The organism is Leptothoe kymatousa TAU-MAC 1615, assembly GCF_018739865.1.
Lineage (GTDB): Bacteria > Cyanobacteriota > Cyanobacteriia > Phormidesmidales > Phormidesmidaceae > Leptothoe > Leptothoe kymatousa.
Window position 1 is genome coordinate 207,332 of sequence record NZ_JADOER010000009.1, and the last position, 115,343, is coordinate 322,674.

85 protein-coding genes and 2 pseudogenes (1 of these 87 cut by a window edge) are annotated in these 115,343 nt (G+C 51.6%); 46 read left to right on the forward strand and 41 right to left on the reverse strand.

The window, feature by feature from the left end:
- On the forward strand, positions 1-557 hold a 557-nt coding region (locus IXB28_RS10745), incomplete at its 5' end, for a tetratricopeptide repeat protein (RefSeq protein ID WP_215618582.1).
- A gap of 488 nt (positions 558-1,045) precedes the next feature.
- On the opposite strand, the gene IXB28_RS10750 is transcribed toward IXB28_RS10745, so the two are convergent.
- Positions 1,046-1,852 carry a hypothetical protein gene (locus IXB28_RS10750; protein WP_215618583.1) on the reverse strand — a complete coding sequence of 269 codons (807 nt, stop codon included), beginning with the start codon at positions 1,850-1,852 and terminating at the stop codon, positions 1,046-1,048.
- A gap of 423 nt (positions 1,853-2,275) precedes the next feature.
- On the opposite strand from IXB28_RS10750, the gene IXB28_RS10755 reads away from it, so the two are divergent.
- The 9 genes from IXB28_RS10755 (at position 2,276) to IXB28_RS10795 (ending at position 23,587) form a co-directional block, all read left to right on the forward strand.
- Positions 2,276-9,238, forward strand: coding sequence for an AAA family ATPase (locus IXB28_RS10755; protein ID WP_215618584.1), 6,963 nt, complete (start codon positions 2,276-2,278; stop codon positions 9,236-9,238).
- A gap of 3 nt (positions 9,239-9,241) precedes the next feature.
- Positions 9,242-12,769 carry a PAS domain S-box protein gene (locus IXB28_RS10760; RefSeq protein WP_215618585.1) on the forward strand — a complete coding sequence of 1,176 codons (3,528 nt, stop codon included), beginning with the start codon at positions 9,242-9,244 and terminating at the stop codon, positions 12,767-12,769.
- Between the two features lie 434 nt (positions 12,770-13,203).
- Complete coding sequence (locus IXB28_RS10765; RefSeq protein WP_215618586.1) at positions 13,204-13,632, forward strand: response regulator; 429 nt, start codon at positions 13,204-13,206, stop codon at positions 13,630-13,632.
- Between the two features lie 104 nt (positions 13,633-13,736).
- Entirely contained in the window at positions 13,737-15,812 is a 2,076-nt protein-coding gene (locus tag IXB28_RS10770) for an EAL domain-containing protein (RefSeq protein WP_215618587.1), read from the forward strand.
- A 646-nt stretch (positions 15,813-16,458) separates the two neighbouring features.
- The gene (locus IXB28_RS10775) at positions 16,459-20,559 is read left to right on the forward strand and encodes a response regulator (RefSeq protein ID WP_215618588.1); all 4,101 of its coding nucleotides are present in this window, start codon (positions 16,459-16,461) and stop codon (positions 20,557-20,559) included.
- A 207-nt stretch (positions 20,560-20,766) separates the two neighbouring features.
- Positions 20,767-21,159, forward strand: coding sequence for a resolvase (locus tag IXB28_RS10780; protein WP_215618589.1), 393 nt, complete (start codon positions 20,767-20,769; stop codon positions 21,157-21,159).
- Positions 21,160-21,499: 340 nt separating this feature from the next.
- On the forward strand, positions 21,500-21,685 hold the full coding sequence (locus IXB28_RS10785) for a hypothetical protein (RefSeq protein ID WP_215618590.1): 186 nt from the start codon (positions 21,500-21,502) through the stop codon (positions 21,683-21,685).
- A gap of 106 nt (positions 21,686-21,791) precedes the next feature.
- Positions 21,792-22,301, forward strand: coding sequence for an inorganic diphosphatase (locus tag IXB28_RS10790; RefSeq protein ID WP_215618591.1), 510 nt, complete (start codon positions 21,792-21,794; stop codon positions 22,299-22,301).
- Positions 22,302-22,717: 416 nt separating this feature from the next.
- On the forward strand, positions 22,718-23,587 hold the full coding sequence (locus IXB28_RS10795; protein ID WP_326521011.1) for an MBL fold metallo-hydrolase: 870 nt from the start codon (positions 22,718-22,720) through the stop codon (positions 23,585-23,587).
- 22 nt (positions 23,588-23,609) lie between these two features.
- Here the strand turns inward: IXB28_RS10795 and IXB28_RS10800 are convergent, their stop codons facing one another.
- Positions 23,610-23,906 (reverse strand): RNA recognition motif domain-containing protein, encoded by a 297-nt coding sequence (locus tag IXB28_RS10800; RefSeq protein ID WP_215618592.1) that lies wholly within the window; start codon positions 23,904-23,906, stop codon positions 23,610-23,612.
- A gap of 320 nt (positions 23,907-24,226) precedes the next feature.
- On the opposite strand from IXB28_RS10800, the gene IXB28_RS10805 reads away from it, so the two are divergent.
- Positions 24,227-24,424, forward strand: a complete 198-nt coding sequence (locus tag IXB28_RS10805) for a hypothetical protein (RefSeq protein WP_215618593.1) — start codon at positions 24,227-24,229, stop codon at positions 24,422-24,424.
- Between the two features lie 186 nt (positions 24,425-24,610).
- Here the strand turns inward: IXB28_RS10805 and IXB28_RS10810 are convergent, their stop codons facing one another.
- The gene (locus tag IXB28_RS10810) at positions 24,611-25,294 is read right to left on the reverse strand and encodes a hypothetical protein (protein ID WP_215618594.1); all 684 of its coding nucleotides are present in this window, start codon (positions 25,292-25,294) and stop codon (positions 24,611-24,613) included.
- Positions 25,295-25,493: 199 nt separating this feature from the next.
- On the opposite strand from IXB28_RS10810, the gene IXB28_RS10815 reads away from it, so the two are divergent.
- Positions 25,494-26,792, forward strand: coding sequence for a DNA methyltransferase (locus tag IXB28_RS10815; protein ID WP_215618595.1), 1,299 nt, complete (start codon positions 25,494-25,496; stop codon positions 26,790-26,792).
- Positions 26,793-26,839: 47 nt separating this feature from the next.
- Here the strand turns inward: IXB28_RS10815 and IXB28_RS10820 are convergent, their stop codons facing one another.
- Entirely contained in the window at positions 26,840-28,438 is a 1,599-nt protein-coding gene (locus IXB28_RS10820) for a DUF6930 domain-containing protein (RefSeq protein ID WP_215618596.1), read from the reverse strand.
- A gap of 240 nt (positions 28,439-28,678) precedes the next feature.
- On the opposite strand from IXB28_RS10820, the gene IXB28_RS10825 reads away from it, so the two are divergent.
- From IXB28_RS10825 to IXB28_RS10840, 4 genes are all read left to right on the forward strand, one after another.
- The gene (locus IXB28_RS10825; protein WP_215618597.1) at positions 28,679-29,032 is read left to right on the forward strand and encodes a HesB/IscA family protein; all 354 of its coding nucleotides are present in this window, start codon (positions 28,679-28,681) and stop codon (positions 29,030-29,032) included.
- Positions 29,033-29,175: 143 nt separating this feature from the next.
- Entirely contained in the window at positions 29,176-29,598 is a 423-nt protein-coding gene (locus IXB28_RS10830; protein WP_215618598.1) for a hypothetical protein, read from the forward strand.
- Between the two features lie 315 nt (positions 29,599-29,913).
- On the forward strand, positions 29,914-30,108 hold the full coding sequence (locus IXB28_RS10835) for a hypothetical protein (protein ID WP_215618599.1): 195 nt from the start codon (positions 29,914-29,916) through the stop codon (positions 30,106-30,108).
- Between the two features lie 463 nt (positions 30,109-30,571).
- Positions 30,572-30,814, forward strand: a complete 243-nt coding sequence (locus IXB28_RS10840) for a hypothetical protein (protein ID WP_215618600.1) — start codon at positions 30,572-30,574, stop codon at positions 30,812-30,814.
- Between the two features lie 174 nt (positions 30,815-30,988).
- On the opposite strand, the gene IXB28_RS10845 is transcribed toward IXB28_RS10840, so the two are convergent.
- Positions 30,989-32,365: a gluconeogenesis factor YvcK family protein gene (locus IXB28_RS10845; RefSeq protein WP_215618601.1), complete on the reverse strand. Its 1,377-nt coding sequence runs from the start codon at positions 32,363-32,365 to the stop codon at positions 30,989-30,991.
- An 89-nt stretch (positions 32,366-32,454) separates the two neighbouring features.
- Between IXB28_RS10845 and IXB28_RS10850 the strand changes: the two genes are divergently transcribed.
- Both IXB28_RS10850 and IXB28_RS10855 read left to right on the forward strand, forming a co-directional pair.
- Entirely contained in the window at positions 32,455-33,282 is an 828-nt protein-coding gene (locus IXB28_RS10850) for an ABC transporter ATP-binding protein (protein ID WP_215618602.1), read from the forward strand.
- A gap of 99 nt (positions 33,283-33,381) precedes the next feature.
- Complete coding sequence (locus tag IXB28_RS10855) at positions 33,382-34,815, forward strand: MlaD family protein (protein ID WP_215618603.1); 1,434 nt, start codon at positions 33,382-33,384, stop codon at positions 34,813-34,815.
- 183 nt (positions 34,816-34,998) lie between these two features.
- Here IXB28_RS10855 and IXB28_RS10860 read toward each other — a convergent pair whose 3' ends face one another.
- The 6 genes from IXB28_RS10860 to IXB28_RS10885 all read right to left on the reverse strand — a co-directional run bounded on the left by IXB28_RS10860 (position 34,999) and on the right by IXB28_RS10885 (position 39,910).
- Positions 34,999-35,979, reverse strand: coding sequence for a DnaJ C-terminal domain-containing protein (locus IXB28_RS10860; RefSeq protein WP_215618604.1), 981 nt, complete (start codon positions 35,977-35,979; stop codon positions 34,999-35,001).
- A gap of 150 nt (positions 35,980-36,129) precedes the next feature.
- The gene (gene lepB, locus IXB28_RS10865) at positions 36,130-36,696 is read right to left on the reverse strand and encodes a signal peptidase I (protein ID WP_215618605.1); all 567 of its coding nucleotides are present in this window, start codon (positions 36,694-36,696) and stop codon (positions 36,130-36,132) included.
- A 179-nt stretch (positions 36,697-36,875) separates the two neighbouring features.
- Positions 36,876-38,177 carry a Glu/Leu/Phe/Val family dehydrogenase gene (locus tag IXB28_RS10870; RefSeq protein ID WP_215618606.1) on the reverse strand — a complete coding sequence of 434 codons (1,302 nt, stop codon included), beginning with the start codon at positions 38,175-38,177 and terminating at the stop codon, positions 36,876-36,878.
- Positions 38,178-38,326: 149 nt separating this feature from the next.
- Positions 38,327-38,593 carry a hypothetical protein gene (locus tag IXB28_RS10875; protein WP_215618607.1) on the reverse strand — a complete coding sequence of 89 codons (267 nt, stop codon included), beginning with the start codon at positions 38,591-38,593 and terminating at the stop codon, positions 38,327-38,329.
- Between the two features lie 329 nt (positions 38,594-38,922).
- Complete coding sequence (locus IXB28_RS16930; protein ID WP_326521014.1) at positions 38,923-39,498, reverse strand: ComEA family DNA-binding protein; 576 nt, start codon at positions 39,496-39,498, stop codon at positions 38,923-38,925.
- Between the two features lie 7 nt (positions 39,499-39,505).
- The gene (locus tag IXB28_RS10885; protein ID WP_215618608.1) at positions 39,506-39,910 is read right to left on the reverse strand and encodes a hypothetical protein; all 405 of its coding nucleotides are present in this window, start codon (positions 39,908-39,910) and stop codon (positions 39,506-39,508) included.
- A 426-nt stretch (positions 39,911-40,336) separates the two neighbouring features.
- Here IXB28_RS10885 and IXB28_RS10890 point away from each other — a divergent pair, with 426 nt between their 5' ends.
- Complete coding sequence (locus tag IXB28_RS10890; protein WP_215618609.1) at positions 40,337-41,275, forward strand: J domain-containing protein; 939 nt, start codon at positions 40,337-40,339, stop codon at positions 41,273-41,275.
- A 150-nt stretch (positions 41,276-41,425) separates the two neighbouring features.
- The gene (locus IXB28_RS10895) at positions 41,426-41,743 is read left to right on the forward strand and encodes a DUF1825 family protein (protein WP_215618610.1); all 318 of its coding nucleotides are present in this window, start codon (positions 41,426-41,428) and stop codon (positions 41,741-41,743) included.
- A 137-nt stretch (positions 41,744-41,880) separates the two neighbouring features.
- Here the strand turns inward: IXB28_RS10895 and IXB28_RS10900 are convergent, their stop codons facing one another.
- On the reverse strand, positions 41,881-43,803 hold the full coding sequence (locus IXB28_RS10900) for a transglycosylase domain-containing protein (protein WP_215618611.1): 1,923 nt from the start codon (positions 43,801-43,803) through the stop codon (positions 41,881-41,883).
- Between the two features lie 653 nt (positions 43,804-44,456).
- Here IXB28_RS10900 and tyrS point away from each other — a divergent pair.
- The 3 genes from tyrS (at position 44,457) to IXB28_RS10915 (ending at position 47,146) form a co-directional block, all read left to right on the forward strand.
- Positions 44,457-45,674, forward strand: coding sequence for a tyrosine--tRNA ligase (gene tyrS / locus IXB28_RS10905; protein WP_215618685.1), 1,218 nt, complete (start codon positions 44,457-44,459; stop codon positions 45,672-45,674).
- Positions 45,674-46,399: an orotidine-5'-phosphate decarboxylase gene (pyrF, locus tag IXB28_RS10910; protein ID WP_215618612.1), complete on the forward strand. Its 726-nt coding sequence runs from the start codon at positions 45,674-45,676 to the stop codon at positions 46,397-46,399. The genes tyrS and pyrF overlap by 1 nt, the downstream gene beginning before the upstream one ends.
- Before the next feature lie 69 nt (positions 46,400-46,468).
- The gene (locus tag IXB28_RS10915) at positions 46,469-47,146 is read left to right on the forward strand and encodes a hypothetical protein (protein WP_215618613.1); all 678 of its coding nucleotides are present in this window, start codon (positions 46,469-46,471) and stop codon (positions 47,144-47,146) included.
- Positions 47,147-47,155: 9 nt separating this feature from the next.
- Here IXB28_RS10915 and IXB28_RS10920 read toward each other — a convergent pair whose 3' ends face one another.
- From IXB28_RS10920 to IXB28_RS10935, 4 genes are all read right to left on the reverse strand, one after another.
- Complete coding sequence (locus IXB28_RS10920; RefSeq protein ID WP_215618614.1) at positions 47,156-47,674, reverse strand: glycine-rich domain-containing protein; 519 nt, start codon at positions 47,672-47,674, stop codon at positions 47,156-47,158.
- A complete protein-coding gene (locus IXB28_RS10925; RefSeq protein ID WP_215618615.1) occupies positions 47,658-48,341 on the reverse strand; it encodes a uracil-DNA glycosylase in 684 nt (227 codons plus the stop codon). The genes IXB28_RS10920 and IXB28_RS10925 overlap by 17 nt, the downstream gene beginning before the upstream one ends.
- 69 nt (positions 48,342-48,410) lie before the next feature.
- Positions 48,411-48,707, reverse strand: a complete 297-nt coding sequence (locus IXB28_RS10930; protein ID WP_215618616.1) for a hypothetical protein — start codon at positions 48,705-48,707, stop codon at positions 48,411-48,413.
- Positions 48,708-48,829: 122 nt separating this feature from the next.
- Positions 48,830-49,219 carry a hypothetical protein gene (locus IXB28_RS10935; protein WP_215618617.1) on the reverse strand — a complete coding sequence of 130 codons (390 nt, stop codon included), beginning with the start codon at positions 49,217-49,219 and terminating at the stop codon, positions 48,830-48,832.
- 262 nt (positions 49,220-49,481) lie between these two features.
- Between IXB28_RS10935 and IXB28_RS10940 the strand changes: the two genes are divergently transcribed.
- Together IXB28_RS10940 and IXB28_RS10945 are read left to right on the forward strand one after the other, a co-directional pair.
- Positions 49,482-51,338, forward strand: a complete 1,857-nt coding sequence (locus IXB28_RS10940; RefSeq protein WP_215618618.1) for an ATP-binding protein — start codon at positions 49,482-49,484, stop codon at positions 51,336-51,338.
- Positions 51,335-51,715, forward strand: a complete 381-nt coding sequence (locus IXB28_RS10945) for a response regulator (RefSeq protein ID WP_215618619.1) — start codon at positions 51,335-51,337, stop codon at positions 51,713-51,715. The genes IXB28_RS10940 and IXB28_RS10945 overlap by 4 nt, the downstream gene beginning before the upstream one ends.
- Before the next feature lie 14 nt (positions 51,716-51,729).
- On the opposite strand, the gene IXB28_RS10950 is transcribed toward IXB28_RS10945, so the two are convergent.
- Positions 51,730-52,296 (reverse strand): GNAT family N-acetyltransferase, encoded by a 567-nt coding sequence (locus IXB28_RS10950; protein WP_326521015.1) that lies wholly within the window; start codon positions 52,294-52,296, stop codon positions 51,730-51,732.
- A gap of 70 nt (positions 52,297-52,366) precedes the next feature.
- On the opposite strand from IXB28_RS10950, the gene IXB28_RS10955 reads away from it, so the two are divergent.
- The 3 genes from IXB28_RS10955 to IXB28_RS10965 all read left to right on the forward strand — a co-directional run bounded on the left by IXB28_RS10955 (position 52,367) and on the right by IXB28_RS10965 (position 60,270).
- Complete coding sequence (locus tag IXB28_RS10955; RefSeq protein ID WP_215618620.1) at positions 52,367-55,354, forward strand: nSTAND1 domain-containing NTPase; 2,988 nt, start codon at positions 52,367-52,369, stop codon at positions 55,352-55,354.
- Positions 55,355-55,472: 118 nt separating this feature from the next.
- The gene (locus IXB28_RS10960) at positions 55,473-59,201 is read left to right on the forward strand and encodes a hydantoinase B/oxoprolinase family protein (RefSeq protein ID WP_215618621.1); all 3,729 of its coding nucleotides are present in this window, start codon (positions 55,473-55,475) and stop codon (positions 59,199-59,201) included.
- A gap of 793 nt (positions 59,202-59,994) precedes the next feature.
- On the forward strand, positions 59,995-60,270 hold the full coding sequence (locus IXB28_RS10965; protein ID WP_215618622.1) for a hypothetical protein: 276 nt from the start codon (positions 59,995-59,997) through the stop codon (positions 60,268-60,270).
- Between the two features lie 19 nt (positions 60,271-60,289).
- Here IXB28_RS10965 and IXB28_RS16935 read toward each other — a convergent pair whose 3' ends face one another.
- From IXB28_RS16935 to IXB28_RS10985, 4 genes are all read right to left on the reverse strand, one after another.
- Entirely contained in the window at positions 60,290-61,150 is an 861-nt protein-coding gene (locus tag IXB28_RS16935) for a transglutaminase family protein (protein ID WP_215618623.1), read from the reverse strand.
- Positions 61,151-61,156: 6 nt separating this feature from the next.
- Positions 61,157-62,107 carry an alpha-E domain-containing protein gene (locus IXB28_RS10975; RefSeq protein WP_215618624.1) on the reverse strand — a complete coding sequence of 317 codons (951 nt, stop codon included), beginning with the start codon at positions 62,105-62,107 and terminating at the stop codon, positions 61,157-61,159.
- Between the two features lie 129 nt (positions 62,108-62,236).
- Positions 62,237-63,676, reverse strand: coding sequence for a circularly permuted type 2 ATP-grasp protein (locus IXB28_RS10980; RefSeq protein WP_326521016.1), 1,440 nt, complete (start codon positions 63,674-63,676; stop codon positions 62,237-62,239).
- A 604-nt stretch (positions 63,677-64,280) separates the two neighbouring features.
- Positions 64,281-64,850, reverse strand: a complete 570-nt coding sequence (locus IXB28_RS10985; RefSeq protein ID WP_215618625.1) for a zinc ribbon domain-containing protein — start codon at positions 64,848-64,850, stop codon at positions 64,281-64,283.
- 379 nt (positions 64,851-65,229) lie between these two features.
- Here IXB28_RS10985 and IXB28_RS10990 point away from each other — a divergent pair, with 379 nt between their 5' ends.
- Positions 65,230-65,667: a DUF2141 domain-containing protein gene (locus IXB28_RS10990; RefSeq protein WP_215618626.1), complete on the forward strand. Its 438-nt coding sequence runs from the start codon at positions 65,230-65,232 to the stop codon at positions 65,665-65,667.
- A 29-nt stretch (positions 65,668-65,696) separates the two neighbouring features.
- On the forward strand, positions 65,697-69,698 hold the full coding sequence (locus IXB28_RS10995; protein ID WP_215618627.1) for a toll/interleukin-1 receptor domain-containing protein: 4,002 nt from the start codon (positions 65,697-65,699) through the stop codon (positions 69,696-69,698).
- 19 nt (positions 69,699-69,717) lie between these two features.
- Here IXB28_RS10995 and IXB28_RS11000 read toward each other — a convergent pair whose 3' ends face one another.
- Positions 69,718-72,981, reverse strand: coding sequence for a COR domain-containing protein (locus tag IXB28_RS11000; protein WP_215618628.1), 3,264 nt, complete (start codon positions 72,979-72,981; stop codon positions 69,718-69,720).
- A gap of 493 nt (positions 72,982-73,474) precedes the next feature.
- Here IXB28_RS11000 and IXB28_RS11005 point away from each other — a divergent pair, with 493 nt between their 5' ends.
- Complete coding sequence (locus IXB28_RS11005; protein WP_215618629.1) at positions 73,475-73,846, forward strand: hypothetical protein; 372 nt, start codon at positions 73,475-73,477, stop codon at positions 73,844-73,846.
- Positions 73,847-73,867: 21 nt separating this feature from the next.
- On the opposite strand, the gene IXB28_RS11010 is transcribed toward IXB28_RS11005, so the two are convergent.
- Positions 73,868-74,863 carry a DUF3616 domain-containing protein gene (locus IXB28_RS11010; RefSeq protein ID WP_215618630.1) on the reverse strand — a complete coding sequence of 332 codons (996 nt, stop codon included), beginning with the start codon at positions 74,861-74,863 and terminating at the stop codon, positions 73,868-73,870.
- Between the two features lie 895 nt (positions 74,864-75,758).
- Here IXB28_RS11010 and metG point away from each other — a divergent pair.
- The 5 genes and pseudogenes from metG to IXB28_RS11035 all read left to right on the forward strand — a co-directional run.
- A pseudogene (gene metG / locus IXB28_RS11015) lies at positions 75,759-77,435 on the forward strand (methionine--tRNA ligase); the annotation flags it as partial.
- A gap of 109 nt (positions 77,436-77,544) precedes the next feature.
- Entirely contained in the window at positions 77,545-78,555 is a 1,011-nt protein-coding gene (locus IXB28_RS11020; protein WP_215618632.1) for an ABC transporter substrate-binding protein, read from the forward strand.
- 109 nt (positions 78,556-78,664) lie between these two features.
- The gene (locus tag IXB28_RS11025; protein ID WP_215618633.1) at positions 78,665-79,537 is read left to right on the forward strand and encodes an ABC transporter permease; all 873 of its coding nucleotides are present in this window, start codon (positions 78,665-78,667) and stop codon (positions 79,535-79,537) included.
- A gap of 92 nt (positions 79,538-79,629) precedes the next feature.
- Positions 79,630-80,415: an ABC transporter ATP-binding protein gene (locus IXB28_RS11030; protein WP_215618634.1), complete on the forward strand. Its 786-nt coding sequence runs from the start codon at positions 79,630-79,632 to the stop codon at positions 80,413-80,415.
- 766 nt (positions 80,416-81,181) lie between these two features.
- Positions 81,182-82,138 (forward strand): RNA polymerase sigma factor, RpoD/SigA family, encoded by a 957-nt coding sequence (locus IXB28_RS11035; RefSeq protein WP_215618635.1) that lies wholly within the window; start codon positions 81,182-81,184, stop codon positions 82,136-82,138.
- Between the two features lie 4 nt (positions 82,139-82,142).
- Here the strand turns inward: IXB28_RS11035 and IXB28_RS11040 are convergent, their stop codons facing one another.
- Positions 82,143-82,604, reverse strand: a complete 462-nt coding sequence (locus IXB28_RS11040; protein WP_215618636.1) for a hypothetical protein — start codon at positions 82,602-82,604, stop codon at positions 82,143-82,145.
- A gap of 9 nt (positions 82,605-82,613) precedes the next feature.
- Positions 82,614-83,084: a hypothetical protein gene (locus tag IXB28_RS11045; RefSeq protein WP_215618637.1), complete on the reverse strand. Its 471-nt coding sequence runs from the start codon at positions 83,082-83,084 to the stop codon at positions 82,614-82,616.
- A 215-nt stretch (positions 83,085-83,299) separates the two neighbouring features.
- Between IXB28_RS11045 and IXB28_RS11050 the strand changes: the two genes are divergently transcribed.
- Together IXB28_RS11050 and IXB28_RS11055 are read left to right on the forward strand one after the other, a co-directional pair.
- A complete protein-coding gene (locus IXB28_RS11050) occupies positions 83,300-84,277 on the forward strand; it encodes an aldo/keto reductase (protein ID WP_215618638.1) in 978 nt (325 codons plus the stop codon).
- On the forward strand, positions 84,268-85,053 hold the full coding sequence (locus IXB28_RS11055) for a peroxiredoxin-like family protein (protein ID WP_215618639.1): 786 nt from the start codon (positions 84,268-84,270) through the stop codon (positions 85,051-85,053). Before IXB28_RS11050 ends, IXB28_RS11055 begins: the two co-directional genes overlap by 10 nt.
- Before the next feature lie 139 nt (positions 85,054-85,192).
- Here IXB28_RS11055 and IXB28_RS11060 read toward each other — a convergent pair whose 3' ends face one another.
- Positions 85,193-85,741, reverse strand: coding sequence for a DUF4334 domain-containing protein (locus IXB28_RS11060; RefSeq protein ID WP_215618640.1), 549 nt, complete (start codon positions 85,739-85,741; stop codon positions 85,193-85,195).
- A 242-nt stretch (positions 85,742-85,983) separates the two neighbouring features.
- Here IXB28_RS11060 and IXB28_RS11065 point away from each other — a divergent pair, with 242 nt between their 5' ends.
- Entirely contained in the window at positions 85,984-87,132 is a 1,149-nt protein-coding gene (locus IXB28_RS11065) for a hypothetical protein (protein ID WP_215618641.1), read from the forward strand.
- Between the two features lie 32 nt (positions 87,133-87,164).
- Here IXB28_RS11065 and IXB28_RS11070 read toward each other — a convergent pair whose 3' ends face one another.
- From IXB28_RS11070 to IXB28_RS11085, 4 genes and pseudogenes are all read right to left on the reverse strand, one after another.
- Complete coding sequence (locus IXB28_RS11070; RefSeq protein WP_215618642.1) at positions 87,165-87,893, reverse strand: Uma2 family endonuclease; 729 nt, start codon at positions 87,891-87,893, stop codon at positions 87,165-87,167.
- Between the two features lie 492 nt (positions 87,894-88,385).
- Positions 88,386-88,613 (reverse strand): annotated as a pseudogene (locus IXB28_RS17065) (GXWXG domain-containing protein); the annotation flags it as partial.
- A 249-nt stretch (positions 88,614-88,862) separates the two neighbouring features.
- A complete protein-coding gene (locus tag IXB28_RS11080; protein WP_215618643.1) occupies positions 88,863-92,195 on the reverse strand; it encodes a toll/interleukin-1 receptor domain-containing protein in 3,333 nt (1,110 codons plus the stop codon).
- Between the two features lie 291 nt (positions 92,196-92,486).
- Complete coding sequence (locus IXB28_RS11085) at positions 92,487-92,852, reverse strand: endonuclease domain-containing protein (RefSeq protein WP_215618644.1); 366 nt, start codon at positions 92,850-92,852, stop codon at positions 92,487-92,489.
- Between the two features lie 142 nt (positions 92,853-92,994).
- On the opposite strand from IXB28_RS11085, the gene IXB28_RS11090 reads away from it, so the two are divergent.
- The gene (locus IXB28_RS11090) at positions 92,995-93,711 is read left to right on the forward strand and encodes a DUF4336 domain-containing protein (RefSeq protein WP_215618645.1); all 717 of its coding nucleotides are present in this window, start codon (positions 92,995-92,997) and stop codon (positions 93,709-93,711) included.
- On the opposite strand, the gene IXB28_RS11095 is transcribed toward IXB28_RS11090, so the two are convergent.
- Entirely contained in the window at positions 93,708-94,322 is a 615-nt protein-coding gene (locus IXB28_RS11095; RefSeq protein ID WP_215618646.1) for a hypothetical protein, read from the reverse strand. The genes IXB28_RS11090 and IXB28_RS11095 overlap by 4 nt on opposite strands.
- Positions 94,323-94,691: 369 nt before the next feature.
- Here IXB28_RS11095 and IXB28_RS11100 point away from each other — a divergent pair, with 369 nt between their 5' ends.
- The 3 genes from IXB28_RS11100 (at position 94,692) to IXB28_RS11110 (ending at position 97,217) form a co-directional block, all read left to right on the forward strand.
- Entirely contained in the window at positions 94,692-95,267 is a 576-nt protein-coding gene (locus IXB28_RS11100; RefSeq protein ID WP_215618647.1) for a TetR/AcrR family transcriptional regulator, read from the forward strand.
- 163 nt (positions 95,268-95,430) lie between these two features.
- Positions 95,431-96,213, forward strand: coding sequence for an SDR family NAD(P)-dependent oxidoreductase (locus IXB28_RS11105; RefSeq protein ID WP_215618648.1), 783 nt, complete (start codon positions 95,431-95,433; stop codon positions 96,211-96,213).
- A gap of 353 nt (positions 96,214-96,566) precedes the next feature.
- Positions 96,567-97,217 carry a cupin domain-containing protein gene (locus IXB28_RS11110; RefSeq protein ID WP_215618649.1) on the forward strand — a complete coding sequence of 217 codons (651 nt, stop codon included), beginning with the start codon at positions 96,567-96,569 and terminating at the stop codon, positions 97,215-97,217.
- Positions 97,218-97,339: 122 nt separating this feature from the next.
- On the opposite strand, the gene IXB28_RS11115 is transcribed toward IXB28_RS11110, so the two are convergent.
- The 4 genes from IXB28_RS11115 to IXB28_RS11130 form a co-directional block, all read right to left on the reverse strand.
- On the reverse strand, positions 97,340-97,573 hold the full coding sequence (locus IXB28_RS11115; protein ID WP_215618650.1) for a DUF1816 domain-containing protein: 234 nt from the start codon (positions 97,571-97,573) through the stop codon (positions 97,340-97,342).
- A gap of 273 nt (positions 97,574-97,846) precedes the next feature.
- Positions 97,847-98,272 (reverse strand): VOC family protein, encoded by a 426-nt coding sequence (locus IXB28_RS11120; protein ID WP_215618651.1) that lies wholly within the window; start codon positions 98,270-98,272, stop codon positions 97,847-97,849.
- Positions 98,273-98,515: 243 nt separating this feature from the next.
- On the reverse strand, positions 98,516-98,977 hold the full coding sequence (locus IXB28_RS11125) for a glutathione peroxidase (protein ID WP_215618652.1): 462 nt from the start codon (positions 98,975-98,977) through the stop codon (positions 98,516-98,518).
- A 194-nt stretch (positions 98,978-99,171) separates the two neighbouring features.
- Positions 99,172-100,425, reverse strand: a complete 1,254-nt coding sequence (locus IXB28_RS11130; protein ID WP_215618653.1) for a glutathione S-transferase family protein — start codon at positions 100,423-100,425, stop codon at positions 99,172-99,174.
- Positions 100,426-100,476: 51 nt separating this feature from the next.
- Here IXB28_RS11130 and IXB28_RS11135 point away from each other — a divergent pair, with 51 nt between their 5' ends.
- Together IXB28_RS11135 and IXB28_RS11140 are read left to right on the forward strand one after the other, a co-directional pair.
- Positions 100,477-101,526, forward strand: a complete 1,050-nt coding sequence (locus IXB28_RS11135; protein WP_215618654.1) for an endonuclease — start codon at positions 100,477-100,479, stop codon at positions 101,524-101,526.
- A gap of 720 nt (positions 101,527-102,246) precedes the next feature.
- Positions 102,247-106,188 (forward strand): carbamoyltransferase C-terminal domain-containing protein, encoded by a 3,942-nt coding sequence (locus IXB28_RS11140; protein ID WP_215618655.1) that lies wholly within the window; start codon positions 102,247-102,249, stop codon positions 106,186-106,188.
- Positions 106,189-106,196: 8 nt separating this feature from the next.
- Here the strand turns inward: IXB28_RS11140 and IXB28_RS11145 are convergent, their stop codons facing one another.
- Positions 106,197-106,694: a DUF302 domain-containing protein gene (locus IXB28_RS11145; protein ID WP_215618656.1), complete on the reverse strand. Its 498-nt coding sequence runs from the start codon at positions 106,692-106,694 to the stop codon at positions 106,197-106,199.
- Positions 106,695-107,321: 627 nt separating this feature from the next.
- Between IXB28_RS11145 and IXB28_RS11150 the strand changes: the two genes are divergently transcribed.
- Positions 107,322-108,128, forward strand: a complete 807-nt coding sequence (locus IXB28_RS11150; protein ID WP_215618657.1) for a response regulator transcription factor — start codon at positions 107,322-107,324, stop codon at positions 108,126-108,128.
- 19 nt (positions 108,129-108,147) lie between these two features.
- On the opposite strand, the gene IXB28_RS11155 is transcribed toward IXB28_RS11150, so the two are convergent.
- From IXB28_RS11155 to IXB28_RS11175, 5 genes are all read right to left on the reverse strand, one after another.
- On the reverse strand, positions 108,148-109,278 hold the full coding sequence (locus IXB28_RS11155; protein ID WP_215618658.1) for a glycosyltransferase family 4 protein: 1,131 nt from the start codon (positions 109,276-109,278) through the stop codon (positions 108,148-108,150).
- 241 nt (positions 109,279-109,519) lie between these two features.
- Positions 109,520-110,719 (reverse strand): NAD-dependent epimerase/dehydratase family protein, encoded by a 1,200-nt coding sequence (locus IXB28_RS11160; protein WP_215618659.1) that lies wholly within the window; start codon positions 110,717-110,719, stop codon positions 109,520-109,522.
- Positions 110,720-111,001: 282 nt separating this feature from the next.
- Positions 111,002-112,156, reverse strand: a complete 1,155-nt coding sequence (locus IXB28_RS11165) for an esterase-like activity of phytase family protein (protein WP_215618660.1) — start codon at positions 112,154-112,156, stop codon at positions 111,002-111,004.
- Positions 112,157-112,206: 50 nt separating this feature from the next.
- The gene (locus IXB28_RS11170; protein ID WP_215618661.1) at positions 112,207-113,832 is read right to left on the reverse strand and encodes a cyclic peptide export ABC transporter; all 1,626 of its coding nucleotides are present in this window, start codon (positions 113,830-113,832) and stop codon (positions 112,207-112,209) included.
- 5 nt (positions 113,833-113,837) lie between these two features.
- On the reverse strand, positions 113,838-115,343 hold the 3' portion of the coding sequence (locus tag IXB28_RS11175) for a non-ribosomal peptide synthetase (protein ID WP_215618662.1). It continues 2,850 nt past the right edge of the window; only the last 1,506 of its 4,356 coding nucleotides appear in the window; its start codon lies beyond the right edge, outside the window — the gene reads right to left on this strand; it ends in the stop codon at positions 113,838-113,840.

Genomic DNA, 115,343 nt, shown 5'->3' on the forward strand with positions numbered 1-115,343 from the left:
AGCTGAACCCAGAATATGCGACGGCTTACAACAATTTAGGCATTGCTTACAGTGACCTGAAGCGTCACGATGAGGCAATTACAGCTTTTAACGATGGGCTAAAAATCGATCCCCAATATACCTATGCTCACACCCAATTAGGCAACCTATACCGCGAGCAAAAACAATACGACAAAGCCCTCTCAGCCTACAAAAAACTAGCCGAACTCAGCCCCGAAAGCGCCTATTCCTTTACCGAAGTGGGCCTAACCCATGCCCTACAAAACCAAATCGACCAAGCCCACATCGCATGGCAAACGGCCCTGCCCTTATTTGAAGATGACGACTGGGACAATCTCCACAAGGCCCTCTACACCCTGGCATTAGGTCATACCGAAACCGCATTTCAACAACTTGACCAGATTTTGCAAACTGAGGTGCGACCAAAAGCTATCGATGCGGTCCTGATTGATGCTGATGTTCTAAGCCAATGCCCAACACCGCCCGCAAGGCTGGACGACTTTATTGCGAAACTCAAAGCCATTGAGACTCCAAACACTGAGCAAGATGCCGACTAAATCCCCTCTCGGGAGGGGTGCCTGCAAGGCGGGGTGGGTTTCGATAACTAGCGCAAAAGGTCAACCCACCCCTTCGCCCCTCCCAGGAGGGGATGAGGTATCGGATGTCTGCATAGGCTCAGAGAAAACCTTTGATTAGTTGCGTATAACGCAGTTAATCAAAACCCTGCAACTCCTACCAAAAATGCTTTGACAGACGACTAATTCAACGCTGGACTAAAAATGGACTAAAAATAAGCCCCCTACTTTCTGAGCCCACCAGCCCCATCCCAGCGCCCCTAGACTGTACCTCAACCCCCTGCCACCAGGCGATTAAACCCACAAACCACAGCCTTTCCCCAAACGATCCACAGATCCACCTCCAGATCACCGATCAACCACCACACAAAACCATGGCCTATCGACCCATACTTCCGAAAAGGGAACTCGGCGGGACCCCACGCAGCTGGTTTTACAAACGACCAATAACTTACGCCATCCATCACCCCTTACAAATATGCAGACCGCTTTAACAACATCAAACTATCCAACGTAAAAATCGACTGCCACCAAGGCAAATCCACATACAGCCGCACAATCCCCCCATCCTCACGGATCGCCATCGCCACCGACTCCGCCGCCTGGTCTAACACATCCTGCGCCACAAAGTCTTTCAAGTGATACCAATAGCGACCAAACAACGGAAAATGATCCGCATTCTCCTGCAAAATTGACGGTAGCTGTTGCACCATCCCCTGAAACGTTTTCTCATCTAGGCCACAGCGGGCCAAATACGCAAACACCGGATAGCTATAAAAACTAAACGCCTCCCCTGGCCCAGATTGCTCATAATATTGCTGCGCCTTGGCAAACAAATTGGGCCGTTCAGGCTGCCATTGGCTCAACAGACTAGCCAAAACCAAAATGCGATCGCAATCCGGCTTATTCCACCATGGCTGATGGGGATAGTCCGCCAGGGTGGCCGGTGGATAGTCAATCTCCCCCGACTCCAGCTGATGCGCCTCCAACCAACCCAACAAGGGACCGATCACCTCCGGCGCGTCATAGTCCAACATATCCAAAACAAACAAAGCCGACTCCGCACCAATGGGCGTACTCGCCGGACATAATACATCCGGCTCTAGACCATTACCAAAGCCCCCATCCGCATTTTGATAGGCCAATAGCGCCTTCAAACATAAGTTGCGATCGCCCGACTCAAACATATAGCCATACAGCGTTCGCTCCAATAGGCGACCCTTTTCAAAGATCAGCGTCTTCGCCCGCTGTAAATCCTGCGCACTAAGAATTGCCATAGCCCCATCTAAATACGGTAGACCTTACGAATCATCGACAAAATTAGCAAATGACCATGGCGATCTAACCAAATTCACAGCCTAAGCTTTATGTCTTACCATGAGATTATCTACCTCTTTTCAAGACTTATATTGGGAGTTAGAATCTTAACTTGAGACTTAAAATAATGGGGTGAGTGAAGGGTGAAGGGTAAAGAGTGAGGAGTGAAGAGTGAGGAGAAATGGCGGGAACTCGGGGGGAGCACAAAAAAAATAACCACCCAGGCAATGCGGGGTGGAAAACAGGCTACATTACGGGGTTCTAAGTCTTGGTGCGAGATTTGTATAGGACGGCTCCCGATGGTCCAAGTTTAGATACCATCATGGGCAGTCCATATACAAAACCAGCCGTTCCCTGTTACCTAAAGTTAGGCAGTCACTGCTATGTCATCGATCACGGATCAACCACTGCCATTTTTGTCCGGCTACACCCTCACCGAAACGCTATACCAAGGTAGTCGCACCCTTGTGTATCGGGCCGTAGCCGCAGATGGCCAATCCGTGGTGATCAAACTGTTGCGATCGCCCCAACCCAGTTTCAGCGAACTGCTCCATTTTCGAAACCAATTCACCATTGCCAACAACTTACCCATTGCCGGCATCGTCAAACCCCTGGCCCTAAAACCGTGGCACCGTGGCTATGCCCTGGTCATGGAAGATGTGGGGGGTGTTTCACTAAAGGAGTACGGGCAAAACTACGCGCCCCTGAGCGTTGCGCAACGGTTATCCATTGGGCTGCAGCTGGCCACCATTCTCCATGGCCTCGGCCAGCATCGGGTGGTGCATAAAGACATCAACCCCGCCAATATTCTGATTCACCCCCATACCCACCAAATCTGGCTAACCGACTTTGGCCTCGCCTCGCTGCTGCCCAAAGAAAGCCAGGATCTGCAATCCCCCCATAGCTTGGAAGGCACCCTGGCCTACATTGCCCCGGAACAAACCGGGCGCATGAATCGGGGCATTGATTACCGGGTCGATTTCTATGGCCTTGGGGTCACGCTATACGAATTGTTCTCCGGGGTGCTGCCGTTCCAGGTGGAGGATCCCATGGAGCTGATCCATAGCCACCTTGCCAAACCCCCCGCCCCCCTCCATCACCTCAACCCGCAGCTGCCCCCCCAGCTATCGGCCATTGTGTTGAAGCTAATGGCTAAGAATGCAGAAGACCGATACCAAAGTGCCCTGGGGCTGCTCCATGATTGGCAAACCTGTGGGGAGCAGTGGCAGACGACGGGGACGATTGCCGAATTTGAGGTGGGCACAAAGGATCGGTGCGATCGCTTCCTTATTCCCGAAAAACTTTACGGACGTAGCGCCGACGTTCAGGTGCTGATGGCTGCCTTTGAGCGGGTGACCCAGGGAAGTGCAGAACTGTTAACCGTGACCGGATACTCCGGTGTGGGCAAAACCGCCGTAGTCAACGAGATCCACAAACCCATTACCCAACAGCGCGGCTACTTTATCGAAGGAAAATTTGACCAATTCAATCGCAACATTCCTTTCTCTGCATTTGTGCAGGCCTTCCGTGGATTGGTGGGGCAGCTACTGGGCGAATCGGATCACACATTAGCAACCTGGAAAGACAAAATTCTACACGCCGTCGGCATCAATGGTCAGGTGCTGTTGGACGTCATCCCCGAACTGGAATGCATCATCGGCCCGCAACCTCCCGCACCGCACCTATCGGGAAGGGCCGCCCAAAACCGATTTAATCTCGTATTTGAAAGATTTGTACAGCTCTTTGCCACCGCAGAGCATCCCCTAGTTATTTTTCTCGACGATTTGCAATGGGCCGATCTCGCGTCCTTAAACCTGCTCCAATTACTGGTTGCGAAGGCGAATTTAACCACGGAATATCTTTTGGTAATTGGCGCCTATCGAGATAACGAAGTGCTGGCGGGCCATCCATTGCAGCTGGCCCTAAATGAGATGGCCCAACAGCAGGCCCCCGTACAACCGTTAACGTTGACGCCCCTATCTCCCCACCACATTAATCAACTGGTGGCCGATACGCTGTTGTGTACACCGACGATTACTGAACCCTTAACCCAGTTTGTTTACCAAAAAGCCCAAGGCAATCCCTTTTTTACCATTCAGTTTTTAACCGGCCTACATAACGATGGCTACGTCACCTTTAATGCAAACCAAGGCCATTGGCAGTGCGACCTGACCCAGGTGCAACAATTAGCCCTGACCGATGATGTCGTAGGGTACATGGTAGAACGTTTGCAAACTCTACCCACGGCCACCCAACGGGTCTTACAAATTGCAGCCTGCATTGGCAATCAGTTTGACCTGTCCACCCTAGCGGTGGTGTGTGGAAACAGTCAGGAGCAAAGTGCCCTTGAACTGTGGCAGGTGCTCCAGGCCGGACTGATCATCCCGGAAAGTAATACCTATAGATTTTTCCAGGGAAAGGCTAATGCTGATCGGCCAGCGGCAAATGGCGCTGAAAGCGGCGCTGAAAATCTTTCCCAAAACTCTGTGGTCCAACAGAGCGGCGCTGATAGTTTTTCCCAAAACTCTGTGGTCCAACAGAGCGGCGCTGATAGTTTTTCCCAAAACTCTGTGGCCCAACTGCGTGGCACTGATAGTTTTTCCAAAAACTCTTTTGCGCAACCGCAAAAAACAACGGGATTATCCGATTTTACAATTCCCTATCGCTTTTTACATGATCGGGTGCAACAAGCTGCCTACCATTTGATTTCAGACCAACAAACCCAGCAGATACATCTGGAAATTGGCAGACGTTGGCTGCACGGTACCCCCTTAGCACTAAGGGCGGAACGTCTTTTTGATATTGTTGGTCAGTTAAATTTGGGCCGCCGGCTGGTTGTGGATGCCGCTGAACGGCAAACGTTGATTCAGTTAAATTTGCAAGCGGCAAAGCAGGCCCTTTCTAATACGGCCTATGGCACGGCCAATGACTGTTTGCAGGTTTGTCGTGAGCTGTTGTCTGCCCACAGTTGGCAAACCCACTATGGGCTCACCCTGGATATCTACAATATCTCCGTTGAAACCGCCTATCTGCAAGGGAAATGGGCAGAAATAGATGCCTTTACCCAGCTAATAGAACAGCGGGCAAAAGAGACATTGGATGTGGCTAAAGCCTATGAATTTAAGGTGGAATCTAGAACCATTCAAGGCAAATTCCCGGAGGCAATGACGCTGGGATTACAAATCCTGGAATCCTTGGAGGTTACGTTTCCCCACCAGCCCACTGAAAACGACATTAAGGCCTATTTACATGAAACCCGACGATTGTTGGCAAGACGCTCCGCCCAGGATGTGTTGCGGTTGCCCCTGAGTTCCTCTGCCTATACCCAAGCCATACTGTGCTTACTGATCAAAGTGGGGGCTTCAGCCTATACGAAAACCCCCAATCTGTATGTGCTCATTGGGCTGAAAATGGTGCAACTGTCCTTGATCCATGGCAATACGCCAGAGTCTATCTTTGGTTACTCCCGCTACGGCATTTTAAACTGCAATCTCCTGGGGGATGTTGAAACTGGCTATCAGTTTGGTCAGGCCTCCTTAGAACTGCGGGAACACTTTGACACCATCGTCCACGACAGCCATATTATTTGGGTGCTGAATACCTTACTGTTTCACTGGAAGCAGCCCGTTGAAACCACCTTAGCCCCGCTTCAGCAAGCTTACGCCGTAGGGTTAGAAACAGGGGATTTAGTTTACGTCGGCTACAGCGCCTGCTCGTACTGCACCCACGCCTATCTTGCTGGCCATAGACTGGCCCCATTGGATTCCGAAATTCAGCAGTTCAACCAGGGCCTTGCCCGCATTCGGCAAGATGTTGCCCTCAGTTATAACCGAATGCTACATCAGGTGGTTTTATCCCTGATGAACCCTGCCTTTGACGTCAGTCAGGGGATGCAAGCACTGGATACAACAGTGGACATCGCTCAACTGGAAAAGAAGCAAGACCTGCTTGGGCTTTGGGGGTTTTATGTGAATAAATCAGTGGTCTGTTACCTATTCCAGGCCTATGACGAGGCCTGGCACTGTCAGCAACAAGCCTACCAATTGGCGAGAATTGGTATTGGCACCATCTACACATCCCTACTCTTTTGGACAGGGGCATTAACCTGTCTAGCGCTGTTGCTGGAGTCTCCCCGGGCGGCATCCATTGATATCGCTCAGTTAGAACATTGGGTGGCCGTGGGCAAAGAGAAATTGCAACTATGGGCCACCCACAATCCCCATTATTATCAGCATAAGTGCGACCTGCTGTGGGCAGAGAGCCATCGACTGGACGGCGATCGCCTGGCTGCTTTGGAAGCCTATGATCGCGCCATTGCTGGGGCAAAAGCCCATGGCTATCTTCAGGATGAAGCCTTGGCAAATGAGTTAGCCGGTAAATTTTATTTGGCCTGGGGCAAGGAAAAAATTGCCGCCCCATACCTCCAGGCTGCCTACACTTGCTATGGCGAGTGGGGGGCCCATGCAAAAACAAGCGATTTAGAACAGCGGTACCCCCAACTAATTCAGTCGTCGAGGGTTGTGATCAACCCACTCGAAACCTTAGCCAATCTTGTTTCTCCACAAGTTTCAAACTATTCTTCTCGGGTTGCCAGCGGCATTCCTGATGGGCTTAACCAAGCCTTTGATTTTAGCTCGGTTTTAAAGGCGGCCCAAACCCTCACAGAGACGATTCAGCTGGATGATCTGCTGGAAAAGTTGAGCCATGTCATTTTGCAAAACTCTGGCGGCGATCGCCTAATTTTGGCCTTACCCAATGGCGAAGACCATTGGGACATCAGGCTGGTTGCCACGCCTGATACGGTGGATATCTATAAAGCGCAGGAACCTTCGCAGATTAACGCCCCCTCAAAGCTTATAAACTACGTTAAAAACACACGGGAACTGATCTATTCAGACCAGCTGGACCATACTTTTCCCATGGTTGATGCCTATTTGATTAACCGTAGCCCCAAAAGTTTTCTCTGTGCTCCCCTGGTGACCCAAGATCAGCTGACTGGCGTTTTATATTTGGACTCGTCAAACAATCGGGGGTTAATCTCGTCTGCGCGGATCATTACCCTGAACTTTCTATTTTCCCAAGTTGCCATCGGCCTAAAAAATGCCCAGGTTTTGGAACAATCCTTGGCCCTAAAATCTAAAGTTATTGAATCTTCCATTGATGGCATTGCGATTCTTGAAAATGATATTTTGATTTATTTGAATCAGGCGTTTGCGGACCTTTTTGGCTATCTTCCTGAGGAGCTGCTGAACACAAACTGGGGAAATTTACACCCTTCGGAAGAAGAAACGCGGCTGATTGAAACTGCCATATCTGAGTGCATGGGAACTGGATCTTGGAGTGGAGAATTTACAGCCATACGCAAGGACGGCAGCTTGTTTTTTAAGGAGAGTCGATTGTTTCGGTTGGACGATGGCAAAGTGATTTGCATCTGTCGAGATATTAGCGATCGCAAAAAGCTTGAACAAGAACAGGAACGACTGATCCAGATACTCCAAGCAACACCGGATTTTGTGGGCATTTGTCGGCCGCCCCAAGGAGTTATTCTGTGGCAAAATCAGCCGTTTAGAAACCTGCGCCCCGATTTAAAAATCTTTGAAGAAGAGGTGCAGATTTCGCATTTATATCCCCAATGGGCCTACGACCTCGTTCGAGCAGAGGGATTGCCCGCCGCCATTCAACACGGCACCTGGCGGGGGGAAACGGCACTGCTCACCCAAACCGGTGAAGAGATTCCCACCTCCCAGGTGATTATTGCCCACAAATCAGATAACGGGGACGTAAAATACTTTTCCACAATTTTGCGAGATATTAGCGATCGCAAAGCCTCGGATCAGGCCCTCCACGATAGCCAGGCCCGCTTCCGGCGCATCACTGAAAATGTCCCGGGGATGATTTATCGCTATGTACTCCACCCCGATGGTAGCTGTGGGCTCAGCTATGTTAGTTCCCAGGTTCGAGATATCTATGAACTTGAGCCCGATGTGGTGCTCCAAGATATCTCCCATCTCCAGGAGAGAATCCACCCTGACGATCGGATGCACACCCAGGCAATATCTGCGGAATCTGCCAGAACCCTGCAACCGCTGAAGGTGGAACATCGGCTGATGCTGCCAGAAAAGGGGCTGCGGTGGATTCAAGCCATTGCTCGGCCAGAACTGCTGGATAACGGGGCTATTATCTGGGACGGCCTGACCCTGGATATCACCGATCGCAAAGCGGCCGAACAAGCCTTAGAAGAGAGCCAAGCTCAATTTAAGCGGATCACAGAAAACATCCCAGGGATGATTTATCGCTGCGTTCTACATCTAGACGGGAGCTGTCATATTCTCTATGCCAGCTCCCAGATTCAAGAGATTTTTGAACTGGAGCCCCAAGCCATTATCAACGGAAGCGATCATCCCCTGTGGGCAAGAACCCACCCCGATGATATTCCCCAGGTGCGAGCGGCCATGCAACGATCAGCGGAAAACCTTAGCCCCTTAATCAGTGAGCATCGCCTGATTTTGCCCCAAAAAGGGCTGCGGTGGATCCAGCAGATTGCTCGGCCAGGACAATTAGAAAATGGTGATGTTGTTTGGGATGGGGTGGTCATTGATATTAGCGATCGCAGACAGGCGGAAGAAAAAATTCGCCAAACCATGGCCCAGCTAGAAGCCTCAAACAATGAGTTAGAATCCTTTGCCTATTCCATCTCCCACGATTTACGGGCACCGCTGCGAGCCATCAATGGCTTTAGCCAAGCATTGCTCGAAGACTATGGCCCCCTGTTCGATGACATAGCCCAGGACTATTTCAATCGCATTCAGACCAACGCCACCCGCATGGGCACGCTAATCGATGATTTGCTACAGCTCTCGCGGTTATCTCGCTCTGAATTGAGCTACACCACCTTTGATCTGAGCGCCTTTGCCCAAGAGGCACTCCATGATTTACAGGCCTCGGATCCTGACCGCCAGGTCGATATTGTTATCACGCCCGGGTTAACGGTTTTGGCCGACGCGTCCCTGATGCAAGTGGTGTTGATGAACCTCCTCCAAAATGCTTGGAAGTTTACCAGCCACCATGCCACCGCCCGCATCGAATTTGGGGTGCTCCCCCCCCAGCTGCCAGACTGTCCCAACGCTGTTTATTTTGTCAAAGATGATGGCGCTGGGTTCGATATGACCTACAGTCACAAACTCTTTGGCGTGTTCCAACGGTTACATAGTGTTAAGGAATTTTCGGGCACTGGCATTGGTCTGGCTTCGGTCAGACGCGCTATTCATCGCCATGGAGGCCAAATTTGGGCAGAAGCCGCCGTGGAAATGGGGGCAACTTTCTTCTTTAATGTACGACAAAACTAACGTATGAAATACCATTATGCTGGCAGCCATAGGATCTTAGTCGTAGACGACACCCCCAGCAATTTAAAGCTGATCTTGGCAACGCTCTCCTCTGCGGGATATGACGTTCTCACCGCAACCAGCGGTGCACAAGCCCTAACCGTGCTGCAAATGAAGCTGCCCGATCTGGTGCTACTAGATGTGCACATGCCAGCTATGGACGGGTTTGAAACCTGTCGACGCATTAAGGCCAATGCTGATACCGCCCATATTCCAATTATTTTTCTGACGGCATTTACCGATACGGAGAAAATAACAGCCGGATTCTCCCTAGGGGCCGTCGATTTTATGACTAAACCCGTGCACTCAGTAGAACTGTTGGCCCGGGTAAAAAACCACTTAAAACTCCACGGTTTAACCCAAACATTAGAGCAACAGGTGGTCGAACGCACCACTGCACTACAAGCGTTAGAAGTTCGCCAGCGAACCCTGTTTGACCTGTCCCCCATTGGTCTTGTCCTATGTCGTATGGACGGTTCCTTGGTGGATGTGAATGCGGCCTATGCGGCAATTTTAGGGCGCACCATTGGCGAAACGTTAACGCTTACGATCGGGGATATTACGCCTCAAACCTATGCCCATGATGACCGTTTACAACTCGAAAACCTAAAAAAAATGGGACGGTATGGTCCCTATGAAAAAGACTATCTCCATCGGGATGGCCATCTAGTGCCTGTCCGGCTGTCGGGCATTCTGATTGACCAGGGTGGAGAACAATTTATTTGGTCCTGTGTCGAGGACATTAGCGATCGCAAACATATAGAAACCGAACGGGAACAGTTATTTCAAGAACTGTTTAGGGTAAATGCAAAGCTTAAACAGGCCAATCAAAAATTAGAGAATTATTCCCAAACCCTCGAACAGCGGGTCGATGAACGGACCATCGCCCTCCAAGAAAGTGAACAACGGCTGCAAACCCTAGTGGCGGGCACCGCGGCAATCACTGGCAAGGACTTTTTTCCTGCCCTGGTTCAACACATCAGTTCCGCCCTCGAAGTTTCCATCGCATTGGTGACTCAATTTGTGGATCAAGAGTTGCAAAGTTTAGCCTTTATGATGGATGGCGAACTGCAGCCCAATTTTACCTACGCCCTATCGGATACGCCTTGTGTCAAGCTGGCAACCGACTACTCGTACCAATGTCTCCAGGGTCTTTCCCAACACTTTCCCAACCATCCCCATCGCGCTAGGGGGATGGACAGCTATTTAGGGGTGGCCCTACGGGACCGCCAGGGTCAGGTGCTCGGTAGCCTGTGTATTTTTGATCGCCAACCTTTCCAAAATCCTGAACGAGCCCAGCAGATTCTTAATATTTTTGGTAGCCGAGCGGCGGCGGAATTAGAACGTCAGCGCATCGAAAAGGCACTACAAAACCTGGTGGCGGGCTCGGCTATTACGGCCAAGGCAGATTTCTTTCCCGTCCTGGTGCGCTACCTGACTGAAGCACTGGGGGTATCCCACGCATTGATGGCAGAGCGCCTCGGGGATGAGGAAATCCCCCTTGCCTACTATGCAGATGGCAAGCTGATGCCCCCTCAGTCCTTGCCGCTGCTTAATACACCCTCTGCGGAAGTGTATAAACATGAAACCTACTATTGCGAATTAACACCCTGCCAAACCTGTGCCAAACTTGCCCAAATGGGCGCGCGCAGCTATCTTGGCGTTGCGCTTAAGGATCGCCAGGGCAAGGCCATGGGGCTGCTGGCGATTTTTCACCGACAGATTTTGTCGGATCCAGTCCATGCCGAGCAAATCCTGCAGGTATTTGCAGCCCGCGCCGCCGCCGAACTGGAACGACAACGGGCGGAAAATGCCCTGCAAAATCTCATCGCAGGGACGGCGGCGTTAACCGGTCCTGACTTTTTTAATGCTCTGGTTTGCCACATCGCTGAAGCCCTCCATGCGTCCCATGCCTTTGTCACCGAACTGGTGGACGATACTAAATTAAACTTTGTGGCCGCCTGGGGAGATGGCCAACATCTCCCCACTGAGATTGTGGATATAGAGGGCACCACCTGCGCCATTGCTATTCGCCTGGGGGCCTATCACTGTGAGCGCGATGTCATCGCTTGCTTTCCCCAAAACCCAAGGCTGGCCCCCATGGGGGTGGAAAGCTACATGGGGGTGGCGCTCAAGAATCGTCAAGGTAAATCCCTGGGAACGCTTTGCATTTTTTCCCGCCAGCTCATCGCCAATGCCGAGCACTCATTGCAGATTCTCCAGGTGTTTGCGGCCCGGGCGGCGGCTGAGTTGGAACGTCAACGGGCAGAACACGCCATGGAGCAGCTCAATCGTGAATTGGAGCGGCGTGTTCGCGATCGCACCGCACAACTAACCGCGTCAGAAGATCGGCTCAAAACCCTGTTTGATCAGTCAGCCGATGCCGTCTTTTTGCTGGGAGAACAGCAGGGATTTATCGACTGCAACCAGGCCGCTGTAGAGCTGCTGCGGTACCCGAGCAAAGCGGAGCTATTAGCCCTGAACCCATTGCAAATCTCACCGGAACGACAGCCCGACGGTCAACGTTCTAGCACCAAGGTGAAATTTATGATTGAAGAAGCCATACAACGGTGTTGTTTCCGGTTTGAGTGGGTGCATCAGCGTTCCGACCAAGAAATTTTTTGGGCAGAAATCACCCTAACACCGATTAAATATCAAGACGAGATCATCTTCCACTGCATTACGAGGGATATTAGCGATCGCAAACAAGCCGAAGAAAAACTGCGCCAGTCCATGGCTCAATTAGAAACATCGAACAACGAATTAGAAGCATTTGCTTACTCCATATCCCACGACCTACGGGCACCGTTGCGCGCCATTAATGGGTTTAGCCAAGCACTGCTAGAAGACTATGGCGATTTGTTTGATGAAGAAGGCCAATACTTTTTTGAGCGCATTCGAGCCAACACCAACCGCATGGGCGATTTAATCGACGATCTATTGCGGCTCTCCCGGGTATCGCGGTCCGAGCTATCCTACAATACGGTGGATTTGAGTACCCTGGCCCAAGAGGTACTGCATGATCTACAAAAAACTGAGCCCGAACGTCAGGTAGACATTAGCGTCACCCCTGGATTGCAGGTTTTTGCAGATACCGCACTGATGCAGGTGGTATTAATGAACCTCCTACAAAATGCCTGGAAGTTTACCCACCATCATCCTACGGCCCGCATTGAATTTGGCATCCTAGCTGCGGAAGCTCAAGACTTTCCAACCCCCGTCTATTTTGTCAAAGATGACGGCGCTGGCTTTGATATGGCCTACAGTCACAAACTCTTTGGCGTGTTCCAACGGTTACACAGCGTGGAGGAATTTTCAGGCACGGGCATTGGCCTAGCAACGGTTCAGCGCGCAATCCATCGCCATGGTGGCCAGGTATGGGCAGATGCCGGCGTCGAGCAAGGGGCCACGTTTTTCTTCACCATTCCAAATCCATCAGAACAGCCTCTATGGACTAGGGGAAAAAATGAATCAGATTTAAAATTCTCTTAAGGTGCGCTCAGTTTCTAGGCAGCGTTTGTTTTTAACTGTGGTGGCGTATTAAGCCACAGTCCACTGCATAGTCACTCTTTAACATATGTCCACAAAGATAACAAAATCTTGCAAAGCATTAGGTGACAAAGCATAAAATCAGCAGATGTGCGGATAATCAAGCACAAGACTCCACTTACCTGCTATCCCCATTGTAATATTGATCAGCTAATACACGCCAACAATAGCCTCATTCACCCTTGAACTTGGTCGTGGGGCAAGCCCTGGAGCAATAGAGGAAAACCATTTTCAATTAAGGTATAGCCCGAAATGCGGATATTTTGAGCCAGTAGTATAGAACAAGAGAAAAAAGACTCTTGAAAGTCATTTTTTAGAAGAAACGGCCATCTTCCGCAAAAGACTTGCTTAGACTTCCTTATTTCACAGGTACATCAATGTCTGACAAACAGATATCCACTCGTTCTATTTTCTTGGTTGAAGATAATCCCGATGATGAACGCTTAACCCTGCGCGCCCTAAGACAAGGACACATTACGAATCCGATTCAAGTGGCACGAGATGGAGAAGAGGCATTAACCCTTTTACTAGTGGCTGATCCGCTACCTAGCGTTGTGCTGCTGGACTTGAAACTACCCAAGGTTGACGGCCTAGAAGTTTTACAACGTCTGCGGGCCCACGAACGAACTCGCCTCTTGCCCATTGTCATTTTGACATCGTCCAATGAGCAGCGCGACATTGTCGAAAGTTACAATTTGGGTGCCAATAGTTATGTAAGGAAACCTGTTGACTTTCAGCAATTTACCGATGCCGTTTACCAATTGGGTTTATATTGGGCAGTGATAAATGAGCCTTTACTAGAATAGATACCCATTACATTGAGAATTAAATTTAGAACATTTAATAATGTATTAGCTAATCATTTAGACTAGATTATCTTCTTCAAAAATGTTCTAGAGACCATACAGGCATGAGTGAGCCCCTTAATGTATTAGTGATTGAAGATTCAGAAGATGATACGTTGCTGGTCATTAGGGAACTTCGTCGCAATGGGTTTTCACCCAAGTGGAAACGGGTAGAAACGGCGCAGGAACTAGAGCCACTACTGAAAAGCCATCCCTGGGATATCATCATATCCGACTACACCCTACCTAATTTCAGTGCTCCAGTTGCCCTGGCAATAGTCAAAAACCTCTGCATTGACCTTCCTTTTATTGTGGTCGCAGGCTCCATTGGTGAGCAACTGGCGGTAGAGATGATGAAATCTGGGGCCCATGACTATGTCATGAAGGATAGCCTGGCTCGGCTGCCTGAAGCCGTACGTAGAGAATTAAGGGATGCTAAAAATCGGGCTGAACGGAAGCAGGCCGAAATAGCCGTTAGTCGCCAACTTGCCGCCATTGAAGCCGCCACCGATGGCATTGGCATCGTTCAAAATGGTGTCTTTATTTACATAAACCGCTCCCACCTGACGCTATTTGGCTATAGCGCTTCCGAAGAATTAATTGGGAAAAGTTGGAAAACGCTGTATTCTCCAGAACAAATTAAACGCTTTGAGCAAGATATTTTTCCCAAGTTAGAACAGGATCGACTTTGGCGGGGAGAAGCGGTCTCAATCCGTCAGGATGGCACCACCTTTGCCGAAGGCCTGTCTTTAAGCTTAACTAAAGACAATTTATTGATTCGTGTGTGCCGCGATATCAGTGCCCTGAAACAGGCCCAAGACTTACTCCTATACAATGCCCTCCACGATCCGCTGACCAATTTGCCCAATCGTTCCCTCCTTACCGAACGTCTAGACCTAGCGGTTAATCGTGCTAAACGACTGCAAAGTTATCGTTACGCCGTTCTTTTTCTAGACCTAGATCGCTTCAAAGTTGTTAACGATAGCCTGGGCCATGTGGTGGGCGATCAATTGTTAATCGCCGTTTCTCAACAACTACAGCGTCATCTACGCACCATTGACTTAGTGGCCAGACTCGGGGGAGATGAGTTTGTTGTTTTACTAGAAGAGATTAACAACACCGACGAAGTTGTTAAAATCACCGAGCGCATTCTTGCAGACAGCCAAACCCCTTTGCACATCGATGGCTACGAAATTTTTACTAGTTTTAGCATTGGCATTGTGTTGGGCTCCCCCAAATATGGCCGAGCGGTTGATCTAATTCGCGATGCAGACATTGCCATGTATCGTGCCAAGAAACAAAGCAATAATTCATACCAATTTTTTAACGCGGCCATGCATACCCAAGCCATGAACCGCCTCACGTTAGAGACAGATCTCCGTAAAGCCATTAAGCATCAAGAATTTGGCCTGCGATATCAACCCATTATTAACCTACAAAATCAACAAATTATTGGGTTTGAAACCCTCATCCGTTGGCATCATCCCCAACGGGGCACCATTGATCCTGATGATTTTGTCCCTATTGCCGAAGAAACGGGGTTAATCACGTCCATTGACCATTGGGTTTTTTATCAAGCCTGTCAACAGATTGCCCGTTGGAAAAGCCAGGTTAACCATAGCGACGAGCTTAGAATAAGTATTAACTTCTCTGTCCAGGACCTGCGTAAGTCCACCCTATTGCAGGACTTAGATGCCATCTTAAGTGAGGCTAATTTAGCAGGCAGTGCAATTACGATTGAAATTACTGAAAGTATCCTAATCGAAGATATTGAACAAACGACGGAACTACTTAGCCAATTGGCGGCTAAACAAATCCGCATCAGTATTGACGATTTTGGCACAGGGTATTCGTCTCTGAACTATCTCCACCGTTTACCGGTGCATTCGCTTAAAATCGATCGCTCATTTGTCAGCCAAATGCATGCCAATAACAGCAATTATGAGGTGGTCAGTACAATTTTGGCCTTGAGTAAACACCTTGGCTTGACGGCTGTGGCCGAAGGGATTGAAACCCCAGAACAATTGCAGGCATTAAAAAAGCTAGGCTGTGAGTTTGGCCAAGGTTATTTGTTTGCCCCCCCTTTAACCGTTGAAGCTGTGGAAAAACAACTATGTCAGAACAATAGTTTTGTGGTTTAACCCCATTGCAGGCAATGCCCCTCCTCGCTATGGGAGAATTTCTGGCATTTTGGGGTTCATTCCCTACATTGGCAGCGGCTTTTCATCACGGCCTGTTGGTTGGTCCATCAAAACGGGTACTAAAACATTAGTTCAAACTTTACTGGTATCTAAGGAGCTGCTAAGAAACTAATTCACGGATTAATCCGAAAAGGCTTGTTAAGCCATGCTTTTAAGGAAAAAGACCATGATTTTAATTTTTAACCAGCCCTAGTAAGTAGGTGATCCTAATTAATTTTCAGATATCGAGGCCCCCTCCCGTCCCCCTTTCTTGAATGCCCCTTGGGCTATATTCTGGGGGACGCCAGACTCAAAGCCCCCAAAATTGGGGCTTGGGGGCAAAACCCAAGCAGTTTAACAGCTTGGTTGTATCTTACAAAAGATTCAGTTCACCTACTTGCCAAATCTAAATTCAGTCAGCCCGGTTCATCAAAAGGGGCCATCCTGCAGGGGCATTCCTTGGTGGATGTGGGCTGAGCTTACTGTCGAAGCCTACCCCCTTCGATATCGATCGAACGTCTGGTTCACTTGGAATTCTGAGGTTTATGGGAATACCGATGGGTTTCAACAATCCGACCAATGTTACATGCAATATTCTGTAACCCAAATGACTTCATCCGCTACGGCACTGCCCGAAAAAGTAGATTCGCTGAACCACAATCCAAAAACTAAAGATACGAATGGGGCAGGTCTAGCATCGATACCTGAGTCGACACAACAATCCGGTATTTTTGCGCAGTTTTTGTCAGATGTGCTATCCCAGGGATGTCAAACCACTGACTGGGATTTTGGCGAGGTTTGGGTGCCCCATGCCAATGGTCAAACCTTGGTGTGTAGCTCAGTGTCCTATGGGCACGAGGCCACCCATATCCAATCCTTTCGCAAGGAAAGCCTGGGGTTTCAATTTAAGCACGGAGAAGGCTTACCCGGACGTGTATGGGTGAGTCAGAAACCTGAATGGATTGAGGATATTGCCACCCTGACGCCAGAGACCTATGCCAGGTTTAAAATTGCTAAGGACGCTAATCTGCGTACCGCTTTGGCCATTCCCATCATTATGGCCGACACGGTACAGGCGGTGCTGGTGTTTTATAGCTGTGCAGTCAGGCCCGAAAATCCACAGCTGATGGCCATGATGCCCGCCATGCTCCATTTGGGGTTAACCCTGCAGCATCAAGAATCGGCCCAATCCCTACAGAGTAGCGAGCAAAAGTACCATGATCTGATTGCTACGGTAAAAGAGGTTATCTTTCAAATCGATCGTCAGGGTGACTGGAGTATTCTTAATCCAGCTTGGCGCTCCATCACGGGGTTTACGGTGGATGAGAGTTTAGACCGGCCCCTGATTAACTACATTCACCCGGACGATCGCGCCCAAATAGACGCGATTTTAGCCTCTTTAATGCGGGGTGAAATGACCGCCAATACGGCCACGGTTAAACTGTTGACCAAGCATGGTAATTTTCGCCAGGTTGAGCTGCATACCTATCCCATCATTGAAACTGAGGTGATTGGGATTGCGGGTACCATCAATGATATTACCGATCGGTTAGAGGCAGAGGTCGCCCTTAAACAACAAATTGAGAAGGAAAAACTGATTGGCTCTATCTCTTTACAGATTCGTCAGTCCTTAGTGCTCCAAGAGAGCCTGGATATTACTGTTTTAGAAGTTCGTAAATTTCTCAAAACCGATCGGGTGCTGGTATATCGCTTCGATGATAAGGTCACCTGGGACGGTACCGTTGTGGCTGAATCGGTCGGCCCAGATTTGAACGCGCTGTTGGGGGCATCGGTAAAGGATCGATGTTTTGGGCAGGAACAGGCCCAGCGCTATTTAGCAGGGCAAACCACCGTTGTTGATAATATCTACACGGCGGATTTAGACCCTTGCTATACAAAGTTTTTGGCAGAGCTACAGGTGGTGGCTACGCTAATTGTCCCCATTGTGCGGGGGGATGATCTGTGGGGCCTGCTGGTGGCCCACCACTGCCAGTGCCCAAGGCCGTGGCAAGAGGACGAGGTGAATTTACTGCTACAGCTATCTAATCAGGTTGCGATCGCAGCTTACCAAGCCCAGCTCTACGAACAGAGCCAGCGAGAAATTGCCGAACGCCAGACCATTGAGCGCACATTGCGAGAAAGTGAAACCACCATCCGTGCCCTGTACGAAGTCACCGCCTCTCGCCACCTAAGCTTCACAGACTCCATCCAAGAACTATTAGTGATGGGGCGACAACAATTCAACCTAGAAATCGGCACCCTAGCCAAAATAGACGGCGAACAATATGAAGTGATCGCCTCCCAACTGTCCGACAGTGTGACCACCCAGGGCACCCTGTATCAACTCAAACAACAGTTTTGCGCAGAAGTTATCAGGCTGAACCGCCCCATATACATCACCAAGGTCGGTAACACTCGCTGGAACAACCATCCCTGCTACCAAGCATTTAAGTACGAAGCCTACATTGGCGTTCCAGTCGTCGTCAATGGTGACGTATACGGCACCCTCAGCTTTGCCAGTCGCCACGCCATTGACAACACCTTCAAAGCCGTGGACAAAGAGCTACTGCGCCTCATGGCCCAGTGGATTGGCGGCGCCATTGAGCGGGAACAAACCGCCATTGAACTGGCCCATGCTCGGGACGAAGCCGTCGCCGGCACCCAGGCCAAGGGGGACTTTCTCGCGACCATGAGCCACGAAATCCGCACCCCCATGAATGCCGTCATTGGCATGACCGGTATTCTCTTAGACACCACCCTCTCCGATGAGCAGCGCGACTTTGTCGAAACCATTCGCAGCAGCGGTGATGCCCTGCTCACCATCATCAACGATATTCTCGACTTCTCCAAAATTGAATCCGGCAAACTAGAATTAGAATCCATTCCATTCCGCCTCCGCAACTGTGTGGAAGAGGCCCTAGATCTGCTGGCCCCCAAGGCGGCCGAAAAGTCATTAGAGCTGGCGTATCAAATTGAGCCCACCATCCCTCGCCTCGTGGTCGGAGACATCACCCGGCTCCGACAAATTTTAGTCAACTTGCTCGGTAACGCCATTAAGTTTACCGACACCGGAGAAGTGGTGATCGAAGTCATCTCGGAAGACTCTGAGACATCCCCCTCAGACAATCAACATGAGCTTCACTTTATCGTCAGGGATACGGGTATCGGCATTCCCCCCGAAAAAATGAACCGCCTCTTTAAGGCCTTTAGCCAGGTGGACTCTTCCGTTACCCGACAATATGGAGGTACCGGGCTGGGCCTGGTGATTTGCAAACAGCTGACTGAGCAAATGGGCGGCCGCATGTGGGTAGAAAGTGAAGTGGGCGTGGGCACCACATTTCACTTCACCATCGTTGTGCCCGCTGCCGCAGAGGATGAAGAAGAACTTGACCTGGACAGCTCCCTCTTGGCTGGCAAACGGCTGCTCATAGTGGACGATAATCTGACCAACTGCAAAATCCTCAACATCCAGGCCGAAACCTGGGGGATGGTGCCCACCATCGTTAACTCTGGCCAGGCCGCATTAGATTTACTCGATCAGGGGCCCGTGTTTGACCTAGCCATTTTGGATATGCAAATGCCCAAGATGGACGGCTTCAGCTTAGCCCAAGCAATTCATCGGCTACCTGACTACGAAGCGCTCCCCCTGGTTATGCTCACATCCATTGGCCGAGGAGAGTTATCCCAAGACATGCTCGATCAAGAGTTTGAGGTGCTGCTCCACAAGCCGATCAAACACATACAGCTGTTTAATGCCCTCAACACCCTCCTAGGGGGGCAGCGGGTTACCGTCAGAAAAGTCTCCGCCCAAAGCACCGAATTAGATGCCCACCAGGGAGAAAAACATCCCCTGCGCATCTTACTAGCCGAAGATAACAGCATCAACCAAAAGCTAGCCACCCAACAGCTCAAACGCATTAGCTATAGAGCCGACATTGTTGGCAATGGCCTAGAAGCCATTGAGGCCCTAGAACGTCAGGTTTATGACGTGGTGCTCATGGATATGCAAATGCCCGAAATGGATGGCATCACCGCCACACAGAAAATTCGCCAAATATTCCCCGCCAAGGCTCAACCCCGGATCATTGCCATGACCGCCAATGCCATGCAGGGCGATCGAGAACGGTGCCTAAAGGCTGGCATGGATAGCTACATCAGCAAACCCGTAGACCTAGAAAAGTTGGCCCTTGCCCTCCAACAGTGCCCCAGCCGTCAAGGGAACACGCCGCCGGCAGAGACCGTAACACCGCCCAAACCAGAGCCCACCCGTTCGAGTGCCAAACCTCGCAAAAAAAAGACCGCCCATAAATCGAGGAAACAAAAGTCGCCCCAGCCAGCCAAGGCTTCCCCAGCAATTGACATTGACGGCCTCAAGCAAACCCTGGAGATCATCGGTGGCAATACGCCGGAAAACATTAAGGAGATCATCAGCCTCTATATGAAAGAATCTCCAAAACTAGTGGAAATCATGGTGAACGGCATAAAAAACAACTCCGCCAAGGATCTGGAATATGCCGGCCATACCCTCAAGTCCAGCAGTCAAATGATCGGGGCGCTGCAATTTTCCAAACTTTGTTCACACTTAGAAACCGTTGGCAGAAGCAATACCTTAGATACCCTCAATACCCATGAAACGTTGGCTTCGATCGATCAACAGTTTGCCGCCATTGAAAAGGAACTACAACAGTTGACCCAAACCAACATTTAGGGCCGCCGGGGCAGCGCCGCCGGGCACAGTCTTTGTCGGCAATAGTGCTATTTAGCGATCTCACCCTGCCCCAATTCCGACGTCCCAATTCCCGCCTGGTTCACCGTCAAGTTCAGCATAATGTCTTAACAATAGACAGCTAAGTATTGACTTGAGCTTCAATCTGAGTAAAGTGTGTCTAGCTATAAACAAAGATCAGTTGCCTCCATGTCCGATTTAGCTAACACCCTGGATGGAATTACTACGGCGATCAATGCCGTAGATGCAGCCACCGATGTCCAAAATCTAATGACGGTGGAAGCTGTACAAAAAGTGCTCAATCGGTCGCGGGCATCGGTTTATCGCTATGCCAATACCGATGCCCTAATTCTAAATCCCCCCTTTGAGCCCAAGCAGCTAAATCCAGAAACAAGGCAGCACAAAGAAGACCCATTAATGTTTCATCCCAATGAAGTGGCTCGTTTTGCCCAGGATGTTTTAGGCATTAAGCAAGTCACCATCGAGGTGAATCAACCCACCGAAACGGTCACCCATCAACTTTTGCGTCAAGTTTTAGCAGAGCTCAAAGTCATTCGAGAACTGATTGAACAGGACCGTTAACCGCCCAAAGCCCCAGTTAATCGCCCTATTTATCAACTGAACTTGAAACAACTTCAGCTCAAGTAACGTCAGTTAGTCCATACATGTTGCACTTGATTGGGCCAGATTCCCAAAGCAGTGTTAACCTTGAAGCATAGGAAAAGTATTGGCAAATCTTGCCTGCCGGTCCGGATTTTACTGCAGATTATTTGATGTTTACCCCCGTGGATGTTCCATACCCTTCGAAACCCACTTTTCTATGAACAGACCACCTTAGGGTTACTAAGACTTTAAATTTAGGCATGGGCGCCTCCCATATTGGCGCAATTTCTTTTTAATTGATTTTTGAACATCTTCTAGCATGGAATCCGCCAGTCAGTTAGAGTCCAATTCCGAACCTCACCATAGTCCTCTGGTGCAGTTTTTGGGTACAGTCATCGCTCTAGCAACATTGACCTTGCCACTCTTCACGGTGGCCTACTTCTCTTCACCCAATCTCGAACGCCTGGGCGGTTTGCCCTACTCTGCTATACAAACTAACGAATAAGATATTCGTTGACCATGGGTGCCGGGGCGCTTTTCTCCTAAAATGCTATCGGGTTATGCCATAAATGGGTATAACTCGACTAGTTATCAGTAGTTGGAGAAGTATTGTGGATTTATCTCGTATTCCTGCTCAACCTAAGCCAGGAGTGATCAATGTGCTGATCGAAATCCCCGGCGGCAGCAAGAATAAGTATGAGTTTGATAAGGATCTGAATGCGTTTGCTCTAGATCGCGTTCTGTTTTCATCCGTTCAGTATCCCTATGACTATGGGTTTGTGCCCAACACCTTGGCGGATGATGGCGATCCCCTTGATGGCATGGTGCTAATGGATGAGCCTACATTTCCTGGGTGCGTTATTGCCGCTCGTCCCATCGGTATGCTTGAAATGATCGATGGTGGCGATCGCGACGAAAAAATCTTATGTGTTCCTGCTGAAGATCCTCGTTATGTAAACGTAAAATCCTTAGATGATATTGCATCTCATCGTTTAGATGAAATTGCAGAATTCTTTAAGACTTACAAAAATCTAGAGAAAAAGGTAACTGAAATTCTTGGCTGGAAAGGTGTAGAAACGGTTCAGCCCCTAGTTGAACAGTGCATCGCCGCTGCCAAGTAAGCGGTTCGTCACTTTTCCGTGAATGCCAAAGATTGTTGATTTTGGTAGGTTTAGGGCACGAGCCCTTAGCTCGTGCTGCAGACATTTCCACAAATTGACCATGGCTTAAGTTATGGCCAACTGCTGGATGCATCCAGCAGTTGGCTGCGCCCATAGTTGTTAGCTAAAGCTTCCAGGGATCATCTATGCCTTGAACTATGGGCGCCAAGCTATAAGTATCCTACGGGCACATCAACGTATAAAATGTGTCCCTAGAGTCCACAGTTGAAAGACTTGCAATAAGTCGATTCAACTGTGGTTTTATTGCATCTGCTATTGCATCTACTTCAATACTTTGGGCATACAAAACGTAGTGAGTTCTAATCGGGGTGAGGGCAGCCGACTATGAAAGTGCGTGCAATTTGGACCTACACGCTGTGAATGCAACGGCCTCTATGCTGGGCAATCAAGATGTACACAAGTCCCAATTAAGCCTCGCAGTAAAGTTTTGGGGGGTGCGTGGCAGTATCCCAATACCCGGGGCGGCCACATCAGCCTACGGCGGCAATACCGTCTGCGTCGAAGTTTTAGCAGACCAGCAGCGATTTATTTTTGATGGGGGCACCGGCCTGCGGGCCCTAGGGGAAACCCTTTGCCAGATTCCTGGCCCAGTAGAAGGCCACCTATTTTTTACCCATACCCAATGGGACCGCATTCAAGGCGTACCCTTTTTCTGGCCTGCCTTCGAACCGGGTAATCAGTTTCATATCTATGGCGGCACCGCCACCAACGGAGCCTCCATTAAGCAATGTTTGTCCACCCAGATGCTGCAGCCAGGGTTTTCGGTGCCCCTGCAAACCATGCAGGCATCCCTGGCATTTCACAACATTTTGCCCGGGGATACCATCCGCCTAGGAGATGTGACAATTGAACCCATTGGCTTAAGTGGCGGCAGAAACGCCTTGGGCTATTGTTTGCGCCATGGCAATAAATCAGTGGTCTACGCCACCGATACGAACCATGAGCAGATGAACGAGAACCTGCTATTTCTCGCCCATCAGGCCGATTTATTAATATACGATGGCACCTACGTTGACATGTGCCATCAGATTACGTCCCAATCATCTACACCGCCGTGGCAAACTGCCATTGAGCTAGCCCAGGCTGCCCAGGTTAAGCAGTTGGTTTTGGTGCACTACGGCCCTCGCCAAACCGATGAAACCCTAGATGCATTGGCAGATAAGCTACAAAAAATTGCCCCCACCGTGTCCTTGGTGCGTGAAGGGATGGTAATAGAGCTGCCCTAGACACCGCTCTTCAAAATTTTAATTAGAGAGGGTTACGGGAAAAGTTGCTATTCCGACTGGGCCGACGATTGTCATCGCCTTTGGGTTTGGCTTTATTAACCCGCAGTTCGCGCCCCAACCATTCGGCGCCGTCAAGTTCGGCAATGGCCAGGTCTTCCTCTTCGTCTTTAACCATGTTGATAAAGGCAAACCCGCGCCGCTTCCCGGTTTCGCGATCAACAGGTAACGTAATGCGAGCAACTTCGCCGTATTCTACAAAGACATCCCTAATATCGTCTTCAGTGGCTTGGAATGACAAATTACCAATGTAAATAGTCACGGTTATTCTCCAATGATAGATATCCCAACTGCGCTACGCCAGTAATGCAGTTCATTCGGGTGATATCATACCGCACCGCTTTTGGCCTGATGAGATCATGCTGATGAATTCATCACTTCCTTACCAAAAATCATCTGTTTTGCTAAGGGGCCACGCCACCACCATGGCCGACTACATTGCTTTATCTTTCTCAAGAAAGTTGTATAGAACTCCCAAGATTAATCAAGTCTTTTCAGCTTGCACATCAGTGATCCCAGATCTACGCAACATACTTGGATATTCACCAATACTTGCTACCTGGTGAATAAGGAGAGCCCATCATGCACACATTTGAAGTGTTCGTTGACATAAAAGAGTGCGCTGGCAAAAATAATGCCACCAGCCGCATTATGGCCACCCGCTACGAAATTAATGCCAATGGACGTACCGACGCCCACGATTCAGCCCTGTCTAAGGCTGGCCAGGACTATCCTAGGGCCACCGAATACGATATCCGCATTACCCGTCTTCTTAAGTAACCGTTTTCTCAACGTTTTCTATCTATGGCAGTTGGCTATGGCAAACGGACTAATGCAAGAACACTTGCCCCACGTTTTCCCTTAGCAACGTCCAAAATATATAACCTGTACCTCCCCGGTGTAGCCCATGGCTAGGCCGGGGCTATAGTTTGGGACTATAGTTTGGGGCTATGGCGGCAGGTCCACTCAAGGCGACCAAATAAACGTTTCAATCGCATAGGCTAAGCGTCTCAGGTCGTGCTTATCCAAACGTTCCATCGGGTTGCGGGCGATAATTCTACGGCCAATGTCATCGGCAGCAATACCCTGGGGCACCGTAATAAATGACCAATCCACCAATGTGCGCTGCCACAGATGGTATCTCACCGTTTTAGTCAGCAGCTTAATGGGCTTAAGCCCAGTTTGAATCAGCACCTGATCAGAAAACCCATTAACATGGATCAGCGTATTTTTAGGGGACGATAGCCGAATCACCATCACATAGTTCCACCGCCACAGCCCCACCCGCTGCCGGTATACGTGCACCTGCTCAATGTGGCTCAAGCGGTATTGATTCAACCGGCGCTGCCGTTTGCGGCCCCGGGGAATCTCATGGACAACCGTAAACAGGTTGGAGGCCTTATTAAAAATGCAGGTGGCCACCTCGGGGTACAAAATAGGCACAAAGGGCTCTAGCAAAATTAACAAAATGCCAAAGGCCATAAAAATCAGCCACATGATCGGTGCCTGGCGATAGCCCAGCCAAACCATTAGCCCCAAACTCAGGGCACCCAAGCGGGCCAGATGGGTAACCCCTCCAGCAATATGGGGGCGACCCCAATTAGAAAAGCGCACAACCAGCTCTCGGTTGTTCTGTCGTAGCTGTCTCACTTGGATTGATTAACCGCACGCAGATCGCGCTTGTTAAGATAATTCATCTGTACTGAAGGGCAACATCCGTTATACTGCCTCTGATTCAATCTGTGACTAAGGTATCAAACTCTTAGTACAACCTTGAACTGATTTCAATCGACTTCCCAGGCTGCTGTTTACTTAAACCATCCAATCATGGGGTTCACCAACGTTTTCGATGGCGTCGCTTAAGTTTTCCGATTCTGAACAGTCCGATGCTGCGCTGCTGGGCCTTGACCTGGGAAATAGGGCTCGTAACCAGCTCAGTGAAAAGGATCAGGCCGTCCACAATTGGTATCGTTTTGTCCTATCGTTTCCGCCCCATTTGGTCAGACATTATTTGCAGCGGTTCTCCGCTAGCGCCAATACCCTTGTTTTAGATCCGTTTGCCGGTACCGGCACCACCTTGGTGGAAGCCCAAAAGCTAGGGATTCCGGCCCGAGGTATCGAAGCTAACCCAATGGCTCATTTTGCCTCTAGCGTAAAGTTAGACTGGTCGGTTAAACCAGACGACTTGCGAGCATCTGCCCGGCAGATTGCTAACCTAGCGCACCATGAGCTGACGCTGCTGCTAGACCTGGCACCGGCCCTACCGACAGATGCCGCCGCCCTGCTATTCAAAAATGCCATTAGTCCTCGTCCCCTACAAAAGATTCTAACCCTGTTGGGGTACATCGATCGGGAACGGCACCCCAGCTGGCACTATCAGCGGCTGGCCCTGGCAAATGCGGCCATTCCGGCCAGCAACCTACGCTTTGCCCCCGAGGTGGGGGTGTCTCGCAAACAGAAGGCCGATGCCCCGGTGGTGGACCTGTGGCTAAAGCGGATCGAAATGATGGCCACCGACCTAGACACCATCGGCCAGGTGCCCCCGCTGGGCAGGGTGCATTTGGGGGATGCCCGCCAACCCCATCGTTGTTTGCCCCCCCATTCGGTGGATATGGTCATTACGTCTCCCCCTTACCCAAATGAGAAAGACTACACCCGCACCACTCGGTTAGAGTCTGTGCTGTTGGGGTTTTTAGAAAATAAAGCGGGGCTACAGGCGGTGAAGCACGAGTTGCTACGGTCCAACAGTCGCTGCGTGTATAGCGACGATACGGACGATCAGTGGGTGCAGAAGTATCCGCAGATTTTGGCCTTGGCGAAAACCATCAATCAACGGCGGACGGATTTGGGTAAAACCAGCGGCTTTTCTCGGCTATATGCCCGGGCAACAACCCTATATTTTGGGGGCATGGTGAAGCACCTGGCCAATTTGCGCCCCTGTTTGCGACCGGGGGCACAGCTGGCCTATGTGGTGGGGGAACAGGCGTCTTATTTGCAGGTGCATATTCCCACGGGGTCGTTGTTGGCCACCATTGCGCAAGATTTGGGCTATGAGCTGGTGAATATTGATCTGTTTCGGACCCGGCGAGCGTCGAAGACGGAGGTGGATTTGCGGGAGGAAGTTGTTGTGTTGCGGTGGCCGGGGTGACCCACCCCAAAGCCTTAGCAAGGGGGATAAAAGGCACTTCCCCCTTGCTAAGGCTCAATCCGATAGCTCAACACTAAGGGCTGTAAATTCAAGGTTTCCGGCGCGCAAAAGTTGACTTCTAACAGACCCACAATATCTTTCGGCTGTGGATTGCCACGGTTCTGTCCGGTGGCCCCGGCGGCAATCACAATGGCGCAGCGTCCCTTGCTTTTGGCCTGTTGTTTCTGAAATTTATCTAGGGCTTCGGAGTGCTGGGGGCTGTCCATGTCGTATTCATGGAAAAGATGCAGACTGGTGTCCCCGGCCTGCCAGATGCCGAGTTGAAAGTTGATTTGGTTAAATGGGTCGTGACCGGGGTTAAAACAAATGGACCGTAGCCCCCCCATGGTCTGAATACGTTCTACCAGAGCTTGGGCCTTGGGCCGTGAGGTTTGAATAATGACAACGGGGCAGGCGGCTTTGGAGGCTTTGATCTCTGTGGGCAGGGGCTGGTGATGGGTTTTGTTGTTGCGCAGATGTTTTAATTTGTCGGGCGTTAGCTTGGTGAGTAAAATCAGGGCACCGTTGGGCACAAGATCATCATTGAGCATGGGCACCAGGCCCATGGGATCATCGTCGTCATCCAGGCTGAGCTCGGTTTCTTCTAGCAGACTGGCGGATACGTCTGGCAAGGACTTGATGGTGACCGCACATTGCTTCGGACCCTCTTCTTCCAGGGGGTTGGGAACGCGAAACGTTTTTGTGATGGGTTCTAAAACGTTGAGGCTGTCTGGGGCTTTTTTAAAGAATCGGTTGAGGGCAGCTAGGGCAATAATCAGAGTGGCGGCTTCGGCTTCATCCAGGTCGTGGCGCAGCCCTTCTAGGGGATGGATACTGCCAAAGTCGTAGTCAGTGGGTTCTAGCTGGCCGGGGACATCTACTTCGTAGTTGAGAAAGAAACAATCTTGGGTGAGAAAAATCTGTTGTAGCATCTGGGGAGATGCACCAGGGGATAGGAGGCCGTCGCTGCGATCGCAGGCCAACACCCGCTCTCGAAATTGCAACAGCGACTCTAAACTCCGATAGAACAACAACCCATAGTCCACATCCGCCATGCCCAAAATCGACACATATAGGGTGTCAATGTCCCAGCGTTTGACCTCAATGGCCAGCAGTTCTTGCTCACTTAGCAAATACCACGGAGCCTCATGCCATAGGGCCAAGGCCTGCTCACACAGCTGTTCAGCATAAACATCTGGCAAGGAAGACGCCGATGGCACTTGAGATTGCAAATGCTCAAACACCTCATCCAACCAAGGCAGCTGGGGGCGATAGGCCACATCAACATCTAACTCTTGCAGCACCCCCCGCAAAAAAAACTGTAGCTCTCGATCGTTGACAAACACCGTTTGCGGACGGCCCGGTTCCGCTGGCCCTTGGGGGTTTTCCATGGCCTTGAGCAAACTGCGAGCCACCGCCTCATGGCCGCTATCGGCAGCAACAATATCAACATTGCGTACATACCCCTGTTGGCCATCAATCCACAATATATAGTCCCGCGTTTCACCAGCCCCATTGGACAGAGAGCAAATTCCCCCTTCCCAAATATTCTTGGTTTTAGGCAACTTTTGAATACGACGACGGGTAAAAGGACTCAGGGGAGGCATACTTAGGCGAGAGTAGCAACGTGAGAGACGAGAGGAACGCTGACGGACAGATTCTATTGTGAAAAAGAATGGTCACAATAGCCATCAGCCTAAAGATTTGCTCAACTATTTCAACGCAGAGATCCAGAGTAGACAGTATCAGCGGGATTTAGTCAATGAAAATCATTAAACCTCTAGACAATCTCCGCCAAAGGCTGAGCTAAACTAGACTCAACTAATAATGCAATAAACGAACGACCCATGACCCAAGCCACCCAATCGCAACAGGGCATCATGATGACCGAAGCCGCCCTCAAGCATGTACTAGCCCTCAAAGAAAAGCAGGGAGACGACCTATGTTTACGGGTGGGGGTACGCCAGGGCGGTTGTTCTGGCATGTCCTACATGATGGACTTTGAGTCCATTAGCAATGTGACCGAGCACGATGAAGTCTTTGATTACGAAGGCTTCAAAGTCATCTGCGACAAAAAGAGCATGCTTTACCTATATGGTCTCATGCTGGACTACAGCGATGCCCTAATTGGCGGCGGTTTTCAGTTTACTAACCCCAACGCCGATCAAACCTGTGGCTGCGGCAAATCCTTTAGCGCCTAAGGGCTGGTTAACAACCAAATATCCAGGCCTTGTGCCTTGAACCCATGGCTTAACACACCTTTCAGGATCGACCCGTGAAGTAATTTTTTGGCAGATCCTAAGGCAGCTTAAAATGGGGAGGTTTTTTGAGCAGATACCTCCCCATGAGCCAAACCATTGACGAACTGTTTGAGGACGGACTTAATCGTTATCAATCTGGAGAAAGCGTCGATACGCTAATCCCGTTCTTTAAAGACCTATGCACCCAAGCACCGAAAAACAGCGCACTCTACACCTGTTTATCGTGGCTCTATCTTTTGGCTGACAAGCCCAAGGCCGCCTATAAAGCGGCCCAAAAAGCAATCAAAATCACCCCCCAAGATCCCCAGGCCCACATCAATATGGCCATTGCCATCCTGGATAGTGGCAAAAAAGGTGTGCGCGAACATGTGGAACTTGCCACGCAATTAGTGATGTCCGTGGAAGAAGTTCAAGACGATATTCGGCAGAATTTTAAAGAAGGATTAAGCCGAAAACCCGATTGGGACAACCTAAAACGCGTAGAAAAATGGATCTTCAATGGCTAAAACCCTTAGCCGAAGAGGGTTTTCCATGGAATAGCTAATAGAAAACACCCAAAAGGTGGTTAACACATTTTAACTAACTTTTGTTGAGAAACCTCTATTGGACCTGCCAAGAGTCGATCCGTTTCAGTTAGCAGAAATAGCCATTCTTTAGCTTTTTGTAAGGGTTGCGGGGCAATGATCCCCGCGTTTTTTTCGTCAAGTTATCTGATCAGATAACTTAATGCACGGACTAAAAAGGAACTGATAAGATTAAGAAAAGATTCCGATAAGTTTTCCTTTTTTATTGGAACTCACCCCGTTGCAAGGAGCCTCAAAATGGATAAGCGTGCTGTAGAAGTCAAGCCTGAAACGAGAAATCATAAGGGATTTTTTGTGCAAGATGGGCCGTATCAATTAATGGGAATTGAAAAGTCTGGTTGGGCTTTAATTTGTATTGATGAGTCAGTTTGTCACTACGTTGATCCTGATAATTTACAGGCATCCCATGGCCTGGATGTGGATGTAGTGTAGGGTTTCACCCCTCGTTCGGTAATTTTGATTGCGGTAAAACTCAACTTCTACAGTATGGCTATCCGTCCCAGGGCAGCCATATTTTTTTATGTTTTCTCTGTTTAAACCAGCGAGGAAATCAACTATTTAAGGCCAGCTTTTTGTCGACTTACAATGGCCGTTTCAAACTTCATTCTGGATGGGTTACTGTTTAAGTCCTAAAAAATTGCATCGAGATTAACGATACTTAATCGAGGGTTTATAGGCTAAATCGAGGCAGATTACCGCCCCGTTGCTTTTTGTAAATATTGATTAAAAGCGTCTTGATTTAGCGCCATTCGGTACAGCGCAATTCATGGTTTTTTATCGGCTATGGAATTGGCATTCCTGATTCGCACTATGATTTCAAATGGGCAAGTGTGGTTGCCAATGGTGGTCCGATTGCCCTATTTTTTACAATCAGCAACTGCTTTAATCTGCCTCCATGAAAGAGCGTTTAATGAACTGGCTCAATACGGCCCTAACCATCAACCTTTTCTTTGTGTTGTTTAGTTTTGGCTGGTTTGTAGTCGCCGTCGCAGGGCGAGCGGCCCAGGTGAATCTGGGGTTCGACCTGTGGTATAGCCTGTGGGATCCCCTGTTTATGCCGTCCATCAGCATTTTGATGGGGGGGGCCATTTTTAGCGGCATCGCTAGCTGGGTGTCTCGCCGCTTTTTTGCCTCCTAGGGGAACGGCAGCCCATTCCTAACTAAGGAAATTTCTGCGAGCAAGTCATCGACAAAGGGGCTAAACGTTATTTAGGCCCCAAGCCCGCAATTTTGGGGCTTGGGGCCTAGTTTCACCAAGGCTTGGGGGAATGGAGGAAGGGGGCCTCGATAGCCTGCGGGTTCCCTGTCTGGATCAATAGACCCTGGAATGCCAACGCATAAGCACCTTGGCCAACTGGGGAGGATCGTGTCGAATCATCCCCTCTGGGCTTTCATTCATCACATTGGCAATGACAATGCGACGGCCCGAGGCAATGACAGCATCTCGATCAAAGATGACGCGCTCTGCCCCTTCCTTGCGATAGCGTTCCAACGCTAGGGGGGACGGTGAGCGCTTCTGCACTAGCACCGCGTCAAATAGGCGGCGTCCACAGGCGCGGTCGATGGCGCGAATATGTTCGGACACACTGTAGTCGTCGGTTTCACCCGGTTCGGTCATGATGTTGCACACGTAGATCCGGGGCACCTGGGTCGATGCGATCGCATCGGCAATTTCTGGCACCAGCAGGTTAGGCACAATGCTGGTATACAAACTGCCCGGCCCCATGATGATGTAGTCCGCCTCCCGAATTGCTTCGAGCGCTTTGGGGAGGGCCGGCGGATCGGCGGGGGTGCAGCCAATATTCACAATGCGGCCCCGGGCCTTCGTAATATTGGATTCGCCATCAATGCGGCGGCCATCGTCCAGTTCGGCCCACAGTTTGACATCGCTCAGGGTGGAGGGCAGCACCTCCCCCCGCACCGCCAATACCTGGGAGCTCGCAGCAATGGCCTCCTCCCAGTCGCCGGTGACCTCATTCATGGCGGCCAAAAATAAGTTGCCAAAGCTATGGCCACTGAGGCCGCTGCCGCTGCTAAACCGATATTGAAACAGTTCCGTCACCAGCTTTTCTTGGTCCGCCAGGGCGGCCAAACAGTTGCGAATATCCCCCGGCGGCAGTCCCCCCATTTCCCGCCGTAGGCGCCCCGAAGAGCCGCCGTCGTCCGCCACCGTAACAATGGCGGTAATATTGGCGCTGTAGCGTTTTAACCCCCGTAGCATGGTGGAGAGGCCGGTGCCGCCCCCCACCACCACAATGCGAGGGCCTCGGTTGAGTTTGCGATGGTTTGCGATCGCATCCCACAGACTATTTTCCTGACTGTTGGGTAAGAGCACTTCCGTAATCACCCCCAGGGTGCGGCTTTGGCCCCAAATAATCAAAGACAGACCACACAAAATTGCTAAGGGTCCGCTAATATACCTGGGAATCAGCTGAGTGATGGTGCGCAATACCGTTTCCACAAACCGAACGGTAAAGAAAACCGGCGTCAATTTGAGCCAAATCATGGCCCCCAGACCCACCGTTAGCACCCCTACCGTACTTAAAAATAGCCAGCGTTTCACCAACAGGCCCGGCAGCAGCCAGCGCACCCAACGGTTATGCACCGGGGTTAGGTCCTTCGTTTCACGCCAAACAAATCGAATATTTCGCTTTAAAAATTTTCTGATTAAACTAATCCATAAGAGCATTTTGCTATCTCTCACGCCCTTTTCATAACCATGGGTTATCTTGTCATAAGCTGTCCCCAGCTTGTTAGTGAGTTGTAACAACCACCGCCATGTCTGTCTCCGAAGTTAACCTGATTGTTCCCCCGTCCCCTTACGATAAGGAAGAACCGCTGCTGGAACTAAAGGGTATTTCCAAGCAATTTGGCAGCAATCAGGTGCTAGATAACGTTGATCTAACGGTGATGCCAGGGGAGGCGGTGGCCCTAATTGGTCCGTCTGGCACGGGCAAATCTACTATTTTAAGAATCGTTGCTGGCCTATTGGCCCCCGACAGCGGTGATATTTTTGTGACCGGTCAGCAGCGCCAGGGCCTCATTGAAGATGCCAAGGATCCGATCAACATTGGCATGGTGTTCCAGCAGGCAGCCCTGTTTGATTCCCTCACGGTCCAGGAAAACGTGGGCTTTTCCCTCTATCAAAATTCCAGCCTACCCGACGCAGAAATCCGTGAGCTAACCAAAGAAGCCTTGGCCATGGTGGGGTTACCCAATATTTGCGATCGCTACCCCGCTGAACTATCCGGCGGCATGCGTAAGCGGGTCAGCTTTGCCCGCGCCGTCATTGCCAATCCCCAAGAAAATACCCCCAAGCCCACGCTGCTGCTCTACGATGAACCCACCGCTGGCCTAGACCCCATCGCCTCCACCGTCATCGAAGATTTAATTCGCAATATCCACAGCAACCGTGGCTGTAGCACCTATCTCATCGTCACCCACCAAGACAGCACCATTCGTCGCACCGCCGACCGCGTAGTCATGCTACACAAAGGATCGATCCAATGGATGGGGCCAGTCAGCGAAATAGACACTACGCCAAACCCCTATGTGCGGCAGTTTTTCAATGCCGCCACTGACGGCCCCATTCGAGTCGCCAATTGACGCCAAACCCCATTTTTTGAGTAATATTGACGGGCCCTATAATTTGACCCAAGGTGCGCGACTGGCTGTACCATCTACCCATCAACCCATAAGCAAACCATGCGTGCAAGAACCATTCGTGAAGGCTCTGTAGGGCTACTTATATTGGCGGGAGTAGCCCTGTTTGGCGGGTTGGTCATGTGGCTACGGGGGCTCACCTACGGCCAACGCAGCTACCGCCTGCTGGTGAATTTTGACAGTGCTAATGGCATCCAAGAAGGCGCTGCCGTTAGCTATCGAGGCGTACCGGTGGGGCAAATTGCAAAGATTGCCCCAGGGTCTAATACGGTCACCGTAGAAATTGAAATTAACCGAGGCGATTTACGCATTCCCGCCAATTCGATCATCAAAACCAGTCAGTCTGGCCTCATTGGCGAAACCACCGTCTCCATTCAGCCAGCGTTAACGGACAATGAAATCGATGATTCAATGCCTGGACCGGTGAACAGTGCCTGCAATAGCGATCTAATTTTGTGCAACGGCGATCAGGTGAAAGGATTAGTGGGGGTCAACTACGAAGACCTGTTGGAGTCCTCACAAAAAATCTCAGACGCTCTTTCTAGAACCCTTGAAGATCCCAATAGTGTCGACAATTTACGACAAATTCTAGAGAATACCAGCGCAATTTCCGGCAATGTTGTTGACCTAACCGATGAAGTTACCCTAATCACCAGAGATTTACGCACCCAAATCCAACCCCTATCCGCATCGGCTCAGCAAACCTTGGTGACCGTCTCCGGTGCCGCAGAACAGCTAGAGGCAAGCGCCGAACGTACATCGGCTCAGTTGGATCAAACCTTAACCCAGGTCAATGCACTCCTGGCTACTAACCAGGACAACCTCACCACTACCCTGGATAACATTAGCGCCAGCACCGGACAGCTGCGGCTAGCCATGGATACCCTCTCACCAGTGATTCAAGACGGGACCTTAGTAGAAAATATTGAGCTGTTGGCCAGTAACGCTGCCATTGCCTCCCAGGACCTGCGCACCATTTCATCTACCCTGGGCACCAGCGAAAACCTGGTGCTCTTGCAACAAACCATCGAATCGGCCCGAGATGTGTTTCAAAGTGCTCAAAAGATTATGGCGGATGTGGACACCTTGACCGGTGACCCCGCCCTGCGAGACCAGGTGCGCAGTTTGCTAATGGGCCTATCGGACCTGGTGTCCTTTACCGGGGAATTGGAAAACCAAACCGAGGTGGCCTCGGACCTGGTATCCTTTACCGGGGAATTGGAAAACCAAACCGAGGTGGCCGCAGAGTTTAATCAGCAATTGCAACAGGTGGCAGAGCTTGAAAATGCCCTGGCCAGCCCTGAAGATTTCCAGGTAGTCCCTGACGCAACCACCGCCGAAGCATTCACAGAAATAGAACCAACATCAGAATTTATTGAGGCCGAAACTGTTGGGGCCAATGATGCTGAAATCACCCAGCCCAGCCTGGTATTTAATGGAGAACGCTATATTACTGACCTTGCAGATCGGCCTTAATGCAATCTAGACGATGCTGCCTTGGGGGCATTAAAACAGAATAGAAAAACACCCCTGTCTTTCAACAACCCTGTCGCAGGAAGGTGTCTGTCTTGGTCTGTCTTGCGACAGACCCTGTGGAATAGCTTATCTATTGGCAAATACCGAAAGAACCCTCTACGAAATATGGGTTCAGCAGCAAACCTAAAGCTTGACGTTTTGTAAGCTCTGGCGGGGATTGTAGCTGCGTAGGTCCCGCAACTGCTCGTACAAAGCCCGTTCCTTATCCGTTACCGTCTTAGGAGCTTTGATCATCACCTTAACCAGCTGATCGGTCCGACTGCCCTTGGGCTTGGGCCAGCCCTTGCCCCGCAACCGCAGGGTTTGCCCAGAGCGAATGCCCGCCGGAATATTTACAGTCACGCTGCCGTCGGGGGTGGGCACGTCGATTTTGGCCCCTAAAACCGCCTCATCTGGGGAAATGGCCACCTCACACAGCAGGTTATTGTCCCCATCAAACTTGAAGAAGGCATGGTCTTGGATATCCACCGTTAGGTATATGTCGCCCCGCTGTTGGGTGTAGGGATTCATTTGCCCCTTACCCCGCAGCCGAATTTTGCTGCCCGGCTTTACCCCGGCTGGAATTTTTACCGTGAGGGCATCGCCACCAATGCGAAATTTCTTTTGAGCACCGTTAAAGGCATCCCCCATGGCCAGGGTAATGCTGGCTTCTTGATCGAACTGGGCACTGCTTGCCCCTGCGGCCCCGGGTGTTTCAAAGCCAAAGCCGCCGGGGGCACCCGTTGACTGGCGATAGCTGGTGCGGGCACCGCCGGGAAAGCCACCGCCCAAACCGCCGAGGAGCTCATTTAGCAGTTCGTTGAAGCTGCCGTAGTTGCTAAAGTCAAAGCCACCAAAGTCGGTGGGGGCAGCACCAGGTCGACCGCCACCTTGCTGCCAGTAGCGACCAAACTGATCGTATTTCCGACGTTTTTCGGGGTCCGATAAAATTTCGTTGGCTTCGTTGATTTCTTTGAATTTGGATTCGGCGACCTTATCCCCAGGGTTAACGTCTGGGTGATATTTACGGGCCAGCTTGCGAAAGGCACGTTTAATATCGTCTGTGCTGGCAGACTTACTGACCCCGAGAACTTGGTAATAATCTTTGAAGTCAGTTGCTGCCATAGCTTAAGCTCCTCGTTGCGATCGCACTGCGGCCAAGCCGCTGGGATATTTTCTTTGATTAGACTAGCAAAGCTTAGCTAGGAAAGAGGTTCGGTATTCCGCCGTCTTACATCTGTTTCATAATTATTGTTGCTGACTTCAGCCAAATTCTTAAACGTTGCCCACATTTTCCAGGGGCCAAAATCGCAGGGTGGCATGGCCAATCACGTTACCCATGGGCAAAAATCCCCAAATGTGGCTATCGTTGCTGTCGTTGCGATTGTCCCCCATCACAAACAACGTATTGTCAGGCACCGTCACTGCGTTCATTTCATAGGCGGGCTGGGCCAGGATATAGCCTTCATCCAGGGGCTGGTTGTTGCGATACACCTGGCCGTTTTGCACCCTCATCGTATCCCCCGGTAGACCAATCACCCGCTTAATAAAGGCTTGATCTGCCCGGTAGCCCACGGCCTGGAGCTGCGGTGGCGGTTCGAATACGACGATGTCGCCATGGTGGGGAGGATGGAACCGGTAGGAGACTTTTTCGATCAGCAGCCGATCGCCAATGCGGAGGGTGGGGTCCATGGAATTGGACGGGATAAACCGAGGTTCCGCAACAAATAGCCGGATGACCACCGCGATCGCAACGGCAATGGCCACCAGTTTGGCATTGGATTTAATTAATGTCTGAATCGGTGTAGTCGACGGTTCAGTTGATGGTTTTTGGTTGGTCATCCCAGGCCCGGCGAGAGTGCCTAGCAATTTTATAGCCTTACGCCCCTAGTTGGGTTTCCCATTGTGTGAAGGGTGGCGAAAGATTGCCAGCCGATGGAAACGACCGATTAGGCTGCCAGGGCAGCCCTATCTTTCGGGAATTAGGACTAGATCAATCCCATGGATTGCCCCAGAAATTCCTAATTAGCCTTGCTGAGCGGCTGAACATAGTCGGCCCGGGTGCCCCGGGCATCCATGGCGGCTCCCAATCCGTTGAGGGCATGGATGTAGGCCGCCGTGCGCACCGAGCTTTTATGGGCGAGGGACAGCTGCCAAATGGTTTCAGCGGCGGTGACCATCTGTTGTTTTAGCCGCTGGTTAACGTCGTCTAACGTCCAATACAAACCGCTGCGGTTTTGCACCCATTCGAAATAGCTGACGGTGACGCCACCGGCATTGACCAAAATATCGGGAAAAACCATGCTGCTGCTGGCGTCTAAAATTTCGTCGGCGTCAGCGCTAATGGGGCCATTGGCCACTTCAAAAATGTAGCGGGCCTTTACCTCAGCCGCATTGTCTGAGGTGATTTGGTTTTCCAAAGCGGCTGGAATCAAAATATCCACATCCAACTTCAGCAGGTCTTCGTTGGTAATCACCGTATGGTCCACCAGGCTGCACACGCTGTCGTCGCAGTACACCGCCTGCACGGCACGGGTTTCTGCTTTGAATTTTTGCAAACTGGGAATATCCAACCCCTCGGGTCGATAGATGCCGCCCCGGGAATCGCTCACCGCTACCACGGTGTAGCCCGCATCAAACAAATGGCGCGCTACGACGCTGCCCGCATTGCCAAACCCCTGCACCGCCACGGTGGTGTTCCCTGGGTCCTGGCCCTGGTGAGCCATCATGGCTTCTATCACATAGAATGCGCCGGTGCCGGTGGCGGTGTTGCGGCCGAGGCTGCCCCCTAGGGCTACGGGTTTGCCGGTGATCACCGCCGGGCTGCGTCGCCGTTGGATAATGCTGTACTGGTCCATCATCCAACCCATAATCATGGGGTTGGTGTATACGTCGGGGGCGGGGATATCGGTGTCGGGGCCGATAAAGTTTGCGATCGCGTCGATATAGCCCCGGCTTAACCGCTCCAGTTCCGCCTTAGAAAGTTCCTTGGGGTTAAGGGTGACGCCGCCCTTGGCCCCACCGAAGGGAATATTCACCGCCGCACATTTAAACGTCATCCAAAATGCCAGGGACTGCACTTCGTCCAGATTTACCTGGGGATGAAACCGGATACCGCCCTTGGTGGGACCACGGGTATCGTCAAACTGAACACGATAGCCATCAAAAACCCTGAGGGAACCATTGTCCATGCGCACAGGGATGGAGACTTTTAGACTTGCCTTAGGTGCCTTCAGGCGTTCTGCCGCATCGTCAGAAATGGTGACGTATTGGAGTGCCTTGTCTAGACGACGGCTAGCATCGGTGAGAAGAGAGTGTGCCATGGCTCTATTTTAGGGGAGCCCGCCCAGCAAATCGCCTAAACCCTGCTTTCTAGAGAGAAACCGCAACAAATTTTAATCGGTCGTAGAAAGATTGGCGCGGCATCATTTTATACTCAGCAGATATTATATGAGCAAATAATAACTGTTGATTAATGGCCGGAAACACCGTCCTGGGTCGTTAAGACCAGGGTGGCCAAACTCTCCTGGGGCTCTTCCGCATCCTGCGTAATTTGAAGTTCGGGCTTGTAATGTTTAAAGACCGTTTGAATTTGCTCCCTTAGACCATCCCCTTGCACCATCTGCCCCTCGGTGATCATTCCGGTGTAGATAGTTGCGATCGCAATAGTCATAGCAACCGCCGTAATGCATCGATTGATTGTTTCGCCGCCTTTGCCGCCGTTATTTGTTCCCTGCATGGACCCGCATCTGTACTTATATAAAGCTACTCAATTCCACGGTCAGCCCCCGGAGATTCCCATAGAATTTGCATACCCCTTAAGTAAACTCCTCCTTTTAAAAGATTGGTGTGAGTGCTATCACCAGAAGTTGATAAAACAATCACTCAACAGATTGGTGCACATCTCTGGTATGGGAAAGAGGTTTCCTCCCACTAAGGAGCCGTTCAGAAACTAATTCACGGCGCTTAATCCGAAAAGGCTTGTTAGGCCATGCTTTTAAGGAAAAAGACCCTGATTTTAATTTTTAACAAGCCCTAAATCCCCGCCAGCCCCAAACAATATGCAGCTCAAAACCGCAAATAGTGGACCAATCTAGCAATGGTCTGGGGCCTAAGCTGCAAGCGATGCTTAATGTCCAACCAGTCTTTGTAGGCACCAAAGCGTTGACGACAGTAAACTAAACGCTGCGCCAACGCCTGTTCCATCCCAGGAATGGCCATGAGTTCCCCGGCACTGACCCGATTCACATTTATTTGTCGCGGCAGAATAGCACTATCGGGGTCGTAATAATAAAACTTCACCATTTTTCCAAACGCCTGGAGCTGCGGCAAGCCCAGTCCCGTCACCGCAGCCACATCTTCCCAACAGGTCAACGGCACCCCCGTCCGACTCAATTCCACCAAGGTGCGCGCCTGGTGAATCGAAATCCCCGGCAACCGCAGCCAATCATCCACCGTGGCGCGGTTGGCATCGATACATACCCCAAGTTGTTCTCCCAAACGCACTTCATCAATCGACTGAAATCGATAGTAGCTATCTTCCCTTAGCTTGCGTTTCAACGGATTTAACTGGCCCTCTAGGGCATCTAGCCCCCGCAGGGCCTGCCGTACAATCAATCGTTTCCAAGTCTGTCGCTTACCCACGGCTCTCCTAAGGCATCTGCTCTAACAGACGGCGCCGCTTTTGTTCAAACTCATGTTCTGACAGCAGCCCTTCCTGGCGTAAACGCTCAATTTCTCGCAGACTGCTGGCCACCGCCTCCACCGTATTCCCCAGGGTGTCAGCCGTAGAGGCCTCCACCCCAGTGGTTTTAGCCGCCCAAAATTTCTTCTCTACCTGGGGCTCCACCAAATACCAAACCCCTTCCACCAGGCTGGCCACCCGAGGCACCTGGGTAAACCCCAACAGCAAATAAAGCAGACCCCAGCCATATTGCCCCCCATAAAACTTATGGATACCGGCAACAGGTATCGGCGTCGGCTGGATCGCTCCCAACAGTGCTAAGGCAGCGATAATTCGCTTATTTTTTTCATCATCTCCCTGAACCTTAGCCATATAAAGCCGTAGAACCTAGTTTTGCGGTCTATCATACTCAAAACTATCCCTGGGTGATACGACTAATTTCCCATGTCGTCACAATGTCACTAAAATCTACCCATCAACATTAGTTGTCTAATAATATGCATCTTCCTTATCCGCACACTTTTCAGCTGTAGGCTCTAGAATCTAGAAGGAGCATTAGGCCCCACAAATTTTGTAAAGGGTCTAAAGAATACGCCCTTGACAAAATTTGAGGCCCTATAATTTTCGTCTAACAGATAAAGCATGGAACTTCCAATCAACTGACAGGAGTCAGCAAGTAAGTATCTTGGTATTAGCCGGTCATAGCCATTCGGCAATATTCCTCGCACAACCACCGGAATCCAACCCCTTCACCCTGTTGATGAAGTATACGTGAGCCAGTTCTGACCCCACCTTTGCATGACCAACGCACAGTCATTTCAAGATGAATGGATCACACTTGCTGAGAAAGACCCCTATGCCGCCCTCGGTCTTTCTCTCAATGCTGAAGATCGTCGTATTTTAAAGCGCTATCGGCAGATAGCTAAACTCCTACATCCCGATGTGCAAGCTGGCAGCAATGCCCCCATTAGCCAAGCCTCTGAGCAATTAATCGCCCGCATCATCAACCCCGCCTACCAGCGTCTCAAGCAGGAAAAAAGTCGGTCTGAAGCATTGGCCAACATGCGCTTTCGTGTCCGCCAGTTGGACCGCCAGAGCAAGCTCACCCCATCGTTCGAAAGTGCTCAGCAGCTGTTACGTATTCCCGAGGCCGAAGTAGAAGTTTTTTACGAGAACACCGTTAACCAGCTAATTGCCCAGCAGTTTGACTCCACAGAAATGTTTGCTCGGGTTTTATCCGGGCTCAGTCAGCTCAACCTGGCATTTTTACACCGCAAAATTAGCCAACCCATTCGCACCAAGCGCACAGGCTTGGTGCCGGTGGACGAACCTAAACCCTCCACCGACGAGGGCGCAGCCGAACCGGCTACCAACGAGCCTCCAGTCATCAACTATGCCGAGAAGTATGGCATTCGCGCTCGCACCTATCTCAGCCAGCGCAATTACGATTTAGCCATTCAAGAACTGCGGGAGGCCCTAAAAATTATTCCCAACGGCATTGAGCTACATTCCATGTTGGGGCAAGCCTATCTGATGAAAAAGTCCTATGGCATGGCTCGAGCACACCTGAAACGAGTATTGGAGCTAAACCCCAACCACTCAGTCGCCTTAAAATATAGCGAGGTGCTAGAAAAGCGCATAGCCGAAAAACGCAAAACAACCAATCAAATACTTCAACCGGAACCCAAACCATCATCGTCAGAACAAGGATGGTTTAAGCGTCTGCTAGGTCGTTAGCAATGGGCTGCAGCCTATCTTTATCTCCATGGTGGGGATATCTCACCTTTGCGTCCGTAGCCAGGAGCTTTTAACCTGAAAGAGTAGTTGGCTAAAACGCCTAGAAAGATAGCAGATAGGCAACGAAACTAAGTCCCTGGGAGTACATGTATGAGCTTTTTTGATTCAGAGATCGTGCAGCAAGAAGCCACGAAACTCTTTCAGGATTATCAGTCCCTCATGCAGCTTGGTAGCAGCTATGGCAAATTTGATCGCGATGGCAAAAAGCTATACATCGAGCAGATGGAAAGTATCATGGACCGCTATCGCGTTTTCATGAAGCGATTTGAGCTGTCTGAAGATTTCACCGCCCAGCTAACCATGGAACAGCTGAAGACCCATCTGGGGCAGTTTGGCATGACGCCCCAAAAGATGTTTGAACAGATGCAAATGACCCTGGACCGCATGAAGTCCGAAATTAAAGAGTAATCCGGCCTGCCCCCTTCGACTCCGCTCAGGGGACGGACTTCGCCCAGGGGACAGATTCGCTCAAGGGACAGACTTCGTTCAGGGGACAGACTTCGTTCAGGGGACATTTGAAAGAAGTGGGCTATGTGCCCACACCCCTACGGACGAATAAACTCAGACGGGCGACGGAAGTTTTGCACCGGCTCATTGCGTAGGGCCTGCACCATATAGTCGCGCCAGATAGGGGCCGCATAGCTGCCGCCCGTGGCACTACGCCCCATGGGGCTATAGTCATCATTTCCAACCCAGACCGCCACCGATAGCTGCGGCACATAGCCCACAAACCACACATCCCGCTGGGAGTCCGTTGTGCCTGTTTTACCCGCAGCCGGTCGACCAATGCGGGCATTGGTGGCCGTTCCCCGCTCAATAACGCCCCGTAAAACATCGGTTAGGGCCGCCGTTGCCCAAGGATCTAATACCAGTTGGGGTTTCGGCGTGTTATCCAACAGCACATTGCCATCGCTATCGGTCACCTGGGCAATCAGTGTTGGGTCAGAGTGCCAGCCATTATTGGCAAAGGTGGCATAGGCCCCCGCCATTTCCATGGGCGTCAGATCCACCGCCCCCAACGGTAAGGAAATGACCGGGTCCATGGGGCTTTCGATGCCCAGGGTGCGGGCAATGTCGATCACCCGAGAAATCCCCACGGATTGACCAAGTTTGACCGCCGGAATATTGCGGGATAGCTCTAGGGCCCGCCGGATTGGCATATTGCCCATAAACGAGCCGCCATAGTTCTTGGGCGAATAGTAGCCAGAGCCATCGGGATAGGTAACGGGGCTATCACCGACAATACTGTCTGGGGTATAGCGGCCAGACGCAAACGCCGCATAGTAAACAAAGGGCTTAAAGGATGAACCGGGCTGACGGCGGGACTGCACAGCTCGATTAAACTGACTGCTTTCGTGCTCTACACCACCCACAATGGCCTTCACGTAGTGGGTGCGCGGATCGACCGCCACCAGGGCAATTTGGTCCGCCACCGCACCGCTGCCAAAGCGATTGATGTGGGCCCATTTCACCGTTTGCTTCGCCAGGGTTTGCAACTTAATGTCAATGGTGGTCTGCACCCGCATGCCGCCTTTAACCACAGCTTCTTGACCAAACTGTTCCTGCAGTTCCTGAACAACGGCCTCGGTTACATAGGGGGCCTTACTGGAAATAAAGGACGTGACCTTACCTAACCGTAGAGGCTGTTTTTTCGCCGCATCCGCTTCGGCTGGGGTAATCCACTTCAGCTTTGCCATGCGGTCAAGCACCAGGCTTTGTTCTCGCTTAGCCGCTTGGTAGTCCACAAAGGGGCTCAACCCTTCCGGTGCCTTGATTAGCCCCGCCATAAGGGCCGCTTCCCCCAGGGTTAGATCCTTAGAAGACTTATTAAAGTAGCTTTGGGCCGCCGTTTCCGCACCGTAGGTATTGTGTCCCCAATACACTTGGTTGAGATACATTTCGAGAACTTCATCCTTCTCGAAAATTTGCTCCAGTCGCAGGGACAACACCACCTCGGCCACCTTACGGCTGATGGCCTGCTGGGGGGTGAGAAACAGGTTTTTAATTAGCTGCATGGTGATGGTGGAGCCACCCTGGGCGGTGCCACCGGCCTGCACGTTGGCCACAAAGGCACGCCCAATACCCACGGGGTTGATGCCGCTGTGGGTATAAAAATCGCTGTCTTCCACAGCCAGTACGGCACGCTTTAGATTGGGGGAGATTTCGTTGAGATCAACAACTTCCCGATTGGCTTCGTCGTGGAGGCTATCGAGGAGGTTGCCCTCCATGTCGTAGATGTAGCTGGTTTCTGTGGGGATGTAGTTACGTAGGGCCCGCACATCCGGCAGATTTCGAAAACTAATGGCCAAGCCCACTAACCCGCCTGCCGCCACAGCACTGCACAGCATAGTTGCAGTCAGCAATGTAGCTCCGCTGATCTGGAGTACATCCTGAATGTGCTTCAGCAGTTTGGGTTCCCCTGTAATGGATAATGGAACTCGGGATTGACGAAGGGTATTAAATGCCACAGATACGCTACATCCTTACGTAAATACACGGCAGGCCATAAATTATACGGTCCATGGCCGTTAAAAGGAGATAAATAACATCCAAATTAAAAGAATTTGTTTTTCCGAGGGAAAAACTGGGGCTGGGTAGAAAAACTCTGATACATCTTGCGACGACGCGTTCGGCTGGTCCATTCGACCAGTAGAATAGCTTGGGCGCTGCTGATCCCCAGGGTGGGGTTTCACCTGGAACAGGGGCAATTTGCCACTAAATCAGCAACTACAAAATAGGCGGCCAACGGGCAAGGCTACTGCTATCCCTATGGTTTCTAGCAGCTTGATTGAATAGGTCGCTCTAGCCTTAACCGGGAGTTCTATGATTAAGTACTCCCTGGCGACTTCCCATTTGTTCAATAGGAGACTTAGGTTATCCGCAACTATAGTTGATTCTGGTCAAATGTCTAGGCAATTTTGAAAACTTAGTGCATTGTGCCGAGCTCACCTTGTTGTTTTGATCGTTTGCTGCCCGCCCTGAGCCATGGCTGATTGATGGAATACCCCGTTCTATCTAATGATGCAAGGCATTCGCCTGTCTCAGGTGAAGCCCCGGCAATGATCAGCAATGCCCATTTTATCTATAGCAATACACCATGACCGAGGCTGCTAATTTTGTAATGCCTGCTATTCCCAGGGAATTTGATGGAATCTACCGGGGTATCAGTGAGGTATTTCCCCACCAGGCTGAGTCTAAGGACCCGAATGAAAATTTGTTGGCCAGGCTCCAGCAAAGCGATCGCCCCCTGCGCATTAAGTTGGGCATTGACCCAACGGGTTCGGAAATTCACCTGGGCCATAGTATTCCGGTGCGAAAGCTACGGGCGTTTCAGGATGCGGGCCACACGGCGGTTCTATTGATTGGAGATTTTACCGCCCGCATTGGGGATCCGACGGGCAAATCTGAGGTGCGCAAACAGCTAACCCAGGCTGAAGTGAAGGCCAACGCTGAGACCTATATCGATCAGGTGCGGCCCATTTTAGATTTTGATACCCCTGGGCGTTTGGAGATTCGCTACAACTCGGAATGGCTAGCGGATTTGGACCTGGGCAAAATCATTGAGCTGCTTGGCACCATGACCGTCGGGCAGATGCTGGCCAAGGAGGGGTTTGCGAAGCGCTACGACCAGGGTAACCCGGTCTATTTGCACGAGTTTTTGTACCCGCTGCTCCAGGGCTACGATTCGGTGGCGCTCAAGGCGGATGTGGAGCTGGGGGGCACCGACCAAAAGTTTAATGTGGCGGTGGGACGAGATTTGCAGCGTCACTTTGGCTTGACGCCCCAGTTTGGCATGTTGCTGCCGCTGCTGCTGGGGATGGACGGCAGCCAGAAAATGTCTAAGTCGTTGGGTAACTATGTGGGGCTAAAGGAAGATCCCCTGTCGATGTATTCCAAGCTGGAAAAGGTGCCCGACAATATGATTTCGGATTACTTTGAGCTGCTGACCAAGCGGGACTTGGGCACCTTGCCAGAGAACCCTAGGGAAGCGCAAAAACAGCTCGCGTTGGATGTGACCGGTCAATACCATGGGGAGGCGTCGGCCCAACAGGCCCAGAAGGATGCCATTAATTTGGTGCAGGGGGGGGCGGGCCAGGCAGAAGCGGTGCCCGAGTTCTCGTTGACTGCCGTAAACTTCCCGGCGAAGGTGTTTTATTTGTTGGGGGCCACCCCCCTGTGTAGCAGCAGCAGCGATGCCCGCAGACAGATTAAGGGGGGGGCGGTAAAACTGGAGGGGGATAAAGTTACGGACCCCAATGTGGAATTTGCGAGCCCCGATGAGCTGGTGGGTAAGGTGCTGCAGGTGGGTAAGAAAAAGTTCGTGAGGCTGGTGGCGTAATGATGGCAAATGTAGCTGAGCGAATTATTGTGCCCTTGGATGTGCCCACCATGGAGGATGCGATCGCACTCCTGGACGCCATCCCTGAGGTGACCTTTTGGAAAGTGGGTTTAGAGCTATTTGTCAGCGCTGGCCCCGCCATTTTAGAGCAGCTAAAACAGCGCCAAAAGCGTATATTTCTAGACCTCAAATTCCACGACATTCCCAACACCATGGCCGGGGCCTGTCGTGCCGCCGGTCGCCATGGTGTGGATCTCGTTACCGTCCATGCCCCGGCTGGGGGGGCGGCCCTAAAAGCGGCCCAAATTGCGGCCCTAGAAGGTGCGGCCCAGGCAGACTGCCCGCCGCCCACCCTAATTGCCGTTACCCTGCTCACCAGCATTAGCAATCGGGATTTAGCCTACGAGCTCAAGGTCTCCCTGGAGTTAACGGACTATGCCACCCAAATGGCGCTGCTGGCCCAAGACAGTGGCCTGGGGGGCATTGTGTGCTCACCGCAGGAAGCCAACGAACTGCGCCGCATCTGCGGCGATGACTTTTTGTTGATTTGCCCTGGCGTGCGCCCCACCTGGGCGGCCATGGGCGATCAGCAACGGGCCATGACTCCGGCCCAGGCCATGGCCGCCGGGGCTAGCTATTTGGTGATTGGTCGGCCCATTACCCAAGCCCCCGATCCGGCGGTGGCATTGCAAAAAATCTGTGATGAAATTGTGGCGCCAGGGTAGGGGGGACAATGGCAAAACCTCTTAAAAACCACTTTCAAAATCAGATGTTTATAGCCAGTAGGGGGCCGGGTGGCTAAGCGATCGCAGGCGTTGTTTATAGACTTGTTTATTCTGCTGGGGGTGCTTTTGCACGGTGCGCCCAGCCAGGCCCAGCTACCGGCACTACCGCCGGTGACTCCCCCCATACCCGAGGCTGTCCCAGCACCGCCCGAAGAGATCGAACCGGAGCCGGTGCCAGAACCATCCGAGCCGATCTCTTCTCCCACGGTTCCCGCCTTTATCCGTTCCCAACGCGCTTGCCCCCAGGACTTCGAAACCGTTTCCACCTTGTTGGTGCGAGATATCCCCAGCTACGCGAACCGCATTATCCAAAGCACCGTGGCCGACATTGCCACCGCCTATCGGCCCGCCTATGTGATCACCGCCAACCAGCCAGAGCGGGCACCGCTGGATATTAATGAACGGGTTTACACCACGAGTCCACACAGTGGCCAAACCCTACGGCAGTTGTTCTTTACTACCCTAGAACGACAGTATTCTGGCCTGGATGCAACAGCCATTAACCACTTCCACTGGTTGTTTCTTGCCCCCAGCGAAACGGGCTGGCAAATGGTGTTTATGTTTTCCGCCATTGGGGATGGGGACAACACCCTACTGCCGCCCCGCGACAGCAGTCAGGGCAGTGTGGGCCAGGCCGTTCAGCGATGGCTGATCGATTGTCGGGCCAATGCCATTTCTGTTGAGTAGGTGCAGCCACTATGAGGCACAGCCGTTACAGCCCGGCACGCTAGGGCGATGGCGATTTTTGCTGGCGCTTATGGCCCCCCGCACAAACTGCACGGTGCCATAGCCTAATATTCCCAGGGAAAATACCATCAGGGCAACCGCTGTTGGGTTAGGAGCACCGTCGGCATTAACCAAATAGACGCCACTGATAAGCGGCACTGACAAGAGAGAAAAGATAACAACAATGCCCTTGCTAACGAGGGAATAGGGGAGAAGCCAATTTTGTCCCACCTTTACCCGCACAAAATGTAGCTCTTGCCGAAAGCGTTCTTCCACCGTAGGCCAGCATTGGGCTGGGGGCTCTACACCGAAAAACCGTTGGTAGCTATCCAGGGTTCTGCCGTAGGATTCTTTGTGTTTTTGTTTTTCTTCAAAGCTGCCCAGGGTGGGCTCGTGGTGCAATGGAGGCGTATGCAAAAATCCATTTGAGCTAAAAAAATCTGTTGGCGGAGCGGAGTCGAAGCCAACCAACTTAAGCTGTGGTCTCATTTAGTTTCTTGCGAATCGCCTGAATATCTTGCCACATCAGCCACTTGGGTTTTCCCTTTTCCCGAGAAGGGTTGCGCAACAAATAGGCCGGATGAAAAATCGCCATACAATGGCGGCCTTCCCATTCCATCCAATTGCCCCGCATTTTCGTAACCCCCTGCTTAATGCCCAATAGGCCCCTCAACGCCGTATTGCCCGTCAGCAAAATAATCTTCGGATCCACTAAACGTATCTGTTCTTTCAAAAAAGGTACACAGGCCGCAATTTCCCCCGCCGTCGGGTTGCGGTTGCCAGGGGGCCGACACTTAACCACATTGCAAATGTAAACATCATTTTGCGTATCCAACCGCACCGAGGCCAAAATCTGATCCAGCAGTTGGCCCGACTTGCCCACAAAGGGTAGCCCCTGCTCATCCTCCTGCTCCCCTGGCCCCTCCCCAACGATCATAATCGACGCATTGGGATTGCCCCGGCTGACCACCACATTGGTGCGATCGCTAGCCAGATCACACCGCTGACACTGGCTACAATGCTGGGCCATTTGCTCCAAGCTATCGTAGGCACCAGGGGGAATCGCAACCGTGGCACGGGTCGGTATCTGCTCCCAGGTTTCGGGGGATAGTTTGGCGACGGGCTGTTCACCAAACAGACCGATCTGATCTGTCATAGGGGCAAGGGGCAAGGGGCACAATGACCTATCAGTTTATAGGGAAATCATGGTGTTAAATGCCAATTATCAAGACTGGTTTTCTGGCTGCTGCTCAAACTGTTCTAACGCCTCCGACTGCAGCGTCAGCAGCGGCTCTGTTTGCTCATCCGGTTCCGAGAGCCGTTTAATTTCCTGCTCAAACTGGGCCCGCCCCGCATCAAAAAATCGTTGAGAACTACTAGGATAGGCCAGGGCCGCCACCACATTGGCAGATACCCAAAAGCCCTGACTGGGCGCAGGCACCGTTTGCCCCAGAACAGGTGAAGTAATTCCCAAGGTCAGTATGACCCCAGCGATGGGGGCGACATTCAGGCTAGAGCACATTTGATCATCTCCCTTCCCAAGGTTGGCTTGAGACTCGTTTGCATAGCCAACCCCATTCTAGAAAATTTATATGGACTGGGCAGCCGCTTACACCAACTGGGCGCCTATGCCCAACTAGGCACCTATACCAAACTGGGGGGATAATAGCCCAGCCCTTCCACAAACCGGGAGCAAAAATCTTGCAGCCCCAAGGGGTCAGGGTCACCATGGGAAACAACAATCACCTGGTAGCTGTTCATCACCTGGGTAGCCGTGCTCCCCTTATCCAAATCCTGAAAAGCACTGAGCATCTGTATAGAAGGAGTATGGGGCATCCCATTTTCTTTTAAAAACGCAATCAGGTCGCGCTCCAGGCTGGCCGGTAGGGGCCTGCTCAGATTTAGCCGGAGCACCCAGCGATCCACCAAATACATAATGGTTAGCGACTCTGTGGGTAGATGGCTCAAATGGGCCAATCGATCCATCACCCGGAGGATAAGGCTAACGTTGGCGAAGCTGTAGAGATATTGCATGGTGTGACCTCCTAACGCTTACAGCCTACAGAACAAATATGAAGAAAATCTGAGGTTTTTAGTAGTTATATTTTTCTGGCGGCAAACAAATAGGCTTTAGCCAGGGAGTCTCTGCTGTTGGGTTGCCCTGGGTTCTATGCAATCTACACAAGGAACTGGGCTACATTCCGACTTCCGACTTCCGAACTCCGACTTCATTCGCTAGGATAGACAGGCATTAGCCGTATCCTCAAAAACTGCCAGATGTTGAGCAGCATTGTCTATGGTCAGTTCTGAGCAGCAGCATGCTAATTTGCCATTGACATTGCCACCCCTAGGGATGTTTTTTGAAATCGCACCCAGTTTGCTCTGTGTGCTAGATGCTGGGGGCTATTTCCACACGACAAATCCTGAATTTTCGTCGCGGTTGGGCTATGTGCTGCCGGCGCTGCAATCCCATCGATTTCTCGATTTTGTCCATCCAGAGGACTGTGAGGCCACCTTTGACGTGTTGTCCCAGCTGGGGGAGTCGGCTGTAACCCTGGAAAATCGCTACCGCAGCGCCACCGGCAGTTACTGTGAGCTGCGCTGGCAACTGACGAAAAAGGCCGGTTGGATCTATGGGGCGGCCTTGGAAGTGGTGGCTGTCGAGAAACCCGATGCTGAGCCTGCGGAACAGGCGGCCCAAGCGCTAGATACGTGCCAACCGGTGCTGGCCAGCATTTTTGACATGGCGGGAGAAGCCATTATTTGCATTGATCAAGACCAGCAGATCCAGCTGTTTAACCGCAGGGCGGAAAACATTTTTGGCTATGGGGCCCAGGATATTGTGGGGCAGCCCTTGGGGCGGTTGCTGCCCGAGCCCTCTTCCCTGACAAACTGGCGGCAGCGGGATACCTTTGGCACATCTGGCGCTCGGCCCGTGGCGGAAGGCACTAGCACGGTGACGGGGCGGCGTAAAAACGGGGAGACTTTTCCGGCGGTGGTATCCGTGGCCAAAAATTCCATGGATGGGGGCCTGTGGTACACCATCGTGCTACAAGACTTGACCGGGCAGATGGCAGCAGCGGCATCTATTCGCCGCAGTGAAGAACGGCTGCGTACTACGACCAATGCCTTGCCTGTGTTGATTGCCTACATTGATGCCCAGGAATATTATCGGTTTAATAACCGCGCCTATGAAAATTGGCTGGGGGTGCCTTACCAAAGTTTAGAGGGGCAGCGTTTGAGCCAGGCGCTGGGGCCGGATATTTATGCGATTATTCAGCCCTATTTGCACCAGGCCCTAAAGGGAGAACGGGTCACCTTTGAGGTGGAACTGCCCAAGAGCGATCGCGCCTATCGCTGGGTGAGCATCAGCTACCAGCCCGATATCCAAAAAGGTAAGGTGAAGGGCTGTTTTGCCCTGACCCAGGATATTAGTGCCCACAAGGCGGCGGACCAGCTAAAGGATGAATTTGTGTCGGTGGTGAGCCATGAGCTGCGCACCCCCCTCACCTCCATCCATGGGTCCCTGAAGCTTTTAACCACCGGAAAATTGGGCCATTTAGCCCCCCAGGGCCAGGAGCTATTGGAAATTGCCCTGAACAACACCGAGCGGCTCACCCGGCTGATCAATGACGTGCTCGACCTAGAACGGATTGAGTCGGGGTTGATCAAAATGATCAAGGTGCGGTGCCGGGTGGCGGACTTGCTAGAACAGGCGGCCCACGCCATGGGGTCCATGGCCCAGGCCCATGGGGTCACGGTCAACATTGTGCCGGTGGAGGCCGACATCTATGCCGACCCAGACCACATTGAACAAACCTTGACCAATCTGTTGAGCAACGCGATTAAGTTTTCGCTCCAGGGGCAAACGGTATTGCTAGAGGCGGTGGACCAGCCCCACCAGATTTTGTTTAAGGTGATTGACCATGGTCGCGGGATACCGGAAGACAAACTAGAAACTATTTTTGAGCGGTTTCAACAGGTGGATGCGTCCGATACGCGCAAGCACGGGGGAACGGGGCTGGGGTTGGCCATTTGTCGGGAGATTGTGCAACATCACCACGGTCGTATTTGGGTGAAGAGCATCCACGGCCAGGGAAGTACGTTTTGTTTTACGCTGCCTAAGTCTTCTAGGGAAGACCCATCACCATGACCCGTCGCCAAATTTTGTTAATCGATGATGAAACGGATATTCAAACCGTTGCCAAAATTGGCATTACCCTGAGCACCGACTGGGAGGTGATTACGGCAAATTCTGGTGAGGCGGGGCTGGACGTTGCGATCGCAACGCCACCGGATGCCATTTTGCTCGATGTGGCCATGCCGGGGATGGATGGGTTGGCCACCCTAGCCGCCCTCAAACAAAATCCAGCAACCACCGATATCCCCATTATTTTTCTCACCGCCAAGGCCCAGGCCGCCGACCGTCGCAGGCTCTACGAAGCCGGGGCCAAGGGCGTCATCCTCAAACCCTTTGACCCCACCACCCTGGCCAGCCAAATGGCAGGCTTTTTGGCCTGGCCGTTTTGACCGTTTTTCCCATCCTATTCTTGCCAATAGTCAGGTTTGCTTAGGCTGTCGGCACAGGTCACTTTTCCCTGAATCACGGGCGTTTTGTCGTCGCTTAAATCGTGCACCATCCAGGCGTTGACATAGGCCGCAGGTAGCTCGTAGGGGGCATCCAGGCCGAGGGGCAGGGCGGGGGTAAAGCCAAAGCGACCGTAGTAGTTGGGATCGCCCAGGACAAACACCAGGTCTACGCCAGCTTGGGCGAGGTGGGAGCACCCGGCTTGCACCAGCTGGGTGCCAATGCCCTGGCGTTGGGCGGTGGGAATGACGGCGAGGGGGGCCAAAATTGCCGCCGCCGTATGGCTAAGGTGGGCGGCGGTAAACAAGATATGGCCAACGGCCTGGTTGTTTTGCCAGGCCAGGAGAGAAACCGATGGTTGAGCCGTGGGATCGGATAGTAAGTCTTTAACCAGGTTGGCTTCGATCTCCTGGCCAAAGGCAAGGGTTTCCACCTGGAGAACGGTGGCTAAGTCGGAGGCGAGGGCGGGGCGAATGGTGCAGGGGGATGGGGGCATGGGAGCGGCGGCGGCGGAAAAAATCACCTGGGCGGGTACTACCGTAGGCGTAGTCAGGATACTATGCTGACATTAAAATCAGCCATCAGCCGCACCCATGAGCCGCGATGCCCTAATCGTCGGAATCAATAGCTACCAGTATTTAAATCCGTTGACAGCTCCAGCCAAGGATGGGGAAGCCATCGCCCAGCGGCTGGGGCAGACCGGGGAGTTTAAAATTTGGCGCATACCGGAGCACCTTGACCGGACCCAGGGCAATCGGCCCACGGTGTCATCAAAGCAGCCGGTGTCCCAGCAGCAGCTAAAGCAGGCCCTAAAGCGGCTGTTTTTACCAGAGAGTAACCAGGCCCCCGAGACCGCCCTATTTTACTTTTCCGGCCACGGCATTCGCGATGACGAAGGCTTTGACCAAGGGTACCTGGCCACCAGCGACACCGATCCCAAACATCCCAGCACAGGAATTTCATTGCGGTGGCTGCAGTGGCTGCTATCGGAAAGCCAAGTTAAACAACAAATTATCTGGCTAGACTGCTGCCACAGCGGGTCTTTGATCGTTAACGTGGGGGCGGCGAATCCCGGCAATAGCGACAGCCGGGACCGGTGCTTTATTGCTTCCTCGCGGGATTTTGAAACCTCCTGGGAAGATTTGAACAGTGAATACAGCGTGCTGACCAAGGCATTGCTGGACGGGCTGGAGCCCTCCCGGTTGCCGGGGCGGTGGATCAATAATTTGGATCTAGTGGCCTATGTGAACCAGGCGCTGCAGGGGGAGTTGCAAACCCCAGTGTGCACCAACTTTGGCGAGGCGATTAAATTAACCCGACCCTGGCAGGCAGAAGCTAAGGAAAAACTGAAGAAGCCTGTTGACAACGGCATCTGCCCTTACAAGGGGCTGGAATTTTTCGACTGCAACGGCGAAGACCCCAAATACTTTTTTGGGCGGGAGAAGCTAATTGGCCAACTGCTAGACCAGGTGCGCACCGGCAACTTTATGGCCTTGGTGGGGGCCTCGGGCAATGGCAAATCCTCCGTACTCCGGGCCGGGTTAATCCATCGGTTGAGCCAGGGGCGGCGCATTGCCGGGAGCGACCGGTGGCAGATTTTAATTACCCGTCCCGACGTGCATCCAATGCAGAACCTGGCGGCGGCGTTTGTGCCAGAAGGCGGATCGCAGTTGGACCGGGCGGAGGCATTGGGGCGGGCGGCGGGGCTGCTAAAGGAGGGGGCGGCGGGGCTGCAGCGGTTGGTGCAGGCATCCAGGGCGGAGCGGATAATTTTGGTGATTGACCAATTTGAGGAAGTGTTTACCCGGTGCAACAACGCGGAGGAACGGGAACAGTTTTTTAATTGTTTAATGGGGGCACTGCAAGAGACCGGGGAGAAACTTTGCCTGATTATCGCCATGCGGGCGGACTTTGTGGGCAAATGTTTGGAACAGGACTATGGTGGATTGGCCCAGCGGGTGCAGGACCATATGGTCAGTGTGTTGCCCCTGAACTCGGAGGAGTTAAAGGAGGCCATTTGCAAGCCCGCTGAGCAGGCGAACCTAATGGTGGAAGCGGCTTTAGTAACGGAGATTTTAGACGATATCCAAGGGGCACCGGGGAGTTTGCCGCTGTTGCAATATACCCTGAAAGAACTGTGGCAGCGGCGGCAGGGGAGTACGCTAATGCTGGCCACCTATCAGGAGCTGGGGGGCATTAACGGCACCCTGGATCAGCGGGCCACGGAGATTTACGATAGCTGTGATGGGGATCAGCAGCGGACGGTGCGGCATATTTTTCAGCAGTTGACCCAGCTGGGGGAGGGCACTGAGGATACCCGGCGGCGGGTGTTTTTGGACAACCTGGTGTCGGAGCCGTTGCATCCGGCGGCGCGGGTGCGGGCGGTGATTGAGACGCTGTCCAGCCAGGAGAATCGGTTGTTGGTGACCAGTGAGGTGATTGGCAAGGGGGAGAATAAGGAGCGGCGGGCGATTGTGGATGTGGCCCATGAGGCGTTGATTCGCCATTGGCGGTTGTTGCGGCGGTGGATTGAGGACAATCGGGATTTGTTGCGGCAGCAGCGGCGGATTGAGGCCAGTGCGGTTAGTTGGCAGGGGCAGAATCGGGCGAAAGGGTATTTGTTGCAGGGGTTTTTGCTGAAGGAGGCGCTGCGGTTTCAGAAGCAGCAATCGGAGATTTTGCCGCTGTCGGATGTGGCCTGTAGTTTTTTGAGAAAAAGTGTTAGGCAACGCAATTTAGGTTGGTTAAAAATAGCTAGTTTACTGCTATTGTTACCCCCCATTGTGGACTACTCGTTGCATCAATGGAAGATAGACCAGCTCTACAGTAAATTGAATGGAGCCGAGAGGAATGATCCACGGGGAAGTGTAAATTCTCTTACCAAGGACTGCGGAAAGAGGAGGGGAGCGTTGACAAGCTACCTTATAGAACGGGCCACCGGTGAATACTGTCGCTCGTTGGCCAATGAAAGATTCACACCAGAAGCCAACCTCGACAGCGTCAACCTCTACAGAGCCAACCTCTCCTTCGCCACCCTCGACAGAGCCAACCTCTCCTTCGCCACCCTCGACAGAGCCAACCTCTCCTTCGCCACCCTCGACAGCGCCAACCTCTACAGCGCCACCCTCGACAGAGCCAACCTCTACAGCGCCAACCTCGACAGAGCCACCCTCGACAGCGCCAACCTCTACAGAGCCACCCTCGACAGCGCCACCCTCGACAGCGCCAACCTCTACAGCGCCAACCTCTACAGCGCCAACCTCTACAGCGCCAACCTCTACAGCGCCAACCTCTACAGAGCCAACCTCGACAGCGCCAACCTCTACAGAGCCAACCTCTACAGCGCCATTTTTCTTGCTACAGATTTGCGAACTACTCAGAAACTCACCACAAATCAATTAGAGGGTAAAAACCCACCCTTGCTCTGTAATTCTCCACTGCCCGCCGATATTAAAATTGATCAGGACCGAGACTGTGACCAACTAGCTGATATTTTGCATCAACGGTATCCAGCACGGTTTAACAGCCTGGAAGCCGCTGAAGAATACATTAACGAGAAACGGCAGATAACCTGGGAATAGCCTGGAAGTAGCGCATTTGAATCTTAGGATAGTGCCGTTGCTGGTTAACCCAACAAACAACATGGTAAGCAATTAATAGAATCTGCACCCTGGGCATCGTCGCCCACTCCCCCTAACCATGGCTGACCCCACCCAATCCCGCTGGCAGTTTTGGATCGACCGCGGCGGCACCTTTACCGACATTGTCGCCCGCCGCCCCGACGGCCAGCTACAGGTGCACAAACTCCTTTCCGAAAACCCAGGCCGCTATGCCGATGCCCCCATCCAAGGAATTCGGGATTTATTGAAGCTGGAACCAGATGCCCCTATGCCCTCCGAGGCAATTGAAATCATCAAAATGGGCACCACCGTCGCCACTAATGCTTTGTTAGAACGCAAGGGCGATCGCACCCTATTAATCATCACCCAGGGCCTCAAAGACGCCCTGCGCATCGGCTACCAAAACCGCCCCGACATCTTTGCCCGCGAGATTATCCTGCCGGAAATGCTCTACGAACAGGTGGTGGAAGTGGACGAACGCTACAGCGCCCAAGGTGAGGAACTGCAGCCCGTGCAGCTGGACACGTTGAGCCCCAAACTCCAGGCCGCCTACGACAGCGGCATTCGCGCCTGTGCCATCGTATTAATGCACGGCTACCGCTACCCGGCCCACGAAACCCAGGTGGCCGCCCTAGCCCAGGATATCGGCTTTACCCAGGTCTCATTATCCCACCAGGTCAGCCCCCTAATGAAGCTGGTGAGCCGGGGAGATACCACCCTGGTGGATGCCTATTTGTCGCCAATTCTAAAACGCTATGTGGATCGGGTGGCCAGTAGCCTGGGGGGCCTGGAACTGGGAGCGGATGGCCCCCAAACGCCCAATGCTGGGGGCTTTGCAAAAACAACGCCTAAGCTTATGTTTATGCAGTCCAATGGCGGTCTCACCGATGCCCATTTATTTGAAGGCAAGGACAGCATTTTATCCGGCCCTGCGGGGGGCGTGGTGGGCATGGTGCAAACCGCCAACCTGGCCGGTTTTGATAAAATTATCGGCTTTGACATGGGGGGCACCTCCACCGATGTGTCCCACTATAGCGGCGAATATGAACGGGTATACGAATCGGAGGTGGCGGGGGTGCGCATCACCGCGCCGATGATGGCCATCCATACGGTGGCGGCGGGGGGCGGCTCGGTGCTGCAGTTTGATGGCGGTCGCTATCGGGTGGGGCCAGACTCTGCCGGGGCCCACCCCGGTCCCGCCTGTTATCGCCAGGGGGGGCCCCTAACGGTGACCGACTGCAATGTGATGCTGGGTAAAATTCAGCCCCGGTTCTTTCCCCAGGTATTTGGCCCCGAGGGCGACCAGCCCCTGGATAGGGACATTGTGCAACAGCAATTTGTCGCCCTGGCCCAGGAGATTTTTGCAAACACCCAGGACAACCGAGCACCGGAGGAAGTGGCGGCAGGCTTTTTGGCCATTGCGGTGGAAAATATGGCCAATGCCATTAAGAAAATCTCGGTGCAGCAGGGCCACGATGTGTCGGACTACACCTTGGTGTGCTTTGGCGGGGCGGCGGGGCAACATGCCTGCCTGATTGCCGATGCCCTGGGCATGGAGCGCATTTTTATTCATCCGTTGGCGGGGGTGCTGTCGGCCTATGGCATGGGCCTGGCGGATGTGCGCGCCCTGCGCCAGGGGGCGATAGAACAGCCCCTGGCCCCGGAGTTGTTGCCCCAGCTGCAAACAACCCTAGGGGAAATGACAACAACGGCCCAGGCCGAGGTCCGCCGCCAGGGGGTGCCGGAACAACGCATGGACACCTTGCCCAAGGTACACCTGCGCTATGAGGGAACAGATTCGGCCCTAATGGTGCCCTGGGGCGACCTGGCCAGCATGGTGGCCCAGTTTGAGCAAAGCTATCGCCAGCGCTATGGGTTTACCATGGCGGAAAAACCGCTGGTGGTGGAGGCGGTGTCGGTGGAGGTGGTGGGGAAAATGCCCCTGCCTCCAGAACCGGTGAACACCACACCGCGAAACTGTGAACTAACGGCGGTTACCACGGTGCCGATGTTTACCCAGGGTACCTGGCAGGTCACCCCCCTATTTCAGCGGGGCGACCTGCGGCCGGGGGACCAAATTGCTGGACCGGCCATTATTGTGGCGGCCACGGGCACCAATGTGGTTGAACCGGGCTGGCGCGGGGACATTAGCGATCGCAACCACCTGATTCTCTCTAAGGTCTCCGTTGCCCAAGCCGCGCCTTCCCAAGCCGCGCCTTCCCAAACCGCACAAACCCTGGCCAAACCCGACCCGGTGATGCTGGAGATTTTCAACAATCTGTTTATGGCCATTGCCGAACAGATGGGCTTTACCCTGCAAAAGACCAGCTACTCGGTCAACATCAAGGAGCGTTTAGACTTCTCCTGTGCCATTTTTGACCACCGGGGCCAGCTGGTGGCCAATGCCCCCCACATTCCCGTGCACCTGGGCTCCATGGGAGAAAGTATTAAAAGCCTGATGGCGGCTAAGGGCCACCGCCTTAAACGGGGGGATGTGTATATCCTCAACAATCCCTACAATGGCGGCACCCACCTGCCCGATGTCACCGTGATCACCCCGGTGTTCCCAGAAGAGACTAAAGAGACCCATGCCGGAACAGCCAGCCCCCTATTTTATGTGGCCTCCCGCGGTCACCATGCGGACATCGGCGGCATCACCCCCGGTTCCATGCCCCCCAACAGCACCACCGTGGAAGAAGAAGGGGTGCTGATCGACAACTTTCAGCTGGTGGACCAGGGCCAGTTTCGAGAACGGGCCTTGCTGGAGCTGCTCACCCTGGCAACGTACCCGGTGCGCAATCCGAACCAAAATATTGCCGACCTCCAGGCCCAAATTGCGGCCAATGAAAAGGGGGTGCAGGAACTGCACAAAATGGTGCGCCACTACGGCCTGGCCACGGTGCAAGCCTATATGCGCCATGTGCAGGACAACGCGGAAGAAGCGGTGCGGCGAGTGATTGAGGTGCTCAATCCGGGGACGTTTACCTACGAAATGGATGACGGCTGTCGGATCCAGGTGGCCATTGAGTGCGATCGCAACCGCCGCACCGCCCGCATCGACTTCACCGGCACCTCCCCCCAGCAAACCACCAACTACAACGCCCCGGCAGCCGTGGGCAAAGCCGCCGTCCTCTACGTTTTTCGCACCCTGGTGGCCGATACCATCCCCCTCAATGCGGGCTGCCTCAAACCCTTAGATATTGTTATTCCCCCCGGCTCCATGCTCAACCCCCAATATCCGGCGGCGGTGGTGGCGGGCAATGTGGAAACCTCCCAGGCCATCACCGATGCCCTCTACGGCGCGTTGGGCATAATGGCCGGCTCCCAGGGCACCATGAACAACTTCACCTTTGGTAGCGATCGGCACCAGTACTACGAGACCATCTGCGGTGGCTCCGGGGCGGGGCCAGATCATCCCGGCACCGATGCCGTCCAAACCCACATGACCAATTCCCGCCTCACCGATCCAGAGGTATTAGAATGGCGTTTCCCCGTCCTGTTAGACACATTTACCCTCCGCCGGGGCAGCGGCGGCCAGGGGCAATATGGGGGCGGCGATGGGGTGGTGCGCCGCATCCAGTTTCGGGCACCCATGACGGCGGCAATTCTCTCCAACCATCGCCGGGTGGCCCCCTTTGGCCTCAAGGGAGGGCAGCCGGGGCAAACCGGTCGCAACTATATTGTGCGCCGGGATGGCACCGTGGAACCCCTAACCAGCAAGGCCATGGCCCCCATGGCCCCCGGAGACAGCTTTGTCATTGAGACCCCCGGCGGCGGCGGCTATGGAACCGCCCCAGGTAAACCCTAGGGTTCCGTCCAGGTAAACCCTAGGGTTCCGTTCCCAGGTAAACCCTGGGGGTCCGTCCCCAGGGTCAACCCTGGGGTTCCATCAGGTTTTATCCAGATAATGCGCCCAATCAGCTGTATCGATAAGCTAGCTCGTTTAGCAGTGGGGACCTTAACTATTCAAACTACGTGCAATGGCTTAATCTTCCATGGAAGATAAATCAACTGTTTGACGCCCAATAATTTGCCAAAAAACTCTCATTTTCAGGGATAGGAAAGCCAATATTTCTCAAAACCAAGAAAATTGAAACCTCGATATATGCCAGTGCATTGGGGGAAACTATCCGCAATTTGTTAGGTTTCTTTATGGGAAAAGTCCGAAATGTAAAACGTTAAACAATATTAATCAACAAAAATTACTGTCTTACACCTCTCCTTCGCTATTATTTCGGGGAGATTGCTGTTTAAGCCACCCATTAGGGGGAATACTCTAACTAGAAACATTCAATTAAGGGTATTTGTCTTTATGCTCTGGGGTAAGGCGCAGTCCCTTCACAAAAATCTCACATTATTTGTTTAGCATCCTTGGTTGAGATGTTTGGTGTAGGGAAAATTTCATTCTTATCAAGGGCTGGTTAAAAATTAAAATCATGGTCTTGTTCCTAGAAATTAAGGCTTACCAAGCCTTTTCGGATTAAGCCATGAGTTTTTTAACAGCTCCTAACTATTTAAAAATGGCTCGGGTACCGTACAGCAATGAGCTGTGGGCCGTGGGTTTACCAGTCGTATTCTTAAAATGTCGAGGGTTCTAAATCATGACTACACCACCATTCCGAAAATTTTCGTTGCTGTTTGCCATGTGGGACTATCTCAACCAGCCCGTTTTTGACAACGATGTAAAATTTGTCTTCAATCCTGCTAAATTTACGGTGGGGTATCGCACAGACCTACTCAAGCGCTGCTGGACAAAGGATTACACCCTAGAGAAAAAACGCTACCAGCTAGAACAGTGCTGGGACAATAACGATCCCCAAAACGATAACCAAGGGGAGCCCCGCCTGTCGGATCCCGCCGCCAGCGAGAGAGACTAGGGACTCTGGCCAGAACGCCTCACAGCTCCAATAAGCTAAGTTGAATAGTTGCTTTCATCGTGCTCTGGCTAAAATATCCAGGCTGCAATATGCCCCCCACCGGGGCGGCCTGGGTCGGGTCTAAACTAGCCGCCAGGGCAATGTGGCCATCGGCAACGGCCAACCCCAGGGTGGGGTCAAACCCACGCCAGCCGCCACCGGGAATATACACCTCTGGCCAGGCATGGAGATCGTGCTCGGCTTGGGTGCCAATGTCACCTTGTTGGTAGCCGCTAACAAACCGAGCGGCCAGGCCAACGGCACGGCAGGCGGCCATAAACAAAACGGTAAAATCGCGGCAGCTCCCTCGCTTTTCGGTGAGCACCTTAGCCGCGGGCCAGGGATCACCGTCCTGGCGGGTTTCGTAGGTATAGGTTTGGTAAATAATATTGGTCAGGCCCGTTAAAAACAGGGCCACATTGCCATGGACTCGATGCAGCTGCTGTTGCGCCCAGTCCACCACGGTGGGGCTATCGGGCAGCAGCGGCGTGAGATAGGGCAAAAGCCGTTGATGGAGGGCCCTGGGATAGTCGATGGGGGCTGTGAGGGCCCAGTTGGGAGAGAGATAGTCAAAGGGGTTGGTCCGCTTGGTTTCGACCTCGCACTGGGTGACGATGGTGAGGGTGCTGGTTTCGCTGTCTGGAAACCACACCTGGCGACAAATATTGCCTTCTAGGTCTAACCAGTCGAGACTTTTTTGCGGGGTCGGCAAAATCTCACACGTAAACCGGTCCAGGTGCTGTGCGCCATCTCCCCGGGGCTGCAACCGTAGGGAATGCTCCCCCAGTTTAACCGGCTGAACATAGTGATAGCGAGTGTTGTGGATAATCTTATAGTGCACGGCGACCTAGGCTAACACGGGAAGTCCAAAGAAGTTTTCGGTGATGGCGCTGCCGACATGGTTGAGGTCATCCTGGAGACGGTCTAAAACCTCGTGGAGGCCGATTTCAAAGATCTCTTCTAGGGTGATGTATTCTAAATGCGATCGCAGCTTGCCCAACCGCCGTTCGCTGCTGAGGCGCCAACTGCCCGCAGGGGTGCCAGAAATTTTATGCAAGGACTTTTCCGCCTCTAAAATGCAGCAGCGAATAGAGCGGGGAAACTCGGGATTGAGGACCAAAAAATCCACCACACCCCTGGGGTTAATCATATGCTGACATTTGCTGTACATCTCATAGGCACTGGCGGACCGCAGCAGGGCGATCCACTGCAAATTATCCAAGGGACTGCCCACCGCCGCTAGCGATGGTAACAAAATAAAGTACTTAACATCTAAAATCCGCGCCGTTTTATCCGCCCGTTCCAAATAGCGTCCCAATAGGCCAAAGTGCCACCCCTCATTGTGGGACATGGTGGCATTCATCACCCCGGCAAACATGTGGCTAGCGTTTTTTACCTCCGGGTAAAAGGCATAGAGCTTGGACATATCCATGGATTTAGCCGCATCTTCCACTTGCAGATAGAACTCATTTAACTGTTCCCACATTTCCGAAGAAATAATCTCCCGCACCGAGCGGGCATTTTCCCGCGCCAGTTTTACACAGGAACGAATGGAGTTGGGATATTCGGCATCGAAGGTGAGAAACTTCAGCACATTTTCGGCGGTGGCCTCACCATAGCGCTCTTTAAACAGGGCCTGATCGCCGGTGGTCACCACCAGTGGTTCCCACTGTTGCATAGTGCCCATGGGGGTATCCAACAAAAGGTTGAGATTAACATCAACAAAGCGAGAGACATTTTCCGCCCGCTCGACATAACGATTGGCCCAGTAGATGGAGTTGGCAACGCGGCTTAGCATGGGAGAGAAAATAGAGAATTAAAATCGTAGGGTGGGCGCCGCCCACTGTCAAAAACAAAATCGTAGCCCAGTAATCGTAAAGTGGGCGCGCCCACCGTCAAAAAAACAAAAGTCCAAACCAAAAGCAGATCAGCTCGCGGTGGCGGCCACCACCCAGGTGTCCTTACTGCCCCCACCCTGGGAAGAGTTCACCACCAGGGAGCCTTTTTTCAGGGCGACACGGGTGAGGCCACCGGGGTTCACATAGATGTCTTCGCCGTGGAGAATAAAGGGACGCAGGTCCACATGGCAGCCCTGGAATTCGCTGTTGATCAAGGCGGGCACCCGCGACAAACACAGGGTGGGTTGGGCAATGTAGCCCCGGGGATTGGCCTTAATTTGGTCCGCAAAGGCATCCCGTTCGGGGTCGGTGGAATGGGGACCCACCAGCATGCCGTAGCCGCCGGATGCGTTGGTGGCTTTAACCACCAGCTCATCCAAATGGCCTAGGACATAATTCTGTTGCTGGGCATTTTCGCATAGGTAGGTGGGCACGTTGGGAATTAGCTGTTCTTCGCCCAGGTAGTAGCGCACCATGTCGGGCACATAGCTATAGACCATTTTGTCGTCGGCGACGCCCGTACCGGGGGCGTTTGCGATCGCAACCCGGCCCTGGCGATATACGTCCATTAGCCCTGGCACCCCCAGCATGGAATCGGGCCGGAAGGTGAGGGGGTCAAGAAAGTCGTCATCAATGCGTCGATAGATCACATCCACCCGCTTTAGCCCTTTGGTCGTCTTCATTTGTAAATAGCCATCGGCCACCACCAGGTCGCGCCCTTCCACCAGTTCAATCCCCATTTGCTGGGCCAAAAAAGAATGTTCAAAATAGGCGGAATTGTAAATCCCTGGCGACATCAGCACCACCTGGGGGTCGGGCATAGTATCCGGGGCCAGGTGCAGCAGGGAGGCCAGTAGCTGGCTGGGGTAGGCATCGACGGGGTTAATGTTGAGGGCTTCAAATAGGGCCGGGAAGGCGCCCTTCATCACCCGTCTGTTTTCTAGCACATAGGACACCCCCGAGGGACAGCGGAGATTGTCTTCAAGCACGTACCAATTGCCGTTGCGATCGCGAACTAAATCTGTTCCAGTAATGTGACACCAGATCCCTTTGGGGGGCTTAATGCCCAGGCAGGGCTTGAGGAACCCTGTGGCCGATTCAATCACCTCCCGGGGAATTATTCCGTCCTTGAGAATCTTTTGGTCGTTGTAGATATCGTCTAAAAAACAGTTGAGCGTTTCAATGCGCTGCTTTAGTCCCCGCTCTAACCACTGCCATTCTTCGCTGGGCACCACCCGGGGCACCACGTCAAAGGGAAAAATTCGTTCTGTGCCCTGGTTGTCGTTGTAAACGTTGAAGGTTACACCGAGCTTAAACAGCATGTTTTGCGCCATCTGCTGCCGTAGCATCAGCTCATCGATGGAAATGTTGCTAATGCGTTGCACCAACAGTTCTGCCTCCGGTCGCGGCACACCGCGACTGACAAACAGTTCATCGTAAAAGTCGCCGGGATCGTAGGTGTTAAACACAGCATGTATTCTCTAAGCGCATACTCCACTGATTAACGGTAAGCGACATCGTAAATTGTAAGCATGCATACATCTGAGTAAAATTTAATACCGAATTAAGTTTAATAACAACCCCAATGCTGAAACAAGAGGAGCTGTTAATAAACAAATTCATGATTTAGATCCAGTAATGTTTATCTGATATCATCGTAACTCCCGCCAAACCTGAATTTTCGTAATGAGCGATAGCCTCCTTCAGGAAAGCCCTGAGCAACTCTGATCGCTATTAATCCATGCCCTACTATGGTTGGTAACTCGCAAAACCCGCTACGTGGGGTCCCCCCGAGTTCCACACACCCCCATGGCTAGGGCGGACCGCCGCCCTAGAACCCTCGGAAAAATATCTATGTTGTCCCAAATAGCGTCTTTAGGCGTTGGCGAGGTGGTTTAGAATTTTGCGCGCTGCGACAAAATTCTAAAAAGAGAGGATATCGCTTTCCTGTTAGACAAGCTATTTAATCTAAAACCCTTTAGCGTCGAACACTATGGTCTCCGCAGATTGAGCTTATCGCCCCCCTCATTATCCTTGCCGGAGAGGTTATTTTTGTGCAGTTACCTTGTGTTACTAATTCTGTTTTTTTAGATTATGACCACAGTGGCCACAAAAACGATCTTCTGGTGCTACTTTTGTTCCACATTGAGTACAAAACTGTTGCGCAGCTGACGGCTGGGGCGGCGGGCTAGCCGGTGGCTGGGCCATGGAATCCATCTTTAATTCCATATTGCCCATGCGCATTTCCATTGGGTTCATGGACATTTGCATATTGCCCATCGCCATGGGCTTATCCATGGTCATGGGCGACATTGGCTCCATGGTGGGGGGCGATGGGGGCGCCTCTGTTGTGAGCTGCACCGATAGCTGTTGTGATGTAGCGCTGGGGGCACTGGTGGCGGTGCTAATGCTATTGCCCTGCACATAAATACAGGTTTCGCCCTGGGCTGTGAAAATCTTGAAAATGGCCCCACCGGCCTGTTGATATGCCGTGGGTGGGGCTGTCCACACCCCTGTAGTACTGGTGCTGGTAGCCTGTTGCTGCTGCCCCGGCAGCGCCATAAGGGTGGTAATGGTGGTTTGATCGCCCTGGTTGTCTAGGTAGACCCGGTGACCGGGGGCGAGTTCACATAGGTATGCCATGGTGATGGTTTAGCTCCGCAGCACTGTGTCTAAGGAATGCCGATTAAATAACTTCCAATTTTGCCGGACTAACTCCGAGGGAGACGTTGCACGAACGACTCCGCTCAGTCCTCTGTGGCTAGCGATGTCAATTATGGATTTAATTGATTGCGTTTTTCTAATAATGACGGCTAGTGTTCCCTAGGGATTAAACATCAGTATTTCTTAATCCTAGGATTGAGCCATAGCCGTTGGATCACGGCTGGGATCGCCTGGTGTAGGGGAGCTAATTTTTGACATATCAATTTTTTGACAATTATTTACCAGACCGTGGTGACTACTGAGGCAATGGGTTAGAACATAATCAAGATCTGTGGAACAATGGCTGGGGAAATTTCAAATGAAGTATCAAATTGTGTTAGGTGTCGTAACCCTGCTGCTGGGGGCCTATCCCGGGCAGGCTCAAACAGAACCGGCTCAGTTGACGGTGGACATTCGCGGCTTTAAAGCACCCCAGGGGCAGGTGTGTCTGAACCTGTTTGATAGCAGTACCGGCTTTCCTAGCGATCGCAACCAGGCATTGCAAAGTCTGTGCCAGGCCGCCACCGAAACTGCGGTTATTTTTGAGGATTTGGCCCCCGGTAGCTATGCCGTATCCGTATTCCACGATGCCAATGAAGACAACGAACTCAACCGTAACTTTGTGGGCATGCCCACCGAAGGGTTTGGTTTTTCCCGCAACCCTACTGTGCGCGTGGGGCCACCCAAGTTTGGGGATGCCGTCGTGCTGGTGGCGGGGACAGAAACCCATATCGAAATTGAGCTGAGTTACTTTTAGTCGCCAATCACAGGGGGAGCACCGGGGCCATGGGAGATTTTTACGACGTTTTTATTTCCTATGGGCGGGCGGACAGTAAGGCATTTGTCGTTCAATTGGTTCAGCAGCTAACCGATGCGGGCCATCGGGTTTGGTGCGACTTTAACGATATTCCCCTGGGGGTGGACTTTCAAAACCAGATCGATAGCGGCATAGAAAAGGCCCACAACTTTGTGTTTGTGATTGCCCCCCACGCCGTCAATTCTGCCTATTGTGCCAAGGAGATTGAGCTGGCCTGCCGCTACCAAAAGCGCATTATCCCAATTTTGCATGTAGAACAAATTTCGCGCGATACCTGGCTGCAGCGCAACCCCAACGGCACCGAGGCCCAGTGGCAAGACTACCAAGCCAAGGGTCTCCATTCTAGTTTTGCCAATATGCACCCTGGCATTAGCAAAATCAACTGGGTGTATATGCGCGAAAACGATGATGTGGCAACGGCGCTGGCCGATGTGGGCCATATTGTTCAGCGCCACCGGGACTATGTGGAACAGCACACCCGGCTACTGGCCAGGGCCCTAGCCTGGCAGCGGCAGCAACAACAAACCGAATTTCTATTGCTGGGAGAAACCCGCCAGGCCGCCGAAACCTGGCTAAAGCGTCGGTTTGGGGAATCTCAATCCCCCTGTGAGCCCACCGACCTCCACTGCGAGTTTATTACCGAAAGCATCAAAAACGCCCACAACAACATGACCCAGGTGTTTTTGGCCTATGCCCAGGCCGATGCGGCGGTGATGCACACCATTCGCCATTCCCTGCAACGGCAGGCCCTGACCGTTTGGACCAACCAAACCGACATTGCCACCGGGGACGCCTTTAAGCGAGCCGTGGCGCGGGGCATTGAAGAGGCCGATACGCTGGTATATTTGCTGTCCCCCGATTCGCTTAAGTCTCAATATTGCCAGCAGGAGCTGGACTATGCCATTGCCCTCAACAAGCGGATAGTTCCTGTTTTAGTGCGGCCATTGCCGGGGGCAGTGCCCCATGGTCCCCTGGGGGAATTGCAGTATATTGACCTGACCGACAATGTGGCACCGGCCGACTACGGTTCAGACGAGAGTGCCTTAATTAAGGCGCTCAAACAGGATGCGGTCTATTACGACCAGCATAAAACCCTGCTGACAAAGGCCCTAAAATGGAAACGGCAACAGCACAATCCCAGCATTTTGTTGCGGGGCTATGACCTGCGCCAGGGGGAAGCCTGGTTAAAGACGGCCCTAGGCCGACCGGCCCATGGGGCCACCCAGTACCATCAGGCCTTTATCCAGGCGAGTATCAAACACCCACCGCCCCCATCCATCGATGTGTTTATCTCCTATTCCAGTGCCGATGGGGATATTGCCCGCATGGTAAACAACGCATTGCAAAGCCAGGGTAAAACCACCTGGTTCGATCAAGAAAGTATTGCCGCAGGGACGGCTAATTTTCAACAAGAGATTTACCGGGGCATTGAAATATCCGACAACTTTTTGTTTATTTTGTCCCCCCGGTCGGTAAAGTCTCCCTACTGTAAACAGGAGGTGGAGCATGCGGCCCGGTTTAACAAGCGCTTGGTTACCCTGTTGCACCATCCCATCGATACCGCCGATCTCCATCCTGAGCTGGCCAAGGTGCAGTGGCTCGATTTTAGTCAGCGGCGGGGGAACTTTACCACCCACTTTAACCAGCTGGTGCGCATTCTCGATACGGATCGGGACCATGTGCAAAGCCATACCAAATGGCTACAGCGATCTTTGGAATGGCAACAAAAAGACCAAAGCCAGGATTTGTTATTGCGGGGGGCGGAAAGCGCGATCGCAACCCAGTGGTTGCACACAACCCACACCCAACAAAAACGCCCCGCCGTTACCCCAGAGCAACGGGCCTTTATCACCGCCAGCCAAACGGCCCTAGACGCCGAAGCCCGGCGCGACAAACAACGGGTGCGGGTGTTGCAATCCTTGCTGGCGACGATGAGCGTGCTCGCCGCCATTGCCGTCGTAGCGGGCGGTTTTGCCTTTCGCCAAAGCAGTCGCCTAAACCTGGACCAAACCGCCGAACGGGTGAGCCGGTCCCTGGCGGTAAAGCCCGTGGAAGGCTTGATCCAAACCTTGGCACTGGTGGGCAAAAGCCGATCCCAGCTATGGAACATTCGACCCTCCGTGCGTTCTGCTTTGCGCAACGCCATTGGCACCATTACCGAACGCAATCGGTTAACCGGCCACGATGCCGCAGTGTGGTCGGCGGTGTATGGCCCCGATGGGCAACTGATTGCCAGCGGTGGCTTTGACCATGTAGTACGACTGTGGGATGCCCAGGGGAATCCGGTGGGCAGTCCCTTCCAGGGGCACACCGATGACATTTGGTCCGTGGCCTTTAGTCCCGATGGGCAAACCCTAGCCAGTGCCAGTTCCGATGGCACCGTCAGGCTGTGGGATCTAGAGGGGAACAACCTCGGCGTTTTTCTAACCGAACGCGACAGCCATGTAAAAACAGTGGCCTTTAGCCCCGACGGTGCCTGGATTGCCAGCGGCGACCAGGGGGGTGCCGTGCGGCTGTGGAACCGCCAGGGAAAGTTAGTCACACCACCGTTTCAGACCGACGGCACCGTGTGGTCCGTGGCCTTTAGCCCCGATGGCAAACAGATTATTAGCGGTGGAGAAAATGGGCTAGTGTATATTTGGACCGCCCAGGGAAAGCGGGTAAACACCCTGGAGGGGCACCAAGGGGGCATCCTGGCGGTGGCCGTTAGCCCCGATGGCCAGCTTATTGCCAGCGGCGGCACCGACCAAACAATTCGTCTGTGGAATCGCCAGGGAAAGTTGTTGCACCAAATAGAAGGCCATAGCGACACGGTGGTCTCCTTAGCCTTTAGCCCCGATGGCCAGTGGCTTATTAGCGGTGCCGACGACAATACGGTGCGGGTGTGGGACCGGGCCGGGCAGCCGGTGGGGCCAACGCTCATTGGCCATGAATACTATGTGTATTCCGTTGCCTTTAGCCCCGATGGGGAGACCATTATTAGCAGTGGTGAGGACGAGACTATTCGGCTCTGGTCGCTGCGGGATGTGTTGCAACGTCGGGCCACTGAGGTGCATAGGGGGCCGGTTAATGCCATGGCCAGTAATGGCCAAAGCCTGGTGACCGCCGGGGATGACGGCACCATAAAACTGTTGGGTAGCGATGTGGACCCTTTTGTTGGCCATGGCGGTGCGGTGCTGGCGGTGGACATTAGCCAGGATGGGCGCACCATTGTCAGCGGTGGTGCGGACAAAACAGTGCGGTTCTGGAATGGCCAGGGGCAAACCCTCGCCACGGGGGATGCTCACACGGATAGGGTGAATGCCGTGGCCATCCATCCTACCCAGCGGTTGGTGGCCAGTGCCAGTGATGATAAAACGCTGCGGCTGTGGGATTTTGATGGCAATTCTGTTGCCAAGGCGGACCACGGCGACGGGGTGAATGCGGTGGTGTTTAGCCCCGATGGCACCCGGTTGGTGAGCGGTGGAGATGACCGCACCCTGCGGTTTTGGGATTTGCAGGGGACCCCCATGGGAGATCCGATTGAGGGTCATCGGGATAATATTAATGCCCTGGCCTTTAGCCCCGATGGTGAGTATATTGTCAGCGCCAGTCGCGATCGCACCCTGCGGTTGTGGACGGGGGACGGCGAACCCGTTGGCACGTCGTTTAATGGCCACCAAAGTGATGTAGTGGCGGTCACCTTTAGCCCCGATGGTGAGTATATTGTCAGCGCCAGCCGGGACCAAACCCTGCGGCTGTGGGATTTGCAGGGTAATCCCATCGGTGAACCGTTGACGGGGCACAATGCCACGGCCAGTACGGTGTTGTTTAGTGGCGATGGGCAGTGGATTTTAAGCGCCAACAGCGATGGCTTTTTGCGCCGTTGGGAAGGGGGAAGTTTGGCAGAGTGGGTGACTTGGGGTTGCGATCGGATTCGTAATCATTCGGCGGCGGCTGGGGAAAAAACGGCTAAGGCTTGCGGATTCTAAGCCGTTGGGAACCCCATGGTTAGGATGTGGGGTAAATCTCTTTGATGTGTTCTTTGCAAAGCCAGAGCACGTCGCCTTCTGGGGTGGTGGTACGGGTAAGGCCACCCCAGACTTGTTCGGGGTCTTTTTGTTTTAGGAATTGGTGCAACATGCGCAGGGCGGCACCGCTGATTTTGCTAGGGCGATCACCACGTTCGTCGTCAATAAAGCTGCGATCCTCATCGTCGAATTTAACTTCTGGTAGTTTATCGATTAAGGATTCGGTAAGGGCCAGGTCATTTTGGATCAGTTCGCTGTAGATGGGGGCGGATAGATTAATCCAGGGGCCGATGACGGGGGTGACGTATTTGAGAATACCGAAGAGGCGGTTGATGTGGGGCGTCATTACCTTAAGCCACTGCTTGGGGTTGTCGATGGGGTAGAGACCGCCTGCTTTGACGGGGTGGAGACAGCCGGGATGTTCGCAGTAGAGTTGCAGGTTGATGCGTTGGCAGCCGAGATCTTTTTGCCAGGGTTTACGGTCGTCGGGACGGAGGACGAAAATGCTGGGGCAGGGGGATTCGAGTTGTTTTTGGACAGTACGAATTTCGCGGATAAGGTCCCGCTGGACAAGTTCACGGAGTTCTGTAAAGCCCTGAGACATAGACTTTTGCAGAGAATCGATTTTTTCAATTACGGCATTTTGCGTGGTGTAGTGCAAGCCGAAGAGCAATCGCGTGACTGAAATTGTCTCTAGACACTGCTCACAGTCAATGGTTTCCTTGGGTGGTGTTCGTTCCAGCCGTTTAGTGAGGTTGGCATAGTCAAACTCATGTTTGCAGTCTTCGTGGAGTGGATCAGGGCAGGGAATTAGCCGGGTAATTTGTAAACCTGGATAGCGCTTAAGGGTGAGTTCAAACCCTTCTCGCAAGATGCCGAAGAAGCTATGGGGCATTGGTCCACGAACGGTGAGGGTCACATGGTCTGCATTTGTGCGAGTATCTCGAGTAACTCGTAACAGACCTAAATGCCTGGGATTACTACGTCCGTCGCCAAATAATACACCAGTTCGCCAGTGGAGATTTTGAGTAAAACGATGCTGACGAGCTATAAACCAGGTCGGAATACCAGCTAAAATTTCACTGAGCTGATATTTCATTGTAATCTCTTTACAGTTAGGTTCCTCTTTTATTTGTTTCCACAATCCCTGAAAATCAGGTGGTTCATAATCTAGACGCTCTACTACTAGACTTTTATCTTCTGGATCGTCAGGTATTTTATAAGAGAGATCAAACTGTTCCATCAGTTCAAGAAAATATTCTCGCAATCCAGGCAAAAGTTGCCTCCATAGCTCATTCATGCATTGACGAGTGAAGATTCCAAAGTTACTAATAACAGCCTCAGCTGAGAGAACTTTGCTGATATATTCTGTAACCCACTGTGGTTTAAGAATCACTAAATTATTAAGACCAGGGTTATCTTGAAAAAATAAAATATCTCCCAACTCATGCATCCAGTTGGCAAGAATAGGCTGCCCCTCATACGAAACATTACATTTATCCATCGCGGACCAGAACTGTTCAGTTGTAGCCTGCTTGGATTTGATTTGACGAATTTTAGTCGCAAATGTTAGCCAGGTAGCAGGCCATACTTCTCCCATGAGTGGCAATTCAGCTGCCGTATTAGTAATAGTTTGTTTTAGTGCATCAATCCCAGCACCAGTCTTGTTACTAATTTCATAAAGGCTAACAATTTGAGGAAATTGTTCTTTTAGTTCTGAGAGAGGGAGATCAGCATCCCGTTCATCTGACCAAGTAGCGACTAAAATGACCGGAGATTCTGGAGCATTCGCGCGAATTGTTTTGAGCCAATAAATGAGTTTACCTTGTTCATAACCAAGACGAGCATTGAAGGCCAAGAGGAATAGAGAACGATTGGTAAGAAAAAATTGATGGGTAGCATGATAAATCTCTTGACCACCAAAATCCCATGTATTTAAAGTCATAAAGACATCTTCTTCGTGCGGGTGTTTCAGCTTTAATGCGTTTATCTCAATTCCATGAGTCGAAGATTGTTGAACCTCGAAACTTTCACCGCGGAGAGCACGAAGAAGTGATGTTTTACCGACTCCTCCTTCTCCTATAACTAACAACTTAGAAATCCACTGACGTTTATCATGAAATTTCTGTGCTCGCATGTAGGCTAAAACAGCCTGTGTCCCCTGCTCCATTATTTCCGGTGGCGGAAATTGAAGATTAGGATTTCCACTTAGATAAAGTGATGTTAGAGTTTTTAGCTGCCCCAATTCCTTAGGTACCGTGATTATCTTGTTCAGGCGAAGATCAATTCGATCTACATTTTTGAGTAATCCTAACTCCTTAGGAACACTTGTTAATCGGTTTGCACTAAGGTCCAACCAAGTAAGAGTTGTAAGCTGCCCCAATTCTTTCGGAACAGTTCTCAACTGGTTATTTCGAAGCTCAATTCGAGCTATATTCTTAAGTAATCCTAGCTCCTTAGGCACATCTGTTAAGTAGTTTGCGCTGAGCTTAAGCTCTTTCAGACTAATGAGTTGTCCTATCTCCGAAGGTATAGTTTGTAGTTTATTATTCCGAAGATCAATCTTTTCAAGATTAGCGAGTCTTCCTATTTCTGGGGGTATAGTTTGTAGTTTATTATTCCGAAGATCAATCTCTTCAAGATTAGTTAGTTTGAAAGCTGACGGAGGGATCGCATTCAGGTCAAGAAACGCCAGCTGAAGTATATTTGTATAAGAAGCTTCTTCAATTCGCTGTTTTACTAATTCAATTCCTTGTAATACCTCTTTTGGTCCTTTCTTGAAAGCTTTCTGAGAGGGTGAGACAAGATAAGGATTATTTCTAATATCTAATCGAATTAAATTAGAGAGTTGGCCTAATTCTACTGGCAAAATATCTAATTGATTGTTACTAAGGTCTAGCTGGTGTAAATTAAAGAGCTGACCCAATTCTGCTGGTATTGTTATTAGCTGGTTATTACTAAGGTCTAACCGAATTAAATTAGAGAGTTGGCCTAATTCTACTGGCAAAGTATCTAATTGATTATTGCTAAGGTCTAGCTGGCGTAAATTAAAGAGCTGACCTAAAACTTTAGGTACTATCTTTAATTTATTATTACTAAGATTGAGTTGCTTTAAATTAAAAAGTCGTTTGGTAATTAATACTGGAAAAGTCTCTAATTGCAAACCTGATAGATCTAAATTTATTGCTTTTGTGTCTAAGGCTTCCTTAATTCGTCGATTTGCTTCAGTTTTTTGAGATTCCATAAGAAGAGTGAGGTAATTTGAATAAATTAGCTAATTTGAGATTATTCATTAAGATATGCCAAGGTGTCGTTATATAAATTTGAAATATTTCCATGAAAGACTTTTCAAGTATTACTAATAACTTGGTAATCAAATCATCTAAATTTTCTGCGTAATCTCTTGAGTTCAAAAACTGTAGGCTGAAATCTCATAATTCTATTTTATTGTCAAAATAATATTAGGGAACGGATTTCCTTACCTCTTTATATTCTAGGATATTCAAAAAATCGAGATTATTTAATTTACCTGTAAGCAACGTGAATTAGTTTTTTGGAACTATCACCCATAGTAAAAAGGTCATTCAGTTTTACCTATCTAAAGTTGAGGAAGGTTTCTTTCGACTCTGCGCGAGAAACGCTACAGTGTGTAAACCAAGTCAGAATGACCACAATTCTTACCTATGGCTGGCGTTGCGCACCGATCACGACTAATCCGCCTGCTCCTAGGCATTCTAATGCCGCCAGTCACCATAGCCGTCAGCTATGTACTAATCAACATTTGGGCCAGCAACTTCAACATCGGCCTAGCCATCGGCTGGCTTATCCTCGACTATTCCTTGCGGCTAGCTATTTTCCAACTCTTGGCCTACTCATTGCTAATGGAATTTCTAATCGTTCCCAAGCTGAGAAATATCTATGCCATCGCCATCATCAGCGGCATCCTAATGATTTTGGCCATCACCTCCACCTTTATGGCATTCTTCGGCCAAGGCACTACCGCTCCCTTCGCCTATGACAAACTCACCCCGGTTCTCGGCTTTACCATCGGAGCAGTGCTAGGCTACATCCTTAAAAGGCTGCACCCCACTCGCCACACAAATATCTAAGACGACTTAATAGGCCAGCCCCTATGGCTTATGAATATGCCATAGCTGCGGACCACCGTCCTTTAGGCTATCAAAAACAATCAGCACCCGATAGCCAGTTGCGGTCTCTTCCACCACCGTAATCCCTTCCGCCTTACCCATGGCACCATCGTCACCAATGGGGGGCACAATCTCCTCTAACCGGATGCAGGCAGGGGGCATGGGCACCGGACGGTCGGTGCCGTACACCATGTCCGACCCATCCCAAAAGTAAATCCCGTAGGGTCCCGGTGCATCCCCCATGGGTCCACCAATAATTAAAAATCCCCCATCCACGGCGGTCATATCGCGAATGGCACCCCCATTTAGCTGCACAAACCGAATCTCGTAGTCTGTTATCTCTTTTTCAAACCCTTTGCTGGGGATTACCATCACCGGCACATAGTTGCCGCGCAAAATGGGACCGCGAAAGCCGAGATAAAGCCGCTCGTCTTGGAATGCTAAACCTTCGATGTCAATGCCGTTTTCTTTACTAGGAATCTCGACAAATCGCTTTAGGTAGTTATCCTCCGCAAACAGTTTTTTTAGGTTGTCAACCTGTTGAATATCCTTGACCTTGCCGCTTTTTGGCTTAAGAGCAACCTGGAAAATGCGGTTGCGATCGCTTTCTTTCTCAATTCTGTCATCCGTCAGCCGGTCACGATTTTCCGCCGCCGTTTTCTCCGCCACTTTCACCGTGCGTCGTTTCTGAGAATGGGAACCAATTATGTAAAGACAGGTTTTGTCATTATCAAAGGCAATACTTTCAATATCAATTTCCAGGGCATCTTTCCCAGCGGGCAGTTCAATTTCCAGGTCCCGATCCACTTCGTAGATGTGGCCAGAGGTATTTTTTAGCAGCTGCACCCGCTTTTTACTTTCGTCTGACCCAACGGCCAGATACGCCGTGTTATTGATATGGAAATATGCGATCGCGCTTAGATCCTCAGCTTTATGGATTTTGCCCTTAAAGGTCACAGTTTGGGAAATTAGCGGCATAATGCACCTCATCAAAGTGCCACTCTCAAATGGCACTGTTTTATGTATACCGTCATAAACAGTACCGGTAAAATGCAAAACCAACTGCTCAGGGATTTCCTCCCCGAACCCCTCCTGTACGTGGGGGCCTAACTCCCCCACACCCCCCGAAAGTAAGCTGCCCTACATCGCAAAAAATCAGGTGAGGCAGGGGTTACGGTGGTGTCTATGGGTCAGACTATCCCATAGACATCCATATGAGACCTTACAGACGCCAATAGCAATACCATTACCAAAAAGTCTATCCACCAAAAAAGGCAACACCTAAACCATAGACCTCGCCGTACCCCCCTTACTTTCGCAATTGAGAATAACCGATGCAGTCTGTGGGGTCGTAGGGCGACAGACCGCCCTACCCAGGGGGTTTGGGGAACTCGGAGGGACCCCAAGCAACCGGTTTTGCCACCTACCGACCCCCTAAATTCTGCTACCAAAAAGTCTATCCACCAAAAAAGGCAGCACCTAAACCATAGACCTCGCCGTAACCCCTATTGTCGCAATTGAGAATAACCCGATGCATTCTGTGGGGTCGTAGGGCGACAGACCGCCCTACCCATGGGAAACCCAGTATGCTATTTGAGAAAACCTTCATACTTCCGAAAAGGGAACTCGGAGGGACCCCAAGCAACCGGTTTTGCCCCCTTACCAACCCCCTAAATTCTGCCAAGTCATACAGCAACAGCCCCACCCATAACGGATAAAAAAATCATCGCAACCCCAAACGCCCCCTTTAGCCCCCTACCAATCCCCAAAAAAATCCCCAAACAAAACCAAAAACCCCGCTACTATTGAGCCAAAACAACTAAACCGCTAGGGTGTATAAGGCACATGACTTGGCACACGACAAAGCAAACCTAGAATGCGATATCTGATCACCAGCGCACTTCCCTACATCAACGGAATTAAGCACTTGGGCAACCTGGTGGGGTCGATGTTGCCCGCCGATGTGTACGCCCGCTTCCTCCGCCAGGAAGGAGAAGACGTCCTCTATATATGTGCCACCGACGAACACGGCACCCCTGCAGAAATTGCCGCCCTCGAAGCCGAACTAGACGTGGCCGAATTTTGCACCCGGCAGTACCAAAAGCAAAAGGACATCTACGAACAGTTTGGCCTATCCTTCGACTACTTTGGCCGCACCTCCGCCCCCGAAAACCACGAGCTCACCCAGCACTTCTACCAGCAACTGGCAGAACACGGCTTTATCGAAGAACGGGAAATCAGCCAGATCTATTCCCTAGACGACGAACGCTTTTTGCCAGACCGCTATGTCACCGGCACCTGCCCCCACTGCGGCTATGAAAAGGCCCGGGGCGACCAGTGCGAAAATTGCACCAAGGTGCTGTCCCCCACGGATTTAATCGATCCAAAGTCCACCATTTCCGGCAGCACCAACCTAGAAGTACGCAGCTCCAAGCATTTGTTTTTGCTGCTAGACAAGCTCAGCGACGAGGTACGCACCTGGGTAGATGCCCAAACCCACTGGCCCAAACTCACCACCGCCATTGCCAACAAGTGGCTAGACGAAGGGCTGCAAAGCCGAGGCATTACCCGCGACCTCAGCTGGGGGGTGTCGGTGCCCGCCGAAGGGTTTGAAGGCAAGGTTTTCTATGTGTGGTTTGATGCCCCCATTGGTTATGTGTCGGCCACGAAGGCCTGGGGCGAAAGCACCGGCAACGACTGGGAAAGCTGGTGGAAAGGCGAAGATATCCACTACACCCAGTTTATGGCCAAGGACAATCTGCCGTTCCATACGATTATGTGGCCCGCCACCATTTTGGGTAGCCGCGAACCGTGGAAAATGGCGGACTACATTAAGGGCTTTAACTGGCTAAATTACTACGGCGGCAAGTTCTCCACCAGCTCCAAACGGGGGGTGTTCCTCGACCAGGCCCTGGACATTGCCCCGGCGGACTACTGGCGCTATATGCTCATGGCCAGCGCCCCCGAATCGTCTGATTCTGCCTTTACCTGGGAACAGTTCCAAAACCGGGTAAACAAGGAACTGGCGGACAACCTGGGCAACTTTGTTAACCGCATTTTGAAATTTACCAAGTCTAAGTTTGGTTTAGAAGTGCCGGAAGGGGGCACCCCCGGTGAGGCGGAAGCGGAGCTGGAGACCACCTGCAAAGACCTGGTGGAAAAATTGCGGGGCCACCTGCGCCAGCAGGAATTTCGGCGGGCGACGGAAACCTTGAACGCGCTGTGGACGGCGGGTAACCAATATATCGATGTGCGGGCGCCCTGGTCGTTGTTTAAGACCAACAAGGACGAAGCGGCGGTGGTGATTCGCACCTGCATTAACCTGATTCGGCTATATGCGATCGCAAGCGCCCCCTTTATTCCCCACGCCGCAGAAACCCTGTATGACGCCCTGCAGCTCACCGACGACGAGCGCAACAGCACCATGGCCGCCGCCACGGACCTCACCATCCTGGCCGCCGGTCGCCCCTTTGCCGTGCCCGCCCCCCTATTCCAAAAGCTAGACGACGACCGCGTCGCCGAACTCAAAGCCCAGTACGGCGGTGACTAGGCCCTTGGCCAATACCTATCCCCCTAGAAGGTAGCCCCTTCTTAGGAGGTAGCCCCTCCCGAGAGGGGAAGTTTTTTAACCTCTTGCTGTTTAAGAGACTTCACTATCCATGACACACGTTTCCCCCAAAACTCTCATCGCCCCCGCCCTACTCTGTGCCACCCTGTTCGGCTGTGGCGGCAGTGGCACCGATAACTACGGCAACCCCGTCGCCACCACCGATGCCGATATTCCCTACGTCGCCGTTACCCAAATCGTGGAACACCCGGCCCTAGATGCGGTGCGCGATGGCCTCCAAGACAAGTTAAGGGAAGAAGGTTTAGAAGCCGATAGCTCGCTCAAATGGGTGTGGGAAAGTGCCCAGGGCCAGCCCGCCAATGCGGCCCAGATCGCCCAAAAGTTTGTGGGGGACAACCCGGATCTGATCGTCGCCATCGCCACCCCCTCGGCCCAGGCGGTGGTGGGCAATACCGACACCATTCCCGTGGTATTTTCCGCCGTTACTGACCCCGTTAGTGCAGAGCTGGTGCCCAGCCTGGAAGCCCCCGGTGGCACCGTTACCGGCGTCAGCGATCTCTCCCCTATTGATGAGCACCTGGCCCTGGTGGCCGATATTGCCCCGGAGGCAAAAACCGTGGGTGTGATTTACAACGCTGGGGAATCTAACTCCGTTAGCCTGGTGAATTTGCTCAATGCCGAAGCCGAGGCCCAGGGGTTTACCATCGAAGAGGCAACCGTATCCACCTCCGCCGATGTGGCCACCGCAGCGGAGAGCCTGGTGGGTAAAGTGGATGCCATTTATGTGCCCACGGATAATACGGTGGTGTCGGCCTTGGAGTCGGTGATCCAGGTGGGCAATGAGAACCAGCTGCCGGTGTTTGCCGGGGATACGGATTCGGTGAAGCGGGGTGCGATCGCAACCGCCAGCTTTGACTACTACGAAGTCGGTCGCCAAACCGGTGATATGGTCACCCGCATCCTCGGCGGTGAGAACCCCGGCGACATTCCCGTAGAGCTAGCCAAAAATGTAGACCTGGCCGTAAATTTAGCCGCCGCCGAAGCCATGGGGGTCACCATTCCCGATTTGATTAAGAACAGCGCCGACCAGGTATTTGAATAACCGTCATCCCGTAGCCGTTATTTCCCTGAAGTAACGAAAACAATCTAGAGAGACTGCCCCCCTTACCTGTTTGATGCTTGAATAGCTAACGGATGTCCGTTAGCTACTAATGTCCCTTGTTGCCTTTCTTGGAGCCATTGAAACCGGTTTGCTCTATGGCTTTCTTAGCCTGGGAGTTTACCTCTCCTTTCGGGTGCTTAAGTTTCCAGACCTGACGGTAGATGGCAGCTTTCCCCTCGGGGCCGCCGTGGTCGCCACCCTGATCACCAAAGGCGTTAACCCCTGGCTTGCCACCGGCGTTGCCATGGCGGCGGGGGCCTTGGCCGGTCTATGCACGGCGTTCCTGAGCGTGCGGTTTAATATCCTCAATTTGCTGGCCAGCATTCTCACCATGATTGCGCTTTACTCCATTAACCTGCGCATTATGGGCCGGCCCAATGTGCCGCTGCTCAACCAGCCCACCCTATTTGATGGTTTAGAAAAACTTCTCCCCATCTGGGTGATTTTGCTGGTGGGGTTAGGCCTCACCAAGCTGGCCATGGACTTTTTTCTCACCTCCGATGTGGGGCTGGCCATGCGCGCCACCGGCATGAATCCAGTAATGGCCAATGCCCAGGGCATCTACACAAACCGGTTAATTTTGTTGGGCATGGCCCTGAGCAATGCGCTGGCGGCATTGTCGGGGGCGCTATTTGCCCAGGTGAATGGCTTTGCCGATGTGGCGTTGGGGGTGGGTACGGTGGTGGTGGGTCTGGCCACGGTGATTCTGGGGGAGGCGATGTTCCCCAGCCGCACGGTGCGCTGGGCCACCCTGGCGGTAATTTTGGGCTGTTTGGTCTATCGCCTGGTGATTGCCTTTGCGTTAAATGCGGATTTTCTAGGGTTGCGGGCCCAGGATTTAAATCTGGTGACGGCGGTGATTGTGGTGCTGGCGCTGGTGTTGCCCCAGGCAAATTTGTTGGCAAAATTGAAACGTAATTGACCTAGGCGTATGCACGAAATGCTCCCCCCAACATCCTTTATTTTGATTAATTGGTGGGCGGTGCCCACCCTCCGATGTATTTCAATTAACCGATGATTTCCCTTGCTGACATCCATGTGACGTTTAACCTTGGTACTCCGTTGGCAAAACCGGCGCTGCGGGGGGTGAATTTGGATATTGCTGCCGGGGAATTTATTACGGTGATTGGCAGCAACGGGGCGGGTAAGTCCACATTGTTGAATGTTATTAGCGGCGATATTGGTTGCGATCGCGGCTCCATCACCATCGAAAACCAAACCGTTACCCCCTGGTCCACGGCCCGGCGGGCCACCCTCGTTTCACGGGTGTTTCAAAATCCGCTGGCGGGCTCCTGCGCCGATTTAACCATCGAAGAAAATTTGGCACTGGCCTTTCGACGGGGCCAACCGCGAGGATTGCGGCCCGCCCTCAACAACCGGCTGCGGCATCAGTTTCGGGCCACATTGGCTAGCCTGGAACTAGGGCTGGAAAATCGACTTAGCGATCGCATTGGCCTATTGTCCGGCGGTCAGCGGCAGGCCCTTAGCTTGGTAATGGCCACCCTGGCCCCCGCCAAAATATTGCTACTAGACGAACACACCGCCGCCCTAGATCCCAAAACCGCCCACTTCATCATGGGGCTCACCGCCCAGCTCGTAGCCGAACATCACCTAACGACATTAATGGTGACCCACAGCATGCGCCAGGCCGTAGCCGTAGGCAATCGGCTGCTAATGCTCCACGAAGGCCAAATTATTTTTGATGCCGCCGGGGCCGACAAAACCAACCTCACCATTAACGATTTACTCAGCCGATTTGCTGGGGATGCCCTCACCGACGACAGCCTGCTGCTGGGTTAGGGCTTGTTAAAAATTAAAATCATGGCCCTATGTATTTAAGTCATGACTTAACAAACTTTTCATGCTTAAACCACAAAGTAGTTGCCTAACAGCCCCTTAGTTCCCCAAAAATACTGAAACTATTATCAACGAATATAGGTCTGGGGCCTTGGGGATAGATTCCAGGTGTGCCCATATTTGTCAAATATTAGAAACAAAATTAGGGCTGTACGACCTCTGCTTATTAAGCCTATCGACCGAAAACGAAAGAAATCGTGATATTACCTTTACCTTTCAAGGCAACCTTCTTAAAAGATACTTCACATTTTTTAAGCGGTTTTGTCATTCTTGATGCAGCTGATTCCAATGCGATCAATTACTCTAACACCTAATTATTACGCGTTTTCCCTGACCAATCTACCCATGCCCCATAAATTGGAGTAGAAAAAATATTCTCTCAGGAAAGTTACATTACTTAAAATATGCTAATGTTGACACACAATAACGCAGCATCACTAACGTCCTAAGCAAACTCGCGTGACTTTATTCCTGTTTTAAGGCTTCAGGAGCCTATATTTTCTCTATTGTTATTTCACTACATATGATTTTTCATCTGTATACATAGAGAAACGTCTGGGTACCCACAGGTGTTTTCAGGGTACGCGGGGTTGCTTTTATCTTTTAATCCCTACGCTTCGTAGAGTAGTTTCCATTTCACCCGTACTGCCTCGACAACGAGGTGGAGTCATTTTTTCTCTGTAGTTCGCGCTATCAACACATCACTCGTATGAATTCTTCTCAAACATCCAATGATTTGGTTCGTACATACCTTAAAGAAATAGGGCGCGTACCACTTTTGACCCATGAACAAGAAGTTGTTTATGGCAAGCAAGTTCAAAAGTTCGTCGCCTTTCAAAAGCAACGTAACGAATTAAGCGAAAGCCTAGAGCGAGAGCCTAGCCAGCAGGAATGGGCCGAAGCCGCTGGGGTGTCCATCGCTGAGCTAACCCAGGCTGTCGAAGCTGGCGAACTGGCCAAACGCCGCATGGTAGAAGCGAACCTGCGACTGGTCGTATCTGTTGCCAAAAAATATATCAAGCGCAACGTTGACCTGTTGGACCTAATCCAAGAAGGGACCATCGGCATGCAGCGGGGCGTAGAAAAGTTTGATCCCCTCAAGGGCTATCGCTTTTCCACCTATGCCTACTGGTGGATTCGCCAGGCCATTACCCGTGCAATTGCGGAGAAAAGCCGCACCATTCGCCTGCCCATTCATATTACAGAAAAGCTTAACAAGATTAAAAAAGCCCAGCGACAGCTTTCTCAGAAACTGGGTCGCGCCGCCACTGTGTTGGAATTAGCCGACGAAGTGAAGCTTACCCCCAAGCAGGTGCGAGAATATCTAGATAAATCTCGCACCCCCCTCTCCCTAGATTTACGCATTGGCGACAACCAAGATACAAATCTAGGAGACCTGCTAGAAGATCCAGGTCAAACACCTGAGGACTATGCCACCCAGTCCCTGCTGCGCAAGGATCTCGATCGGCTAATGGCGGAACTCACCCCCCAACAACAGCGGGTGCTACACCTGCGGTTTGGCTTGGACGACGGCAAGCACATGACCCTGGCCAAAATTGGTGAACTGCTTAGCATTAGCCGCGAGCGGGTGCGCCAAATTGAGCGCGAAGCCCTAACTCGCCTGCGCAAGCGCCAGTCCGATATGCGTGAGTATCTAGCCAGCTAGGTAACTAGATTCGGTTCATTACCCAATCTCTCCAGTGGCCCGGCATCAGGTCAACGCCAATGGCAGATTTAACCAAGTAGCCGATCACCACCACCGAGACGCTCACCACCACATTAAGGGCAATGATTAAGCCAACAGCCGCAATCAAATTGCCAATGCGGCTGCCTGTGCTTTGTTGTCGTCGATTTTTGTGGCGCGTATCTTCCCCCACCAGCAGTCTGAAATAGAACCGCGAAATAATTAGATCGACGGTGAAGTTCAGATCAACAATTTTGGGCGAGGGCTTGCCCATGGCCAGGTTAACAATGCGGCGCATCTCCTGCCACTGTTGGCCACTGAACTCTTGGGCAACGGCGGGATTGACCAGGGTTAAAAGGCTATCAGCCGTTCTAGCCCCCCTGGTGCCAGGCTCCCTAGCAGGCTGAGATTTTTGGTTACCCCGTTGCGAATTTATCCTAGGAAACATTGAGTTCGATTAGGTCGTAATGGTTAGGTGAAATCTGTGGCCTAGGGCGAGGGCGAGGTAGCTCAACCCGCCGAGAAAAGCGGTATATTTCCAGGGAAAGCGCTGTTGCCGGGCAAACTCTTTCACGCCGGCCCCCAACAATACGATCAGCAAGCTTCCCAAGAGCCAAAGGGTAATCAAGGTGCTGGACCAAATTTGAGGCGGTGTCAGGGGAATGGGCATTGCCTTGGTAATGGGCCAAGGATGGATAAAGGCATAGACAATCACCATGGTGGAGAAACAGGCTGCCGATAGCACCACTCCCCCCATGCCCGTTATGGCCGTATAGCCCACCAAAAGACAAATAAGTCCCCACGTCGCCGCACCCACGTCGCAGCTAGATAGGTAAAACCCACCCACCGTGTAGCCCACTAAAATGGCTACGGCGTAGCGGAACTGATGATATCTAGGCCGAACTAGGGCGGTGTAGAGTTTATTCATCAAATGCCTAGAAAACGACGACAATTGCCACGGGGTAGATTGTTTTGCCTGCTGCCCAAAGCTTTTAGCCAGATGCCCAGGGCAGGCTTACTTTTCCCGAAATTCTATACTTAGTACCAGGCAACAGGCAGGCATCAAGTCTCCTCGGTAGACAAACAACCAGGCCCCCGGTACATATACTGAAATTACAGGACACCATAGGAATCCAAAAAATCATGGCAGAGTCACCCAATGGCGCAACAACACATCAGACTGTACAGCTTGGGGCTGATGGGCCAACCGTTTCAGCCCTTGGCGTGGGTACCTGGTCCTGGGGCGATTCCTTGTTCTGGCAGTATGGCAAAGGCTATGGCATCGAAGACGTTAGGGCGGCATTTGAGGCATCCTTGGCGGCGGGCGTCACCTTTTTTGATACGGCGGAGGTCTATGGTTTAGGCAAGTCCGAAGAACTACTGGGAGAGTTTCTACAGGGGACAAAGTCCCCCGTTGCCGTGGCGACTAAATATTTTCCATTGCCCTGGAGATTTTCGGCCTCAGCCGTGGCAGATACCCTCACGGCCAGCCTCAAGCGACTGCAGCTACCAACGGTGGCCCTTTACCAGGTGCACTGGCCCTTTGACTTTTTGATGGGGCAAAAAACATTGATGAATGCCCTGGCCGCTGAGGTGAAACAGGGGCGAATTCAATCCATCGGGGTGAGTAACTATTCCGCCAGCCAGATGCACCAGGCCCATGGCTACCTGGCAAAACAAGGGATCCCATTGGCCGTGAACCAGGTGCAATATTCTCTTTTGCATCGCAAGATTGAATCCAACGGGGTGCTGAGCGCGGCCAAGGACCTAGGGGTGACCATTTTGGCCTATAGTCCCCTGGCCCAGGGCTTAGTAACGGGCAAATATACGGTGGAAAACCATCAGCCTCCCACCGGTGCCCGCCGTTTGGATCCCCGCTTTAGCAAGGACGGCCTAAAGAAAATTGCCCCGGTGATTGCGACATTGCAGGAGATTGGCCAGCGCCATGGCAAAACCCCGGCCCAGGTGGCGCTAAATTGGTTAATGGGGCAGGGGACAGTGGTGCCCATTCCGGGGGCAAAAAATGCTAGCCAGGCCAGCCAAAACGCCGGGGCATTGGGCTGGGCCCTCACCCCAGAGGAACAGGAACAGCTGAGTGAGGTGAGTCAACCATGGCGGTAGAAACGCAGGCAGGCGTGCATAACATTTTGAGCCGCACCCAGGGACAGCGGGTGAGCGATGGCGACACCGTTTCGCTGGTCGTGCCAGCAACCCGGCAGCTGGTGTTGGTGTGGCCCCAACTGGGCGACTTTGACAGTTTGGAATATGCCTGGTGGCTGCGGCGCGGGGCCGATAGCCTGGCGACGAAGGGGATAACCGTGCGGGCGGTGGGCATTGGCGATCGCAACTCGGGTAAAGCCTTCTGTGCCTACACCGGCTTCCCCGAAGAGTCCCTATTGCTCGACCCCGACGGTGCGTTACACCAAGAACTGGGCCTATACCCTGGGCTAACCCTGGCGGTACCGGGGTTTAATCAGCGCCAAAATGCTTGGTTAAATCTGTTACTAATGTGTGCCGGCATTGGTAGCCCTGGCACACTACCGGAAGTTTTTCGTGGTTATCTGGGCGATCGCAATGCCCCCCAGCTAATCGAAGATGAAGAAGTGGTGCAGGCCCCACCATTACCGCCGATTAAGGGAGAGTTTTTTAAGCGAGCTGGGGGGAAAGGGTTTCAACGACCGTTTGAGCTGGCTACCCTACGGTTGCGGAATATGGCGGAGGTGTTGGGCAAGTGGAACACCTATGTGCCGGATGTGAGACACATTACCCAGCGGGGAGCCACCTATGGCCTTGGGGATGGCAAAGTGGTGTATGAACATTGCGATCGCAATATCTTAGGCTTTGCGACTAATATGGGCAATCCATTGTCGTTTTTAGACGAGGTGGATTGGGGTTAGGCAAAGCAGAATAGCTTTTCCCCTCTTGGGAGGGGCGATGGGGTGGGTTGACCATTAGCGCCATTGTTCGAAACCCACCCCGCCTTCGGCCCCCCTCCCAAGAGGGGAGAAAATTCTGGATTTCCCCTAAATTCATTGCCTATTCTCCAGAATCTCGCCTTAGAACAAAAAAGAACGGCTGGGGAGATTCCTTATAGTCCATTACCCCCAGCACCGTATCATCATCCACCTGCCGAAAGGCATCATTAATGGGCAAATAATCATAAATCATCGTGGCGCTGACCTTGCCGCGATAGTCCATCATCCGCAGTCTGGCCTGACTCTCTTCTGTTTTTAGCAGCGACGGGGTTAGCCCCAGCAGCGGCTGCATAAATTCGCTTTTGAGACCGGGCAGCTTTAAGCCCCATTTCATGGCCATGGGTTGGGGGGCGACTTTGATAATCTCTCCTTGGGGGGCTAGGAACAATAGGGGGTGGACGGTTTCAGGATCGATAAATTCTTTGCCATACCAGTTGGTGGCTTCCAGCAGGCCATCCATGGGGTGGGCGGTGTGGAGGCCGGAGCCTTGCCAGCGGCCTTGCATAAAGTCCAGGGTGACGGGGGCTAGGGAGTCGAATAACTGGAGGGCTTTTTCGGTGGTTGTTTTGCCTGCTTGCAGGATCGACTGAGCGTTTTCTGGGGGTTCCATTTTTGTTTGGTGGAGTGGACCGAGAACCGTATATTTTTTTGGGGCATTGCCGATCCTCGGGATGTTTTCATCTGAGAAATTCTGATCCATTGCATCATAATCAGATCGGTTCATCCCCAAAATCAGCAACGGCGATTTTTGAGTATTTTGCATAAAAGTGCGTTTTGGCGCTGAGTAATCTATGTAGACCTCATCGTCACACGGCCCACCCCTGTAATCATATTCAGATTTTTCTCCCCACTATGTTTCTACGTCATTCATGCAGCGTTCTAGCCCTGGCAGGCATTCTAGTCGGTAGCTGGCTGGCTCCCGCCCTGGCTATGGAGCCGTCCAGAAGAGGCTCGGACCGACTATGGGCAGAAAGTCGTGATTTACCACTGGTGGAGAATGCCCCCGATTTAAGTAAGCCGCTGACCCGGTCGGACTTTATCATTTCTACGGCTTATTTTTCCCAGCAGCTATGGGAGTTTGAGCGCGCCCACTCGGCAGAACTGGAAAGGCTTTGCTTGGACTTTGAAGAGAAAGAACGCTATCTGTGGACTCGCATAGATGGCTTGAATGGGGACGGATCTGGCAGCCTGCGCAATGAGGTAGCCAGGGCTATTGAAATGGCAGGACAGGTTGCTCAGCGAGCTGAAAAGCGCGCTGAACAGCGGGCCACACAAACCAAAAATAGGTCTAAACAATTGGCGGTGCCTGCGCCCTATAACGGTAATGCGGATCTATATCGGCTGCAGGAAGAGTTTGGTTTGGATATGCGACTGGACGACGGTTCATTTCAGCTAGACCAGCCCCTAACCCAAGCTGACTATCTTGACTATATGCGTCAGCTTGAGGTTATTTATAGTCGCGTATTGTTTGCTGGAAATTCTTTTTTTACCACCGATCCGGTTGAATTTGCTTTAGAAAACCAAACTGTTATCAACACTGAGCAATCCTTTTCTGACATCTTTGATGCCCTTGGTCAGGTGCGATCGCACCTAACTGAGCTACGGGCATTGACTAGAACCCTCAACGGGAAACAGGCCGACAGTGCCCACACGGCTAGGCAAAAATCAGCCGTCGGCAGCGTGGCGGAGATTCCAGATCTTACCCCGGCTGATCCGGCCTACGGGGCACTGGAGTTTTTTAGGGAGATCACTGGGTTGGGGGAACTGCTGGGAGCTGATGGACGCTTTGATGGCCAGGCGGCACTCACTCGAGGGGAGTTTGTTAGTTATAGTCTTTATTTAATAGACGCCCCCATGGTTAGTCTTTTAGCCATCGGGTGCGGCTTTAACTCCGCTGAGTATATTAGGGATATACGGCGTTCATCTAGTCCTATGGTTGATGAGCTACAGCAGATGGTGCGAGAATTGGAGGGTGCGATCGCAGATATCAACCCCCAGTAACCCACCAGCAGTCCCTTTTTCCCATGGTGCAGCTAGGTAAATTGGTCAGGATCCACCCCTAGCGCCCGTAGTTGTTCTGCTAATTTAGCCGCTTTTGCCTCTGCTGCACTTGCCTTAGCGTCTGCCTGAGCGGCCCGCTCTGCTCCGGTGGGTAAGAGTTGGCCATCGTGATCGCACCATCTTAGCCAGGTAGCGGTTACATCTTCAAAGGTGCCGTCCCATAGGGTGAGTCCTAGTCCAATGCGGTCTAGCCAGGGTTGCTCAAGCGGTTCATAGTGCCCATGGGTTAGTCCAAAGATATGTAAAACGTCATCTCCCAGCTGCTGTAATGGGTCAAATACTACATAGTAGGTCACTCCCAGACGAGCATAGTCCTGCAGCTTGCTGCCCAGCTCATTACCCACTTTGTTAGATACAATCTCGACAACGACATCGGGGGACTTGCCAAATTCCCATACCAGATATGTCCGATTTTTCTTTTCACGAAAGTCCTGAGGCGCTTCTACATCCATGCTGATGAATACGTCTGGCACAATGGGCGGACGATGCACCGATGAAAAAATGCCAATATCTGCATCGGCGATAAAGGGACGCTCCATTCCCAGACTGGCCCAAGAGCTGTAGAGAATTTCAATCAGCATGCGCTGGAGTTTGGCTGAGAAGAAATTATCCACAGGGGTATCGTCCTCGATTACCAGTTCATGGATCTGAGGGGCTAGTTCAGCGGGTGTTAGGGTATCTGGGGTCGTTGCTGGGGTCATGGGCTAGCGGTCCTTAGACGGCATTCAAAGCAGCTATCACTAGGTTAGCAAATACCCTATTGTGACGATACAGCGGGTACCTAATCCTAGGGTTGATGAGCTATATCAGATAGTTCGGGAATTAGACGTTGCGATCGCAGATATCAAATGAGCTGGGAATTAGGGTTTGCGATCGCAGATATCAAACCCCAGTAACTCACCAGCAATCCCCGTTCCTGATGGAAAAGATTTTCTAACAACATCGTGCCAAATAACAATACGATAACCTGATTAATCGTCCCCGCCGTAACTCCTATTTAATGCCATTTGAGATGACCTGATAGGCTGGGTCGTAGGGCGGCCTCCCGGCCCTGCCCAGGGGGTTTGGGGAACTCGGAGGGACCCCAAGCAGCTGGTTTTGCTTCTCATTCGATCATATCTCGATTCAGCATAAACGAAGTCATAAGCCTTACAGATTTTCTCTGGTGGACACGAAACGCCCCTAGGAGTCTAAAAAAATAAGGGATAGACGATTTCGGGCTCGATAAATTCTTTGCCGTACCAGTTGGAGGCTTCTAACATGCCATCCATGGGGTGGGAGGTGTGCAGTCCGGAGCCTTGCCAGCGGCCTAGCATAAAGTCTAGGTTGACGGGGGCTAGGGAGTCGAATAGTTGCAGGGCTTTTTCGGTTGTTGTTTTACCTGCTTGCAGGATTGTCTGACAGGTTTCTGGGGTTTCCATTGTTGTTGATTGGTGGGATGAATCGAGAACCGTGTTGTTCCAAGATATTCTATTGGCAAATGTGAAATCGGTAATCCTGATATTTGGTAGGGGCACACCCTTGTGGTTGCCCTGCGACATTGCTAGGTACCCATGCAAAATCTCATGATACGTGATTTTCTCTTGGAAATCTTGGATCATGGCGACGGTATTGCCGGGCAAGCACAAGGCATCGCCCCTACGAGATATTCATTATTTGCAACAATTTGTCTACAATTCTGTGCCGATGCCATCGCACAATGCCAGATCTTCATCGCTAATTTCGACTGGATTATGGGCCACATGATAGCGGACCCAATCGCAACCACGAACAACCAATGAATCTAAGCTTAGAGCCTCTAAGTCCCAAAGTTTGATGGTGTTGTCACCACTGCCACTGACGAGGGTCTTGCCATCGGGACTGAAGCCCACACTAATGACCCAATCATCATGGCCATTAAGGGTGCGGATTTCCTCGCCTGTTTCCACATCCCAGAGTTTGATGGTGTTGCCGCTACTGCCACTGACGAGGGTCTTGCCATCGGGACTGAAGCTCACACTAACGACCCCATCATCATGGCCATTAAGGGTGCGGATTTCCTCGCCTGTTTCCACATCCCAAAGTTTGATGGTGTTGCCGCCACTGCCACTGACGAGGGTTTTGCCATCGGGACTGAAGCTCACACTAACGACCCCATCATCATGGCCATTGAGACTGCGGATTTCCTCGCCTGTTTTCACATCCCAGAGTTTGATGGTGGTGTCACTACTGCCACTGACGAGGGTCTTGCCATCGGGACTGAAGCCCACACTTCTGACCCGATCATCATGGCCGTTGAGGCTGTGAAGTTCCTCTCTTGTTTCCACATCCCAGAGTTTGATGGTGGTGTCCCAACTGCTGACACTGACGAGGGTCTTGCCATCGGGACTGAAGCCCACACTTCTGACCCAATGATCATGGCCGTTGAGGCTGTGGAGTTCCTCGCCTGTTTCCACATCCCAGAGTTTGATGGTGGTGTCCCAACTGCCACTGACGAGGGTCTTGCCATCGGGACTGAAGCCTACACTCAGGACCTCAGACTCATGCCCATTGAGGATGCGTATTTCCTCTCCTGTATTCACATCCCAGAGTCTGATAGTGTTGTCACCACTGCCACTAACGAGGGTTTTACCATCGGGGCTGAAGCCTACACTATGGACAAAAGAATCATGAACATTAAGAGTGCGTATTTCCTCTCCTGTTTCCACATTCCATAATTTGATGGTGCCGTCACCACTGCCACTGACGAGGGTTTTACCATCGGGGCTAAAGCCCACACTACTAACTCTAGCATCATGCCCATTGAGACTATGGACTTGGTTGCTTTTCAATAAGACTTGTTGCAGTACATTCAGTCCCTCCGGTTGGATAACCTGATACTTTTGTAAAGCAGTACCAGCCCGAATAGCTTCAGTCCACGCATCCAAATCTTTACCTTCATTCAATAGCGATAAAGAAAGCAGACCCGACGACCGCGCCTGATTTAGTGCAGCTTGCTTAATCGCTTGCTTAGCTACTCGCCATTGCCAAACAGCAACACCCCCAACAGTCATTGCCAACAATAACAACGAAGCCAATCCTCCAATCACCATTCGCTGCCGCTTCGTCTCTGCTGCCTGACCAGTCTCCAACGCTCCCCGACTTGAGGCTACATACTCCCCCTGCAACACCGTCGGTCTCGGCTCCTTCTCCGCCGCCTGCACTATCCACCGCTGCGCCTCCGTCAGCTCACTCCCCCGCAGCAGCACCTCTTCTCGCCGCCCCTTCTCATCCCACTCAATCGCCTTCAACAACAACCCAGTGTGATATCGCAAATGCACTGGGTCCGTATCCAACGTCCGCAACAACTCCTTAAAGTTCGCCTCAAACTCTCCCTCATTAGCATTAAAATCAGTCCATTGAACCTTTGCCAACTCCGGATGCAGATCTTTCGCTTCCACCGGACGATGCAACACCGTCACCATCCGCTTATTCAGCTTCGCCGCATACTCCACCTCATCCGCACAATAGGGCGACTTCACCGACCGAGGCGACAGCACAAACAAAAAGAAATTCGATGTCTCAATCCCTTTATAAATCTCCTGCTGAAAATCCGCCCCCGACGCAATACTCTCCTGATCAAACCAGGTACGCTTACGCTGCCGCTGCAATGCATTATTCAACTTCCGCGCAAAGTCCGAATCGGCCCGCGAATAGGAAATAAACACATCCGGCGACACCGCTGCTGTTTGTTTTTTGCTGGCCTCAATAAACTCCGTCTGAATCTCCGTCGGGCCATTAGTATCCCTAGCCTGGGCAACATCCTGCCATGCCTGGGCATGTTGCAACTCATAGCCCTGCAACAAAATACACGGGTTCCGCTGCTGCCGCTCCCATTTCAGCGCCTTGGTCAATAAAACCTTGTGCTCATTAAAATACGTCGCATCCTGCTTCAGCACCCGCAGCAGGTCGTCCTCATCCTTAAGGTAATCTTCCTCGGTCTCGTTATCGGTCAGGTCAATATATTGCAGATTCCTAAAGGCCACCGGAATATCCGTCTCATCCACGGTCCCCGCCAGCATAATGATTAACCGCTTATTTAGCTTGATAGCTAAGTCTATTTCATACTGACAATATTTAGACTTCAGCGAATTGCGGGACATTAAATACAACACATTGTCCGCTTCTTCCACCCCCCGCTTCAGTGCCGCTTCAAAGTCGCTGCCAAATTCAATATCCGATCGATAGGTCCAAGTGGTAATCCCTGCCCGCATTAGAGTGCGTCTCACCTGATCCGTAGTCTCAGCATCTTCCTCTGCATGGGACAAAAACACCCGGGTCATCAGGTTATCGCCGTTTTTGATGCTTTCGGTAATGTACTCGTAGTGCAGGTCCGTCGGCACCACCGGCGGCTGACTCTCTTTAAACCGAATGGCCAACCATGCTTTTGCGTTTTGTCGATCTTCCCCAGTGAGCAAATAGCGTGTTTGTTTTTGATTACGCTCCCACTCCAGAGCATCCTTCAACAGCATCGTATGCTGATGAACATAGTCCTTTTCTCGGCTCAGCAGCTCCAGCAGTCCTTCAAAGGAGTCCCCATAGTCGTCGGTGCCCTCTCGAAAATAGACCCAGTTGATCTTGCGAATTGCTGGGTGCATATTGGCAAAATGGGAATGCTTACCTGCGGCCTTATAGGCCTCCCACTGGTCCTTGGTGTCTTCTGGATTGCGATACTGCCAGGTGTCGTAGCTGATCTCCTCCACATGCAGCAGCGGAATAATCCGCTTTCTGTGCTTTAGCGCCTGCTCAATTTCCAGATTGCAGTAGTCTGAGTTCACCGAATGGGGCGAAATCAGGTACAGAAAGTTATCCGCCTTTTCAATGCCATCATCGATTTGCCTTTGGTAGTCCACCCCCAGCGGAATATCGTTATAGTCAAACCAAACCTTGTAGCCTAGCGCTGTGAGGCGTTTGCTAAGCTCCTGGGCAAATTGCTTACTATCGGCACGACCATAGGAAATAAACGCATCCTGGAAGGGGTTCATGGAAGGGGCTGCAATCGGGGACTATGGGTGAGTATACAGCCGATAAATTGCTGAAAATGTAATCGAACCGAAAGTTTTTACGTACGTTAATTGATGCGCATGCTGACTATCGATATATCCCCGTTATATAAGTAGATGGCCGGAACTATGCCAAGCCTATCGAGGCCCCCTTCCGTCCCCCAATTCTGGGGGAAACTAAACTCAAAGCCTCCAGAATTAGGAGTTTGAGGGAATAAACGACTTTTGGCCTCTTTGACGATTACTGGATCTTAGAAAACATCCATCATGTTTTCATTTAGTGACTGTTTGACGAATAGTAGTCAGCACGTCTGATAAATGATGGATTACGTCATCATTGGTAAACCGTAAAACTTGATAACCATAGCGTTCGAGCTGTTCTGTTCTAGCGATATCGTAGTCAAGTTGTGTATCGTGAATAGCACCATCGATTTCAATCATCAAACGACAGGCAGGACAATAAAAGTCAACAATGAAGCGACCAATCGGATGCTGTGCCCGAAACTTAAATCCATCTAGCTGACGAGCTTTTAATGCGGTCCAAAGTGTCTGTTCAGCGATAGTCATATTCTTTCGTAACCGTTTAGCTGCCGCCGCAATTTCGGGTGTTGTGCTCCTAATTCTTTTTGAATGATGCATCAGGACACCATCATAGACCTCGACTAAAAATACCCAAAAAATAGTAATTGATTAGATCTACGAATTTGAAATGCACATCAAAGCCCCCAGTATTGGGGGTTGGGGGCCTAAAAAAGCTGTTAACCTTACAAAACTTGAACCGATGAACCTTACCCCCATTGCCGATAACCTGTGGTGCGCCAGCCAGCCCCTTCGCTTTATCGGCCTAGAAATAGGCACCCGCATGACCGTAGTACGTCTGGGCAACGGCGACCTGGTGCTTATTTCTCCCATTGCCCTGGATGCCGCCCATCGTCTTCAGTTAGATACCCTGGGTACAGTGCGCCACATCATTGCGCCCAATCTGTTTCACCATATGTTTGTGGGCCAAGGGCAGTCCCTATATCCCAATGCAACGGTGTGGGGGGTGGAGGGTCTCGCGGAAAAACGACCCGACTTAAAGCTGGATGACCTGGTGAACCAACCTGGCAGTTTTAATGGCGAACTGGACTACATGCCGTTCCGTGGGTTTGCGTCGATCTTGCCCCAGGGGATTTGCATGGCCAATGAAACGGTTTTCTACCATCGCCCCAGCCGCAGCCTAATTCTTACGGATATCGCCTTTAACTTTGGTCAAAATAGCAGTCTTTCTGTGCGTCTGGGCACCCGCATTTTAGGGGGCTACAACCAACTGCAACCCAGCCGTTTAGAAAAGTGGGGCACCCGCGATAAGGCGACGGTGGCAGATTCTGTGCGCCAGGTTTTGGCCTGGGACTTTGACCGGGTGATTCCGGCCCACGGCAGCATTGTGGAAACAAATGGCAAGGCGGCGTTTAAGGCAGGCTATGAATGGTTTCTGGACTGTTCTTTATCGCCCTAGCTGGCGTTTCTGACGGCATATTTGCGTCGAGAATAGCTTTCTAGGGCAACGGCCTGGCGCTTGGGGGTGACCTTATTTCTGGCTTTGTGCAACCAAACGGCTACGTCGTTTTCGGTTAGGCGAATTTTTTGCCCCAGGGTTTGGATAAAGATGGAATGGTTGGAGATTTCAATATCGCGCACGGGGTACCACTCGCTGCGGGTGCGAATTAGGAAATCTAGATTCCACATGGACGTGCTTTTTTGGTTGCGTTGGATCCACCACTTGCGCCACAGTTCATTGGGGCTGGTGCAGTTGACCTCATAGGCCGGGGGCACCTTGCTGTATTGATAGGTGTAAAACTCGGTGTTGCCCTTGCTTTCGTTGGGGATAAACCCTTTTTCTAGCAAAATTTTGTTGATCAGCTGCCAGTAGGGGGAGCTTAGCTTCACTAAAAAGCAGTGGGGATCTTGCACTAAATGGCTAGACGCTAAGAGACCTTCGTTTTTGACGAAGAGCTGATTGTTGTCGCAAATATTATGAGCCCTGAGATAGCTGCTGTTGATGATGACGGGTTCTTTGTTCAGAGACTTGTCCAGAAAGGTACAAATTAGGTCTAAATCGTGTGCCATTCTATTTTTCCAATCAATGTGATTTTCAGGGGTGGCTCAAGGCTCATTTGCTTATGTTTAAGTATGCCCTTAAACATAGAAGACTTTTATAAATTGACAGAACAAACTTCCGGAATCGCTGAATCCGTTGATACACGAAGTCTCTTAAATTATGTTTATTAAACTCTTTTTGATTAAGGAGACATCAATCTTAAAATTAAAAACGAATAGTTCAGTATTTTCTCCCTGCGATCTTTTGCATAAAAACGTTAGCGGATTGCGCAGGACCAACAAGTTTTTTATTTATTGCTGTCTGCAGGGGAGAAACCGATCTATTTTTTTAGATCGTCTTGCTTGACATCTACCTACTAGGTGGTAGATACTTTGATTATGGAAAAAAGCACTGCCCAACGCATATTGGATGTCGCCCAGGATATGGTGCGTAACCGGGGCTATAGCGCCTTTAGTTACGCTGATATATCTAAGCAGGTGGGTATCCGCAAAGCGAGTATCCATTATCACTTTCCGTCTAAGGATGAGCTGGTGAAGGAGCTGGTGGTGCAATATCGGCAAACCATGGGAAAGGCCTGCGATCGCATTGCCAAATCCCGAGCCAGCCTAGATCAACAGCTGATCCAGTTTGCCAATCTCTACCGAGACGGATTGAGCAATGGTCAAATCTGTTTATGTGCCATGCTGGCCGCAGACTTTGCCGTACTCCCCGAATCCGTGCACGCAGAGATTAAAATCTTTTTCCGCGATACCGAAGCCTGGCTGGGCGAACTACTGCAGCAAGGTTGCGATGACGGGATTTGGACCTGTCAACCGTCGGTCACCCAAGAGGCTAAGGGCTTAATCGCCATGCTTCAAGGGGCCCAGCTGCTGGCCCGTTCAGCAGACAATAGCACCGCCACCTTCGAGCAGGTGGTTTATCCCTTGTTAACCGCCAAGTTTTCTAAGTCATAGCCCACCAGCCATAGCCCACCAGGGGGCTGCTCAAACCTGGTGGGCTATGGCTGCTTGCATCCACCCCGGGTAGTTTGTCCACATTCAACTACCTACTAGTAGATATTTTATTTTATAAACTACCAACTAGTAGGTAAAAGTCACTTAACCACGAGGAACCATCATGTCTTTATCATTTACCGGCCAAAAGCTAATTGTTATCGGCGGCAGCAGCGGCATGGGCAAAGCCGTTGCCCGCACTGTGCTCGACCATGGTGGGGCCGCTGTGCTGGTGGGTCGCCGGGCCGAAAAGCTCCAGGCCGCTGTGGACGAACTCAAGGCCTACGGCACCGTGGTGGCCGAGCGGGCCGACATTTCCCAGCCGGAGAAACTGCAGGCCCTAATTGCCAAAATTAACCAGACCCACGGCGATGCCACCCTGTTGGTGAATGCGGCCGGGGTGTTTTTGCCCAAGCCGTTTTTAGACTACGAAGCCGCCGACTACGATCTCTATTTGGACCTGAACAAGGCCACCTTTTTTATTACCCAGGCCGTGGCCCGCAACATGATCCAAAACAACAATGGCGGGGCCATTGTCAACATCGGTTCCATGTGGGCCAAGCAGGCGGTGCAGGCCACCCCATCCTCCGCCTATTCCATGGCCAAGGCGGGGCTGCACTCCCTGACGCAACATCTTGCCATGGAGCTGGCGGATAAGCATATTCGGGTGAATGCGGTGTCTCCAGCGGTGGTGGAAACCCCCATCTATGAAGGCTTTATCCCCAAGGACGACGTTCACGGAGCACTGCAGGGGTTCAACAGTTTTCACCCCATGGGTCGGGTGGGTACGCCGGAGGATGTGGCCCATGCGATCGCATTTTTACTCTCCGACAACGCCGCCTGGGTCACCGGTGCTATTTGGGATGTGGACGGCGGTGTGATGGCCGGACGTAATCAGTATAACTAGGTGAACTCAATCTTTTGCAAGATACAACCAAGCTATTAAACTGCTTGTTTCTGCCCCCAAACCCCCAATTTTGGGGGCTTTGAGTCTGGCCTCCCCCAGAATTGGGAAGAGGGGGTCTCGATATCTGAAAATTAATTTAGGATCACCTACTTAACTCCGAGTTAGAAAATGGCCCTCCTTCAGCATTCCTACCCCCTAACTCCGAGTTAGAAAGTGGCCCTCCTTCAGCATTCCTAACCCCTAACTCCGAGTTAGAAAATGGCCCTCCTTCAGCATTCCTACCCCCTAACACCCACTTCCGAAAATGCTATCTTTAGCTGACAAAAACGTCCCTGTAGTGATGGAGATAACCGATGAAATTACACACCGACTACCGCCAGCGTGTTGTTGTCCATACCGATAGCTTACCCTGGGTCGATTCCCCCATGGCCGGTGTCCAGCGGCAAATGTTAGAACGCGATGGTGAAGAAGTAGCACGCGCCACATCCATGGTGCGCTATGCCCCTGACAGTTACTTTTCCGCCCACACCCATGGTGGCGGAGAAGAGTTTCTTGTGCTAAGCGGTGTATTCTCTGACGAACATGGAGATTTCCCCCCGGGCACCTATGTGCGCAATCCGGTGGGTTCCAGCCACACCCCCTACAGCAAAGAGGGGGCAACCATATTAGTAAAACTGCAACAGATGGATCCCGCAGATCAGCAACAGGTCACCATTGATACCAACAACACACCCTTTGTGCCGGGGTTGATCCCTGGGCTCCAGGTGCTGCCTTTACACAGCTTTGGCACGGAGCAAGTTGCCCTCGTTAAATGGGCACCGCATACAAAATTTCAAACCCATCGCCATTGGGGCGGGGAAGAAATCTTTGTTGTGGAGGGCACCTTCGCCGACGAACAGGGCGTTTACCCAAAAGGTACCTGGCTACGCAACCCGCCCAACAGTGTCCACACCCCCTTCAGCGAAGAAGGGTGCCTAATCTATGTAAAAACGGGACACCTGTAAATCTGTTGCGTAGGGCTACAGGCCTAATGACGAAATACGTATGTGGGGTGAAACCCTCTGTTGCAAGAGATACTTTCTGAGATATTTAAAGGTAGCTCAGGCGACGGATCGCTGGCCTAGGCTTAAAAATACTCAACCATTCTATTGGTGGGTGCCTGGCGGCGAACAACGGAAACTAGCAAAACTTCACTGCCTTTACCTTCAATATCTTTCACGTAGCGACGCTGTTCTTGCAGCGCTTCACTTTCCGACTCAAACGGCCCAAAATAGTAGCCACGGCTAGGGGAAGCGGCTAAAATCTCTAACCACCAGGACCTGTCGAGGAGGCTAAACAGCTGATGTATAAACTTTTTCATAATAGGGTGGACTCATTGAAATACAGTTCGGCGTTGCTGATTTTCACTATGACTTTTCAGAAACGGTTGAAAGATCTGTGGGGACAGATCGCATCGCTCTTGAAATCAACAACAGTATGAATCACGTCCTAAACAGACGCACCTTTTCCCTTATACTCCCCTGAGAAATCTCTGCACTGTTGGCCTTGATACTTTTTTATAAATAAAAGTTATTAAATGATAATCTATGCAAATCAATTATCATCATAAAAAATAAATTCAAGGCGCAACAACCTAAGCACCCAGGGGTTCTTGGGAAAATTCGACGATATTACCATCAGGATCCTTAACCATGGCAATTATTGAGCCATTGGGAAGCCGAGTTGCCTTCAAACGTATCATAGCGGCTTCCCGCTCTAGTTTTGTCAAAATTTCGTAGATATTGTTTGTCAGTAGGGTGATGTAGCGATAGCCACATGCGACAGCAATATCCGTGCTGATGGGGTGGGTGGGTGTTGTTTTAAACTCCACGAGTTTGAGTAGTGACTGGCCATGGCTCAGCTGCACCATGCGCCCTTGCCCAATCAGGGCTGTTGTCAGTTCTTGCACCACCGTTAAGCCGAGCAGATCCCGATAAAAGTGCAAAGAACGCTCCAGGTTGGCGGTGACTAATCCAACATCGATCGCCGTTCTAGGCGATGTTGGGGAAAGAGTGTTCATGGCTCAATTTTTTATGCGGTCTCCCCTAGGGTAGGGCAAAGCGGCTGTCTGGTGTTGGCGGCCCCTAGGGTAATGCCCCTTTATCCAAAAATGAACAAAGGGGCATTAAGAGAGTATGGATTTTGTAAATCTCAGGAACCTAGGCGTTGGCACCGAAAAGCTTTTTCCGTAAGGGCATTGCATCCCATGTCCCTACGGCCTTTAGCCTGGGTGTTTGGGCGCTCCCCTTGGCCGCTTTTAGCCCTATAGGGCCTTTTCAATGGCCGCTTTTAGCTCAGGGGCATCGGGGGCGGTTTTGGGGTCAAATCGGGCAACAACTTCACCGTCACGACCGACGACAAACTTACCAAAGTTCCATTCGATATCGTCGCCTTCACCCACTAGAAACTGATATAGGGGGCTACGGTTAGCACCGTTAACGTCCTGCTTTTCTAGCAGGGTGAAGTCTACGTCGTACTTGGTCTTGGTAAAGTCCTTGATCTCGTCCGCTGTGCCGGGTTCCTGGGCACCAAACTGGTTGCAGGGCACGCCGACAACGACTAGGCCCTGGGCGCCATATTTCTGATCTAGTTCGACTAGGCCGCTATATTGGGGCGTTAAACCACACGCACTGGCAACGTTAACGAATAGAACGACTTTATTTGCGATCGCATCGGGACTTAATGGCTGACCATCTAGTGTAGCTAGATTACTGGGTACAGGCATGATGGATTAACGATTTGGACAACGCTTATATTATCAACCATCTTTGGTTCTAGGGGTACTACTCCACCGCTAAGGGCTTGTTAAAGATTAGAATCATGGCCTTGTTCCTTGAAATCATGGCTTAACAAGCTTTTCAGGATTAAACCGTGAAGTGGTTTCTTAACAGCTCCTAAGGAGGCACCATGCCCCAAGCATTAGCGCTTTAGCCAGTTCAGCCCAAACGGTAGGGTGGGGCTGTCCTCCCTGTCGGGGGCAAAGTCTGCCGGGTTTTGGTCATAGCGATTGCGCACCGGAATTTCTGGCCCCTGGGCATCGCCCACCAGGGAAGCGGTTGCTTCTAGGGCCGTCCGCAGGCGCTTGCCAGCATAGATGGACATATCCCGTGGCACATTGATGCGATCGCGCAGATAGCGCAGCCCCCCATCACTGCCCTGGGGTGGCTTGCACGGTTCTCCCTGCATCAGGGTCGTTAGGGCACAGCGCAGGGCTTGATCAAATATCTGACTATCCACCGGATTCACCCGAACGATATTTTCCCGATGTTTTAGCACCCGGTGCAGCGCTTCCTCGCGAGAGTTTTCGGGCTCTGCATATCCCACGTCTGGCAGCCCCAGCCAAGGCCCCTGATCCACCCGTTGCTGGTTGGCCCTGGCCTGGTCTTCCCCATTTTCCCAACAGCCCCCCATCTGGGGCGGCAGATCGTGCACATGGGTATGGAAATCGCTTTGGGTGCCCCGGTAGGTGGGTCGGGTTTCCATGGCCTCAAACCAGGCGGCAAAGCCCGGATTCTCTTCTCGCATGGAATAGCCTTTGTAGTAAAACAAACTGGCGTTCATCCGTTCCACATAGGGCGTAAACACCACATCGACGACACTAAAATCTGCTAAAAAATAAGGTCCTGGCGTGGCGGCTAGGGCAGCTTCCACCTTGGATACCACCTCAACAAACTGCTCCCGGTTAAACTGCTCCTGGCGGGCCGACCGCACCGGCTGACACAGCCAGCTACACCAGGCCCGAAACAGCAGCCTTTCCAACCGGCGCAGGGGCATGGCCTGGGGCGACTGCATAGCAACGCCCAGGGGACCAAACGCCCGCTCTAGGGCAATTAAAATATCGTCACTTTCGGTGATCAGCTGACCGTCTAGTTCCACCGCAGGCAGCATACCGGAGGGCACCTTTTTCTTATACCAGGCTTCTTTTTGCCCATAACAAAACATGGTCACCTTTTCGATGCGATAGGGAATCTGCTTTTCCTCTAACCACAGCCACACCTTTTGGCAGTAGGGACACCAGGCATGGTTATCGCGAAATAGGGTGACCCGCACGTCGGCTTCGGTTTGGCCAAACAGCCGCAGCCGCGCCTGGGCATTGGTGGGGCCATTGACCCGCTCGGGTTGAATCGTGTCGAGGGCTTCTAACTCAGGCCAGGTCAAGGGAGCAGTGGTCATAGTATGAACAATAGAATAGCGTTGCTGTATCTACACTAGGGATAATAGCCGATGATGATTAAAAAGATTTTGAGCCTCTGCTTAGCCGTTGGCCTTTCCTTGGGCCTAATGGTGGCCCCGGCCTTTGCCTTAGATCTATCACCGGGCGATCGCATTATTTTAAGAGCCACTAATCCCCAAGGGGTGCCGCTCCATGAAACCTCATCCCCGAGCCTGGTGGACCGAGCGGCCACGGGAACAGTGGCTGAAGTAATAGATACGGTGGCCAATAGCACCTGGGTCAAGCTTAGGTTGCCCAACGGTGAGGAACGGTGGGTGGTGGAACGCTACATTGAAAGTGCGATCGCGCCGGACCCAGAAGCAGCAGTCCCCCCTGAAGACAACCCTGGCAGCAGCCCAGAGGAAACTCTCCTGCCAAACTTAAGGGGGGAGGCTCTGCGGCGTCAGTTAGCAGAAGACTTTGATGTGGAAAACAGTTTGGGCTATCGCCGTGCCCGAGACTACATGTTTAGCCAACTAGACAACAATAACGGCGTTGTGCGCGGCATCTATTCAGGTTTTGAGCAACCCATTCGCCCCAACTCCCGCACCCCCCGCAGCGATGCGTTTCAAAATGGCCGAGGTTTAAATGCCGAACATTCCTGGCCCCAGAGCAGAGGCGCAACGGGGGTGGCCAAAAGCGATTTGCACCACCTGTTTCCATCCCAGGTCAGCGTCAATAGCCGCCGCGGCAGTTTACCATTTGCAGAAATTGATGACACACAAACCAGATGGTGGTTAATTGCTGCCGATGAAACCAACGCCATCCCCACCACCAATATCGACGCCTACAGCGAAGCTACCCAAGGGGCCTTTGAACCCAGGGAACAAGTAAAAGGGGACATCGCCCGGGCCCAGTTTTACTTCTACACCATCTATCGCAACCAGGCAGATACCGGCTTCTTTCAACAGCAGCGGAATGTTCTATGTAGCTGGAATGCCATTGACCCAGTCAGTACCCAAGAACAGCAGCGCAGTACGGCCATCGCCTCACAACAGGGCAACGAAAATCCGTTCGTCCTAGATCCTAGCCTGGCCAACCGCCTTTACTGTGAGAGATAGGGAACGGCACCAACATAGATATCTAAATATCCAGACACAGCTACGGTGTACCCACAAGTCATCGTAAAATCGCTTTTGCTGTCGAAGGCCCCCCTAAATCCCCCCAGGATTGGGGAAACCCCAGAACGCCTAATTAGGAAAACGTAGATATTTCCATAAAGGGGGGCCAATGCAGGAATTTGAGCTTTAGTTCGAGATGTGTATACACGGTAGCCAGACACAGCCATTAGGGGCACTGCATACAATGTCCCTAATGGCTGTGGGAGCAGAACCAATGTTTTTATGTGGCCACACAAAATTTCGTTGCTAGGTTAAAGCATAAACTGCTACCCCGATGGCATCCGCAACAGTCTAAAAACCATTCCCATACCCGCAGCGGCACAGGTTTTACTTCTAACAGATTTTAAAGATCGTTTTAATTTCCTAGGGCCTTAAACCGCTAGGAAATTAAAGATTTTTTGAACTCGTTCCAGGGGCAATTTTTAGCTCCGTTTTCGAGAATATGCAATTTTTTTACTCCTATCACAGCTGTAAATGGTATTGTCATCATCAGTACTCCGCAAAAAAAAATATCGGAGTTATTACAGTACTAAAAACAACTTTGTCGTTGCAGATTTGGCAAGCCATTCGCTTTGTACGTTGCTTTATGTCAGTACAAGCGGGTTAGGGGCCATTTCAGTTATTTAACGGCGCTGCAATTTTATCCATAGGTTGGCACATATGTCCCAGTACTTTCTTGGGCTGAACCTCAGCCATGAGCGTTCAGCTGCCATCGTGAAAGATGGTGAGATCTTGGTGGCCATTGAACAAGAACGTCTGGATCGACAAAAATATAGCATTGGCTTTATGCTGCAATCGCCTGGGGTAACAGCGCGAATGCAGCCTCCCCACGATGCCATTCGCTACTGTTTGGATAGCTGCGGCATTACCCTAAATGATTTAACAGCGGTAACCGCCAATATGCCAGGACATGATTTTGCGCCGACAATTATGCGCAATACGCTGCCTGCGGACATTGCCGACCGGGTCTTGGCAATTCCCAGCCACCACCTGGCCCATGCCTATTCAGCCTATTGGCCATCGGGTTTTGACGACGCGTTGGTGCTGGTGATCGACGCCACAGGCACCACCCATCAAGACCACCGTACGGAATCTTACACCCTTTACGAGGGCCATGGCCATACTCTGTCAACTCTCCACAGCGAAACTGTTGACTCCCATCTCACCGGTCTGTCCACCCTCGGGTTTCTGTACGAATATGTCACCCGCAAAGCTGGCTTTGTTTCTAAAATGGGCAATACCAATGTTAGCCATGCGGAGGCTGGAAAGCTGATGGGGTTAGCCCCCTTTGGTGGAGAACAGGCTAACTTCCATGATTGGATTAAACCCGTGGACAATAGCTATAGCCTGTCCATCTCTCCCTACGACATCTTTTTAGAAATAGCGGCCCTAGAAAAGACCTACGACAACGGCGAGGGCAAACCCTATTTACGGCCCTATTTGGTAGATTTAGCCTACAAGATTCAGTCGGAGCTGGAAAAGGCACTGAAGCATATTGTTAAACTGGCCATGGAGCGCACCGGGCTGAAAAAGCTCTGCATCGCTGGCGGAGTGGGGCTAAATTCGGTGGCCAACTACAGACTCTTTAAAGACCTAGGGTTGGACGATATTTTTATCTTTCCGGCGGCGAGTGATAGTGGCATTGCGGCTGGGGCCGCCCTATGGGCCTATGGCCAACAGGGGGGTGTTAAGCGGCCGGCATTGACCCAGGCCACCCTGGGCCATGGCTATGGGCCACCCCAGGTTAGTCAGGCCCTAGAACAATTTGAAGACCTGATTGAGTTTGAAGAACTAACCCCCGCAGACATGGTGGAGCGCAGTGCCCAGGCCCTGGCCCAGGGGAATATTGTTGCCCGATTTGAAGGGGGCGCTGAGTATGGTCCCCGAGCCCTGGGGCACCGATCTATTATGGCGGATCCGACATTTAAGCGGATGCGCGACATTATTAATGCCCGGGTAAAATTCCGCGAGGCATTTCGTCCCTTTGCTCCGGTAATTCCGTTAGAAGCGGTGGACCAGGTGTTTGAACTGGATGGAAAATCGCCGTTTATGTTAATGGTGGCCCCGATTAAGCCCGAGATGCAACAACAGATTCCGGCGGTCACCCATGTGGACGGCACCGGACGGGTCCAGACGGTAACCGCCGAGCACAATCCTTATTTTCATCAGCTCTGTCATCAGCTGGTGGATCTGCGCCAGGGACCACCCGTATTGCTGAATACCAGCTTTAATGTGGCGGGACAACCCATTGTGGAAACACCGGCAGAGGCGATCCAAACCTTTTTGAATACGGATATTGACTATCTGGCCATTGAAAATGTGTGGATTGCGAAAAAGCACGTGCGGGTGCAAAACTATGGAGAACATCTGTCGAAGACGGGCGATGCCGTGGTGCCCCAAGGGTTGCCCCCCAACCAGCCCGCCGTTACTGAGCTAATGGCAAAATTGGATCGGGCGCTCTTTTTTGGGAAGTGCGATCGCTGTCCCTGGAGTGACACAGAACTCAAGCAGCTATCTAAGCTGGGAGCCCGGTACAAAGAGACCAGCGTTCTCTTCCCCGACTCTCCTGTCATGGGGCCGCTCCATAGCCGAGTCACCCAAGACGTCGTCTGGATTTTTGATCCCCTCAACAGCTCTACCCTGGTGAACCTGGCCGAAGAAAGTGGTCTTTCTAAACAACATTTTACGGGAAGTGCCAACCAAAAATCGGAGTTGAAGGCCCCCGCAAAGGTGAGCGGCCATAGCCTCAGTTCCGCCATTCGCCTGGCCTCTAAAGTAAATGGCGTCCGAGGGCGCCAGCTGCATCAGCCAACCCAGCCCAGAAGCTACAGCTTTGACCAGGTGAAGCTCCTAATGGCCCTGGTGTCCGACCAACCCGGTTGGCAAGAAAACATTCGCCATCAACTGTGTCTGACCCATGGGGAACTGGCCCAACAGATCCAGTGGGCCCACGAACAGCTAAAACACTATGGGGTGAAGCTGGCCCACCGGGAAGCCGCCGAAGATAGCATAGACTCTCCTTTGCCCAGCGCCAGTGCCCACACCCTGGCCCCCTTTGAAGCCAGCGACTTTACCCTGCGACATCAGCTAGGGGAACTGCGCCATTGTTTGCAGCAGGCCGACTATACCCTGACAACAATTTGCCAAAAACTAGATGTGGAATCGTTGCAGTCCATTGAACCCACACGGCTGCACTATTACGATCGTTTTCGCCTAGGCCATAGCCAGCTAGACGATCTGATTAGACTATTTCTGTTGCGGGTGGCCTTACCCCAAACTCGCCTACAGGAGATTTTAGGCCCATCGCTAACCCAGCTACTCATAGGGTTAGGGCTGCTGATTCAACGGGGGGAACAATGGTCGTCACGCATTGACCTATTTTGTGTGGAGGGATTGTATATCGCCACGGACCACCGGTATATGCTGCTGTCAGAAGATAGCATGGACGAAAGTCCGGTGATGTACATCGGAGCCGACAGCCAGGGGCTGGTGTATACGGCGCCCCGCCATTCTGTTGCTGCGATTCTAGACCTGTGCTGTGGCAGCGGCGTCCAAGGCCTAGTGGCCAGCCGCTATGGCCAGCAAATCACATCGGTCGATCTCAACCCCCGGGCGATTCGGTTTTCCCGATTCAATGCCCAGCTCAATGATATTCGCAATATTCAGTTTCACCAGGGCAGTTTATATCAGCCGGTGGCGGGGCAAACCTTCGACACAATTTTGGCCAACCCTCCCTTTGTGCCCAGCCCCAGTCGAGACCTTGGGTTTCGCGATGGGGGCGCCAATGGAGAAGAGATCTTAGCCGCCATTATCCGTGACAGTGCTAGGCACCTAAAGCCCCAGGGGCAGGTGTTTATTGTCACAGACCTGGTGGATGTTCAACAATATCAAGCCAAGCTAAACCAGTGGTGGGGTGGGGGCAAGGCCCATCAGCTAGTGCTGTGTACGGCGGATCGCGACGATGTGCTGTTCTCGGTGCCCCACAGCCATGCCCCCTTTGGCCAAAGTTTAGAGGAGTACAATACTGAACTGGAAAGGTGGCTAAACAACTTCCATGGGGCAGGTTTGCAGGCCGTAAACTTTGGCTACATCCTAATTCAACAACAGTCTCAGCAGCCATCGGCGTCCTATTTCTGTCGCACCATCCATAACCCCACCCAGGGAATTTACGATTTTGTGGCAGGCTATTTCCACATGCGTCAGCTATTGGCATCCCCTAGCCGAGAGGATTGTTATTTATCTCTCTTGCCAAACCTGAGGTTCCGCATTGAGTCGGGTCTGGGGGACACTCAGCAACACATTGAGCTATTTGTGCCAGACGATCCGTATTTTACGACCTATCAAATCAACGAAGACCTATACGAAACCCTGCAAACCATCCAGCGACTAAGGCCCCAATGGTCCCGGTTTGTGACACCGGCCAACCAGGCCCAGCTAGAAGACCTGATCTGCAAGGGATTGTTGCAGCTAAGTGTGCAACGGCCCCAATCCCCCGAGCGTCAGAATTTGGAAAAACTCTTTTCCCAGTCTGGGGAAACGGCGGGCATTGTGGAGCTGAGAACAAAAACAACGCCCACCTGTTTGTCGGCCTATTTGGGCTAGGGCTAGGGCTAGGGCGCGATCGCAGCATTGGTCAAATTATTCAATGCCCCGGATATGGTTTTTAAGCTTTCCACACCGCAGCCATTGAGGCGATGGCGACCGCCCAAATATTGCGGATCGTTATAGGCTAGCTGGGTTTCGCCCCCTTCATCTTCCCAAATTAGTAACTTTTGGGGCAGGTCAATGGCCATGGTTTGCTGACACTGCATCAGGGGCGTACCAATCTTCGGGTTACCAAAAATCACCACCCGGGTGGGGCGCAGGTCCAGACCCACTCCGGCGGCATTGGCATCGTGCTCAACGGTGGCGAACAGATTTAGCCCCTTGGCCTCCAAAACCTTCTTAAATCGGGTTTCGGTTTCATCAACGCTGTGGGGGCTAGACTTAACCACTAACCCGGTGGGGGCAGTGGCCTGGGCAACCGCACGGGCACGGAAAAAATAGGCGGCGGTTAAACCGGTTAGCAGGGCCATTAACCCAAGACCAAGGACATTACTCTTATGCATGTTTGGAGTGGGAGCTAGAACACTAGCTTTTAACTATGCCCCAGGACACAGAAAATTGGGCATGTTACAGATTTTTTTAATGGATATTACAGTGCGGCTAAACGTAAGGATGCTTTTTGGGAAAAGCCAGTAAGGCGTATGCACGAAAATAAAATCCTAGACAAAATTCTGTTATGCAACGTCCCCCCCTTGTCAGACAATTCTGAAACCGTTGAAATGAAGAGGTTTAGCTATTCTCTCTGACTTATGTATACACAGTAGCCCCTCTTGAAAGGAGATCCGGGGTGGACTCCACGCAATCCTACTGACCCATCAAGTAAAAATAAGCACACCTTGCCAATTCACCACGTAAGCCCGTTAGCAATTTTCCATCCAGTTTGACCAGCCAATTCAAAAAAAATACAGATTTCTCAATAATATTCCGACTTTAGTTGAATTTTTTCCGTAATTTTGCTTAGTATATTCTGTTAAAAGTCACTGACCTCTAAAACAGGGGAAATACCATGTTTTTAGCTGAATATTTCCCACCCGTGCCTGCCTATCAAGCATTTCAAGTGTTTAGTGCCCAATTCATCCCACCAAACATCCTAAAACTTATTTTTTTAGAGATTGTTGAGGTGAGGGACCATGGCTAAAATCCTCCTCATCGATAGTAATCGCTCCAGTCGCCAGGTCCTCGAACAAGCCTTTGCCCTTTACGAACACGATGTCGTCTCCACCAAGCAAGGGGATAAGGGGCTGACCATGGCCGTTAGCGAAGCGCCGGACCTAATTGTGATGGATGTGGACGCCCAGGGCCTGAACGGCTGGCAGGCGATCAAAATCCTTAAAGAATCGAGCGCCACCTGGTCTATCCCGGTGATTGCCATGGCCGCCCCCAATGTATCTGGGCAAATGCTGCTCCAAACCGGGTTCGATACCTACGAACGTAAGCCTGCCACGGCACGACACGTTTTGCAAAAAATTGATGCCCTGCTGGTGCGCCACGCGGAACTGCGCCAGCCGATTCCGATTCCGCCCGAATCGTCCGACCTAGACTATGCAGACCTAACGAGCCACACCTCCGTTGTGTATGTTTCCGACGATATCGCCGATAGCCAAACCATGGCCGAAATCGTCCAAGGGGCGGGCTATGGCTACGCCAATGTATCCGATGTCTTCCAGGTATTGCCCAGACTCATTGACCACAAACCTCAGCTAATCTTTCTAGAGCTGGACTTGCCCGTGGCCAATGGCTACGAACTATGCGCCCAGGTGCGCCGCATCGCCATGTTCAAAGAAACGCCCATTGTGCTGGTGGCCAATAGCGATCGCATCGTCGATCGGATGCGGGGCAAAATGGTCGGCGCTGCCGCATTTATCACCAAGCCGATCAAACCCAAAACGGTAATCAATTTTTTAATCAAATACCTATCAACGTCCAAACGGCCCTAAGGCCCTAAGCCACCGGCCCTCAGGCCACCATGGGGATATCCTTGGCTAGCACTTCCGCATAGAACGTCTGTAACTGCTGGGTAGCACCGCGCCAGCCCCAGCGCTCCGCTTCAATTCTGGCATTGCGGCGCAGCAGCTCATTTTCGGTACGGGCGGCGAGCAGCCGCTGGGTGGCCTTAATTGCCCCATCGTCATCGTGGGGGTCAAACAAAAAACCATTGGTGCCATCGGTGACAATGTCGGGAATGCCCCCCGCATTGGCCGCCACCGTGGGACAACCGGCCGCCATGGCCTCCAGCAGCACCAGCCCCAGGGTTTCGGTGCGGGATGGAAAAATAAACGCATCCGCCGAGGCATAGGCAGAAGCCAGGGTTTCGCCACCTAAATAGCCGACAAAGTTAGTGGCGGTGCCAGCAAAATGCTCCTCTAGCTCTTCGCGGTAGGGGCCATCGCCCACCAGGGCCAGCCGCGCATCGGGAATCGCTTCTAAAATCGGCTTAATCCGATCCACTTCCTTTTCCGCCGATAGGCGACCCACGTAGAGCAGCAACGGCGCATCGGGGTGGCCTTCGCTCAGTCGGTCGCGCATTTCTCGGCTGGCCAAGCTGGGGCGAAATAGGTCCGTATCCACACCCCGCTGCCACACCTGCACATTTTCAATGCCGTGCTCGGTGAGCTCATCCTGCATCGCCGTGGAGGTACACAGGTTAACGCGAGCGTTATTGTGCACCGCCTTCAGCAGCTCCCACAGCATGCCTTCAAACATGCCAAAACCGTAGTGTTCTAAATATTTGGGCAGGTGGGTGTGGTAGGACGCCACCAAAGGAATCTCTAGGGCTTTGGCATAGTAAACCCCCGCCAACCCCAGCACCGCCGGATTCACCACATGGATCAAATCAGGGTTAAACGCTTCGATGCCTTCCCCAATGGAGGGCCGGGGCAAGGCCAGTTTTAGCTCTGGGTACAGGGGCATGGGAAAGCCAGACACCCCTTCAATTTTGGCACCCTTATATTCTGTTAGGCCCCCCTCTGGGCAAAACACGCAGACATCATCCCCCAAGGCCTGGAGCTGTTCGACAGTATGCTTGAGGCGAGTTACGATGCCGTCGACTTTAGGGAGAAAGGTTTCGGTAAACAGAGCAATGCGCATACGGTTAGCAGTGGTTGAATGCGGGTGTATCAAAAAATACTGGGCTGTTGATTATTCAAGCGTGAAATTGTCCAAGGCTCAAGCCCCTGTGGACAGTTATTTAGACCGTTATGGCCCAAAAAAGAGGAAGTAAGCCCAGCAGAATCACCCACTGAGTCTTACTTCCTGCCGTCTACTAATAAAGTCGGAAGTCAGAAAACGAAAACTTCCGAACTCTAACTTCCATAGCCTGAATATCCACCTAGCTAGCGGGGATGGGAGTGGGGGCTGTGGACGCTTTTTTGGTCCACTTGGACGTACAAACAATCTTCGAAGTATCGCAACGGCCAACATACTTCTTGGCGATTTCTGTTACTTCCAACATCAGTCCCTTGTCCAACTGGGTGGGCTGGAGACCCATATCCAAGAAGCACTGGTTGTCAACGATTAGCTCGTTTTCAGCCGCTTCGTTACGGGGGTTCTCCATGTACTGGATTTCAGCCCCGGCAATGTCGGCCACAATTCTAGCCAGGTCGCGCACCCGGTGGGTTTCGGTCATCTGGTTTAGAATTTTCACCCGGTCACCCTTCTTGGGGGGATTATTGATGGCCAGCTCCACACAGCGAACGGTGTCTTGAATGTGGATAAAGGCACGGGTTTGACCGCCGGTACCATGCACCGTTAGGGGATGGCCAATGGCGGCCTGCATCAAGAAACGATTGAGAACAGTACCGTAGTCTCCATCGTAGTCAAACCGGTTGATTAACCGCTCATCCATGGCGGTTTCGCGGGTGTTGGTACCCCACACAATGCCCTGGTGGAGGTCGGTTACCCGGACTTCGTCGTTCTTGTTGTAATACGCAAAGAACAGCTGGTCTTGGGTCTTGGTCATGTGGTAGATGCTGCCGGGGTTAGCGGGGTGCAGAATCTGTTTTTCGATCACCTTGCCGGTGTCGGTTACCACCTGGATGTCGAGATACCCTTCGGGAATCTTCATGCCAGCGGTGCCGTAGCCGTAAACCCCCATGGTGCCTAGGTGAACCACGTGAATATCTAGATCGGATTCGACGATGGCACAGAGCACGTTGTTGGTGCCGTTGAGATTATTGTCAACGGTGTAGCGCTTGTGCTTGGGCGACTTCATGGAATAGGGAGCGGCCCGTTGTTCAGCGAAGTGAACAATCACGTCGGGGGCGTAGTCACAAACCAGGTGAAAGAATTTGTCGTACTCCTGGGCAATGTCCAGGTTGTGGAAATCGATAGTCTTGCCCGTTAGCTCTTGCCATGTTTCCAGACGCGTGGTCATGGAACTGATGGGAGTTAGGGAACCGATTTCCAGCTCATTGTCGATATTGCGTCGAGACAGGTTATCGACAATGGTCACATCATGACCTGCGTTTGATAGATGCAGTGCAGTGGGCCAGCCACAAAAGCCGTCTCCACCTAATACGATTACTTTCATCCTTTAGCGCTTAAGCCTCCTTCATGATTAGCAAGAATTATACAGAATATGTGTATAGAAACGTTATCTCATGATCTGTGGAGACGGTGGCAAGAACATGGAGCCAAACTTTGGTAAGCGTTGCTACAGCTGGCGGGACGGCCTCTAACGCCACTGTTCTAGGCCATTGGGATTACTGAAATATAAAGTTGACTAAGTGTATTCCACATTCTTTGAAGAAAGAAAAATACGTGGCTGGTTGAGGCGCTTACTGTTCAGCCTTTAGGCAGGGCACGGTGCTGCCTAAAGGCCAATAAGCTTAAACAGCCAGATTTGGGTCTCTTGGCGACTGTCAAAGTTATTGTCGCTGACCAGAATCAGGCTAGGGCTGCCGTCCTTGAGGGTGGGGCCGAGGGCCATGGCTTCTAGGTTATCTGGGGCCAATGGGGTGAGGTCAGCGACGAGCTGCTTGCGGATGGGGGTGATGCCGCTAATGTCTCCCTGGAGGGTTGCGATCGCACTGGTATCCGTCGCCACCCCGGTGGCCAATTGGTATAGCTTCACCGACAGCCCCTGGAGGCCAAAGGCGCGCTCTAGGGCCAAAAAGTGGCCCCCCACATCAATGGCTAAAATTTCTGACAGGCCGTTGACCACAGCCCCCAGGGGGGCATCGTCCATGGGGTACCAATGCTCCGACAGCAGGGTGGAACGGCCCAAGCCTTCGGAGTTTGGATCAATTAAATAGTGGAGCCAGCGGTTTTTAAATGGAATTTCTGGATCTAAATCCAGGTCTTGGTAGAGGGGACCTTCGGTGGCGGCAAACAGGCGAAAGGGTTCGTAGGAGCCACCGGGGGCGCTGATGGTGAGGGCTTCAAAGCCGATATTCTCTTGAATCCCTTGGGTTTGCTGCTTGGGGGCATTGCCGTCGGAGTCTGTGCCAAATAAATAGCGGTCCGGCAGGCGCAGGGTATTTTTTAGCTGCCCGGTGGCCAGGTCAAATTCCTGTAGCTTGGGGGGAATCTGCTGCCTAAAGGACCCTTCACTGGAAATAATCAGGCTGTTACTGGGGGTGAGGGCCAGACCCTCTGCATCCAAAGGTGCGATCGCGGCCCCGTTTTCATCTTTCAGTAAAGTTACGGATGTTAATTTGGCATCGTTGATGGCGGTGGGACTTAACTCCAGGGCCAGGGTATACACCCGAGGTTGTTGGCGATCGTCTGAGAGGGCATAGTACTGATTGCGTTTGCGATCGTAGGCAATGGCAGATAGGCCCCCCACTTCGGTGCCGTCAAACGACTCCATGGGCAGCACCACATGGTCCACCGGCTCCACCGACAGGTCTAGAAACAAGCGCTCCTCCGCACTAACCTGGGGAACGGCACAGCCCGCGATCAAAAGACCAATAATTGTTGCCCACAGGCAATTTGTTAACCCTTGTTGCCAGTTTTTATTACCCATAGCTCATACCTGTCCATAAGCTCACATAGCCTAGCAGACTGCTTATGGAATTAAAGTGCCACAGGCTTTAATTTTGTAGTAATTTGACCATGATCGAGTTTAATTATGCGATCGCACCAGTCAAAATACTTGTCATCATGGGTAATCACTAGAATAGTTTTCCCCCGTGCCTTTAACTCTGGCAAAAACTGAGTATAAAAGATCTTAGTAAACATGGGATCCTGGTTAGAGGCCCACTCATCAAAAATATAGAACGGCCGATCTTCTAAATAAGCGGTAAGCAAAGCCAATCTCTGTCGCTGTCCACGGGATAGCGCTGTTGTAGACAACTTGCCATCCTGAATTTGCACTTTGTGGTTCAACTGTAACTTTGTCAGATATTCTTGGGCATGGATGTCCAAATGGGGATTTTCTAACCCCAGAAGATCTTCAAATAATTGAAAGTCAGCAAATACTACCGCAAATAATTGACGATAGTGTTCTCTACTATTATCGACTACTTTTTTGCCATCTATGTATAGGTTGCCAGTTTCAGGTAAATATAGGCCTGTAATAAGTTTGGCCAATGTAGTCTTGCCACTGCCGTTACCCCCCACTAAAAATACAATTTCGCCAGAGGTAAATTTCAGATCAATGGGTCCAAGGGTAAAAGTACTATCTTCTTTTTCACGGTAGTAGGTATGGGTCACATTTACCAGTTCAACCGACTGCCAAGACTCTATAGCATCTGGTAATTTTGACTGTTGAGAAGTCTCAGGGATAAGCTTTAACCCCAGAGCTTCAATCTTCTCAAATGCAACATTAGCCTTCGTTAAGGTTGGCATTGCGCCCATAATTGAAAACAACATAGCGCGTACATATAGCAACGTCAGGATATACCCCGTCAGAATCTCTGCATCAAATTTTATATACTTAGGAAAGATAAAAATAATCAATCCCATTACAAAAAACAGCAAAAACTTAGCCCACGTTTGGGTTAAGGAATGCATTACGCTCCACTTAAAGAAACGTCTTTGTATAGAAGCCGCAGTTGGTTCAAGGTTTTTATCAAGAAAAGCCTGACGTCTATGGCTATGGAGTTTTAATTCCTTAAGTCCTCCAGTCAATAAGCGAAAATATTCAATCAGTTGCTTGGATTCTTCCCTCGCTAACTTGAGAATTTCATGCCCCTTAAACAGCACGAGTTTATAGGAGAGAGCTCCAATCAGCATGCAAACTGCCATTGCCACAAATAGCTGCCACGACAACCAAAAGAGATAGCTAAAGCATACCAACACAATCACAACATTGGTGCATAACGGCAAAATTGGCAGCAATGAGCTTCCCACAGAAGTGACATCTTTTACCAACGCAGTTAATAAATCAGCACTTCCGATTTCTTCTAATTCACGTAGCGGTGCTTTGAGGATTTCTCGGCTTAGTTGTAACTGCCAGTCAAAAACAGCTTTACGATATAAATAAGAAAGTAGAATCTGAGAAATAATTGCTGTTGTTAGGGCAAAGCATACCAGGACCATGAATTTCCAGGCCGATTGACTGGAAATTTCATCAGTATTAAGTGCTGTATGAATCAGTGTGATTAAGCTGGCATTGCCAATACCACTAATAAAAGCAGTTAACATTGCTAAAACAGCAATATAGGGAGAGCTTCGTAGCAAATAGCTAAGTAATCGCATGGAAATTAGTGATTAGTATTTTGTATCTTGTTCAAATAGTGTTTCAATTTAGCCGCTAGTTTTGGGGAGTTTACAATAGATGTATGAGTGCCTTTAATTTCATAGGTTTCTAATCCTTGAAGGGCTAAATTTTTCCAGCCTAAATTTGGATCTGTCTTCAGTCCAGGTGGTCGTTCACTAGCCCTAAATAAGATAGCTTTTCCATCTAAAGGCTTAATTTTGTAAGCTTTTCGAGCGCTTACATTAGCCACATTTACAGTAGTAATTTCAGTCGGTAACATTCGCTTGACTTTGCGCACTAACCCACTACAAAAAATATTGGCATAGTAGGGATGGGATGATTTTTTTATCAGCGATATCAACATCAAATTAGTCCATTTTTCAAGTGGACTAATTTGATCAGATGCTGCACTGTACTTCTTTAGTTTTGCATTTATTTGTTTCTCAACTGTAGCCGCAATGGCTTTTCCATCCTCATTGCGAGTAGGATTAGTCAGGTCAATAGATTTTGGTTGCTTAAATTGCTTGAAAAGCTTACCAGGTTTATTCCAAATTCGTTTAATAGTGTCTACACCTAACCAAGTTAAAACGGACGCTACACGTGGTGCTAGGGGTAATAGTTCAACAGAATTGGGGCCACTTGTATCAAACAGGGCTAATAAATCTACGGATTCTCCTTGCTGCTTAAACTGTTGAGCCATTTCCCAGGCAATGGTGCCCCCAGTGGATAAACCGGCAAGATAGTAAGGCCCTTGGGGCTGAATCTTTCGAATTTGGGAGATATAAAATTCTGCCATTTCATAAATGCTGTTAGATGGCTGAATTTTGCCGTCTAAGCCACGAGGCTGTAAACCATAAACTGGCTGATCCTCGCCTAATGCCATGGCTAAATCTCGATATATTAGGAGATTGCCACCGCCCCCATGGAGATAAAATAGGGGCGGTTTGGTGCCCGTGGGTTTAATGGCGACCAAGGATTCCCAAGGGGCTAACCAATCTTTCTGGCGGATAATCTGGGCAATCTCTCTAATCGTAGAAGCCTGAAAAAGGGTCGCTAAAGGTAACTTTTTACCAAAGGTCTTCTCAATATCAGCAAATAGTTGGACGGCTAAAAGAGAATGACCACCCAAGTCAAAAAAGTCATCGGTGATCTGCACGACAGGAACGTTTAGTATCTGTTGCCAAATCTGGACTAGCTGAAGTTCTAACTCATCAATGGGAGCCTCTGATTCATCAACAGAGTCTAAGCGATTACCGTAGTCGGGAGTGGGTAATGCTTGACGATCTACTTTGCCATTGGGAGTAAGCGGTAGTGCCTCCAGCAAAACAAAGGCTGAGGGTACCATCGCTTCAGGGAGTTGCTGTCGTAGAGACTGGCGCAGATCCTTTACTTGTATAGTTTGCTCTGGCTGAGGGACCACGTAGGCGACCAGTCGCTTTGTCCCATTGTCTTCATGGACTGTGACAATAGCTTCTCGGATAGCACTCTGGTGAATTAGCGTTGCTTCGAC

What these genes read in the sequence shown, in the direction of transcription:
- IXB28_RS10750 (WP_215618583.1), bottom strand. Translation starts at nt 1,852, where the DNA reads ATGGCAATTCTTAGTGCGCAGGATTTACAGCGGGCGAAGACGCTGATC.
- IXB28_RS10755 (WP_215618584.1), top strand. Translation starts at nt 2,276, where the DNA reads ATGTCATCGATCACGGATCAACCACTGCCATTTTTGTCCGGCTACACC.
- IXB28_RS10760 (WP_215618585.1), top strand. Translation starts at nt 9,242, where the DNA reads ATGAAATACCATTATGCTGGCAGCCATAGGATCTTAGTCGTAGACGAC.
- IXB28_RS10765 (WP_215618586.1), top strand. Translation starts at nt 13,204, where the DNA reads ATGTCTGACAAACAGATATCCACTCGTTCTATTTTCTTGGTTGAAGAT.
- IXB28_RS10770 (WP_215618587.1), top strand. Translation starts at nt 13,737, where the DNA reads ATGAGTGAGCCCCTTAATGTATTAGTGATTGAAGATTCAGAAGATGAT.
- IXB28_RS10775 (WP_215618588.1), top strand. Translation starts at nt 16,459, where the DNA reads ATGACTTCATCCGCTACGGCACTGCCCGAAAAAGTAGATTCGCTGAAC.
- IXB28_RS10780 (WP_215618589.1), top strand. Translation starts at nt 20,767, where the DNA reads ATGTCCGATTTAGCTAACACCCTGGATGGAATTACTACGGCGATCAAT.
- IXB28_RS10785 (WP_215618590.1), top strand. Translation starts at nt 21,500, where the DNA reads ATGGAATCCGCCAGTCAGTTAGAGTCCAATTCCGAACCTCACCATAGT.
- IXB28_RS10805 (WP_215618593.1), top strand. Translation starts at nt 24,227, where the DNA reads ATGCACACATTTGAAGTGTTCGTTGACATAAAAGAGTGCGCTGGCAAA.
- IXB28_RS10815 (WP_215618595.1), top strand. Translation starts at nt 25,494, where the DNA reads ATGGCGTCGCTTAAGTTTTCCGATTCTGAACAGTCCGATGCTGCGCTG.
- IXB28_RS10820 (WP_215618596.1), bottom strand. Translation starts at nt 28,438, where the DNA reads ATGCCTCCCCTGAGTCCTTTTACCCGTCGTCGTATTCAAAAGTTGCCT.
- IXB28_RS10825 (WP_215618597.1), top strand. Translation starts at nt 28,679, where the DNA reads ATGACCCAAGCCACCCAATCGCAACAGGGCATCATGATGACCGAAGCC.
- IXB28_RS10830 (WP_215618598.1), top strand. Translation starts at nt 29,176, where the DNA reads ATGAGCCAAACCATTGACGAACTGTTTGAGGACGGACTTAATCGTTAT.
- IXB28_RS10835 (WP_215618599.1), top strand. Translation starts at nt 29,914, where the DNA reads ATGGATAAGCGTGCTGTAGAAGTCAAGCCTGAAACGAGAAATCATAAG.
- IXB28_RS10840 (WP_215618600.1), top strand. Translation starts at nt 30,572, where the DNA reads ATGAAAGAGCGTTTAATGAACTGGCTCAATACGGCCCTAACCATCAAC.
- IXB28_RS10845 (WP_215618601.1), bottom strand. Translation starts at nt 32,365, where the DNA reads ATGCTCTTATGGATTAGTTTAATCAGAAAATTTTTAAAGCGAAATATT.
- IXB28_RS10850 (WP_215618602.1), top strand. Translation starts at nt 32,455, where the DNA reads ATGTCTGTCTCCGAAGTTAACCTGATTGTTCCCCCGTCCCCTTACGAT.
- IXB28_RS10855 (WP_215618603.1), top strand. Translation starts at nt 33,382, where the DNA reads ATGCGTGCAAGAACCATTCGTGAAGGCTCTGTAGGGCTACTTATATTG.
- IXB28_RS10860 (WP_215618604.1), bottom strand. Translation starts at nt 35,979, where the DNA reads ATGGCAGCAACTGACTTCAAAGATTATTACCAAGTTCTCGGGGTCAGT.
- lepB (WP_215618605.1), bottom strand. Translation starts at nt 36,696, where the DNA reads ATGACCAACCAAAAACCATCAACTGAACCGTCGACTACACCGATTCAG.
- IXB28_RS10870 (WP_215618606.1), bottom strand. Translation starts at nt 38,177, where the DNA reads ATGGCACACTCTCTTCTCACCGATGCTAGCCGTCGTCTAGACAAGGCA.
- IXB28_RS10875 (WP_215618607.1), bottom strand. Translation starts at nt 38,593, where the DNA reads ATGCAGGGAACAAATAACGGCGGCAAAGGCGGCGAAACAATCAATCGA.
- IXB28_RS10885 (WP_215618608.1), bottom strand. Translation starts at nt 39,910, where the DNA reads ATGGCTAAGGTTCAGGGAGATGATGAAAAAAATAAGCGAATTATCGCT.
- IXB28_RS10890 (WP_215618609.1), top strand. Translation starts at nt 40,337, where the DNA reads ATGACCAACGCACAGTCATTTCAAGATGAATGGATCACACTTGCTGAG.
- IXB28_RS10895 (WP_215618610.1), top strand. Translation starts at nt 41,426, where the DNA reads ATGAGCTTTTTTGATTCAGAGATCGTGCAGCAAGAAGCCACGAAACTC.
- tyrS (WP_215618685.1), top strand. Translation starts at nt 44,457, where the DNA reads ATGCCTGCTATTCCCAGGGAATTTGATGGAATCTACCGGGGTATCAGT.
- pyrF (WP_215618612.1), top strand. Translation starts at nt 45,674, where the DNA reads ATGATGGCAAATGTAGCTGAGCGAATTATTGTGCCCTTGGATGTGCCC.
- IXB28_RS10920 (WP_215618614.1), bottom strand. Translation starts at nt 47,674, where the DNA reads ATGAGACCACAGCTTAAGTTGGTTGGCTTCGACTCCGCTCCGCCAACA.
- IXB28_RS10925 (WP_215618615.1), bottom strand. Translation starts at nt 48,341, where the DNA reads ATGACAGATCAGATCGGTCTGTTTGGTGAACAGCCCGTCGCCAAACTA.
- IXB28_RS10930 (WP_215618616.1), bottom strand. Translation starts at nt 48,707, where the DNA reads ATGTGCTCTAGCCTGAATGTCGCCCCCATCGCTGGGGTCATACTGACC.
- IXB28_RS10935 (WP_215618617.1), bottom strand. Translation starts at nt 49,219, where the DNA reads ATGCAATATCTCTACAGCTTCGCCAACGTTAGCCTTATCCTCCGGGTG.
- IXB28_RS10940 (WP_215618618.1), top strand. Translation starts at nt 49,482, where the DNA reads ATGGTCAGTTCTGAGCAGCAGCATGCTAATTTGCCATTGACATTGCCA.
- IXB28_RS10945 (WP_215618619.1), top strand. Translation starts at nt 51,335, where the DNA reads ATGACCCGTCGCCAAATTTTGTTAATCGATGATGAAACGGATATTCAA.
- IXB28_RS10955 (WP_215618620.1), top strand. Translation starts at nt 52,367, where the DNA reads ATGAGCCGCGATGCCCTAATCGTCGGAATCAATAGCTACCAGTATTTA.
- IXB28_RS10960 (WP_215618621.1), top strand. Translation starts at nt 55,473, where the DNA reads ATGGCTGACCCCACCCAATCCCGCTGGCAGTTTTGGATCGACCGCGGC.
- IXB28_RS10965 (WP_215618622.1), top strand. Translation starts at nt 59,995, where the DNA reads ATGACTACACCACCATTCCGAAAATTTTCGTTGCTGTTTGCCATGTGG.
- IXB28_RS10975 (WP_215618624.1), bottom strand. Translation starts at nt 62,107, where the DNA reads ATGCTAAGCCGCGTTGCCAACTCCATCTACTGGGCCAATCGTTATGTC.
- IXB28_RS10985 (WP_215618625.1), bottom strand. Translation starts at nt 64,850, where the DNA reads ATGGCATACCTATGTGAACTCGCCCCCGGTCACCGGGTCTACCTAGAC.
- IXB28_RS10990 (WP_215618626.1), top strand. Translation starts at nt 65,230, where the DNA reads ATGAAGTATCAAATTGTGTTAGGTGTCGTAACCCTGCTGCTGGGGGCC.
- IXB28_RS10995 (WP_215618627.1), top strand. Translation starts at nt 65,697, where the DNA reads ATGGGAGATTTTTACGACGTTTTTATTTCCTATGGGCGGGCGGACAGT.
- IXB28_RS11000 (WP_215618628.1), bottom strand. Translation starts at nt 72,981, where the DNA reads ATGGAATCTCAAAAAACTGAAGCAAATCGACGAATTAAGGAAGCCTTA.
- IXB28_RS11005 (WP_215618629.1), top strand. Translation starts at nt 73,475, where the DNA reads ATGCCGCCAGTCACCATAGCCGTCAGCTATGTACTAATCAACATTTGG.
- IXB28_RS11010 (WP_215618630.1), bottom strand. Translation starts at nt 74,863, where the DNA reads ATGCCGCTAATTTCCCAAACTGTGACCTTTAAGGGCAAAATCCATAAA.
- IXB28_RS11020 (WP_215618632.1), top strand. Translation starts at nt 77,545, where the DNA reads ATGACACACGTTTCCCCCAAAACTCTCATCGCCCCCGCCCTACTCTGT.
- IXB28_RS11025 (WP_215618633.1), top strand. Translation starts at nt 78,665, where the DNA reads ATGTCCCTTGTTGCCTTTCTTGGAGCCATTGAAACCGGTTTGCTCTAT.
- IXB28_RS11030 (WP_215618634.1), top strand. Translation starts at nt 79,630, where the DNA reads ATGATTTCCCTTGCTGACATCCATGTGACGTTTAACCTTGGTACTCCG.
- IXB28_RS11035 (WP_215618635.1), top strand. Translation starts at nt 81,182, where the DNA reads ATGAATTCTTCTCAAACATCCAATGATTTGGTTCGTACATACCTTAAA.
- IXB28_RS11040 (WP_215618636.1), bottom strand. Translation starts at nt 82,604, where the DNA reads ATGTTTCCTAGGATAAATTCGCAACGGGGTAACCAAAAATCTCAGCCT.
- IXB28_RS11045 (WP_215618637.1), bottom strand. Translation starts at nt 83,084, where the DNA reads ATGAATAAACTCTACACCGCCCTAGTTCGGCCTAGATATCATCAGTTC.
- IXB28_RS11050 (WP_215618638.1), top strand. Translation starts at nt 83,300, where the DNA reads ATGGCAGAGTCACCCAATGGCGCAACAACACATCAGACTGTACAGCTT.
- IXB28_RS11055 (WP_215618639.1), top strand. Translation starts at nt 84,268, where the DNA reads ATGGCGGTAGAAACGCAGGCAGGCGTGCATAACATTTTGAGCCGCACC.
- IXB28_RS11060 (WP_215618640.1), bottom strand. Translation starts at nt 85,741, where the DNA reads ATGGAACCCCCAGAAAACGCTCAGTCGATCCTGCAAGCAGGCAAAACA.
- IXB28_RS11065 (WP_215618641.1), top strand. Translation starts at nt 85,984, where the DNA reads ATGTTTCTACGTCATTCATGCAGCGTTCTAGCCCTGGCAGGCATTCTA.
- IXB28_RS11070 (WP_215618642.1), bottom strand. Translation starts at nt 87,893, where the DNA reads ATGACCCCAGCAACGACCCCAGATACCCTAACACCCGCTGAACTAGCC.
- IXB28_RS11080 (WP_215618643.1), bottom strand. Translation starts at nt 92,195, where the DNA reads ATGAACCCCTTCCAGGATGCGTTTATTTCCTATGGTCGTGCCGATAGT.
- IXB28_RS11085 (WP_215618644.1), bottom strand. Translation starts at nt 92,852, where the DNA reads ATGCATCATTCAAAAAGAATTAGGAGCACAACACCCGAAATTGCGGCG.
- IXB28_RS11090 (WP_215618645.1), top strand. Translation starts at nt 92,995, where the DNA reads ATGAACCTTACCCCCATTGCCGATAACCTGTGGTGCGCCAGCCAGCCC.
- IXB28_RS11095 (WP_215618646.1), bottom strand. Translation starts at nt 94,322, where the DNA reads ATGGCACACGATTTAGACCTAATTTGTACCTTTCTGGACAAGTCTCTG.
- IXB28_RS11100 (WP_215618647.1), top strand. Translation starts at nt 94,692, where the DNA reads ATGGAAAAAAGCACTGCCCAACGCATATTGGATGTCGCCCAGGATATG.
- IXB28_RS11105 (WP_215618648.1), top strand. Translation starts at nt 95,431, where the DNA reads ATGTCTTTATCATTTACCGGCCAAAAGCTAATTGTTATCGGCGGCAGC.
- IXB28_RS11110 (WP_215618649.1), top strand. Translation starts at nt 96,567, where the DNA reads ATGAAATTACACACCGACTACCGCCAGCGTGTTGTTGTCCATACCGAT.
- IXB28_RS11115 (WP_215618650.1), bottom strand. Translation starts at nt 97,573, where the DNA reads ATGAAAAAGTTTATACATCAGCTGTTTAGCCTCCTCGACAGGTCCTGG.
- IXB28_RS11120 (WP_215618651.1), bottom strand. Translation starts at nt 98,272, where the DNA reads ATGAACACTCTTTCCCCAACATCGCCTAGAACGGCGATCGATGTTGGA.
- IXB28_RS11125 (WP_215618652.1), bottom strand. Translation starts at nt 98,977, where the DNA reads ATGCCTGTACCCAGTAATCTAGCTACACTAGATGGTCAGCCATTAAGT.
- IXB28_RS11130 (WP_215618653.1), bottom strand. Translation starts at nt 100,425, where the DNA reads ATGACCACTGCTCCCTTGACCTGGCCTGAGTTAGAAGCCCTCGACACG.
- IXB28_RS11135 (WP_215618654.1), top strand. Translation starts at nt 100,477, where the DNA reads ATGATGATTAAAAAGATTTTGAGCCTCTGCTTAGCCGTTGGCCTTTCC.
- IXB28_RS11140 (WP_215618655.1), top strand. Translation starts at nt 102,247, where the DNA reads ATGTCCCAGTACTTTCTTGGGCTGAACCTCAGCCATGAGCGTTCAGCT.
- IXB28_RS11145 (WP_215618656.1), bottom strand. Translation starts at nt 106,694, where the DNA reads ATGCATAAGAGTAATGTCCTTGGTCTTGGGTTAATGGCCCTGCTAACC.
- IXB28_RS11150 (WP_215618657.1), top strand. Translation starts at nt 107,322, where the DNA reads ATGGCTAAAATCCTCCTCATCGATAGTAATCGCTCCAGTCGCCAGGTC.
- IXB28_RS11155 (WP_215618658.1), bottom strand. Translation starts at nt 109,278, where the DNA reads ATGCGCATTGCTCTGTTTACCGAAACCTTTCTCCCTAAAGTCGACGGC.
- IXB28_RS11160 (WP_215618659.1), bottom strand. Translation starts at nt 110,719, where the DNA reads ATGAAAGTAATCGTATTAGGTGGAGACGGCTTTTGTGGCTGGCCCACT.
- IXB28_RS11165 (WP_215618660.1), bottom strand. Translation starts at nt 112,156, where the DNA reads ATGGGTAATAAAAACTGGCAACAAGGGTTAACAAATTGCCTGTGGGCA.
- IXB28_RS11170 (WP_215618661.1), bottom strand. Translation starts at nt 113,832, where the DNA reads ATGCGATTACTTAGCTATTTGCTACGAAGCTCTCCCTATATTGCTGTT.